Raw genomic sequence first — 115,343 nt, 5'->3', positions numbered from 1 at the left:
CCGCGTAGTCCACCTCTTTCTCGTTTTGCGGAAAGTGAATCGACACATGCACCTTATCCGGTCGAGCCTCCCGCAAGCTTTCGAGCTGACTATCCAATCGCCATCCGCTGGTCGTCAACGATCGAAACAGTTTGCCTTGCAACCTGGTCAGCACTTCGACCAACCCGGGATAGACTAACGGCTCACCGCCACCAAAGGAAACGGCCTGCACTCCGTGCAGCGCGCAGTCGCTGACCAGTTGATCCAGTTCGTCGACAGACCAAACCGTATCGCCTGCAGCATGACTGTGGTTGTAGCAAAACGAACATGCCTTCGGACATTGATTGGTCAGTTCGATTGATACGCGTTGAAGCTTCATCTGCAAATGCATTGAAAATAGTTTATGCATCACCTAACAGGATTGGGACTTTCTCGCGCAGCAGCGCCATCTCTTCGGGCGTGTCACCCAAGTACATGAGCATGCGCAGATCGTCGCGTGTCACCGTACCACCGCTGAGCAGCCACGAACGCACTCGCAAGAGTTTGTATAGTTTGACAAGCTTGCGATCGCTGATAAACACCCGCTGCTCACGCACAATTGTTTTTACCAAACGCTGGAATTCCCGGAATACATCATCCGGGAAAAAGCGTTGTCGATCGTTTTCATTAGCCGGCACGTCAGCCAGAGAAGCACTTTGACGGCCGCCAGAGCTACCACTTCGGCCGAACTGAAACGTCAAATATCGATGAGCTTTGATAAAATCATCCAGCGACGCATGCCCTTCAGCCCAAGGCTTTTGATTCAAGCTCCGATACACTTCGGCTTGCAATCCCGCGTCGATCAACTCGGTAAAGTGGTCATGCTGCACAGGTAAACTTTCCGCTTTGAGCACAAAGCGATCTTTTAGCGCGCTCAACTCGCCATGTTCAGGCACTTCATTGGTGGCCGCAAACAGCACCCGCAGTTGCACGGGTTGCGGTACCCCGTCTTGATAGAACTTCTTTTCATTGACGATCGTCAGCAGGATGTTCAGGATCGCCGAGTTCGATTTGAAGATTTCATCCAAGAACGCCAACCGGGCAGTCGGTAGCTTTCCTTGCTCGCAGCGGATGTAACGCCCTTCACGCAGTTGATTGATGTCGATCGGCCCGATGATCTCTGACGGTTCAGTGAAACGTGTTAGCATGTACTCAAAATAGTCTTCATCGCGCACCCCGACAGCGTCTTTGAACTTGAGAATCAGATCGCTTTTAGCAGTGCCCGGCGGTCCCACTAGTAGCAGGGGTTCTTGAGCCACTGCGGCGATGACCATCAAATCGATCAGATGTTGTTTATCGACAAAAAATCTGCCTAGCGATTGACGCAGTCGATTGATGCGAGTGCGCACCGTTTCGGCTTCGGCCTCGAGTTGTTCCAACGGCAGTTCTTCGGGCTTCATTAATTCCAATCCTAAGCCAATTGCAGTAGAAAGTGTGTTGTTCGTTGCCTAACGCGATAAGTGGACGGCCGCCTGCATGTCTGCGTGGATCCGTTTGCGCAGTGCAAATTCGTCTTGATCCAACCATACCTGGCTAGCTGCGTCCCAGCTCGATTCGTCGCTCAGCAGCGATAGCACGGTGGTCTCGATCAAGTCGAATTGCGAAACTGAAAAGTGCGACGAAGTCGTCATCGTATCCTCGATCTTTGGTAACAAACGCTTACCGGATGCGTCTACTCTAAAAAGCTGCAACAAGCGGCTGAGCGCCGTATCGATAGGGGCCTGAGCCACGGCTTGTGCGTAGGCCACAGCCAGTCTTCGCTGCTCGATCGTGGATAACGTACCATCGATTAGTGTTTTATAGACTCGATTGATGATCTGAGTCGCCTGTTCGACCTGGCCAAAGTGATACCAGCCGCTGGCCACGCACAGCAGCAAGTGTAAGCGCTGCGCCACCGCCCGGTCTACTTTGCCGGTCGTCGACTTGCGGACTTCGCGCCCTGTCTGGACGCGATGGGCTTCGACTAAGGTTTCGATTGAACCGTAAAGCGCCGCCATCGCTTCACGCATGCCAAGTTTGCGCATGCCTTTGAAGGATTGCAACAGCAGCGACTCGACGGTTTCGATCTGCTCTTTGTCAGCTGGTCCATATTGATTATCCAAACGCAAATATTCCTGGACGATCGATGGTAGAGCTTCGGTCAGCGCACCGATGAGACTTTCGACCATTTGATCGTGCCCGAAGTGGGCGGCCACATATACAGCTCGTTGTAACAACAGTGCGCGCTCGATCGCGTCGGTGCCTTCTGCCAACAGTGCAGGTACGCGTTGGAGTAACCGCTGCGCAAACTCGTCTCCCAAACGCGGAGCAAACTCGAGCGCATATGCCAGAACTCGCAATCCACGCTCGCCCGACGCATGTGCAGTGAGCATGGGCTGCAGTTGTTTGCGTACTTCGTCCAGGTTGCGTTCGTCTTTCAGCTGAGCCATGGCTTGCTGGATCTCGTCGCGGTACCGTCCATGCCACCGTCGATACGCATCAATCCGATCATGAGGTTCCAAAATCCGCGAGTGCTGACGCATGCGATCCGCTTTGTATCGCTCCAGCCGATCCATGCTTTCCAGCTGGTTTAAAAGTCGATTGCCCAGCGGCTCACGACTGGATACGCCTTTGGCCGCCTGTTGAATGCGGAATTCAAACGCTTTACCCATCCAACGATGAATTCGATCTTTTGCAGGCAGCTCCGTCAGTGCCTCTTGCATTAGAGCGCGACCGGTAGCAGTTTCGCCAATCTTGACCAGGCCATAAGCACATATCAGCTGGACGTAAATCTTCGTTCGACCACCCAGCGCATCGTCGATCCAACGCTCAAAGGCGCTGAAGAGCTCCGGCAGTCGCAAACGCAGCACGCGTTGTTGATCGCTCTGATTGCTGCCATGGCCGTGCAGGAAACTGACCAGATCAAACTCGCTGCGCATACCGTTCTCGTGCAGCCGCTGCAGCAAGCGATCGCGCACGCGCGCCAGTCCCAGCAGATCACCACCTGTTAGCTGGTTCATAGCTAAAGCCGACATCCAGACCACGCGAATGGGCAATACTCGTTCGTATTTCGTAAAGAATTGTGCGAGTTCGGCCAGGTGCGGCTTCAGTTCCGTGCGACCTCGCTTGGCCGCCACCGCATGGATGACGTACACCGCCAGCAAACTGGCCTCCTCGGGCTTGGCCAGGCGTTGCTTCAGGATGGCTCTGACTGTTTCGATATCGATACGCGTCTTGCCATTGATGCGCAACTCCGCCATCAGCCATTGCCGCGCGGTCACTGCAACTTCTTCATTAGGTGCAGACCACACATAGTTGCACCAACACAGCGTACAGTCCATGGCCTGCTTCAGTTGACTATTTAACGCCCCCATTTGTTGCCACAATTGGCGCCGCTGCCGACCTTCGCAGGACTCCTGACAGTTAATAAACGCTTGCTCTAATTCACGCAGGCGCTGCACCAACTGGTTGGGCTTTACTTTGGCCAGCGCGGCCGCCTCGGGCGAGTCACCCAGCAAGGCTTCAGCTGCAGCTTCGAACTTGTCAGGGCCAACCGGTGAATGCTTGTCACTTTTGGCAGGCTGTGGTGACTTCCGGCCATCGCTCTTGGTAGCGGGCGCTGGTCGAGCCGGCAATTCGGGACGCTGATCGGGCTGGATGTCGTCGCGGCAGATGTAGTCATCAAACTGAAACTGATGCGACTGAGTCCAAGCCTTCAAAGCGGGCTGATGATGATCGAGCACATACTCGACCCAATCCGACAGCGGACGAAACGCGTTATCCGGTACGCTCAGCGCCGCAATTGCATACGACGTTGATTGGTTACGATGGGACTGGATCGGCCCATCATCGTCGCCACGCACCGGACACAGCCAAGTCACCTGCCGATTATCCGCAGCCAACAACTTGCTAATCGCATCGCGCCGCAACGGCGGAGTTACGCGCATGCCCACAGGGACAAACAAATTTGGTAATCGCAAATACGAACTATACGCTTCGGCGTCGATGACCAGAATCGGTGGCGCGCTGCGCGAGGGACGGGCGCGCAATAGGACAACTGGACCGTCAGGTTCTTCAACCACCGCAAAGGCTAACCTTGAGATCAGTTCTTCATCGCTGCGCAAGACCAGCTGTTCCAATTGCTGCATGGCCGACATCCGCACCACCCAAAACTCAGCTTCTGCCTGTGACGAGCCAACGCTCAGTCGGAGCGGAACCTGAAAGTTGATAGGTGATGCCTGCTCTTGCCAGGTCCTAGTCGGAATGGTTAGCCGCGCATCGATCGCCTGGTAGATATCTTGGAAGGCTTCTTCAACTATAAAGTGAAACCCACTGGCCCCATCGATCAGCAACCAGAAACCGGGCGGTGGCGATAAACGCTCTAGAAGTGGATGCACATAGCCTAGCTGCATCCACACCCGCGGTTTGACCTCGCGATATGCAATCAGCTGCGGCGAGGTTGAATGATCCTCCAGGGCACTAATCAACGAGTAGTATGGTGGATCGTTGACCTTCAGTAGCGTCCACTCTTGCTGCTGGCTTGTCACCCGTCGGTAGGCTTGTCGATCGTTACCTAAGCGCAGCATCTCACTAGCCAATTGTACGAAGCGCTCGGTCGACGCGATGCGAAAGACAATGATCCCGCTGCTGAGATTTTCATGGAGGCCTTGGGCATCCACGCGGCGGAGGTGCGGTTCAGCCACCAGCGGCACCAGTTCGTACCAACAACTGTGCTCCCGCAGTCTTTTATCAGAGGGCAGTTCCGACTCTATCGATGCGCCCAGTGCATTCAGCGATTGTTCAGGTAGGCTATTCAGCCATGCATCGGCAGCCACCCAAATGCCCGCTCCATCGCTCGCCGATCGACAAGGGGCCGCCTGCACTTCGGCTGGCACAGCGCAGCCGTTAAGCGCTAGCTTTAAGTGATCGAGCGTCGGAAAGTGCACATACTTCATAGAATGCGATTCACGTAGTCTCCTTTCGCTCCGCGAAAGGCAAATTCTCTTGCACCTTGTAGCCATCGTCGCCTGACGGTGGACACGCCCGCCGGCGCAATCCACCGCTTGGCTGCGGTGGCTACCTAACTTATGCGTGATTCCCGAAATGCTTGACGCATTCCGCTACAGCACGCGCGTTCCTTTTGCGGAGCAAAAGGCGACAATTACTCTGAAAGTTTTCGGCGTTCGGGCTGACTCTGAGTTGTCGACTGGCCAGCCGATTCTTCTGCTACTCGCTGAACAATGACGTTACCGGTTTCCGATTCTTGCAGCACGCCACCGGCGATCAACTTCTCGACCAGTTGACGATGCAGCTGTTCGTGCTCATGCGGCAACGAATCATCGTCGCTGTGCAAGTCGATTAGGATGTCCTTCTTGCCCGTCTCGGGATTGACGCGCAAACGAATGATCATCTCCGCCATAAGGTCAACTCTTTCAGCCAGGAGGTTTATTCATCGTAGCGGAAGCCGTCAAGGCTTTCGTGCGTTATGGTGTTCATAGTAAAGCGTGATTCACGAAATGCTTGACGCATTCCGCTACGGAGTTGGTGGTATCAATGACTTTAGCAACTGAGCGTCGATAACTTGGTGTTCGACCAGCATATCGCGTAGCGTCTGGACCAGAGGTTGTTGTTCGCTCAAAATTTTTGCGGCGCGCGAACGCGCTTCCTCGAGCAGTTGACGCACTTGGCGATCGATGGCTTCCAATTGAGCGGGCGAAAACTGACGCTGGGGTTCGTGGCGACTGGGGGCCGTTATATTGTGTCCTAGCCCTACGGCATCTCCACCCATACCGAACTCTTCCACCAACGCCCTAGCAATTTGAGTGGCTCGCTCCAGATCGCCTGCGGATCCGATCGACAAATCTGCCAGCAGCAACTGCTCGGCTTCGCGACCGCCCATCAGTACACACAGATCGTCCAGCAGTTCACCGCGTGTGACTACGTACTTGCGAGTTGGATCCTGGTAACGCACAAAGCCAAGCGCGCCGGCCATATCACCGCGAATCGAAATCCGATCGATTGAGGGCGAGTGTTCACAGAACATGGCACACACGGCATGCCCCGCTTCGTGCGTAGCCACAACGTGCTGTTCCTTGGCCGTCATCTTCGGCCGCTCGCACCACTCGGTTAGCGCGCGATCCACCAACAAACTCGTGGTCGGTCCACTGATGTTCTCACGCAAACGCAATCTGCCGATCGCGCGGCACAGGGCGTTGATATGATCGCCGGTGAAGCGAGTTCCGGCGGCGGCCCCTTCCACAAACTCTCCCGTGCGTTTGATCGTGAATTCAAGAGCCGCGTCATCCAGTTGCAAATTCATCTTGCGATTGTAAATCTGCAGAATCTCGCCGCGATCATGGGCGTCCGGGTGCGGAATGTGCAATTGAAACTCAAAGCGGCCGGGGCGGAGCAGGGCGGGGTCAAGAACTTCGACAAAGTTCGTTGTTCCCACCACAAATACCAGTTCATCACTATGGAAGCCATCCATCTCGGTTAAGAGCTGATTGACCATCGAATGTTCGACACCCGAGCCGGTATAAGTGCCGCGGGCTGCGGCAAACGAGTCCAATTCATCAAACACAATGATCGAAGGAGCCGCTTGTCGCGCGCGATGAAACACTTGCCTCAGTCGCTCTTCGCTTTCACCCACCCAGCGGCTCTTGAGTTCAGGACCGGAGACGATTGTAATAGCCGCTCCGATGACCGTGGCCATGGCTTTGGCAAACAACGTCTTGCCGGTTCCAGGCGGTCCGGAAAAAATCATGCCGCGCGGAATCAATTGTTCTACTCGCGCGATCTCCTCCGGATTGGTCAACTGTTCTTTGCGTTGCAAGATGTCCAAGATCTCGGCCTTCAAGCGACTTTTGACCCTGGCATAACCTCCGATGTCTTTGTCCAAGTCGATATTGGGCAGTTCGAGATTGCCACTAGCGGTCATCGCTCGAACTTGAGCGTATGCGCGACGTGGATCCGCCGGATAATCTTCGCCGTCGAGCGTCGACAATAGTTTGCGCAGCCGCACGGCATTCATGCCCGAGACATATTTGTAGAGCGCCCAAGGATTGAACTCGCGTCCAAACTTGCGGGCTTCGCGCTGCGTTACCAACGCTTTGAGCCGTTGACGAGGAATGCCCAGCATACTGCGACGGCGCGGGAAAAGATTCTCGATGACTTCGGGCAACGGAAAGCTGGGATCTTTGAAACCCAGCCAAACCAGTTCCGGGTTTTCGTACAGCAGTGGAATCACTTCGCGGGCTTCGCTGGTCAGACCACCTTGAGAGGTTGTTAACAAATCGAGATGCGGAAGAACTGCGACACGTTTTTCAACTACCCCACGCACCGCATCGCGCAACTGGGCAATCATCGTACCCACTAACCCGCAAGTCAGGTCGGCCGTTTGTCCCTGTCGCGGACGACCATCCAGGTACACGCATTGAATTCCCGCTTGCTTCAGCCGAGAACGCATATTGGTGTAGACGTATGGTGCCAGGTCTTTGTCGCATTCGATGAGCACCGGCAAGTTGCGCTGCAGGTCATTGGCTGTATCTGCCAGTGGATCGCTGTAAGCCAATTCCACGGATTGCTCGACGGACAATTCTTGAGCCAGTGATAGCTGGGCAACGGGCGTACTCATCGGGGCGGCGCTTTCCTAAGCACGTAGATGCGTCCAATTCGGGATTAGGGCACAAACTGAATCACACTTCAACGACAATCGTCAACGAGCCGGCTTGAGGATCTTCGCTGATCGATTTGATTTGTCCCAGTTGCGCTGCTCGCTGCTTGAGAGCTTCGGCAGTGACGCGATTGACAGCGCCATCCAACTCGCGACGGATGTCGCCCAGGGCGGCTTCGAGTTGATCCGTGACTTTGCGCTGCAGTTGGATTTGATGCCCCGAAGCTTGAACGCCCAAGTCTTCCACTAGCGCGGCTTTTAGTTGCTTTTCGACGTCATCTTTTTCCAATCGCTGTTCATCGTAGATGACTTTGCTCTTGTTGCCTTTGACTTCGACCGTCTGGGTGCCAGTGGCTCGCACGGAAACGGTGGCCGATGGTAAATCAACTTCAATTAGAACCTTTCCATCTTGGCGTTTGGCCGTATCGCCTTGAACGTCGAAACCAAGTTTGGCCAGTTCGCTGGCCAGCAGCTGCGCCAATTGTTCGCACGGCAAGATTTCCAGGATTTCCAGCTGGCAACGAACGTGATCTTCGGCATGCACCACGCGTCGTAACGACTCTTCTACATGAACGCGGTAAGCGCGACTCATCGTTTGCTCCCTTTCGTTGCGTGGGCCCAGGTTATCGGCCAGTCGAACAACAGCGGCTAGCGTTGTGATCAGCGGCCCAATGTCCGTTTCTAACTGGTTAGATTAGCGGTCAAGCGGCGAACCATCGCCAAGGCTCGCAGAGTGACTCTATCACCATCGTACTGCTCCCAGTCGGCCATCCACAACTGCGCCGCGGCATATCCTTCGTCGAAATATCCAGTCTGACGACTTTCGTCAGTCCACTGCCGCAGCCGGGCGGCGACCGCCAAGAATGTAGACGCAGAATGATAGACTTGAGTTCGGTCTGCCAGCCGCATGGATCCAACCTGCAAGCTGCGGACCCAGGCACCAGCGGCCGCTACTGGATCATCATCGCGTCCGACCACCCTTTGGAGAGCGACGAGCAAGAAACGAGCCAGATCGCGGCGGCCCGCCGAGTCTACAGCGTCGAGATAGGCGGCCAGAATATCGCGCTGCAAGCTGCCGAGCCGCTGCATGCGCGCCACGTCGGTAATCCAACTCTTACCACGCTCGACCGCGGCCCAGACTTCAGCCAGGTTGATTTGCAAACTCTCGAGCACCGCAGTCGCTGCCGGGCTAGCCAGCCAGGGCGTGAAGTCAGGTGCTTGCCAGCGCTGGCAATTTATTTCATGTGGAAAATGCAGGGCGACCAGCGGTAACTGCGCAAAACCTGAATTGCTAAACCACTTTTCGCCCACCGGTGTCAAACGCAGCCAGGCTAGCGTGCGAAACACAACCAGTTGATCGCCCAAGCTCAAATCACGAAGACCTGAATGAGTGCCATTTTGGGCATCGAGCAGTTGACCGCGAGTGATCCAAATCAGAAACTGAAGTGTGCGTTTGGTGAACGTCAGTCCGAGTTGCTCAGGTGGAGTGCGTTGCCAGAGCGTGCCGGTTACTGCCGCACCGCCGCGCATGAATCGAGCCTGCTGCCAACCGCCCGACCGAGCCAACCAGGCGGTCATGCCCTTAGCCAGCGAACGCTCAACCGCGCGCACAGCTGGTTCACTGAGACAGCCTGGATAGCGCAGCGGTTGCAAGACCTTCATCATCACTGCGCCCGGCGATTGCTCGCCCAGCATCGCGTGCAAGATATCGAGGAGATTCGATTCGAAACGATTGAGCGTTAACACAAATTAGTTTACACATAAAGTATTTGCCAACTTACTGAGTCCGTAGTGAAAATTGTAGCCGAAGTCGCCAGACTTTGGACGCGTCAAACCTAGCGCTCAGCCCCCTCCCGCAGACTTCGGCTAAACGCCTCGTCTGCGACCTCCCCCAGCTGCGCCGGGGGAGGTGACTGTCACCCCTCCATGCGCAGCATGGGGAGGTCGGAGCCAGCGTTAGCTAGGCTCCGGGCGGGGTGAGTCCTGTTAGCGCAACTTAAGAACGATTGGATCAAGCCTGCGATGTACAACAACACGCCCGACAAATACCGCCAAGAACAAGCCTTTATTCGCGAAATCTGGTTTCAACCAGATGACTTGTCGTCGAGATTAATCTACGCCGATTGGCTAGAAGAACGTCAAGACCCGCGTGCACAACTGTTGCGCAATGATGTGCAGATGTTCGAAGCGGCACTCAGTTCCGAATTTGATTCTGATAAGCACGAAGAGTTGCGTAAAGTTCGCGAGCGTCTGCTGCGCAAAGTCGATCTGGTCTGGGTGAGCCTGGTAGGTTTGGGGGACATCGAGTTGTGTCCCAATACGACTCGCTACATGGCGGATGTCTTGGATGCAAATCCAACGCAAGCGGAAGAATTGCAAATCGAATTCCGCTGCCCGCTGCGTTGGGAGAATCTGCAAGCGATCGAGGAGACGCCGGATGTCCGCATGTGCAGCCAATGTCAGCGACTGGTCTACTACTGCTACGATGTCCGCACGGCTCGTGCGCACGCGCTGCAGAATCACTGTGTGGCCATCGATCCATCGGCCAAACGTTTCCCCGGTGATTTGCGGCACGCGCATCTTGACCCTGGTGGATTCTTGGGCATGTTACACGATTAGGATCCTTTTTTAAAACGCAGAGACCGCAGAGTCCGCAGAGAACAGGCAGACGATTGAACTTTCGGTCTTCTCTGCGACTCTCCACATCTCTGCGTTTAAAAATTCTTGGAGAAGAGCGATTGCTCCGCAATGATCTGAACTCAGTGCAACTGGCGCAGGAATGCGCGCAAGGAGCGAGCGCGGTGAGAGAGCGCGGACTTGACGACTAGCCCTAGTTCTGCAAACGTGCGATGGTACTCGCGGATTTCGAACAGCGGGTCATAGCCGAAGCCGCCGCTACCGCGGTATTCGGTCAAGATGCAGCCCCAGCATTGGCCTTGAGCTTCGGCGCGGATCTGGCCGCTGGGGTCAGCCAGTGCGATCGTGGAAACATAATATGCACTGCGATCATCGCCGGCCAGTTGTCTCATGCGCTCGAGCAGTTTTCGATTGTTGCTCTCGTCGGTCGCGCCTGGGCCTGAATAACGAGCCGAATAGACGCCTGGTTCACCACCTAGAGCGGGAACACATAGACCGCTGTCTTCGCCGATAGTCCAGCGCTGTAGATGCCGGGCTTGCACGGCGGCTTTCAGCCTGGCATTTTCGATAAAGGTTGTGCCCGTCTCTTCGACTTCGATCGCGCCCGGCGTCTCCGCTAACGATTGCAGCTTCAACCCCAGCGGCTCGAGCAGATCACGCATTTCGATCAATTTCTTGCGATTGTGCGTGCCAACTACGATGCCGCTGGAGAGTTCTGAAATCATGAGCTTCATTCACCAATGCGCGGTTTGCCGAGCAAGGATCCTTGATAGAGTTTGCTTGTGGAAGCTTTGGGGATCGAAATAAACTTGCCTTCGACATCGAAGGGGATGTTCTCCAACATCTTACAGGTTGGCGTGTTGGTAACGCGACCCGTGGCAGCATCTTTGAACGAACGTATCGTGTAGCCACAATACTGCTGCATGATCGATACCATCTCGGGATTATAAACGAAGGGCCCGCCGCCTGCGGTTTCTTCGCCTAGAGTGTCAAAGCCACCGATGCACACATAGCTGGCGTTGCGATCATGAAACTCGTAGGCTTCGACACCTTTCTTGCGCAGAGCGTCGGTTAGCTTATGCGCATTCTCGGCCGCCTGGACCAACGAATCGCTGATCTCCTCTTCGTTGCTCTTAGGAACCAAAGACCCACCGGCCAATTCGGTTACTACCCGTCCGTTAAACGAAGCCACCCGCACCGTGTAACGCTTGGTGCACTTCAGCAACGAATATTGAGGTGGATCGATGTTTTCGTTGAGTTTCACCACGAAATCATCGACTGCACTTTGGAAGTAGTCATCGGGCAGCAGCGGGTTGCGCGTAATAAACGCGCCACCCATCGGCCCCTTCTGGGCATTGCGTTCCGATTTTTGCCACAGCAGTTTGCGTTTGGTTGAGATCAGCCAGTTGGTATCTTTGGATTCGACATTCTCTTTGGTGGGAGCATCTTCAGCTTTCGGGGCCAGGCACTTGGGCTGGGCAGTCTTAATCTTGTCCATCGTGTCTTTAACGCGCGGGTCATCGGGCGAACCATAGTTACCGACCAGCACAGCGAAGACTTTATCACGCGATGCATTGGCATTGCGCACTTTCTTGGTGTACATGGTTTCTCTATTGCCATAGTTCAGTCGACGACTCTCTTGTACCAGCGGCTGAGAATGGTCGAACTCTTTGCGGTGCACGTAAGTCTCAGTGCGCAGTGTTTGCCTAAGCTCCTTAGCCAGCGCAATTGCCTTCTCTTCCGCGTCATCGCCGTTAGCCGTATAAGCCAAGATCAGCCACGGACCATGCTCGTCTTTGAGCAGCAACTGTTCTTCTGATGCCGCGGCGGGTCGTTCTTGAAACATGCTCAGGATCGATGGAGGCCCAGCCCAGGCGGGACTAGTCACACCGACCGAAACAAGCAAGGCACTCAACGACCGAGCAATGATGCTGCGTTTCCAGTGACGTTCCGTCATCTCTGTATATCTCCATCCTCGGGGAAGTCTAAGGTTATCTGCGACCACCCCAACTCCTACCAAATGCCCTGCGCGGCGCGAAGAGAAGAAATGCTCCCCTCGCGCTGTCACCTCCCCCGCGCAGCGGGGGAGCGACCGTCTAGTTGGTAGTCAAGGAAGAATCTTAAATTTCTTCCCTTCGCTTGGGCATCTTGGGGGCCAGCCCCCAAACCCCCGGGATTTTTCAAGGCATGGCGCCGGTAACTCAATGTTTGATTTCCTACAGGCGCAGCATTACTATGAACTGTGCTAAGTGAAACATAGCAAAGCTCTGCGGGGACGCAACTTTGTAAGGGATAACTTAGTCGCCGGTGAGTCAATGACCCGCCGAGCACGTAGCGCCCGTGGCCAGGCTGGCGACAGCTTGGTCACGTGCCTTCTTCTCGGGGTCCCACATCGTTTGCGTACGTACCATCTCGTGAAGGATCAGGAGCAGCTTTCGCATGCTCGCGATCAACGCCAGCTTCTTCGGTTTTCCTCGGCTTAATAACCTCGAATAGAATTTCTCGACCACTGGATTCTTTTTGGTTGCCACTAAGGCCGCCATGTATAGTGTACGACGCACCGTTGATCGACCTCCGCGAATGCGTCTCTTGCCATCGCTCTGACCGGTTTGGTTGGCCATCGGAGCCACACCAACAAGCTTGGCAATTTCCGTACGAGAGATTTTTCCAAGTTCAGGAAGTTCAGCACACAGTGTGACTGTCGTGATGAGACCCACGCCTGGCGCGCTGGAGATGATCCTTACGTTAGGTGTCTCTTTGCTCATCTCCTTGCCTTGCTCCTTGAGCTGCTCGTTCAGAGCTTTTAGCTGGTTTTTCAGCATTTTCAAGCTCTCTTCAACGAATTGCTTGACCGTCTCATCCTCAAAACGCAAGCGATTCTTCTCTTGGTTGATCATCGTCATGACCTGTACTCGACGACGCGTAAGCGACCGAAGCTTCTTCTCTCGCTCGGTAAGCGGCTTGGTCAAATGGACTTTGACCTGCTCACCAAAATGCCGAATTACTTTGGCATCAATGGTATCCGTCTTTTCTAGATACCCGTGTGCCTTGGCGTAGTAGTGAGTCTTGCGCGGGTTGACCACCGCCACGTTGACCTTCGCCTCGTGTAGCAGGTCAACCATGATATTCTCATAACCACCGCTGCTCTCGCAAACCACAAGTGTCTTTTCAGGCTCTTGGATGCGCTCGATCAACTTGCCAATGGACGAGACCGTGTTGCTAATCGTTGAAGGCAGCTTGCCCTGGGAATCGGAAATGTCTAGCTTCTTGGAAGCTACATCAATGCCGATCACGCGATCATATGTTGTCATTGTAAACTCCTACCTAGTAAATTCAGGCTTCCTCGCACTTGGCGAAGAGCACTCAGCGACCGTTCGGATAGAAAACAATCAGCTGCCCGACTTCGCTCCCCCACGAGCTACAAATGTGTACATTCGTTCGGGGTCGATAAACTGTCTGGGTAGCTGAGTCCGACACCGTTGCAACGACGTCGAACATGAACATCTTAGTTGGCCGCTATATACTAGGTCGCAGACGAGGCGTTCAGCCGTCGTTGGCGGGAGGGGGCACAACGCTAGGCAGGGCTCGAGATCGGGGACAGACATCGGGCGTGAGTAACGTGAGTTAGCCGGTGACGCTAGCAAAACAACCCGTGGTCTGTCCCCGCGCTATCCTGTCGCGCGGTCACCTCCCCCGCGCAGCGGGGGAGGTCGCAGACGAGGCGTTCAGCCGAAGTCTGCGGGAGGGGGCCAGCGCTAGGCAGGCTTCAAGATCGGGGGACAGACATCGGGCGTGAGTAACGTGAGTTAGCTGGTGACGCTAGCAAAACAACCCGTGGTCCAAAACAATCCGTGGTCTGTCCCCGCGCTATCGGCTGAGATCGGGGGACAGACCTGCGGTTTGAAGATCCATGCTTAGCGGGTGCGGAGCGGCTGGGGACAGCCGCTCTACGCGCCCGGGTCCAACGTCCAATCTCTGGCAAGATCGGCGACGTGCACGGGGCCCTCCCGAATCTCGCTACGGCCCGATTCGACCTTCCCAAGGCGAAGCCTTGGAGAGGTGACTGGAAGATACACAGCCTGGGCAAGATCCTCCCAATTTACCTAACGGGAGGATTACTTCTGAGATTGTTTACTGGAAAAGATCCTCCGCAATTGCCGATTGTGCCTACGAAGGAAGTAGTGCCAATCAACAGCAACCGTTGCGCGCTGCCCCGTAATCGCTCAATGATATCAAACAGCAGAGTTGGCCTTATCAGCCGGCGGAGATCATCAGTATGGCAATGCACTTGAAACAGGCTGCACTAGTATGTGCCTTGGTATGCGGCGCGTCGATCGAATTGATCGCACAGCAGTCGTTTCCCAATGCGCCACAACCTGGTGCAGCTGGAGCGAACTCGACCAGCCAAGTTACCGCGCTGCCCGGTGTCATGCCTGCCCCAGGCGTGCCGCAGATCAGCCTGGCTCAGCAACAAGCCGATCCCGCTCAACTAAAGGTCTACGAAGTCCCTTCTGACCTGATCGGTGCCGTCGGTGCCCGCCTGCAAGTTGCCTATCATGGCAACCCCCGCGTGCGTGTAGCTACCGAACCGAAGACGGGCCAGTTGATGGTTATGGCGCCCGAGTCGATTCAGCGCGACATCAATCAGAAGATGCAAAGCCTGATCTACGAAGCCCGCACTTCGGGCCTGATCACCGATGACAAAGGCATGTCGGTCGCTTCGACCAAACAGCAATCTTATGTACTAAAGAACTTGCGACCGCAAGAACTCGAAAATGCCATTCAGCGCTTGGCCGGTCCACGTTTGACCGCCAATACCGAACGCAATGGTGAAGTCGCGACCTACCGTTTGGTCAGCTCCACCGGCATGCAAGACGTCATGCAGGTCGATCGCAACACCGGGCAAATCACGCTGCTGGGCGGTGGTGCCGCTGTAGCTGGTTGGATTCAAATCGTGCATGCGTTGGATATGGGGCAAAGCGATCCGTACCGCGCAACCCACGTCATGCCACTGGCTCCCGCTGATCCCCAACGCGTCCGCCAAGCCGTTCAACTCGTGCGAGCCGTATATCAACAAGACGACAATCAAGAAGTCACTGCGCAAGTTCCCGGCGGCCGTGAACCCCAACCCGGTGATCCCGCCAATCCAGATGATCGGGCCATGGCCATGGGTTCGATGGAAACGCTAGGCGCCGACACCGGACTCTTTGGTGATGTGCAGATCGAATTTATCGAAGACCTTGACCTGGTCATCATCAAAGGTGCCAAGCGCGACGTGCAACGCACCTTGGAAGTCATCGAACAAATCAAGAAGAAGAGTCAAGAGACTCAGCCTCTGATCAAGGTCCTGCAACTGAAACACGTCGACAGCAGTGCCGTGGCCAAGCTGATCGACGAACTATACGACGAAGTTCTCAAACCTCGTCAAGGTGCTGTTAGCATCACTTCGCTTGGTCAACCCAACGCCCTGCTGCTAATCGGCCGCAAAGAAGCGGTCGAAGCGATCGTCGAACTGATCGACAAACTCGATCAGCCACTCGATCCAGCCAATCAACTGCGAGTGTTCCGCTTGTTACACGCTTCGGCCGTCGATGCCGAATCCACCATTCGAGATTTCTTCTCCAACGCGCCTGGCGCTGGTACCGAAGTGCGCGAAGGCTTGGGGACTCGCGTGAAACTGATCGCCGACTATCGAACCAACTCGCTGATCATTCAAGCTGCACCGCGCGATATGGCGGAAGTTGCCAAGCTGATCGAACAGATCGATGTCGAAGGCACGACCGCTCAAAACGAAGTTCGCATCTTCCGCCTCAAATACACCGAAGCTGGTACCCTGCAAACCGTGCTGCAAAATGTCATTAGTGGCACCAGCAGCAACGGTGGTGGCCAAGGACAACAAGGTGGTGGTGGTGGAGGTGGTGGTGGCCAGGCGAACGCTGGCAATGGACAGGTCACTCCACCCAGCACCAAGATCTCGATGGCCGGTTCGCAAGGCGGACGCGTCGACTCGGGCATTCTGGCTGGCGTGGTCATTACCGCCGATGTCGCTCAGAACTCATTGGTCGTACGGGCACCGGCCAAGAGCATGGCGCTGGTTGCCGAATTAATCGCCGAATTGGATCGACTGCCCGATGCCGAAGCCCAAATCAAGGTCTTCCCCATCAAAAATGGTAGCGCGACCACGCTGGCTCAAATGGTCCAACAATTGTTTGGCTTGCCAGCCACTGCCGGTCAAGGCAACACGACCGGTGGTCTGTTCGGTGGATTCAACAACCAGGTGGCCCTGGCTGGTCTGACCGCCGGTGGCGATGGCGGCTTGGTGCAATTGCGTGTCTCGGTCGACACACGGACCAACAGTATTATCGTTAGCGGTTCGCCTTCGGACTTGGAAGTCATCGAAGTCCTGCTGCTGCGATTGGACGAAGAGGGGGTCGAAACACGGACCAGCGAAGTGTTCTGGCTACGCAATGCCAACGCTGCAGACGTAGCCGGCGCGCTGACGTCGTTCTTGCAAACTCAACGCCAGGTTATTCAGCAACAGTTGTTGATCAGCAACGCGATCAGCATCTTCGAACAAGTCGACCGCGAAATTTTCATCGTGGCCGAACAAACAACCAACAGCTTGATCGTCAGTGCCACACCTCGCTACTTCGAATCGATTCGCAAAGTGATTGCCAAGCTTGACAGGCGTCCACCACTCGTGGCGATTCAAGCAGTGATCGCCGAAGTTCAACTGTCCGATGCCTTCGAACTCGGAGCTGAGTTCGGCCTGCAAGACTCGCTGCTGTTTGACCGCGGCAGTTCAACCGGTGGCACGCTCAGTTCGCCAGTATTCAACCAAGGCACCGTGCTCACCAACGCTATTAATAACACCACAATCAGGCAGAACGTGGGTGGTCAAGGCCTCAGCACCTTCGGCACCGGTCGATCCAGTTCGACTTTGGGTTATGGTGGTCTGGTACTGACTGCAGCTAGTGAATCGGTAGGAATTCTGATTCGAGCTCTGCAAGATGCCAATCGCCTGCAGATTCTCAGCCGGCCGCAAATCATGACCATGGAAAACCGCCCCGCTTCGGTCACCGTGGGTGCCCAGGTCTCGCGTGTACAAGGCACGACGGCCTCGACCTTCGGTCAGCAAGTGAACGTGGCTGACGTGAACATTGGTTTGATCCTGCAAGTGTGGCCCCGCGTCAACGAAGACGGTTTGATCGTGATGCAAGTGATTGCGGAACGATCTTCACTGGGACCAGAAGCGACCGGTACGCCTGTTGGTTTCGGAGCCAACGGCGAAGTGATTCGCTCCCCGGTCATCAACAAGACCAATGCCCAAACGACGATCAGTGCTTACTCGGGACAGACGGTAGTCTTTGCCGGTCTGATTCAGAAGCAACGCACCAGCGTGTCGCGCAAGATTCCTTGGCTGGGTGACATTCCCTACCTCGGAGCACTCTTCCGCTTTGACAATGAAACTGAAACTCGTAACGAGTTGATGGTGATCCTGACACCGCGCATAGTGCAGACCGATGAGGACTACGAGATCATCAAGCAAGTGGAATCATCGCGTATGAGCTACTGCCTGGCTGACATCCTGGAGATGCACGGCGATGTTGGTCTAAGTGGTGGTCATGGATTGTGGGGACCAGCCCGTGGTCCGATCATTTATCCTGACATGCAACCTTCGGCCATCGAGAACCTGGCTCCTGGTGAATCGATTATCGATGGACCTTATGCACCACAAATGATGGACGGTGTTCCAGTGGATCCCAACATGCAACTTGACCCCAACGTGCAACCTGCGCCTACGGTTCAGTCGGCTCCGCCCATGCAACCGATTAGCTTCCCGATGCCCGGGCCAGTCTCGGCCGGATATCGCGCGGCTCCGCCATCCACAACCTTCAGTCCAGTCGTACCGACATCGGCCACGGGTCCTGTAGCCGCTCCTCCACAGCGTGGAGCTAATACGACCCAACCACCGACAACCGCGGTCCAATCGCTGGCGCCGCCTGTCGGTCAAGGTCTGCGACGGTAACAAACCCCTCAAGATTTCATTGGCTTCAGTTGGAGTTGCGCACCATGACGAGAAGGATTCTCGTAGCCCTGGCTTTATTTGGTCTGGTACACAGCAGCGGATGCAGTACGTTGACCAAAGAGAAAGGCACCAAGAAGGACTCGCCATGGAGCGCCATGCAGTTCTGGAAAAAAGAGTATCAACAGCCAGTCAAGATGGCGGTACTCTGGAGCCATGACATCTTGACCGTGGCCGGTCAACCGCCCACGCGCGGTTTCGGTGGTCGCATCTACTTCTACAATGTCAAATCGCAAACGATTCCAGTCGACGGCGAGTTGGTAGTGCATGGCTTTGATGAGACCAAACGCAAAGTCACCGGCAACAATGAAACGCAAGCTGATAAGCGCTTCCGTTTTACCTCTGAACAATTCACCGAGCACTTCAGTCAGTCAGACTTAGGTGCCTCGTATAGCGTGTGGATTCCTTGGGATGCCGTCGACGGTGTTCAGAAAGAAATCACGCTCATTCCAACCTTTGTCAGCAGCAAAGGCGAAACGGTTCAGGGAGCCCCTGCCAAGGTCATGTTGCCTGGTCGCGCACAACCTCAAGGACCAACCATTCCTGGACAAGCCGCCAACACACAGCCTGTGCAAACGGTTGCGTATGAACAATCAACCATACCCACGGTCGAAGGCAAGCTGCCACAACTGTCGCTGCCTGTGAAAGACACCGACAAGCTGATGAGCGGCCAACGTTCCGAGAGCAGCATGCGGACGACGACCATCAACGTGCCACCGCGTCGACGTGGAGCCGCTCCGTCGCTCGACAAACAGTCTCAAGCTGCACCGGCGTTTCCACAAACGCAACAAGTGTTATCGATGGTCGATCAGGCTCGCGCTCAAGCCCTGGCAGATGCGTTCCGCAATCCAGAACCTATGCCGCAACGACCACTGCAACCTGTCATGCAGAATCAGGCATCGAGTGCCTGGACTCCCAACACGGTGCCGCTGGCTAGTAGTCTATCGATCAATGCCAACAACATCGCGCCGCCAGGTGCTCTGCCATCCAATACACCTTACACGACGCAAGCCCAGCCTAATACGCAACAGATGGGCATGGTGCCGTCGGCCAGTTCGCCGCACGTTCCATCGCAATTCACCAGCGGTCCATCACGCACCGATCAATACCCTGGTCAATTACCGCCCGGCTTTCAGTTCAGTCCCCAGGCTACCGCCTGGTAAGGCCGCTGGTAACCAAGGCCACTCTTGGTGGCCCGACTCAAACGACTACACGATCGGCACGCTGGTTGTAATATAACTTCGTGCTCTTTGTGGTAGCGATCATTCGCCGCCAATATCATGTAGGTCCGCGGTGATCTACTGCGGACTGGGTACAGTATTGCCCGCGCCTGCGCTGGAAGATGTAGCTGCAGCCGCTGGCACTTGTTCGGCAGCTTTGCCTGGGTAGGTCAGCTCGCTCTTAACATTGCTAACACCGGGTTCGAGCGAGATCAAACGCTGCAGCAGCTTGTCATCGGCTTGCGATCCGACGCTACCGCGAAGCACAGCGGTGCGACCGTCCATGACTACTTGCACACCACTAGTACCCACGCTGGTTGGAATGCGACCGAGACGGGTTTGTATTTGGGCTGAGCGTGCAGTAGCAATGGCTGGGTTAGGAGTAAATCCAACTCGCACTTGAGTGCGCAGCTTGGACTTGTTCTGATTTTGGTTGTTGCCGAACTGGTTCATACCGTTCATGCCGCCTCGACCACCCATGCCTCCCATGCCCATGCCGCCCATGCCCATACCACCCATGCGTGACATGCCTCCCATGCCCATGGATGACATGCCGCCCATGCCACCCATGCCACCGCCCATGCCACCGCCCATGCCACCGCCCATGGGTGAGAAGTTGCCGAAGCCAGCTGATGTGCCGCTACTTAAGCCCAACCCACTTTGACCCAGGGCCGAACCACCAGTACCGGTCGAGCCTAGTCCCGTCGATGTGGAACCAAACGATCCTGATCCAAAGCTCGAACTAGTTGCTCCATTGCTGAAGCCGCCGGTTCCAAAGCCACCGGCGTTACCGAAGCCACCGGCCGAGCTTGAACCAAAACCGCCACCAAAGCCACCTTGGCCGCCACTGCCTGTGCCACCGAAGCCGCCCGTCTGGCCGCCCTGAATGCCACCGGCTTGAATGCCGCCACCAATTGGTGCGGCCGCGCCTCCAAAGGCTCCACCTCCACCACCACCGCCGCCACCGCCTCGCTGTGCCCAACCAATATTGGCGAGTCCGATCGCTAAACACAACGCCAGCAAATGGCACTTCATCTTTGTTCTCCAGTTAGCCAACGTCAGTTGGAGGTTTGGTGTGGGGTTTGTGTCCCCTACGCTGCGGCAGCCCTATATTGCAAACCAACCCCAAACTTGGGGTGGAGTTTCGACACAAGATCTTCTCACGCTCATTTTAAAGCTAAAGTCACCCGAAAGCGACCAGTTTTCCAAGTTTGTCAGCCTCTATAGCGAATAGCTGGCTGAAACTCCCCCACGCGACTGTCCCTTTATCGGATGAAATGCTAGCAATTCGTCATTCCAACCCTTTCAAAATTGAGTTTGAACGTTGAAATCGATGGTTTGAAAATTGAAATGTGGCCGCATTGTGGGAAGATATTCAGACCGCCGGATGTGTCTCTTTAACTTGGGTAGTGAACTTCATGCTGAAACCAATATGTCTAAGCGCCCTTTCGTTCTTTGCGATTTTGTCGCTGGCTTGGGGCCAGGAAACTGCCGCCGTGTCAACCAAGTTGACCGCACCGGCATTGTTTCCGGAAAAGACATTGGCCTATCTGCGGGTCGATAATGTTAAGGAACTGAAAGAAGCCATGGGCCGCTCGTCCATGGGCAAGCTATCCCAAGATGAAGAACTCAAACCCATTTTGGCTGAGTTCTACGGGTCGCTGATCAACAGCACTGAAGCCATGCGCGAGTACACCGGTTTGAACCTAGAGGAAATACTTTCGATTCCGACGGGGGAACTGGCAGTTGCCTTGCTGCCTAGCGACCAAACCCAGGCCCGAGCTGAAGCGCGCCGCAATGGTGACGACGGGGCAGAGGTACGCGTCGAAGTGAGCCAACCGAGCGTGGCGGTGATGATGGACGCTGGTGAAGAAATCGCCGGTGTGCAAGTTTTGCTGGAACGCGTGCAAACGGCCGTAGCTGAGTCGATGGTCCATGAAGAAATCAAACTCGGCACGCTAACCTTGCATCACTATGCCAATCCCGATCGAGCCGATCAACAGTTTGGTTACTTTATCGATCAAGGAGTTTTTGTGGCTTGCAGTAACCTGACAGCCCTCGAGCGACTGGCCAAGCGTTGGACGGGACAACAGGTCGATTGGCCCACGCTGGCCGAAAATCGCAAGTTCACCTCCATCATGGGACGTTGTGTGGGCACTCAGGGTGAACGCCCCCACGTGTCGTTCTTTGTGGATCCTCTGGCCTTAATTCGTAATGTCTCGCCTCGCAATGCCACCTCCACGATGGTCTTCGCCGTGTTACCAGCGTTGGGTTTAAACGACATTCAAGCCATCGGCGGCAGTTGGATCGTGGCCCCACCTGATTTCGATGCAATCTCGCACTTCCATGTACTCTTAGGAAGCCCACGCCGAGCCATTTTAGCACTTATGCGTCCCAAGACCGGTTCGATCACTCCCGAGAACTGGGTGCCAGCCAGCGTTGGTAGCTATAGTACGATCAACTGGGATGCCCAATCTACGCTCAAAGGCATTCAACAACTGTACGATCAATTCCGCGGCGAAGACGCCATGGAAAATGAAGTCTTCAAGCGCGCCTCGGAACGTTTGAACGTCGACTTTAAAAAGGACATCCTCGAAAATCTCGAAGGACGATTTACACTGCTGCAAGGCTTTACGCGGCCCGTGCAAATCAATAGCGGCTCGAATGTCTATGCCATTCGGTTGAAGAACCCTGAGGTCTTCAACAAGTCGGTTCTGCCCGAACTGATGAAGCTGGTAGAAAAGCGACAAGAGGTTAAGACGGAACAGTTCGGCAAGCTGCAGGCTTACGTCTTCCTGCCTGAATCACGGCGTGAAAATTCGTCTTTACGCGTGCCTGAAATCTGTATCACCATGATCGATGATTACGTCGTCATGTCCGATAGTCGATTCATGATGACCGAGATCAGCAGTTGTTTGGCCGGCAACGAAGAGAAACTCTCCGAAGCACTGGACTTCCAGATAATCTCTGACCGCATCAAAGGCCAATTACAGGACAAGGAATGTTCAGCCTTGCAGTTTGTGAGACCTGAAGAGTCATTGCAGTTGTTCTACGAACTGGCACAAGACCCCGCCAACCGCGATCGACTGCGCGAAATGTCTTCGAACAACGGATTCTTCAAAGCCCTACTGGGTGCGCTCGAGAAGCACAAATTGCCACCCTTCTCAGTCATCGCTAAATACCTCGCTCCCAGCGGTGGTTTTTTAGTCGAAGAAGAAACCGGCCTGCACTACATGTCCTTCGGCCTCCGTAGAGAATAATGCGATCCTTGGAGTGCTGCGGCCCTAGCCGTAGCTTTGATGTCCTAACCCAACTGTACCGCAGCCAGCTCGAACCAGGTTTCTCCACGCTTCCAGAGCGACTCAGGCTGCGGCTAAAGTCTTTACTTACATCAAAGCGGTGCCAGATGGCACCGCACTCCAAAGGCTTCAAGCAATAGCTTCGTGGATGGGTTCGACGTGTTCCACGCCGACTAGCTTTTGATCCAGGCCGCTGTAGAAGTAACTCAGGCGATTGGGGTCAAGGCCGAGTTGATGCAGGATCGTGGCGTGCAAGTTCTTGACGTGCAGAGGTTTCTCAACAGCTGCGGAACCTAGTTCATCAGTCGTGCCGATGCTCACGCCACCTTTGATGCCGCCACCCGCCATCCACATGGTGAATCCATATGCATTATGGTCACGGCCTGATCCGTTGGCGTATTCAGCCGTAGGTTGGCGACCGAACTCACCGCCCCATACGACCAAAGTCGAATCGAGCAGCCCGCGGCGCTTCAGATCTTTCAGCAGGGCAGCGATCGGCTGGTCGGTTTCGCCAGCGTGTTTGTTGTGATTGTTTTCCAGATCGCCGTGTGCATCCCAGTTGTCATCATTGTGCGCGCCGCCCGAATATAACTGAATGCAACGTACTCCACGCTCGACCAAGCGGCGAGCCAACAAGCAACGACGACCGAAGTCCGCTGTCTTGGGATTGTTCACTCCGTATAGCTCGAGTGTCTCGGCTTCTTCTTTGGAAAAATCTACAGCCTCGGGCGCGTGCTCTTGCATCTTGTAGGCCAACTCGTAACTGGCGATGCGCGCAGCCAAGTCACTATTGCCGCCACGCTGGTCGAGATGCCGTTGGTTAATGTTGGCCAGCGCATCGAGGATCTCGCGCTGCGCGGGACGTCCCATTTGCTGGGGTGGCTGCAGATCCAGGATCGGTGTGCCTTTGCTACGCAGCACGTTCCCTTGATAGGTCGCTGGCATGTACCCACTGGACCAGTTCTTGGCACCGCTAATCGGGCCACCGGTTGGATCAAGCATGACTACAAAGCCCGGCAAATTTTCATTGACCGATCCCAAGCCATAGTTGACCCACGAACCCAGCGCCGGCGAGCCGCTAAGGATCTTGCCCGAGTTCATCATCAACATGGCCGAGCCGTGGATCGGCGAATCGGCCGTCATCGAATGCAGAAACGCGATATCATCAACGCACCCAGCCAGGTTTGGAAACAGGTCGCTGACCCACTTGCCACATTGGCCATATTGATTGAATTTCCAACGCGGTTCGACGATACGACCTTCATTGCGATGTCCACCGCGACCGAATGTCTTGACCGCGATTGTCTTGCCATCCATACCGACCATGTTCGGCTTGTAATCGAACGTGTCGATATGGCTGGGCCCGCCATACATGAATAGAAAGATAATGCTCTTGGCCTTGGCTGCGAAATGCGGAGGCTTGGCAGCCAACGGATTCGCGCTTGCATCGGCGGCTGCAGCCGAACTGGAAAAGAAGCCATCGCGACTGAGCAAGTCGGCGAGCGCTACCGAACCAAAACCGGCTCCGGTCTGCCATAAAAATTCTCGTCGAGTCCGACCGCAAAATGTTCCGTGTCGCATGATGAAGTTCTCTCTCTTCCGTTTAGCCACTGCGGGCCCATGGGATCTTTCGTCGCGTAGCGTAGCGGAATGCGTCAAGCATTTCGTGTTTGTCGCGTAAACGATCCATTGTTACTCGATATCCATCGATATTAGTCGATGTACAGGAACTGATTGACATTTAGCGCCGCCAGGCACATGGCCTGGCGGGCTTGAAGGTCGCTGAAATTGTGTTTGCTCTTGAGTCGCCCAACCAGCGCGACCAACTCGTCCACATCCTGCTGGGCTGGTGCTTGACTGATAGTCAACTGTAATGCCCGCCTGGCTTGTTGTTGCATATCGCTGCCCACTTCGCGCTCGACGCGCTGGAACAGGTGCCCAGCTTGCTGTTGCATCCAGTCGCTATTGAGCATGCCTAATGCTTGTCCGGGTTGCGTTGTCAAAAATCGAGCTTCGCAACTGATATCCGTTTCCGGAAAGTCAAAGACCGACAACATGGGCACGGGTAACGAGCGTTTTACGCGAATGTAAATGCTGCGTCGGGCTTGTTGATCGGGACTCGACTCGCCCCAACCACTGCCGGGTTGAGATTGGCTGGCCAAGACTTCTTGCGACAGCGTTTGAAAAATGCTGGGGCCATACTGCTGCTCATTCAGTTGGCCAGTAACTGCCAACACAGAATCGCGAACTTGCTCGGCGCTCAAACGTCGCACTGCTTGTCGCCAGAACAGTTGATTATCGGGATCGATATCAGCTGCCTCTGGGTTAGGCGCACTCGACTGACGATACGTGGCCGAGAGCAAGATCTGGCGATGAATGGCCTTCAAATTCCAATCATGCTCCATCAACTGCACCGCCAGGAAATCGATGAGTTCTGGATGCGTTGGTCGTTCGCCCATCAATCCGAAGTTGTTCGGAGACTTGGATATACCGCGACCGAAATAATGTTGCCAGATGCGATTGACGATGACGCGCGCGGTCAGCCAGTTATCTTTGGACGCCAACCAATCGGCTAGCACTTTGCGGCGACCGGCGGTCGTGGCGGAATCGGCTGGGGCAGCAATTTTCGGCTCTGGACTGCCGAGTAGTTTAGGAAACGCAGGTTCCACCGCCGGCCCTTCGTTCTGTGGACTGCCGCGCCGCAGAATATATGTTACGGGTGGCTTGGGTTCGCTCTTGGCCAAACCTAAAACGGCTTCGCGTGGCGGTAGCGCTGCGAGATCTTGTTGAGCGCTCGACTTCTTGGCTTTCAGTTCGTCGTAGCGTTGCGCTTCGTCTTCGCTGAGAAAGTTCTTCAACTTTTCGTTCAGCACTTGCTCACGCTCTGGCCCTTCGGTGGCGCGCTGATCCGGTGCCGGCATTTTGACGATCGCGTCTTGTTCGATTTTGTTGAGCTGTTTGTCTAAGTGCTTGATACGATTGTTCAGCACTTTGTACTTCTCAGCCAACTCGTGGCCGGAGACTTCGATTTGATTGTTGCCGCTCTGATCGCCGCGCGTACCGTAAGGCGTGACGTCGCGTACAAAGGCTACCAGGCTGTAATAGTCGCCTTGAGAAATCGGGTCGATCTTGTGATCGTGACAGCGTGCGCAATTGATAGTTAGTGCCAGGAACGCCTGGCCCGTGGTTGAGACAATGTCGTCATATTCATCGAACTGGGCTTGCAGGGGATCAGCGGGTTCATCGTCCCAGATGCCCAAGCGATAATAACCCGTAGCGGTGAGCGTTTCGGTCGTCACTTGCTCTAGTTCATCGCCGGCAATCTGTTCACGAATGAATTGGTCATAAGGTTTATCAGCGTTCATCGCTGCCACTACATAATCGCGATATTTCCACGCGTTGGGTTTGATACCATCGCGCTCATAGCTGTTGGTCTCAGCAAATCGCACGACATCCAACCAGTTGCGGGCCCAACGATCACCGAAGGCAGGGTCGGCCAAGAGACGTTCGATTAACTGTGCGTAGGTATCATCGCTCCAGTCTGCGGACAGTTCGGTGACCACTTCCGGTTCTGGAGGCAGTCCGGTGATATCCAAATAGGCTCGGCGAATGAGTTCAGCAGGGCGGGCTTCGTCGGAGAGCGTCAAACGTTTGGCTTCAAGACGGTGAAGCACAAAAGCGTCCAGGGGCAAACGCATTTGTTCATCATGATCAACTTGCGGCGGGCTGAGACGTTGAATGGGTTGAAAGGCCCAGTGCTCGGTATAGATCGCGCCTTGATCGATCCAGGCACTTAGCGCTGACACTTGATCTTTCTTGAGCGCTGCGCCTTCCGGTGGCATGCGTTCCGACTCATCTTCGCTCAATACGCGTCGAATCAACTCGCTCTTGGCACTATCGCCGGGCACGATCGCCATTTGCTCGCTGTCGCCTTTGACAATCGCGCCCTCGCGCATGTCCAGACGCAGCCCCCCTTCTTGTTTGTCGGGGCCATGACAAGAGAAACAGCGTTTGGCCAACATAGGCTGGATCGTGGTGGCAAAGTCCACCTCCTCAGCCAACAGTCGGCTAACCAATACTGGACTGGCCAAACCTGTACCGGCCAGCCATACAAGCCCAGCCAGCCACAAACTCCAGCAGCGACCGGACGTTATTTGCATACAACCCATCAGCATCAAGTGATCCAAAGGCGGGGAACGGTACGGTGGGAGATCGAACGTTCTCATTATACTCTCCCAGCTGCTCGACTCGCCAGGGTTCGGCTTCCACGAACCACTGCGCCAAAATAGCCCCTGGAATTAGAGTGGGTAAACCGTTCTACTGGTGAGACTCGGTAACGGAAGCCGTCAAGGCTTTCGAAATGCTTGACGCATTCCGTGACGACGCATTTCGTGACGGGACAGTTCGAAATGCTTGACGCATTCCGCTACCAGAACAATTTTCGAAATGCTTGACGCATTCCGCTACACTGAAGGAACTATCTGTGTCCTGCCACTCACTCCTGCCTAAGTTATGTTGGTTCGCCCTGACGACAGTTGGGCTGGCAACCGTTTCGCTGGCTCAAACGAGCGAGTATCCGAAGCTGGGCAGCGACGACTGGCCCTGGTGGCGTGGACCGGCTCGGGATGGGGTGGTTCACAGCCAGGCAAACTATCCGCAAAAGTGGAGCCAGACTGAGAACATCGCTTGGAGCGTGGACATTCCGGGACGCGGCAATGGCTCGCCCATTGTGGTTGGAGATCAAGTCGTTCTGGCAACCTGCGATGAGCAGTCGGGCAGTCAGAGCTTGATTGCGCTGGACCGAAAATCGGGTCAACAACGCTGGCAGACCGTGCTGCATGCTGATGGCGCCATGCGCAAGAACGCGCGGTCGACCGGCGCTTCCAGTACTCCGGCCTGCGATGGCCAGCAGATCTACATCACTTTCGCCAATCATGACACCGTGGTCGCCAGTGCGGTCACGATGCAAGGCGAACAAGTCTGGCAACAATCGTTCACCCAGTACCAAATTCATCAAGGCTATGGCGCTTCGCCCGCGCTCTACCGCGACCTGGTGCTCGTCGCCGCTGATACAAAAGGTGGCGGTGCCATTGCCGCCCTGAAGCGAGATAATGGCCAAGTCGTCTGGAAACGCGAGCGGCCATCTAATCCGAACTATCCGTCACCGATCGTGCTAAACATCTTTGGCAAAGATCAACTGCTGATGACCGGTTGCGATCTGGTGACCAGCCTCGATCCATTAACGGGACAAACGAACTGGGAGGTGGCAGGGGCCACTACCGAATGCGTCACCAGCACGGTAACCGATGGCACTCACATCTATTCATCCGGTGGCTATCCGAAGAATCATATGTCAGCCGTTCGGGCTGATGGTTCCAACACCATTGTGTGGGAAAACAAAGAGCGCGTTTATGTGCCTTCGTTGTTGATCAAAGACAAGTATTTGTACGGTGTGCTGGATGCGGGCATCGCCATGTGCTGGGAAGCAGCCACGGGCAAAGAAATGTGGAAAGAACGCTTGAAAGGCGATTTCAGCTCTTCACCGGTGCTGGTCGGTGATACGATCTACGTCACCAGCGAAGCTGGCGAGACCTTCTTGCTAAAGGTGTCACCTGCAGGTTGCCAACGCGTCGCAGCCAACAAGCTGGGCGATGAAGTCTTTGCTACCCCGACACTCGTTGGCGGGCAAATCTTTATGCGCATTGCTTACCAAAGCGCAGACGGCCGACAAGAGAAGCTCGTGTGCATTGGTAAGTGAATTGAATCTCATCACGCGCATTGCCGACTGGATCGTTGATCATCCGAAGTGGAACATACTCTTCCTGATCGTCGCCACAGCGTTTTCAGCCATGGGTTACTACAACCCAGCCTGGCTGTGGCCGCGCGAAGTCGATCCGGCAACCAATAGTCCTTCGACATCAGCAGGTACCAACGCCGCCAGCCGTCCACGCTCTTCGCAGCAGAGCCGCCGGGCAGTGGCGATCAATCAAGCCGATGTCGTCGTAGTCGCCACTAGCGAAGACTTCTTCACACCGGCTGGAGCTGCGGCCATTCGCGATGTGGTCGAGTCGTTAGAGGCTGAACCCACGGTCGATAATATCCTGTGGCTCGATCGAGCTCCACCGCTGAACGTGTTTGGGCTGCCTGAGCCGATCTTGCCACGCACCGATGCATCGGCTCAGCGGTTTCTGGCTGCCAAGCAGAAAGCCCAAGAGCACCCACTGATCGTTGGCCAGCTCATGTCAGCTGATGCCAAGACGCTCCTACTGCTAGTGCGATTGAATTGGTTGTATGTGCGATCCGACGAGGATTGCACTACCAACATCAAACAGATCTGCCAGACAGCCGCAGGCAGGCACAGCGGTGCTCAGCTTCAATTCCAACTGACCGGCGATGTGCCGATGAACCTGTCGATTCTATCGACGCGCCGGTCCAATCAGTTCAAGTATCAGATGCTGGGCTACGGCATGATTGTCATTTTGGCCATCGTGCTGTTTCGCGGCATATCAGCTGTGATCATCACCGCGGCCGGACCAGCCATGGGCGTCTTCTGGACGTTGGGTGTGCTGCGCTATTTGAACTTGCAAGACAATCCGTTTAACGATGTGGTCTTGCCGATCATGATCAGCCTGATCGGGTTCACCGACGGTGTGCACATGATGGTTCAGATTCGCAAGCAGCGCGCTCTGGGCCTGTCGCCAATTGCAGCTACTAAAAAGGGACTGCATGATGTAGGTCAGGCCTGTTTGTTGACCCTGTTTACGACCTCGCTGGGTTTCGCTTCCTTAGGCTGGGCCAACCATCAAATCGTGCGCGAGTTTGGTTGGTGTTGCGTGCTGGGCATTTGCATACTGTTCATGGCAGTGATAGGCGTCATCCCGCTGCTGTCAGCCAGTCGGCTGGGGCGTAACTTGCACATCGGACACGATCGCAGCATCGTCGACCGCAACTTGAGCAAAATTGGCCTGGCGATCGACCTGGTCATTCGTCATGCACGGCTGGTTAGCTGGCTAGGCATTTTCGGCACTTTAACACTCGCTGGCATCGCGCTCACCTTGCGCCCCGATGATCGTCTGGCCAATGCCTTGCCAGCTGGCAGCGAACCACAGCGCGCCATGGCTCATCTGGACCAGGCCTTGGGGGGTTTGCAGATGTCCGAAGTTCGCGTCACCTGGAAAGATACAATATCTGAAGATGCCCCGGAAATCTTCAGTGTGATTGCATCCATCGATCAGATGTTGCGGCAAGAGGACATGATCGGTCATCCGCTTTCCATTACGCGTTTGATCGAAGCGCTGCCTGGTGACGGACCAATCCTCGATCGTATCTCCACCATCGAACTGTTGCCTCCGCCACTGAAAAGCAATTACTATGCGCCGGAGAATCGTGAAGCCAAGTTGACGTTTCGCGTCCAAGATCGTGGCATCGCGGCTTACGGTCCAGCATTCAAGTCGATCGACCTTCAACTGGAGCGGCTGCAGAAAGCGCATCCGGATTTCAAGCTTGAGTTGGCCGGGCGTGCCGTGGGGCGATGGCGTACGCTGTATCAAATCGTCGTCGATCTGGCCAGCAGCTTGGGTGGTGAAGCGATCATCATCTTGATCTTGCTGGGGATTGCGTATCGATCGTGGCGCCTGGGCTTGATCGCCTTTGTTCCCAACATTTTTCCGTTGGCGGTCACCGGGGCCACGCTAGCCGTCCTGGGCCAGCCGCTGGAACTTGTCAGTGTGTGTGCCTTTACGGTTTGTTTGGGTATCGCAGTCGATGATACGATTCACTTCTTGACGCGCTATAAAGAAGAACTAGCGACTGGACTGGATGAAGTTACCGCGGTGCGCCAAGCCTTCATCGGGGTGGGAACTGGCATGATCATGACGACCGTAGTGCTGGTGGCTGGGTTCAGCAGCGTCTTGATGAGTGAAGTTCGCGATCACCGCGTGTTCTGTTCGATGGGAGCACTAACTCTGGTGGCCGCCCTCTTCGGCGATATTTTTCTGCTGCCCGCTTTGTTGGTTAATTTTAGGAAAAAATAGGCAGAGCCCGGAAGCGCGCCGTTTCACACTCTGCCGAGCGGACTGAGTATGATTTTGTGGGTGCAAGTTCACCAGTGAATCGAGTACGTTTTGTTTAGAGGCGGATATGATTCGAACAACTTTGTTATTGGTGCTGTTGGCCTCAAGCGCAGCCGCGCAAGAGCCAGCGTTTCCCAAGTTCAGCCTGATCGAGTGGAACATCGAAGCCGGCGGTAGCGATGTGGCGACCATCACTAAACAGCTCGCCGAGCTAGAACCGTTCGATCTAGTGGCGCTGAGCGAAGTGCCGACCGCTTCGGCCGAGCAATTCGCGGCTCTCTGGTCAAAGGAAAGTTCCATGGTCGGTACCAGCGGTGGGCCAGCCCGCTTGGTCGTGGCCTGGAATCCAGCTGTCTTTACGCGTGTCAAAGCTGATGAGATCAAGCGTGTGGGCGAACAAGAGTTTGCGCCGGGCCTGCAGATGTCGCCGCTGTCCATTCAGTTGAAACACAACGACACTCAACAAGAGTTCGTGTTGATCATGACCCACTTGGCCCGCGGCAGTGCAGAACTCCGCAAGAAACAGGCCCTGTTGATGACCGACTGGGCCAAAGGTCAGTCATTGCCGGTAGTAGCCATAGGCGGATTCAACTTCGATTATGACTTTATCAAACATCAAGGCAACGAATCGTTCACGGCCTTTACTGCGGGCGATACTTGGAAATGGATCAAACCCAAAACTTGGGTCGATAGCAATTGGTCCGATCGCAATCGAGATGGCCAGGACGATTACCCTGACTCGATGTTGGATTATGTCTTTGTAACCGGCGCAGCCCAGCAGTGGCCCATCGAGTGTGAGATTGTCGTCCGCGAGGGCGACTTCCCTGACACCGATCAAACCAGCGATCATCGCCCCGTCCGCTGCACAGTCGGCAAGTAAGTACCCGAAGTCGCCAGACTTTGGAGGCAAGTTGGTAGCCGAAGTCGCCAGACTTTGGAGGCGCCAGGTTTGATTCATCCAATCTCTGGCGAGATCGGCTACGAACAAGGCTTGATTCGCCCAATCTCTGGCGAGATCGGCTACGAACACTGGAAGCCTATACTACGGGTGCGCTAGGCGATATAATGGTTTGTTTGCCCTAGCCTTCCATTCCTGGATTACTCCGCTCAAAGGAAAAAATCGTATGCGCCTCTTCGTGGCCCTGTGCCTCTCATGCCTGTTGGCAAGCAATGGACTAGGACAAGAAAAATTGAAAGTTCAAGTAGCTGAAACTGGTCCGAAACCCAAGAACGTCGCCGCCTATCAAATGGGGTTCGGCTTCGGTTTCAACCTGCACAATGGCGGCCTGGAAGCCGGTGATATCTCGACCGAAGACTTCATTGCCGGTCTAACCGACGCCCTTAAGGGCACAGACCCCCGCGTTACCGAAGACGAGGTGAAAGCTGCCGTCGAAGAACTAAGCAAGAAAGTTCAAGCTCGCTTGGATCAAAAAGCTAAAGACAACCTGGCCAAAGCCACCGCCTTCTTGGCCCAAAATAAGGCCACGCAAGGGGTTCGCGAATTGCCTAGCGGGCTACAGTACCAAGTCATCAAGATCGGTACCGGAGCAGCGCCCAAGGCAGACAGCACCGTCAAAGTTCACTACGAGGGCAAGCTGATCGACGGCACTATCTTCGACAGCTCGATGAAGGGTGAGCCAGCAGAATTTCCTATCAATGGAGTCATTCCCGGCTGGACCGAAGCCCTCATGCGCATGAAAGTGGGCGACAAGTGGAAGCTGACCATCCCGCCCAACCTGGCTTACGGTGAACAAGGCCGTGCACCCCGCATTGCACCCAATTCCGCCTTGGTTTTCGAAGTGGAACTTCTGGAAGTCAAGTAGTCGCCACTAGTAGCGAGCAGCACCCGAAGGTTGCGGGTTCTGCACTGTCCAACCGCCAGCGGGCTGTCCGCTGGCACCACCGGTCAGCGTGTTCTGCGCAATGCGGACATTTAAAGTCGCGACTCGTTGGAATAGCTCGGGCTGCATGTTGTTGATGGCCAGGCTCTGCTGGTAGTTTTGCAGAGCCTGATTCAAATCGCCCGACGCTTCGCGCATCTGTCCGCGGGCTGTCCACGCGCGATAATGATTGGGATCCATTGCCAAGACTTCATCCAGGTAACGCTCGGCCGTCTTGGTCTCACCAAACTCCTGATGCAAGCGGCTCAATTCCACCTTGGCATCCGGCATGTTCGGATTGCTGGTCGACCAGTTTTTCAGCAATGCAAAACCCTTGTCAGGTCGGCCCGATTCCACCAGCATCACGGCTAGCCCGCGGTGACAATCAACATGATTGGGCGCCAGGTCTAAACACTGGTTGTAGTAGCTTTCAGCTTGATCGATAAGCTGCTGATTCTTTTGCGTTACGCCCAGCTTGTGGTAGGTTGATGCGAGATTGTAGTAAGTGTCTGGATTGCCAGGGTCGGTCGTTTGCGAAGTCTGAAACTGCTGCAAGGCTTCCGCGTAGCGGCCCTGTTGATACAGCCTCACGCCCATAGTATTTTGACCCGAGCTCGCCCAACGACAGCCACCCGCTGCTGTCACCAAACATAGAGCCAATAGCATCAATCGCAGGTGACGAATTGAATTGCTGTGCAAGCTCATAGTGGTGCCCGAATACTTCAAGTCAGAAAGTGACCATCGGGGCCAACGGTACAAAGTCCGCCACGACCAAAGCAAGACCAAACTTGAACTCGAATTCCAAGAAACTGAGAATTAAGAATGAGCGCGAAACTCCTCCTACTCTGCCTGACCTGCCTCGTTACCCAGGATGTCTCCGATGCCGCGCTGCGCAAGTTGCGTGGTGACGATGCCGCGCAGGGCTTTGTCTCTATCTTCAATGGTCAGAATCTAGATGGCTGGCAAGGCGCGGTCGATGATTACGAAGTGCGTGACGGGGTGATCGTGTGCAAGCCCGGCAAAGGCGGAGTGCTGTTTACCAAAGAGAAGTACGACGACTTCATCGTCCGTTGTGAATTCAAGTTACCACCGGGCGGCAACAACGGCTTGGCGATTCGTTACCCAGGCAAAGGCCGCGCATCCTACGACGCGATGTGCGAATTGCAAATCTTGGACGACGATGCCGAAAAGTATAAGGACCTCGACCCCCGACAATACCACGGCGCCATCTATGGCATGATCGCGCCCAAACGCGGACACCTACGACCGGTGGGTCAATGGAACTATCAACAAGTCACTGTTCAAGAATCGCGCATCATCGTCGAGCTAAACGGAAACGTGATCGTTGATGGCGATGTTAGCCAAGTGACAGAATTCAAAGATGACTTGCCCCACCCCGGCAAAGATTTGACCGAAGGCTACTTTGGTTTCGCTGGCCACAGCGACCCAGTCGAGTTTCGCAACGTGGCCATCAAACGTTTGAAGGCATTTTGAGTTCGTAGCCACCGCTTGGCAGCGGTGGCTACGACAAAGACGAGGCACCGTCCAATTAATTGATCGTCAACCACAAATCCTTCAGCAACTCATCGCCGCCGGCGGTGGCCGTGCGCAGCCAATCGCTGTCGCCCCGCGTTTTGGCGATGATGCGAATCGGGCCAGCGTGAGGCTTGTTGGACTTGATGACGACCTTGCCTTCTTTGGTGTTTTCGGTAGGCGTTGAAACCAATTGTGGAGTAATCGTCTGTCCAGTTGGCAAGACGGCCGTGATTTGAATTGTTCCATCGAAGCCATCTCGGCGATCGATGGTCACTGGAATCTCGATCTGTTCGTTGACCTTGGCATAGAAGTGATCTTCTTTGACGCTGATTGCCACATCAGGAACCAGATAAGTGGCATCGATACGATAGAGCCAATCAGGGCCGCCGTTGTCGTAGGCGTCGCTGACTTCCAGTACGTACTGTCCGTCGGCCGGCGGATCGAAGACAAGTCGTGCATCGCTGCCTTGATTGGAATCATCGTCGCGAGCCAGTTCCTTGCTCGAGAGATCCATGACCCGCAAAATGCAATCGAGCGGCAAGCCCATTTTGCGACTGGTCAACGTGAATAGTACTTTTCGGCCCTGATTGGCCCTGAAGCTGTAAAAGTCATGCTCTTTTACTTGAGTCAAACCACCGGTGATTGCAATCGGTATCTTCAGTTCGGGCATGACCCCACTAGCCGGGCGAATTTCTTCGACAATCTGTTGCAAGTCCACCAGGTCAATCAGTGGCGCATGAGCCAGTCCAGGCAAATCGAGTGCCCAACTAGTGCGCCCGGTTCTAGGTGGTACGCGCACTACAACAGGCTCGGTGGGCACATTGATGCCATGCAGCTTCAAACTTGTCTCCGCTTTTGGATCCAGCCCCAGCGGCCGAGCCGCCTTCAACCAACCGCCATGGGCCAGCGTCAGCCGATACACAAAGTTATCGGCACCTGCAAACGCAATCGTACTGTCAGGCGTCGAGGGTTGTCCAAACACTCTGACATAGTAGCGTCCTTTCTTGGGCGACAGAAAATCGATCATCGGATCCAATCCATAGGTATCCATGTTCTGCGCCAGCACCGCACCACCGGAGGACAATATCTGCAACGTCATATCCACTGGTGACTTGAGGTTCGCGTTGGCCTCGACGGCGGCGACCAATGTTTGCTGATCTTCCAAATCGACTGCGTAGGTATCAACTTCGCCGCGTTTACTCAGCACTCCATTAATCAACTTGGGCAAGCCGACGATCGGCTGGAGCTTGGCCAATGAATCATTGGGCTCGACCTCATTCTGCTCTTCGATCGGCCCAACCATGAAGCGCAGAGCTTCACTGGCATTATCTTTGTCCATGAAGCGCACATGATGCACACCCAAGATGGCGGTCGATTCAACCTCGACTTTGAACTTGCCTTTGTCGGTTTGCGGTTTCCATTTGATGCCCGGATCATCGCACCAAACTTCTACAGGCCAAATGGGCGCATCGCCCAGCGACGCGACATCGACAGTTGTACCGCGGGCGGCGCCAGCCGGAAACAAGCGTTTAAGCGTGGGACCATCGGCAGAGGCGGCACTGCCAAGGGAACCAGTAATCGTCAAGCCAAGAAGGCTAGCTAGAACAGTACGGCGCCAGCTATTAACTACTTTTGAATTCAAACCACTAGCCCATCAGTTCGGAGATTGGCTCTGGATCGCTGACCAGGTGGACTGGGCGACCATCAGGCATGTGATAGTACTTGTTCGGATCGATACCCATCTTAGTATAAACAGTCGAAACGAAATTCTCGGGGCTCAGCACGCGCTCTACTGCCGAATGTCCTTGGCGGTCGGTGGCACCGATCACTTGACCACCAGGCGTGCCACCACCAGCGAAGAGAATCGACATGGCATTTGCCCAGTGATCGCGGCCGGCTTTTGATTCGCCTGCCAAGGTACTGATCTTGGGCGTGCGCCCAAATTCACCCAGTGCAATCACCATGGTGGTTTCTAACAGCCCGCGTTGATCCAGATCTTTGATCAAGGTCGCCACCGTGTTGTCCCAATCGGGCAAGCGTTTTTCAAGCGCCCCAAAGAGGTTGGAGTGATGATCCCAACCACCATCATACAAAGTCACAAATGGCACCCCAGCTTCGACCAGGCGTCTGGCCAACAGCGCTCGCTGTCCAAAGCCGTTGCGGCCATACGCATCGCGAACGCTGTCCGGTTCACTCGCAATGTCAAAGGCCTTTTGAGCTTCGGGAGTCGTGATCAGATCGTAACCCTGTTGATAATATTCATCGATGGTGCGGACCGGATCGCCAGCAGCCGGGTCTTCGATGCGGGCAATGCGATCGACCAGCTGGCGCATCTGCTGCCGCTGTGCAAATCGCTGATCATCCAGTCCCCGCGGCAGAGCAACATCGCGAACGCGAAACTCCTTGCGATTCGGATCGTCTGAGACAACAAACGGAGCGTACTTGGCGCCCAGGAAATTGGGCCCACCACTGCGCGACATGCTGGGCATCGAAAAATAGGCGGGCAGACCATGCGGAGCCGTGCGCTCGTAACTGGCCACCGAACCCATGCTTGGGTGAAAGCTGACAAACGCGCCGCAACCGACTGGAATCCGCGGAGGAGCCCCCGTCATCATGTAATGGTTGCCCGCACCGTGATTGCCTTGGTTATGGCATACCGAGCGAATGATAGCGTACTTGTCAGCCATCGCCGCCAACTTGGGCAGGTGCTGACCAATTTGAATGCCAGCCACATTGGTGGCAATCGGTCGGAACTCACCGCGAATCTCCACCGGTGCATCAGGCTTGGGATCAAACGTTTCGAAGTGAGTCGGTCCCCCGTCCATCCAAATCAAAATGCAACTGGCTGGTTTCTTGCCGCCCTGAGCAGCCTGAGCAGCCCGCGACAGTCCCAGCAAGTTAAAGAAACTTCCTCCAGCCAGTCCACCCACACCCAAGCGAATTGCCGAGCGTCGATCAAAAACTGGTTGCAGCAGTTCAAGCGTTTTGGGATAGGCAGGCGCCATATTCGATGGCCTCAAATTAGGTGGGTAGATTGTGGCATAGGCTTCCAGCCTGTGTCTTCTGTGGCATAGGCTTCCAGCCTGTGTCCTCTGTGGCATAGGCTTCCAGCCTGTGTTTGTGGCATAGGCTTCCAGCCTGTGTATTTCTCTTTTCTTCGAGTCACCCCAAGGCTCGCCCCCCCAGGCTCGCCCTCAGTCGATGTACAAAAACTCAGGCGAATTGACCAGCGACCACAATACATCTTCGATCCATTGTCGGCGAGTTGGATTGGGTTGTGGAGAAGATTCTAACAGAGCCTGCAACTCGGCGGGGGTTGGCCGCCGGCTGTAACAGGCCAGATAGAGCTCTTCGATAATTTCGGTTATGGGAGCGTTGCTAGCGTTCAAGCGGCTGACTCGACCTTCATCGCTAGCCAATTTCCCTTGAATGGTGTTGGCATTCATCAGGTGCAAAGCTTGCACCATGGTGGCGTCCGGTGTCCGCTCGCAAGGTGGATCTTGATTCGGGTCGGGCCGGCCGAAGGCGTCCAGCAGATCGCTGGCGCTGCGTACCGTCCACAATTGAATCGCCCGCGAATCGGGCGCCGCCCCTTCGTAGTGATCGGGGACTTCGGTAATGTCGACGATGGCATCAGCCAAAACTTCGGCCCGCATGCGTTTGCGATAGTGACGCGAAAAGTTGCGGATGTCAGCCGCATTGGTTTCATTGGGCAAGGACGAGAGCGCGTAAACATGCGAGCTCATCAGCGTCTTGAGAAACTTCTTTTGGTCGTATGCCAGTCGGCGAAATTCATCGGCTAGCGCATCCAACAACTCGGGGTTACTGGCCGGATTGGTCGCTCGCAAATCATCGACCGGATCGACTAGCCCTTTGCCGAATAACTCGGCCCAGATGCGATTGACCGCAACTTTGGCGAAATACGGATTGTCAGGCGCGGTCATCCAATCGACCAGCGCGACGCGCGGGTCGCTGCCTTCGGCGATCGTGGCTACTTCGCCTTTGAGCGGCTTGGGGGGCAAGACCTGCTTGGTCAACGGATGATGCACCTCTGCTTGACGACGAGAGACCAACACCATTTCTTCGCCACCTGAAATCGGTGGCGAAAGTCCCGTGCCCTTATGATCGACTCGAGCGAAGTATGCACCAAAGCTATAGAAGTCAGCTTGCGAGTAGACTTCAAAAGGATGTTGATGACACTTGGCACATTCTAAACGCACGCCCAAGAATAGCTGCGAGACGATCGTCGTCAGTTCATCGACCCCGCGTCGATCGCGAAAGAGTGTCACCGCGCCGTTGCGCCACGTGCTGCCTTGCGCGGTGAGCAGTTCGCGCACAAATTGATCGTACGGCGTATTGTGGCGAAACTTTTCACGCAACCAACCATCGAGGCTCATCGTGGCTTTGATGCCGACTCGGTAGGGATTAGGACGCAGCAGGTCAGCCCACTTGTTGGCCCAAAAATCAGCATACTCTTCGCGGGCCAGCAGCGCATCGATCAAGCGTTCGCGTTTGCCTTCGACTGAATCATCCAGAAACGCTTTGGCTTCGCCGGGTGTGGGCAATCGTCCAATCGTATCCAGCATTGCACGGCGCAAGAATGTTTCATCTCCACAGCCTGCGCTGGGCAGTACGTTCAAGCTCTGCAATTTGCGATACACCAGGTCATCGATAAAGTTGTTTCGAGGCAGTGCCGCGTATTGTTCGGGCGTCGTCGTTCCAGCGCGGGGAATAGCCGTGCTCCAGGTCGCAATCACACCCATGTAACGCGCCATGATCGTCGCTTCGCCAGGAATCGTACCGGCCTTGAGAAGTCCACTGGCATCGACAGCAACGATCGCAGGTTCGTTCGATTGGTACGCGCAAGTGGTCGTCACTTCGCGCTGAGTGTCGTTGCTGTAATGAGCGATGACTTTCAATTGCTCTTGTTGACTTGGTTGCAGAGAATGCGGTTCTGGTTCGATCTGGATGCGGACAAGTTTCGGATCTGCCTGGCTGGCACGTGGCATACCATCGCGAATCCAGGCCACGATCTTCTGATAATCTTCGCTGCCCGGCGCAATCTTGACGCCGCCGCCATGTGGCATGATGGCAGCAGCTTTCTGCAACAGCAAACTCTTCTCAGGCGCTGCCGGAAACAGCCGGCGACCACGCGCATCGACCACGATCGACTGGTAATCAAAATCGGGATCAAAGGCCAACAGAGACAGGGCAAAACCGTTCTGCCCCCGAGCTTTGCCATGGCAGGGCCCTGAGTTGCAGCCACGCGCCGTGAGTATCGGTTGTATATCCAGTTCAAACTTAAGCGGCTCAGCGGCCTGCAAGTCGCAGACGACACCGGCTAGCGCCAAGAGTAAACACACACGGACTAAGCGCAATATCTGCGACATATCCAGGCATACCGCGCAAGTAGGAGGTGGGAAGGGTAACGGTGGGAAGCAGTCGAAGGAACCCTAAAGTCTATTTAAATTTGAGTCGAGAAGCAACTCGGCGTGACTCGGGGCGCGCGATCGGTTTGGGTGTCGGACGGTGCGCGAGGGGAGGACGGTGTTTGGCTCAGGAGGACCTTCGCCCTCCCGGACAGCCGCTCTACGAGCCCATAACTTCTTTACCGACCCATGGTTGCAAGACCTTGGGGACGCGGATGCGGCCGTCGGCTAGTTGGTGGTTCTCGAGGATGGCGATGATGGCGCGACTGATCGCGATGGCCGTACCGTTTAAGGTGTGCACCAGGTGAGTACCCTTTTCACCTTTGGTGCGATAGCGAATGTTCAATCGTCGAGCTTGATAGTCGGTGCAATTGGAGGTGCTGGTCACTTCGCCCCATTCGCCATTTTCACCACGACCTGGCATCCAGGCCTCGAGGTCATACTTGCGATAAGCTGGCCCACCGAGATCTCCAGTGGCTGTATCGACCACTCGATAGGGAATTTCGAGCAAGTCAAACAAATCGCATTCCAGCTGACGAATCTCTTCGTGCATCGCGTCACTCTGATCAGGCAGCGTGAAAGCGAACATCTCGATCTTCGTAAACTGATGCACGCGATACAGACCCTTGGACGCGCGGCCCGCTGCGCCTGCTTCGGTGCGGAAGCAGTGACTAATGCCACACAACTTGATCGGCATCTGTTCGGCTTCGAGCGTCTGATCGGCTAACATTCCGCCGAGCGTAATCTCAGCAGTGGCCACCAGGTTCAAGTCCGTATTTTCGATCGAATAGATTTGTGTCTCGGGTCCACGCGGCATGAATCCGATGCCTTGCAGAATACCCGTATGCGCCACGTCGGGAGTCGAGATCGGGGCAAAGCCATGCTTGAGCAACGTATGCACGGCAAACTGTTGCAGGGCCAGTTCCAACAACACAGCATCATTTTTAAGGAAGTAGAATCCCGCCCCTGCCACACGCGCGCCGCCTTCGAAGTCGATCAAGTCATGCAGCTTGCCAAGTTCCAAGTGATCCTTGGCTTTGAAATCGAATTGGGGAATCGGCGTCTTACCGCGGGCGATTTCAGTGTTCGCGGTATCATCGCCACCGATCGGCGCCGAGGGATGCGTCAGGTTCGGTATGTGAACTTGCAAGGCATGGGCTTCGCCATCCAGTCGATCATACTCGGCCTGCGCAGCATCTTTTTGTTCGCGCAGCAGGCGACCTTGCTCTTTCAGCTTCTCGCGGTCTTCTGGCGTCTTGGCGCCACCAATTTGTTTGCTGACTTCGTTAGCCTGGCGATTGAGTTCTTGGGCTTCTTGCAGTTTGACGCGACGACTAGCCTCGATCTCGACCAGTCGATCCACTTCGCACTGCACGCCGCGGCGCCGGCAATTCTCCTTGATCAGTTCGACATTCTCGACAATCGTCTTTCGATCCAGCATCGAATCTCTTCCTTCTTGTACTGCTTAGTGTGGCATAGGCTTCTAGCCTGTGTTGTGGCATAGGCTTCCAGCCTGTGTTGTGGCATAGGCTTCCAGCCTGTGTTGTGGCATAGGCTTCCAGCCTGTGTGGTTCTAATGTGCCCTACGCTTCCAGCCTCTGTCGCTCTGTTGTGCCCCAGGCTCCCCCGGGCCGGAAGCCTAGGCCACATTAGTTCGCCAAATGGTGCCATAAATGTGCACTGGCGCGAATGCCACGATAAAAGTCTGCAATGCAGAACTTTTCGTTGGGGCTATGGGCACCGTCATCTTCCAAGCCCCAGCCCAGCAGCAGGACTTCAGCTCCGAGTGCTTCGACCATGGCGGCCACGATTGGAATGGAACCGCCTTCGCGAATCAAGACCGGCGGAGTGCCAAAGGCGTCGGTTATCGCCTGGGTAGCCGCTGCCATGTAGGGGCTTTCGGGATCGACCACCACTCCTTGACCTCCATGCATTTCGATCAGCTCCACGCGCACGCCAGCAGGTGCATGCTGGGCCAGGAACTGTTTCAATTGAGCTGTGACCTCGGCGGGCGATTGGTTGGGGACCAGGCGAAAACTGATCTTGGCACCAGCCCAACTGGGAATGATCGTCTTGCCGCCTTCACCCTGGTAGCCGCCCATCAAGCCATGCACATCGAAGGTCGGACGAGCCCAGCGGCGCTCCAGCGTCGAGTAACCCGCTTCGCCCACCAGTCCGCTGACGCCCAGTTGTTGAGCAAACTTCTGATCATCGAAGTTCAGCGACCGCCACATTTGCCGCTCGCCTTCAGCCAACGGCTTAACCGAATCATAAAAGCCCGGCAATTGGATACGACCATTTTCATCAATGATTTGGCTGACCAGACGCGACAGGGCAATCGCCGGATTATGAACGGCGCCGCCGAAACTGCCCGAATGCAAATCCTGTTTGGGTCCATGCAAACGCACTTCGTAGTAAGCGATTCCGCGCAGACCGTAAGTCACGGCAGGCTGACCTGCGGCATATTGCGACGAGTCGCTGATGACGATCACATCGGCGGCCAGGCGGTCCTTGATTTTGGGAAGTGTCTTGGCCAATTGCGAACTGCCGACCTCTTCTTCGCCTTCGATTAAAAACTTGACCTGCAATGGCAGCGGCTGGTCGGTGGCGGTCCACGCGGCGGCGCCTAAGATGTGGGTCAGTGCCTGGCCCTTGTCGTCGGTAGCACCGCGGGCGTACAAATTGCCGTCGCGCTCAGTGGGCTCAAAGGCCGGAGTCAACCACTTGTCCAGTGGATCAGGCGGTTGGACATCGTAGTGCCCGTAAACTAGCGCCACCGGCTTGCCAGGCACCGCTGGGCTCTCGGCGTAGACAAGTGGCGGACCGTCGGTTTCGATCAATTCACAGGTAAAACCTTGCAAAGCGAAAGCATTCAGCACCCACTCGGCCGAGCGCCGGATATCCCCACTGAAGGCCGGATCGGCGCTGACGCTGGGAATGCGCAGCCACTGTTTAAGTTGTTCAAGGTGACTTGGTTGACTTTGCTGAAGATAACGATCGAGCGTAGCCAAGGGCGACATGTGTGAACTTTTCTGGTGCGGATCGTATCAAAAATACTTGTAAGGACACCCCGTTCGGGGTTTACAATATAGCTTGTGACACCGATTCGTTCATCGCCCCAGTTATGTTTGCTTTTCGTAGGAGACGCATCGCATGGCTCAATCTGATGCAGCCGTCATGGAACCTGACGTCGCGGAACCAGTACGCTTGCGAAGAACCAGGCCTCAGACCCCACCACCCAAACGCCAGCCTCGGTACCACGTCATTTTGTGGGACGACCCCAACCACACTTATGACTACGTCATCGAGATGCTGCGGTCACTGTTCGGCCACTCTGAACAGCAAGCGTTTGAATTGGCCAAAACGGTTGATACCGCTGGCAAGGCTATCTGCCTGACCACCACCCGAGAACATGCAGAACTCAAGCGTGATCAAATTCACGCCTTCGGCAAAGACGAACGCAGCCGCAACTGTAAAGGCAGCATGTCCGCGTCGATTGAACCCGAGATTTGAGTGCTGAAGTTTGTAGTTCAACTTCAGAACTTTCACTGCTCACTTCTCAGTGCAAACTGTTAGAGATCGTCATGCACTTGATCCAAATGCAAGTGCAACTGAGGACGAGCCGATTGTAGCTTGTCCCAAGCCTCCGGACTGACCTGCGCGCCATCGACATACAACGTCGACAACTCGGTCATCGCAGCCAGTGTCTCGAGTGCTGCTTCGGTGATGCCCGGTTGAATAAGATGCAAACTCTCCAAAGCTGGCCAGTGGCTCAGTTCCACTACGGCTGCATCGTCAATCTCACGACCTGCGATCCGAAGTTGTTTGAGCTTCGGCAACACAGCCAGCTCTCGCAGACCCGCAGCCGTGATTTTAGCTTGAGGCAAGTTCAAGACCTGCAATTCGGCCAGGCGATGCTGGGCTAGATCCTTCAATCCCACATCGGTCAACGGACTCTTGCGCAAACGCAAGTGCGTCAGCACATGCAGATCTGCGAAGTACTTCACCTCCTTATCCGTCACAACGCCCTGATCCAAGATCAATGTCCGCAGTGTGCCCAGATTGAGCAGCGATATAAGTTCTTCGGCACCGACCTTCGAATCCAAGAGCCGTATCTCGTCGCGCTGTCCCGCTTTGACCTGCTGAACTTGTCGAGCAAACGATTCTTCGGGGCGTAATGGTGGTGGCGCTGCAGAGGGAGGCACATTTTTCTGACAAGCTGCCAGGCAAACACTCAGAAGAATGATGGGCAGCAAGAATCTGTGGGCCATGATTGGGTGCTCCCTCCTGTAGCCGATCTCGCTAGAGATTGGACGTTGATTAGTCACGCGTCCAAAGTCTGGCGACTTCGGCTACGGTCACCTCTCCAAGGCTTTGCCTTGGGGAGGTCGAATCGAGCCCTAGCGAGATTCGGGAGGGGCGCCTCCGTAGCCGATCTCGCTAGAGATTGGACGTTGACTAGTAACGCGTCCAAAGTCTGGCGACTTCGGCTACAGTCACCTCTCCAAGGCTTTGCCTTGGGGAGGTCGAATCGAGCCCTAGCGAGATTCGGGAGGGGTTTCTCCGTAGCCGATCTCGCCAGAGATTGGACGTTAATTGGTAACGCATCCAAAGTCTGGCGACTTCGGCTACAGTCACTCATCAGCCACGTTCACATAAACCTTCAGCGCCGAATTGTCTTCAACCAGCAGACGCATCATCTCATTGTAGTTGTCCAAGCCCTCGACCGGGTTGGTCAATATGCGTTGGAGCACTCCTGGGTACATGACTTCGCCCAGGGCCATGTCTTTAATACCCGACTCGAAGTATTCGCGGTTGGCGTTGACCGAACCCAAGAGCAGTTTGTTACCCAGCACCCATTCGATATTGATTTTGTCCGATGGCACTTCGGTAGTTTTCTTGCCACCAGTGATGCTGGTCCACACCAAGGCACCGCTATGTCCCAGCGCGGTCATAGCTTCGAAGGCAATTTGACTGCTGCCAGTTGCATCGACAATCAAGTCGGCCTTGCCCACTTTGGCCACCAGGTCTTGTAGGCTGGTTTCTTTCGTACTGACATAGGTCGCTTCCATGCCTTCGACAATTTCGCTTTTCAAATGAGGGCCGGGCGCACGGGCTAAGGTAAAAACTTCTAGTCCCCGCAACTTCAGGAGCAAGGTGGACAGCAAGCCGATTTGACCAGCGCCCAAAACGAAGGCGCGCTTGGGTCGCCATACGCGCATGCGCCGCTGTGCTTCGTAGGCTTGAGCGACTGCCTTGGCAGCACAGCTCATCGGTTCCATTAGCACGTGCAAATGTTTGAGGCCCTTGGGCACCTTGACGATGTACTCTTCGCCATCGACAAACTGCTCGGTCAAATAACCGTGCAGTAGATTGATGCCGCGCTCGTAATAGGTTTCTTCACTAGTCATGTCATAGGTACCGATCTGATCATAGATCGAACCACCCGGACGACGCACGGTCGCCGTCACGTAATCGCCGGGTTTGACACTAGTGACATTAGGGCCAACTTCCATGACGACGCCGAAACACTCATGGCCCAGGACCAGGTAATCATCACCCGGAGGCGCATTGCCATAGAGGGCATCGTTGATTTCGCGGTCGGTCGCATCGACCCCCACCTTCAAGACTTTGACGCGAATGCCTTTACCATTGGGAACGGAGTCCAGACGTGGTTCGGGGATATCGCGACTGTGAATACTATGGGGAGTACCCGGTCGAATGGCAACGGCTTTCATGGTCAGGCATTAACTGGCTAAAGTTGTCGGCAATGTAGAAAAACACTGGGACAAAATGTACCAGTAATCCTGAATGTGGCATAGGCTTCCAGCCTGTGTCTGTGGCATAGGCTTCCAACCTGTGAACCGGACACACAGGAACACAAAATCGAACTCTGTCTCCCGTGCGTTCGGTCGCTAAAGCCGGTTGCTTGGCGCCAAGGCACTAGCGCCAAGGCACTGGCGCCAAGGCACTGGGTAACTCTGTGGTGAATTGTTGGTTTAATAACACAGGCTGGAAGCCTATGCCACAAAACGCTTACGCGTGGACTTCCTCTTCTTCGACGACCTTGCTGTGGGACATGATCTGCTGTTGGATATTGGCAGGCATGACTTCGTAATGGCTGAATTCGACCAGGTAGCTACCTTGGCCGGCCGTCATGCTGCTGAGCGTGCGGTTATAGTGCAGCACTTCGCGCATCGGAATTTCGCAGTGGATCACTTGGAATCCACCGCCGATCGCATCGTTACCCAGCACGCGGCCGCCGCGGGTGCTCATGTCGCTGTAGATGTCACCCACACTGGCTTCGGGCGTAGTGACATCCAGCTTGACTACTGGTTCGAGCAAACATGGCTTGGCCTGCAAGAAGACGTCGCGGAAGGCCATGGAGCCGGCGATCTTGAATGCCGCTTCACTCGAATCAACATCGTGGTATTTGCCGAAGTGAACTTCAACAGCCACATCCTGGACCTGGTAACCAGCGATCACGCCGCGCGTCATCCGCTCTTTGAAACCCTTTTCGACAGCTGGCAAAAAGTTCGTCGGAATCGTGCCACCCACGACCGAGTTGATCCACAAAAAATTGCAGCTCGAATCGTAATGATGCTCTTTCATATTCGGGAATCGTTCGCGACGCACAAAGGATTCGATGTCGGTACCCATGGGCAGTGGGTACATGCGGATGTGCACTTCGCCAAACTGTCCGCGACCACCGCTCTGTTTGCGATGGCGATACGAACCTTCAGCTTCCACTTGAATGGTTTCGCGAAACGGAATCTTCGGGTCTTTGGTCTCGACGTCCAACTTATCGCGGAAGTGCAAGCGTTCCAGAATCATCTTCAGATGAAACTCGCTCATACCGGTGATCACCAGTTCGCTGGTTTGCGAATCGCGATCCAGACGCAGCGTGGCATCTTCTTCAACCAACTTGTGGAGGGCATTGGCTAGTTTGTTTTCATCGCCGCGACTCTTGGGGGCCAGGGCCAGTCCGACCATGGGCTTAGGAAATGGAATGGGTGGCAATTCGACGTCGCCCAAGATGCTGCCGGTATGCAAATCATCTTGCTTAGCCACAGCTACGATCTGGCCAGCTTCGGCGCAGTCGATGGGGGCAGTTTGGTTGCCTTGCATCTCCAGGATCTGCGGCATCTTGAGATTCTTGCGCGTGCCTGCGATGTGAACCACTTGATCTTTGGTTACGGTGCCGGAGATAACTCGAATGTAGCTCAATTTCTGCACGAAGGGATCGATGTGCGTTTCAAAGACGCGAGCCACCAACGGCGCATCATTATCGGCGCACAGATCGATCGACTCACCGTCAGGGCCTATACCATGACGACACAACATGTCCGGCGAAGGTGCACATAATCCTAGACCGGTCAAGAGTTCGGCCAGCCCCACCCGCTGTTTGGAGGACACGCAGAAGATCGGAATGAGCGTCCCCTTGAGCACAGCTTTGGGCAAAAGCGTGCGCAAGGTCCCCAGGTCGGGCAAGGTACCTTCCAGATACTGCTCCATCGCGGCGTCGTCGGCTTCGACCAGGCATTCGATCAAATGTTCGCGAGCTTGTGCGACGTCGATGACTTCACTGGCCATGGTTTGACCGCCTTCGAGCACATCGATGACTTTAGTGAAACGCCCCGAAACATTGTCAGGCACGTTGATCAAGGCGCAGGCATCACCAAAGGCGGCAATCAACTGATGCACGAGCTCTTTAAAGTCGATCGCATCGCCATCCATGCGCGTGATGACCAGTGCACAGGGCAGGCCCGCTTGACGGGCTGCGTGAAAGACGCGGCGCGTGTTGACTTCGACTCCCGCATGCGCGTGAACGCAGACAGCTGCGCAGTCGACTCCGGCCATGGCACCGATCGTCTGACCGATGAAGTCGGGATAGCCGGGTGTATCTAGCAGCGAGAAGTGCAAACCTTGATGTTCGCAGTGCGTGATTTTGGCTTCGACGGTGTGATGATGAGTTCTTTCTTCGGGATCGAAATCGCAGATGCTGGTCCCGTTATCGACGCTGTGCTCGCCGGACACCGCCCCCGTGGCCACCAGTAAGGAATCGATGAGACTGGTCTTGCCGCAGGAGCCATGTCCGCACAACGCAATGTTGCGACGTTGGCCTACCGATACTGCCTTGCTCATGATCTTGCACCTTCCACTGCTAGTCCCGGCCCGCGACGAAACTCCAGGCCTTCTCCAGGTGGAGTCGCGAGCGTGCCAGGCTCTGTGTGTCTCGCCACTAATCGCCTTGTTGCTGCAAACCGGGCGATCCAAGAAGGCGAGAAGGCGCTTCGCTCCGGTCGGCAGCCCGTTCGTTACGGCGGACCGGCGGCAACTTCGCGCCGCGCTCTGCTCAGGGTCTCCGCCAAATCCAGCCGGCCCTCGTAAAGCGCCCGCCCCACAATACAGGCGTGCGTCTTCATCGCGACCAGTCGATCAATATCTTCCAGAGTGGTCACGCCACCGGAGGCAATCACCGGGATGCGCGTGGCACGTTGCATTTGTTCCAGTTGCTCGAAGTTGGGACCGGCCAGCATGCCGTCCTTGGCGATATCTGTATACACTATCGCCGGTATTTGATCGGTCAGAGCGGCAATTTGCTGCGCCAGCTCAATGGCCGATGTCTTCGAAGTCTCCAGCCAACCATCGGTGGCCACCATCCCATCGCGAGCATCGATGCCCAGCACAAGTTGCTTGGGATATTGCTGCGTCATCTTGGCAAACCACTCCGGTTCACGCAAAGCGCGCGTGCCGATGATCACTCGCGCCAGCCCGAGATCCAGCAGTTGTTCAATGACTCGCTCGTCGCGCACACCACCGCCAACCTGGCAGGGCACACCGGTTTCCGCCACGATACCGCGAATCGCCGGTTGATTGATCTGACTGCCGCTCTTGGCCCCGTCGAGATCGACCAGGTGCAGACATCGAGCCCCAGCTTTGACCCACTGATGCGCCATCTGTACCGGGTCTTCAGCGAACACTGTCTCGCGGTTGTAATCGCCTTGCTGCAGCCGCACACATTTGCCGCCCAGCAAGTCGATCGCGGGCCATATCTGCATGGTGAAAAATTCTAAATATTAAAGGGGATTTAAAGAGCTGATTGCTATTATCGCACAGCCCGATTTAGTAAGCAACCGCATCAAGTTAGAGCCTGCCCCAATCGTTTAACCCGCAGCCGCCAGGCGAGGTGCACCCAGCGTAGCGCCCCTGCGTTTACCTAAGCATCCTCGTTTAACCCGTAGCCGCCAGGCGAGGTGCACCTGCTAATCAAGCTTGCGTTTACCTAAGCATCCTCGTTTAACCCGTAGCCGCCAGGCGAGGTGCACCTGCTAATCAAGCTTGCGTTTACCTAAGCATCCTCATGCTCAACACGAACCCTCTCGCTGCCAACCGCACGCCTGCGATTGCCTAGCCTGGCGGCTACGGGTTAAACGAGTCCTCATGCTCAACACGAACCCTCTCGCTGCCAACCGCACGCCTGCGATTGCCTCGCCTGACGGCTACGGGTTAAACGAGTTAATCTATCGTTCGCTACCTAATTTGCTCGTTAGCGCTGCCCCGTTGACACTCAACACCTGCGTGTTGGTCAGCGAGTCGCCGAAGCGTTGGAAGTCGTGGAACTTCCAGACGACTTGCTTGTCACGCGTGACTTCGATCACTTGTGGATTGGCCTGGCCAGCGTGACAGTTGCCCAGCACGATGTTGCCCGATGGCAGCACTTGCAAAGTGGTCACCCAAGCTAACTTGATGCCCGGCAAATCGTTTTGCTTCAGATGCCAAACAACCTTCTTGTCAGGTGTGACTTCGATCACTGCATGACCATTGCCGGTCGAGATCAGCGTGTTGCCACTGGCCAGTCGCAGCGCGCAGTAACATTGATTGCCCCAAGCTTCGACTCCATGGCCGTCGGCCGGTTTTTTGTCGAAGAGCGGTACCGCGTATTCCCAAACGATCTGGCCATCGGCCGCATACTCGCGCACCATGCCATCGCCTTCGTGACAAACCAGGTAGTTGCCGGTGGCCAGCTTGCGCACCAAGCGTGTATCGCGGTGAGGATGGGGATTGGATACTTTCAGTGCTACCTTATGAACGATCTTCCCGTCGGCATCAACTTCGATGACGCGCGCTGGTCCGCTTTCGGCGATCATCGTATGACCGTTATCCAAGCGTTGGAAAGCATGCACTTCCACCGGCTTGCCCGCGTTGCCATTTTGTTCGCCGGAGTTGTACTGCCACACTTGCTTGCCCGACGATGGTTCGATCTCGACCAACTCTGTCCAACTGGTTTGCAACAACACATTGCCACTGGGTAGCAGGTGCAAATCGTGCAACGGACCAATCTTGGTTTCCCATTCGGTCTTGCCTGCTTCATCAATGATCGCGATGCGAGATTTTGACGAGTCGGCGCATAGGATACGATGCAAGACATCTTCGGCTGTGACCGCATTGGTCAGCAGCATGACGAGGGCAATCGCTTTGGCGCACAGGGCGACAAAAGTAGATGCAGAAGTCGCGGGGATGTGGGTCATAGTTACACTTTTACATTTCTTTTACAAGGCATTTGCAATTTTCAGAACTCTACCGCAGCCAGGGCGCGTCTAATGGAGAGTTGATGGAATGGCCACCGACAATTCTTCCGAAGCTTTGGTTTGTAGGAGAACATGCTATGCGAACGTTACTTACTTGTGCTATAGGGCTCGCGCTTGGTTTGTCTAGTCAGTGGGGATCATGGGCACATGCCCAGCAGGTCAAGCTGAATGTGGCACTGGCGCATCCGACGATGTTAATCTGCGATTCTCCCAAATGCGAGAATCATTTGCGCATCGCCATTGAAGGCTTTCCGCTACCCAATCAGGCGAAACGTTCGCCCGTCAACGTGGCCATCGTCATCGATCGCTCGGGGTCTATGCAAGGCGAGAAGATCGAAAACGCGCGGCGGGCTGCAATGCAAGCGATCGATCGCCTGGGCGATGACGATATCGTTTCGGTCGTAACGTACGATACGGGCGTCGAAGTCTTGATACCCGCCACCCGCGCCTCGGATCGCGAGTGGATCAAGCAGCGCATCGGCTCGATCAAAGCCGATGGCAATACCGCTCTCTTTGCGGGTGTCAGCAAAGGTGCCGCCGAAGTTCGCAAATTCCTCGATCCCAAACGCGTCAATCGCGTAATCCTGCTCTCCGACGGCCTGGCCAACGTGGGCCCGGCCAGCCCCATGGAACTGGGACAACTGGGGCGCTCCCTGATCAAAGAAGGCATCAGCGTCAGCACGATGGGTTTGGGGTTAGGATATAACGAAGACCTGATGAGCAAGCTGGCAATCGAAAGCAGCGGCAACCACACTTTCATCGAACAAGCTCAAGACCTGATCGCCGTCTTCCAACGCGAGTTCGACGACGTGATGAGCGTCGTAGCGCAGCAAATCGTAATTCAAACCAAATTGGCCGAAGGCATTCGCCCAGTAAAGGTGCTGAACTACCCAGCCAATATCGAAGGCCAGCTAGTCACGATCGAGCTTGGACAGCTCTATGCCAACCAAGAACGTTACTTCGTGCTGGAGTTGGAGATTCCTAAAGGCGATTCCGGTACAGTTCGACCACTGGCCGAAGTAACCACGACCTATCGCAATGCCATTCGCGAAACCACCGACAAACTGACCAGCAGCGTCGAGACTCGCTTTACCGACACGCCAGAAGCGGCCGACAAGTCGATTGACAAAGGTGTCTTGGCTTGCTGCGTCCTGCAGATCGCCAACGAACGCAATCAGCAAGCAACCATGATTCGCGACCGCGGCGATATCGAAGGGGCTGAAAAACTGCTGAAGATGAACGGTGAGTTTCTGGATACCAACTACTCACTGCTGGGCGTCGAAGAGTTGCGCTCGCGGGCTACCGACAACAAAGCGCAAGCCGGCAAACTCTCCGACAAAGAATGGAATGCTAATCGCAAGAAGATGCGATCCCTGCAAAACCAAGACGCCCAACAGCAATCCTATTCCAGCAAGGGCGAAAAGGTGAAGTAATTTCACTACAGCCCCCACGTAGCCGAGTCTCTCCGAGACTCGGATCATTCAGCGTCTCGGAGAGACGCTGCTACGTGTCTCACGTAGCCGAGTCTCTCCGAGACTCGCTTATGACGGACCTGTCGAGATCACCAACGATCCGGTTGCACCTATGCTTTGCCGAGCTTAGTCACGATGGACAGTCGATCGTAGCGCAGCGGCCGAGTCTCGGAGAGACTCGGCTACGTGGGGTACGTGCAGCGCTATCCTATAATTCGTCGTATTCGACCTCGAACAATTGATTTAGCTGTTCAAAGTCGCCGCTTTGGAAGCCGGCTTTGAACCAGCGTTTGCGTTGGGCGGAGGTGCCGTGGGTAAAGGCGTCGGGAACGACACGGCCCTGGGCACGCCGCTGCAACGTATCGTCACCAATTTGTTCCGCCGCGTTGAGGGCTTCATCGACATCACCGCGATCCAGGAACGGTTGCCGCTTTTCAGCATGATGAGCCCACACGCCCGCCAGGTAGTCGGCTTGCAACTCCAACCGCACACTCATTCGGTTGGCTTCAGCCTTTTGGCCCTTAGCAGTCAGTTGTTGTTGAGCCCGCTGAACTTGCATCGACAGGCCCAGTTCGTTCTGAATATGATGTCCAACTTCATGAGCGATTACATAGGCCATGGCAAAATCGCCAGGGGCTTTTAACTTGTCGCGCATCTCTTGGAAGAAACTCATATCCAGATAAACTTTTTGATCGCCCGGGCAATAGAAGGGCCCAACCGCCGCGGTAGCTCCGCCGCACGCCGACTGAACATCGTCGCGGAACAAGACTAGCGTGGGAGCACGATACTGCTTGCCCACGGCAGAAAATAGCTTCGTCCACGTATCTTCGGTGTCGGCCAGTACTTGGCTGCTGAATTTTTTCAGCGGTGCATGGGGATCATTGGCCGGATCGAGCGGCTGCTCATCTTGCACCACAGCCGGCCCACCTTGCGGCATGTTCTGCAGCAGCGGCCGTGGATCGACGCCCAGAAACCACGCGGCCAGCAAGATCACCAACGTGATCATGCCGCCTCCGCCACCGATCATCATACGACGACCACCAGAGGCTCGAATATCTTCGACATTGTCGCTCTCGCGACGACCTTCCATTCGCATGTTCGCGTGCTCGCTCGGGATGGCAGTACCAGGGGCTCAGAAATCTACCCTCGTATTGTAACGCCTGCGGTAAAGGCTTCTAGCCTCTGAATGTGGCATAGGCTTCTAGCCTGTGTGTGGCATAGGCTTCCAGCCTGTGTGTATGTCACCTCTCCCAAGCTTTGCTTGGGGGAGGTCGGAGCCAGCGTTAAGCTAGGCTCCGGGAGGGGGCTGGTTACCGAAGTGGAAGTGTTCGCAGCAGAATGCACCACACAAATTCTCTCGCTGCCACGAGTTAAACGCTGTACGTTCCCCTACTACATGCCAAGCACACAGGCTGGAAGCCTATGCCACATTACACACAGGCTGGAAGCCTATACCACAAGATTCACAGGCTGGAAGCCTATGCCACATTACACACAGGCTGGAAGCCTATGCCACACTTACCTCAGTGCCCGTTTGAGCAAGTTGTGAGTGATCTGCTGCACGCGCTGGTCGGGGCCGTGTGGGCGACTCCAGTGGGACCAGGGCAGGGTGTGGCCCGGCGGATCGCTGAGGGCTTGAGCCCAAAAGATGGTCGACGCATTGAAGACAAAATTGTCTTTGGGCCCAGGATAGACCACCGCCATCCATTGCTGTGGATTGACTCCGCCCTGCCAGGCTGTGCCGCTGGCAACGACTTTTAAACCTGGGATATCCGCGGGCTGGCCGTGATATTCCCAGCCAATCAAACCTGGAATCGAATCACCATTTTTGATACCTGTGCCTTCAAAGATCCAATGCTCGGCGTCGGTAACGATCCAGTCGCCACCACCGTTGACCGGTTCGATGTTCCGCACGCCCATCAGCAGACCTTCGTCGGGACCTCGATGTGGAAACGGTCCATGATCGCGCTCGCGCTCGACAGCGTACTGGTTGTCGGCGCCATAGGGACCACCACGAAACATGATGCGATTAGGCCTGCCGTCACTGCTGGGGCGCATGGGCGTAACCCAACATACGCTATTGCCGCTGAGGAAGAGCAGATCCACTCCAGCGTCGCGCATCTTTTCGACGCTATGAAACTGCGCCAAGTCCCAATACTCATCGTGCCCTACACTGACGAACGCTTTGGCCTTTAGTCCGCGGTCGGGCGTGAGCATATCGCTGTTGCAGCAATAGGCCACATCGTAGCCATGCTGTTCGAGCCAGTAGGCTAGCGGAAATTCGTACGGCAAAAACTCACCTGAACCGACGGTCAGTGGATCATTGACCACGCTGTTGTATTGAGCTTCGCGACCGTATGGTCGATCAAAGCTGACATCGGCCCAAGGACCTTGTCCACCTTTGGGATGCGTGTACACCGAGTACTTGCTCGGCCACACGTTATAGGCTTGCCAGGTGTTGTCACTGCATTGAAACAGGATATCGACCGGTCGTGAGTCGCGGACGATGAACACGACATAGCTTTGCCAGTACGCCTCGTTGCCTTCGGGAATGGTGGTCATGCGACCCAGATAGACACCGCTCAGCCAATCCGCCGGTATCGTGAGCGATAGCGATGACTTCCACTGGCACTCATGCAAGTTCTTTTCACCAATCGTAGGCTCGGGTTGCTGCGTGCCTTCGATGCGCTCAAAGGTCCGCATCAAACGTGCGCCGCGACCGCCGTAGTAACCCATGCGAAAGATCTCGAGCTTGAATGCCCGCACGGGATTGCTGGCGACCATGATCTCGATCGACTCGCCCACAACCACGCTCTGCTTGGAGCAGTAACCTTCGATCTGCGTAGAACGAAACTGACCGCTGTCCAGTCGCACGCGGGTCAGTTGCCAATCGGTCGAACCGACATGGCGATTCTCGATCTCAATGGGATTGTCGGCGCGAAGTTGGTCGGAGAAGAAAGTGCATACCAGCAACAGCACAAACCTGCGGGTCATCATGATGTTATTCCAATTCAAACTTCAATCTTCAAACTTCAAACTTCAATCTTCAAACTTCAAACTTCAATCTTCAATCTTCAATCTTCAATCTTCAATCTTCAATCTTCAATCTTCAATCTTCAATCTTCAATCTTCAATCTTCAATCTTCAATCTTCAATCTTCAATCTTCAATCTTCAATCTTCGCGTGGATTTTTCAGATAGTAGAATCTGCCATCCTCTGCGCCACCGAGAAAATCGGGCACACCGTCTTGATTGAAATCGACGGTCGTGGGACTGACATCGTGCCCTTCGATATTTTGCGTGGCCAGCGAGCCTGACTTTTCGAAGCGCCATGCGCCAGCCTGCTGACCAAGTCCGCGATAGAGATCGGCATTGCTGGAGTTGAGCAGGATGTCCCAGTGACCATCGCCATCCCAATCGACAATGCTCAACTTGCGACGACCACTACCACCTGCAGAGCGTTCATTGAATCGCAGCGGATTGCCGGCTGCATCTTGAAAGACGCGCTGCGGTGGTTGCAAAACTAGTTGATCGTCACGCTTAGCACGCTGGTAGAGCGCCAGATAGCCTTCGGGGTCGAGCATGACTAAATCGACCAGGCCATCACCGGTTACATCGCGTGCTACGGGAGTCGTGCGCCACTGTGTAACCAGTTCGTTGCCTTCGGGCTGCCACCATGTCCATTTGGGTTTGCGCGGCAACGCATCAGCCTTGTCCCACTCCACCTCGATCGCTCGTGGCGCAGCCAACTGTGGTGCGCTGCGCGAACCGATATTCTTCAGCCACATGACGCGACCGACGATCGAGTTAAAGATGATGTCGTGTAGTCCATCTGCATCCCAATCCGCTACGCTGAGCGTTGTATAGCCCCACTTGGCTTCGGCCGGTCCTTGAATGCTGAGGTTCTGGCCCGCCATGATACGAAACGGACGACCATCGACTTGCAAGCGCTTGGGGGCTGCCCATTTGGGCAGTGGACTATCGCTAGCGGCACCTAGATTTTCAAACCATTCGATGTAGCCGGCTGTATTGCCGGACACGATGTCGGTATCGCCATCGCTGTCCCAATCGACACCCACAGGCGTCGCCAGCGCGCCGCACTTGAGCGTATCGGCGTGCTGTTGAAAGTAGCGTGGCGGCAAGAAATGCGGCAACTGGCTGCCTTTGACCGTGACGTTCTCGACCCAAGCCACGCGACCATCCTCATCGCCCACGATCAAGTCATGATCGCCATCCCGATCCCAATCGAAGGCTACCGGTACGATCATCTCGAGATCCATGCGCAGGGGTAGGCCGTCCGGAGTGGTCAACTTTGTGCCGGCGGTATATTGAGGATCGGTGCGCGAGCCCACGTTTTGAAAGTAGGTAAAGCTGTCCAGAAACTCGCCGCACAACAAATCGAGATCACCATCGAAATCAAAGTCAACAAAATTCGGCGATGGGCAACCGAATACTTCGAGTATTCGACGATTTTCGGCTGCGTTGGGTTGGGCTGGCGATTGCGCAGTCGTGGCCGAGAACGGCTCGTCGAGCGTCAGTTTGACTGGCTGGGCATAGTCGGGTGCAGCTGTGGTGGCACGATTGCGCATGACAAAGATGAAGCCATGGAGCGGACCATTGGTCCACTTGCCTTGGCTGTCCCATGCATCGTCCCAGCCGTAGTCGCTCCAGTCTTCGATGCCGACCACCAGGTCGAGCGCACCATCGCCATCGAAGTCGACATAACGCCATTGATTGTGCCGAACCTTGGGGCCTTTAGGCTGGTTGCCTTGGGGTTGGTAGAAGTTGCCCTTGATTGGCAGTTCGATTTTTTCGGTTGTGCCTTGAGTTGCGAAGTCGATGTATTCGAATCCGGGCGACATCACGCGCAAGTCCGGTACGTAGCTGGGCGTGATGTAATGCACGGTGCGACTGAGGCGGAATCCGCGTTCGAAGATCGGGAATTTTTCGTGGGGCTGGCTGCGATTCTCGAACAACCACACACCATTGGATGGTTTGTCTGGACAGGAAACTAGCAAATCGAAATCGCCATCACTATCGACATCGTAGGGAACTGGCCAGGCCCACAATCCGACTCCCAAATCTACCACCAGTCCAGGGTGGTTATACGGCAATTGTTCCAGCGATTGCGCAGTGGCGCGGCTTTCGCAAAACCAGCCTACGCAGATTACTGCGCACCAAGTTTGCAGTACGACAAGTGTCGAGCTTATACTAGCCCAGCTTCTGGAATTGGGAATTAACATCGGTCTGGTCATGCCTATTGAATTCGCCTGTGAAGAATGTGGAAGTGTGCTGCGCGTGCCCGATGGGTCCAGTGGCAAACGCTCGCGCTGCCCTGCTTGCAAACACGAGCAAGAAATTCCCTTCGTAGTCGACAGCGCCGACTCAATCGCAGCGTCGGGAAAGCTGAGCATACCATGCCCCAAGTGCCAACATCATCTGGTCTGCGAACCAGAACTGTTAGGGACTCGTGGTCAATGTAAGAAGTGCTCGCACATCTTTACGATATCCAAAGAGCCTGGACCAGCGGACGATGCGGCTCCGGCCCTGGTATTTCACTGTCCCAAATGCCAGCAACTGTTCGAAGGTCGCGAAGACATGCGCGGACGCAAGGGCAAATGCCACGTCTGCCAGGCCGTCTTCGCCATCGAACTGGAACTTGCAGCCGCCGCACCGACCAGTCCAACAACGCCCGCGCAGTCCGACTCGCGAGCAGCGACCCGACCGACACCTGCTGCGGAACCTGCGCCGCTCGAACCTGCGCCGCGGGCACCAGAGCCTGCAGCGCGCTCGGTAGAGCCCGCACCTCGGGCTGCGGAGCCAACTTTGCGGCAGTCGACTTTGGCAGCCAATGTAAATGATGAACTGACCTTGGCCGACGACGGGACAGAGCAAAGCAGGGCTGAAAGGTCTCGCGTCAAGGACTCTGCGGCGACAAACGCCAGATCAACCGCTGTATCCAGCCAACCGATTCGTTTTGAATGTTCGCATTGCCAAGGAGTGATGGAAGTACCTGGCTCGACGGCGGGCTTGGAAACCGAATGTCCCTATTGCCAAGTCGTATTGACCATCCCCAATCGTTCGACCATTTCACTGCGCCCCGCGACGCCTGTTCCGACTCCCCAGAGCACTAGCAGTTTCGGTTCGCAGCTGGAGCATGCGGACTTTAGTCACCCGCTTGCGGGCAGCCAGGCCGGCTCGGGCGGCGTAGATAACCCATATGCCGCACCGGCCGGCGCATGGTCCGCGCCCACGACCAACCCGATTCGGCGCTCGAACGCATTGACTGTTGGCAACGTTCTTCAACAAGGCTTTGAAGGGCTGTTTCCATCGTGCCTGGTGGCCATTCCACTGATTCTGATCTGGATCGGCTGCAATGTGCTACTGGGCGTATTCACCGGGGCGCTGATCGCGATCATGCGCTCACCACCTGAGACTGCTGCCACCGTGAGCTTAGTCATCAGTCTGTGCGCCATGCCATTTGTTATCACTCTGGCGGCTTGGGTTTTTGGATCGCTCAGCCGTACCGCGCTCAACGCCGTGCGCGGTAAGCCATTCAACTTCGGAGATTCGCTCAATCCCGGCGGCGCGTTCGGCGCTTCGATTTTGCAGAGCGTTATTTCGATAATGCTATCGTCGCTGATTTATCTACCGCGTTTGATCAATTGGATGACCAACGGTAGCCTGCAGAGCCCTGAGTTTATTACGCTGGTAGGCATCTGGCTGTTGCTGATCGCGGTGATCATGCTTTTGTTTGGCCTAGGAAGCTGCCTAACGCTTTTTGCCGGGGCCGACGGCTACGAGCCGACCGAGGCTCTGCAAATGTCGATGTCGCTAGTGTTGGGCAATCTCGGCAGAACCCTAGCGATCTCTTTCTTGGCGGGCCTGATCACTATCTTTTTAGCGATTCCCACCCTTGGCTTAGCCTTCGTCATTCCCATCTACATGTTGGCTTCCCTGTACAACCTGGCCAGCAAGTAGAGCGACAGAGTGTTCGTAGCCGATCTCGCCAGAGATTGGATGAATCAAGCCTGACGCGTCCAAAGTCTGGCGACTTCGGCTACCTACGTGCGGTTCCCTGTTTAAAACGCAGAGGCCGCGGAGTCCGCCGAGAAAAAGCTCTTCTCTGCGATTCTCTGCGTCTCAGCGTTTCAAAAACGGAACCTTCCTGCTCAGTTGTTGGGGGACAGACCACCGGTACCCAATCATCTTTCTGCCCAATCATCTTGCTGCCCACCTTCCCCCGGGACTATGTCCGTACTGCGTGACGGTGTTTGGCTCAGGAGGACCTTCGCCCTCCTGCTCTCTGGGTGTCCCAGCCGCTGGGCTGGCCTGTCAAATTGGCTGAGCGGCTTTTCGTGAAATTCTCGACATCAATTTTGACCGCGTTTTCCCTAGTGAAACGCGATTGACTCAGCCTCAAAACAGACCGTGGCACAGGGTTTGCTTAGGTGGCGGGCGTACAAATTTGCATGCCTTTTTGACGGCCTGCAGGCTCCAGCCGCTTTCCCCAAGTCGGCGGTCTGCTCCGCAAGTCCCACTTGCGAAACCCGGCCGAGAATTACCCTAACTTTTAGATCATCCTTTTGGGAGGAGTGCCGCTCATGGCGACGGCGACGAAGAGCAAGGACAAAACCACTGTGAAACTACAACCCATCGGCGACCGACTTGTGGTCAAGCGTGAAGAGTCCGAAAGTAAGACTGCGGGCGGTATCGTGCTGCCCGATTCAGCCAAGGACAAGCCAACTCGAGGCACGGTTGTCGCTATCGGCGATGGCAAGTTGCTGGACGACGGCAGCCGCGGCGCAATGCAAGTCAAGGTCGGCGATCGCGTTCTCTTTACCAGCTACGCTGGTGAGAACATCGAGATCAGCGACGAAGAATACGTACTGATGAGCGAAACTGAAGTTCTCGCAGTACTAGAGTAGACGCCGTAGAACGGGACTCCAGGCCCGTTCACAAATGTAGCCTCAACGCACAAACAACACGCTGGACGGGCCTGGAGACCCGTCCTACCTACGCAAGCACATTCACACATACTTTACTGGAGTGTCTAATCCATGCCCAAGATCATTGCTTTCGATCAGGAAGCCCGCGAAGCGATTCGCCGCGGCGTATCGAAACTGGCTCGCGCCGTCAAAGTCACCCTCGGTCCCAAAGGCCGTAACGTCATTCTTCAAAAGAGCTTTGGCAGCCCAACCGTTACCAAAGACGGTGTGACTGTCGCCAAGGAAATCGAACTGGAAGACGTCTATGAAAACATGGGCGCTCGTATGGTTCGCGAAGTGGCCAGCAAGACCAGCGACGTCGCTGGTGACGGCACCACCACCGCGACCGTGATGGCCGAAGCCATCTTCAACGAAGGCCTCAAAGCAGTAGTGGCCGGCGTTAATCCCATTCAAATGAAGATGGGTATCGAAAAGGCAGTTGCCGATATCACCGAAAAACTGCACAAGATGATGATCAAGATTCGCGACAAGAGCGAAATGGCCAATGTCGCCACCATCGCTGCCAACAACGATCGCGAAATCGGTAACCTCCTGGCCGATGCCATGGAAAAGGTTGGCAAAGACGGCGTAGTGACCGTCGACGAAGGCAAGAGCCTGCACACCGAACTGGAATTCGTTGAAGGTATGCAGTTCGATCGCGGCTACCTGTCGCCTTACTTCGTAACCGACATGACCAGCATGGAAGCCGTACTGGAAGAACCGTACATCCTGGTCTTCGAAAAGAAGATCTCGAACATCAAGGACCTGGTTCCACTGCTGGAACAAGTTGTCCAACAAGGCAAGCCACTGCTGATCGTCGCCGAAGACGTCGATGGCGAAGCCCTGGCAACGCTAGTGATCAATCGCCTGCGTGGCACGCTGAACATCTGCGCGGTGAAAGCTCCTGGTTACGGCGATCGTCGCAAGGCCATGATGGAAGACATCGCTATCCTGACCGGTGGCGAAGCGATCTTCGAAGCTCTGGGCACCAAGCTGGAAAGCGTCGGCCTGCCTCAACTGGGTCGCGCCAAGAAGGTCATCGTCGACAAAGACAACACCACCATCATCGAAGGTGCTGGTAAGAGCAGCGATATCAAGGCCCGCATCGATCAAATTCGTCGCGAAGCCGAGAACACCACCAGCGATTACGATCGCGAAAAGCTGGACGAACGTTTGGCCAAACTGGCCGGCGGTGTCGCCAAGGTCAATGTCGGTGCAGCTACCGAAAGCGAAATGAAGGAAAAGAAGGCTCGCGTTGAAGACGCTCTGCATGCCACCCGCGCTGCAGTCGAAGAAGGCATCCTGCCAGGTGGCGGCGTCGCTCTGCTTCGCGCCAGCAGCAGCCTGAAGGCACCTGAAGGCCTGAGCCACGACGAAGTCGTCGGTTACAACATCATCCTGCGTGCTTGCCGCGCTCCGCTGATGATGATCAGCGAAAACGCTGGCAAAGATGGCGGCATCGTCTGCGAGAAGGTAGCCGACGGCAAAGCCAACTTTGGTTACAACGCTCTGACCGACGTCTACGAAGACATGGTCAAAGCCGGCGTGATCGACCCAACCAAGGTAACGCGTACCGCTCTGTCCAACGCAGCCAGCGTAGCCATCCTGCTGCTAACCAGCGATGCTCTGATCGCTGAAAAGCCCAAGGCGGACAAGGGCGGCAAAGGCGGACACAGCCACGACGACTACGACATGGACTAAGTGAAGTTTGAAGTCGGAAGTTTGAAGTTTGAAGCCCCGTGCCCGCAGGCACGGGGCTTTTTTCGTAACTTGGAATTGTCACTCCAAAAACATATCCGCCCTATTCATTGACACCTCAACCCAATCACCCCGCACTCCGCCCAAGTCGCGCCGCTTAGCTCCAACGCTATATAAGAGATGCTGGCCATTTTCGACTCGATAGATAAAGTCGGAATTAGTGAACGGGTCTGGTAAGCGGGCCAGTAAGAACGAAGGCACCAGTGCACGGAGATCGGGAGGTGGCCCTCCATTGTCAGCATGGTAGTTATGGATGGCCAGCTCAATGGTCAGCAGTCGCTGATAGGCTAATGCTCGATCGCTTAAGTCATAGAAACTCTGCTGGTTGTTCGAGGGAGGTGCGTTTTCCGCGGCTCGCTCCTGTTCAACAAACGCATCGATCTCTTCAGCGGTAAACTCGTCTCCAAAACCCGAACGATATTCCTGTTCATCGAACGGAGGCATTTCGACCGTCGCTGTCCAGCGCGCATCTCGGGCAATGACCGTCGTACTAGGTTCGCATTCCGCTTCGCTCTCAATCAGCAGTTGGATCAGCTTGGCACGCCGGTCCGGACTCAGCCGACTCCGCAATTCGGCCAACGTGCAGATGCCTGTAACCCAAGTTGCGATGCCTACTAGCATGTCGGTTATCAACCCGTTGCGCCGTTGGCAATGTGCCAGGTGCACAATATCGAGACCGCAAGCCATGGCGTGCTCGTGATTTGCATCCCGATCAGCCAAAATAGACTCCAGCTGAAAAGCTCGCGCGAGTTTCCGCTGTGGTTGAAGGTCCGATGCATGCTTGCCGAAATACTCGCTGGCAAACTCTGTCGGAACTTGCGGACGAGCAGCGATGGCCGCTCGGGCTGCTTCCAGCGCACGGCGACAGTCTTGAAGCAACGCTCTGGCCCTAGCGTCATGCTGCGGCTGACGCAGTTCGTCGACGTCAATCTCAGGAATATGTTCGGCTGCGGTTACTAAGGCCTGGTAACTCATGGCGATTAATATGGGTTAGGGGTTGATGTCGAACACTTCTCTGCGCTCTAAGTCGATTGCTCTCCGGTTCAGGGGGAGCTTCGTTTTGATTTGAGCCGGTCGCGTGCGTTTTGCACGGCGCGTTTTATAACCGGCGATTGCGATGCTTCTTCTTGCTCGCGTAACAAGTTGATCGTCTTCTCGTCTTGGGAGACGAAGGCGGGCAAGGCTGTGATGCAAGCAGCTTGGGTGTTCTCGTCCGCGGTGTTCTTGAGCACACTCACCAGTCGATCGAAGTATGCTTGCTGCTCTTCGACCGTGAACTGTCGACCATTCTGAAAAATGACACTCCACAATCCTTCTGCAGCGTAGGCCGACGCATGGCCTACATCTTCTTCAACCAATTCCAACATCAGCTTGGCTAGCTCGGACGGAACCGGTGTTACGACTTCCAAGGCTCTAATCAAATCATGGGCGTTGGACCAATCGGAGCGGCGAACCTTCAGTTCCGCGATCAGCAGTGGCCTCACTTGACCAGCGGCCTCGCCAGCGCAGTTCTTGGCTATCGTGGATAGCAACTGCTTGGCTTGAGATCGAATTTTGACGTCGAGGCTATCCAGTGACTCAGCGACGACCGGTGGCAGTGTATCCCATTTGACTCGAGCGATCCAAGCCAGGCACAGGTTGCGCAGGTTGGCGCTGGGTGAACTGAATTGCGGCGAAAGAGCTTCTAACACATCGGACTTGGGGTATTGGGAGAGAACATCTGCAGCGTTATTAGAATAATACGATTCACGCTCGTCATCTCCAGCCAGAATCAACGCGGGAATCGCGCTAGGACCAAGCTTTGTTAATTGAGCCTTTGCCTTTTCGATAGCTTTCGGGTCGGGAGATACCAGCAGGGAATAGACCAGCGTCTGCACGTTTTGAGGAACCCCAGACTTCTCCATGCGAGTCAGGCAACACTTGTCGATCGCCTCGAGATTGTTTTGTGCGATTGGTGAAAGCTGGTCATCTTTGCTGGCCAACGTTACTAGAAATGGGCGTGCGCTGAGCGACTTGCCACCCAAACGTCCGAAGTTCGCGATGATCGCACCTGCTGCCTTTGGATCATCGACCTGTTGGGCCGCGCGCATCAGGGCATCCAATACCACAGGGATCTCCGGGCTATGGACTGGCATGCGATCGGCCAGTTGGTACAGCGCATCGTTGGCCGCATAGAACACAGTCTCTTCAGCCTTAACCTGCAGCAACACCCGCGTCAGCGCAGCGCACTTCGTTTCGAGCTTGTCTTCCATCGCTAGAATGACTGAGCAAGCCAAGTATTGGACCTGTGAGTCTTTATCGGTCAAATACTCATAGATCGTATCGCGCAAGCCCGCCGGCAACTTGAGTGAATTATGCCGTATAAACGCACGCGGCAGCATCATCTCCTTGGCCTCCGCTCGGGCGATAAGCTCGAGCAGTTTACTACGGCGCGATGCAGTCTGCTTGGCTTCTTCAAGCGATGGATTCACAGTTGCGGGTACAGGTGGAGCCGGTGGTTTCGTAGCCGGTTTTTTGTTCGGCATACTTGCCGGCGGTTGGACTTTCTTGGCGTACGCCCGTTGCAGATCAGGAGCGAGTTTGGCGTTCGCCCCTAACCATGCTTGGCCCGCCTTGGTCACATGGCTACTCAAGCTCAGGTTATAGAGGTTCGGCATGTTGATAATATGTCGAATGCCAGCGTCGGTGACTTGGGTTCCATCGAAGCTCAACACTTTTAGTGCATTGAGGTTTTCAAACGCGACGCAGCCTTTATCGGTGATCTTGGTGTTCGACAAGTAGAGGCAAGTGAGGTTGCGGAAGTTTGCACCTTCAGCCAGATGAGCCATGCCACGATCGTCAAAGGGCGTGTTATTCAAACCGAGATCGGTCAGTTCCGTCAGCGATGCCAACGCGCCAAACCCACTACCATTGACGAGCGTATGATCCAGGTAGAGGAGTTTGAGTTTAGGAATTTTGCCAAGGAACTTCAGACCTTCATCGGTTACCTTCGTATTGTTTAACTCGAGGTGATATAGGTCCGGCAACTGAGTCAAATAGAACAGGCCGTTATCGGTGACCCGACTGGCATGCAAACGCAGGAACGAGATGGTACGAGCCTGCGCTAAGTACTGGATGCCTTCGTCTGAAATGAAGCTGGACTTCAGATTGATTCCAGAGAGCCTGGGCAGGTTCTTCAAACCAACCAAACCCTTATCAGTGATTTTTGAATCTCCAATTTGGAGCAGGCTTATCTTAGGAAACCTACCGGGTTTGGTAAAAAAAGCGAGATACTCATCATCAGCCCAACCCGGGCAGTCAAAGCTCGAAAGTTCTTTGGCTGCCGCCAGTGGTTGCATTTGCTCGGTGGTCAAGCGTTTGTCGATATGCATGTACAGGACAATCACGCGCCCATTTTCCGTCTGCTCGATGCCTCGGCCATCCGGGTTGCTCGTCATGTTGTTCAAGTTGTAGCCGATGCCCAACTTGCGCAGATACTTGACCAATTCCACTTCGTCGGGGTGAACGCGCTCTGTCTGATTGCCGAACACCAACTCATCGGCCGCCGCACGATGCAGCAGTACCATGTGCATTGACATGCACAGAGTGGCCAGCGGAAGCAAGCGGAAGAGCCGAGCGCAGGGCGTCATTGGCTAGTTCCCTAATACAGAGATTAAGAATGAGGGTGCACGCCCATTGTAAATCGTTTCCTGCCGCAAAACGACATGTAGAGCAGCTGTCCTCAGCTGCTCAGCACCCTCTAACCAATGCTTCTTCCAACCTGAAGACTCGCGTAACAGGCAAGCGACGTTCCGGGTGCTGAGCGTAGAGCAGCTGTCCTCAGCTGCTCTGAACCCTCTAACCAATGTTTCTTCCAACCTGAAGACTCGCGTAACAGGCAAGCGACTTGCCAGGTGCGGAACGTAGAGCAGCTGTCCTCAGCTGCTCAGCACCCTCTAACCAATGCTTCTTCCGACCTGGAGATTCGCGTGACAGGCAAGCGACTTGCCAGGTGCAGAGCGTAGAGCAGCTGTCCTCAGCTGCTCAGCACCCTCTAACCAATGCTTCTTCCGACCTGGGGACTCGCGTAACAGGCAAGCGACTTGCCGGGTGCGGAACGTAGAGCAGCTGTCCTCAGCTGCTCTGAACCTGCTAACCAGTGTCTCTTCCGACCTGGAGACTCGCGTAACAGGCAAGCGACGTTCCGGGTGCTGAGCGTAGAGCAGCTGTCCTCAGCTGCTCAGCACCCTCTAACCACTGTTTCTTCCAACCTGAAGACTCGCGTAACAGGCAAACGACTTGCCAGGTGCTGAGCGGCTGCGGACAGCCGCTCTACAATACGGCCATGCTACACTGGGACTGCGGCGGCGGTACCCATGGTTACATCGGGAGCAGGCAGAAGGCTGCTGCCTTGCAAGTACACGTCGATCGCGCGAGCTGCACCACGGCCTTCGCTGATCGCCCACACCACCAGCGATTGACCGCGGCGACAGTCGCCGGCGGCAAACAGTCCCGGCACATTCGTTTCGTACTTGCCATACTCGGCTTGATAGTTCGAACGCGCATCCTGAGTTAGCCCGCTGCCTTCGATGGCGTAATGCTCCGGTCCTAGGAAGCCCATGGCCAAGAGGACCAAGTCGGCTTCGACAACGTGCTCTGAACCGGCTACCTTTTCCATCTGCATGCGACCGTTGACTTTGCTCCACTTGACATGCACAGCCCGAATACCGCGCACGTTGCCTTTACCGTCGTCCAAAAATTCTTCGCTGAGGATGCAATACTCGCGCGGGTCTTTGCCGAACTTGGCTTCGACTTCTTCGTGACCATAATCCACGCGGAAGATGCGCGGCCATTGCGGCCAGGGGTTGTCGACGGCTCGATCCTCTGGTGGCTTGTCGAGCAACTCAAAGTTCACCAGGCTCGTACAGCCATGACGCATGCTGGTCCCAATACAGTCGGTACCCGTATCGCCACCACCGATAACTACAACCTTCTTGCCTTTAGCGGAAATGAACTTGCCATCGGCATGTTGGGTGTCGAGCAAGCTCTTAGTATTGGCAGTCAAGAACTGCATCGCGAAGTAGATACCATTCAAGCTGCGACCGGGAATCTCTAAGTCACGTGGCTTGGTCGCGCCGGTTGATAACAACACCGCGTCGTAGTCCGCTTGCAGATCGGCCAGCTGGTGCGTGCGACCAATATCGGCTCCGGTCACAAACTTGACGCCTTCAGCTCGCATCAAATCCAAGCGACGCTCGACCACGCCTTTGTCGAGCTTCATATTCGGAATGCCGTACATCAGCAATCCGCCGATGCGGTCGGCTCGTTCATAAACCGTCACGTCGTGACCAACTTTATTCAGTTGATCAGCCGCGGCCAGGCCAGCCGGACCGCTGCCGACAATGGCTACGCGTTTGCCTGTCTGAGAAGTAGGTGGGTGAGCGGTAATCCAGCCTTCCGCAAACGCACGATCTGCAATAGCGTTTTCAATGTTCTTGATCGTCACCGGCGGATTGGTAATGCCCAGCACGCATGCACCTTCGCACGGCGCCGGACAAACTCGACCAGTGAACTCAGGAAAGTTGTTCGTCTTGTGCAACCGTTCGCTCGCGTCCTGCCAGCGACCTTGATAAACAAGATCGTTCCACTCGGGTATCAAGTTGTCGATAGGACAACCCGTAGCCGATTGGCAAAACGGAATACCGCAATCCATGCAACGCGCACCTTGCTCGCGCAGCTGAGCTTCATCCGGTTCTGTGTAAACTTCGCCGTAGTCCTTCAAACGCTCCAACGGTACGCGCCAAGGCACCTTCTTGCGATCATACTCTTTGAATCCAGTCGGCTTTCCCATTGCTGATGTCCAAGGTGTAAGGTGTAAGGTCCAAGGTGTAAGGTGTAAGGTGTCTCGTTCCCAGGCGCTGCCTGGGAACGCACTGCACTGGAGGCTCTGCCTCCGTCAAAGTGATACGAACTACTCAAGTCAGGGATTTCCACGGAGCAGGCGGAGCCTGCTGGACAGTGCGTTCCCAGGCAGAGCCTGGGAACGAGCTGCGAACTAGTCGTCTGCAAAGACGAGCTCTTTGTTGTCTTTCATCAATTGCAGAACGCGTTTGTAATCGGTCGGCATAACTTTCACACAGCTGGCCACAAACTCTTTCCAGTTGGCCAAGACGCGCTCGGCTACCGTGCTACCGGTGTACTCAAAGTGGCGAGCAATCAGATCTTTCACTAGCTGCTCTTCTTCGTCGGAATCAATGCGCTCCAGGCCAATGGTGCCCAAGTTGCACTTGATGCGAAACTCGTCCAAGTTGTCCATGACGTAAGCGATGCCACCCGACATGCCGGCCGCAAAGTTGCGACCTGTCTTGCCCAAGATCACCACACGACCACCGGTCATGTATTCGCACCCGTGATCACCTACGCCCTCGACCACTGCGCTGGCGCCACTGTTGCGAACGCTGAAACGTTCCGCAGCATAACCACGCAAGAAGACTTCGCCGCTGGTTGCACCGTATAGGCAAACGTTGCCCACCAACATGTTCTCTTCGGGTTTGAAGCTACTGTTCTTAGGTGGATAGACAATTACGCGACCACCGGACAAACCTTTGCCGACGTAGTCATTCGCATCGCCTTCCAATTCCAGCGTAATCCCATGAGCCAAGAATGCGCCGAGACTTTGGCCGGCCGAACCGTTCAGCTTGACGTGAATCGTATCGTCAGGCAGGCCTGCCTGACCAAAACGCTTGGCCACGTTATGACTGAGGATCGTACCAACCGTACGATTGATATTGATGATCGGCAGTTCAAAGCGGACTGGCTTTTGATGCTCGAGCGCATCCTTGGATCGCGGTACCAACTCGGTTTGATCCAGCGACTTCTCCAAGCCGTGATCTTGCTTTTGAGTGCAACGCGTGCCCGTGCCAGGACGAACACCTTGAGCAGGATGCAGCAAGTGCGTCAAATCCAGTCCATCAGCTTTCCAGTGATTGATCGCTTCGCGAGAGTCGAGCACATCGACGCGACCGACCATGTCATCCAGTTTCTTGAAGCCGAGCGAAGCCATAATCTGGCGTACATCTTCGGCCACCATGAACAAGTAATTGACTACATGTTCAGGCTTGCCCTGGAACTTCTTACGCAATTCAGGGTCTTGAGTGGCCACACCGACTGGACAAGTGTTCAAGTGACACTTGCGCATCATGATGCAACCCAGCGTTATCAACGGCGCGGTGGCAAAGCCAAACTCTTCCGCGCCAAGTAGTGCCGCGATGACTACGTCGCGACCAGTCTTCAATCCACCGTCGGTCTGCAACGTCACGCGCGAACGCAAGTCGTTGAGCACGAGCGTTTGATGAGCCTCGGCGATACCAAGCTCCCAGGGCAGGCCAGCATGTTTGATGCTGGTCAAAGGCGACGCTCCCGTACCACCGGTATCACCCGCAATAACAATGTGCTCGGCATGTGCCTTGCTAACACCGCTGGCCACCACACCGACGCCAACTTCGCTGACCAGTTTTACACTGATGCGCGCGCTGGGATTGGCGTTCTTCAAATCGTGAATTAGCTGAGCCAAATCTTCGATCGAATAAATATCATGGTGTGGCGGAGGACTGATCAGCCCCACGCCAGGCGTGCTGTAGCGAATTCGGGCGATGTTGCGATCGACCTTTTTGCCAGGCAGCTCGCCGCCTTCGCCAGGCTTGGCACCTTGCGAGATCTTGATCTGCAGTTCGTCAGCATTGGTCAAGTATTCGATCGTCACACCGAAGCGTCCCGATGCCACTTGCTTGATCGCCGAGCGCTTGGAATCGCCGTTGGCCAGTGGTTGGAAACGCACGGGATCTTCACCACCTTCACCGGTGTTGCTCTTGCCACCCAGTCGATTCATGGCAATGGCCAACGTCTCGTGAGCTTCGGCCGAGATCGAGCCAAAACTCATGGCACCGGTGCAGAAGCGTTTGACGATGTCCTTGGCTTCTTCAACTTCCTCCAGCGGTACTGCAACCCGTTGGGGATCAACTTTGAAATCTAGCAGGCCACGCAGCGCATACTGCATTTTGTTACTGCGATTGATGTGCTCGGCAAAGCGCCAGTAGGCGTTCTTGTCACCAGCCCGCGCGGCCATTTGCAGGTCGGCGATCGCTTGTGGATCCCAACCGTGACGTTCGCCTTCGGCCCGCCAGTGAAACTCGCCTGGGTTGGGCAGCGTTGGTAGGAGCCGAGTCGGATCTTCGGGGTACCCCAAGCGATGTCGACGCAGCGACTCTTCGGCCAGCACTTCGAAGTTCACACCTTGAATGCGACTGGCCGTGCCGATGAAGCACTTGCCAATGACTTCGTCATGCAAACCGAGCGCTTCAAAGATCTGCGCACCCTTGTAACTTTGCAGCGTGCTGATGCCCATCTTGGCCATCACTTTCAGCATGCCCTTGGCGACCGCTTTGCGATAGGACGATACGATCTTTTCATCGGTATCAAATTTCTCGCCCGGCAGCAGACCATCGCGACTAGCCTTCCACAGCGATTCAAAGGCCAGGTACGGATTGATGGCATCGGCCCCATAACCGGTCAGCAGGCAGAAGTGATGCACTTCGCGAGCCTCACCGGTCTCGAGCACAATGCCGACGCGCGTCCGCTTGGCTTCGCGCACCAAGTGATGGTGCACGGCACCGGTAGCCAGCAAGGCGCTGATCGGCACGCGATCGGCACTGATGGCGCGGTCCGATAGGATGATCAGTTGATAACCGGCATCGATGGCCGCTTCGGCTTCCGCACACACGCGCTCGATCGTTTGGACCAAGCCCGGCTTGCCAAGTTTGCGATCGTAGGTGATGTCGATCATCTGGCTCTTCCAGTTGCGATGATCCATGTGTGCCAGGGCAGCCAATTCTTCGTTGGTCAGAATTGGATGCGGCAACAGCAAGCGATGGCAATGTTCCGGAGTGACGTCCAGCAAATTTTGCTCGGGGCCAATGTAACATTCCAGCGACATGATGACCTCTTCGCGAATCGAATCGATCGCGGGGTTGGTCACCTGGGCAAACAGCTGCTTGAAGTAATCATAGATCAAGCGAGGTTGATCGCTGAGGCAAGCCAGCGCCGAATCATTGCCCATCGATCCAATCGGATCGCGAGCTTCTTTGATCATCGGCAGCAACATGAACTGCATGGTTTCGAAGGTGAAACCAAATGCCTGCATGCGGGGCAGCAGAGTATCAGGATAAAAGCCGTGGCTCTCCGTAGAAGCTTGCAATTCGTCGAGCGTAATACGCTGCTCGCGCAGCCATTGACCGTAGGGTCGCTCAGCTGCAAATGTCTGTTTGATGACTTCATCGGGAATGAGTTCGCCCTTGGCAAAGTCGATCAAGAACATGCGGCCGGGTTGCAAGCGACCTTTGAATTTGACCAGTTCGGGCTTAACCGGCAACACGCCGACTTCGCTTGCCATGATGACGCGATCATCGTGCGTCAAGTAGTAACGGCTGGGCCGCAGACCGTTGCGGTCGAGCGTCGCGCCGATGTATTTGCCATCGGTAAACACAATCGATGCTGGCCCATCCCAGGGTTCCATCATGCAGCTGAAGAACTCGTAGAACGCGCGTTTTTGCTCAGGCATCGACTCATGAGCCTGCCAGGCTTCGGGCACCATCATCATGATGGCTTCTTGCAGCGTGCGGCCGTTCATCAGCAAGAACTCGAGCACGTTATCAAACGAGCCTGAGTCTGAACAGTGGGGCTCAACCACTGGGAAGAGCTTCTTCAGCTGATCACCAAAGAGCTTGCTCTGTGCAGCTCCACGCCGAGCACGCATCCAGTTCACATTGCCGCGCAGCGTATTGATTTCGCCGTTGTGGCTCATGAAGCGCAGCGGCTGAGCGCGATCCCAACTGGGGAACGTATTGGTCGAGAAGCGACTGTGCACCATCGCCAGGTGCGTTTCAAAGTCGGTATCGTTCAGATCTGGGTAATACGGCAGCACCTGGCTCGGTGTCAGCATACCTTTGTAGACGATCACTTTCGTCGACAAGCTGCAGATGTAGAACATCAGCTTCTGCTTGAGCGAACACAATTCACCGCGCAGTTGCTCGCTGGCTTGCTTGCGAATCTTGTACAGTTCGCGTTCGAACGCTTCGCTATCCAGTCCCGGCGCAGCGGCGACGAACAGTTGTTCGATGACAGGTTCCGCCGCCAGGGCCGTCGGTCCAATATTGGCGATCTTGGCTTGGGTCTCGACATGACGCCAACCGACCAAACGTTGATTCTCTGCCGCAATGATCTCAGCTACTTTGGCTTTGCAGAATTCGCGCTCTTTGGGATCTTGGGGCAAGAACACCAGGCCAGCTGCAAATTCTCCGGGCGCAGGCAATTCAGTTTTCAAATCGACGCGCGCAACTTTGGCCAGGAACTTATGCGGCAGCGCCGTCAGCATGCCAGCGCCGTCGCCGGTGTTGGCTTCGCAGCCGCATGCGCCGCGGTGATCCATGGCTCGCAATATATGGTCGGCATCCAGAACGTTTTGGTGGCTAGCCACACCTTTGATGTGCGCAATAAAGCCGACGCCGCAACTATCCTTCTCTAGAGCCGGATCGTATAGACCTTGCTTGGCAGGTAAATGCTCAAGTGGTTTCATCTTTTTCGATATCCTCTCTCAAACTGATCAAAATCTTACTGGGGCAAAGAAGCGCTTTTCGGGGAGAGCGAGGCCGCGCCAGGTCGTTGGGGGAATGAGACCTAGCGTTTCTTGTTAACTCTCGTTGCGCGCCGCGATGAATTCTTGCCGGCGGCGATCGGGACGGGCACCCGCGCGCCTGCGGCACTCGAACTGCCGAAGGATCGCTCCGGCCGAGGGGCCGCAGCGCTGGACGACTCCGCGTCCGTTTGAGTGGCACTGCCATTTGCCACTGCCTGTTCAACTTCAGAGCTTCCCGCAACCGCATCTTCTTGGCCGCAAGGCTCGCGCTGAATTAACAACTCATAGAATGCCCGGGCCGTACGCCCCAGGGCCGTGTCACGCCGCAAGATAATCCCTAGCGGTCGTTGCAAGTCTAACCAGTCACATGTCAACGCGACCAGTGTACCACTTTCTAACTCCTCGGCTATGGTCGGACGAGGAAGAAATGCGACGGCGTTATGCAAATCCAAAGCATGCTTGAGCGTATCGACATTGTCGAACTCGGCGGTGATGGGCATCGTGATCCCAATGGTTCGCAAATATCGATCGATCTCGTGGCGAATGCGCAAGTTGGAGGCAAACGCAATCAGCGATTCCAATCCCAAATCTTCTGGCGTCACACGCTCGCGTTTGGCCAGCGCATGTCCAGATGGTGCTGCCAGCACCATCGGTTCATCTAACCAGTGCGTAGCTGAAATTGTCTTGGATTGCTGCGGATAACTGACTAGTCCAAAATCGACCGAACCTTGCTCCACCGCGCGATAGACTTCGTCGGGATGACAAAACTGAAAACGAAATTCCGCTTTGGGAAAGCGCGCCTTGAGCTTCTTCTGCAAGGCGGGCATGTAGCTGAGGCCAATCGAATAAATGGCTGCCACGGTAACGCGGCCGCTAATTTCTTGACCCAGCGAGCGCACCTCTTCGGTCAAATTGTCGAACTGTCGAACCAGTTTACAGCAACCCGAATAGAAGACTTCGCCTTCATCGGTGACGACAAACGGACGCTTGGAGCGATCGAGCAACTGAACTTGCAAGAAGTCCTCCAGCTGCTGCACCGCCTGGCTAGCACCGCTCTGCGTCATGCCGTTGTCCTCCGCAGCTTTCGAAAAGCTGTTTCGGGCGACAACGTCACAAAAGACTTTTAAATTTCGAATATGCATCACATCCGCCTGTCATGTGCCCAAAGGTAGTGCTGTAGGTGGCCTGTCTGTGGCATAGGCTTCCAGCCTGTCTTGTGGCATAGGCTTCCAGCCTGTGTGGTAGCCGCATTCACGCGTTACCCACTGCTACACAGGCTGGAAGCCTATGCCACACCCACTGGCCACAACTATTAACAAAACTAATACAGCACTTTCCGCTATCAAAAAGGCAGATGCAAGTCTAACGAGCTGACCAGTCATGTCAATGCGACAATATTGGGGAACGGCTAGTATGAATCGATTATTGCTAGCATTCCGGCGAGGGAGGCGCATAGTGCCTAGCTGCCGTCTGGTTGTGCTCGGTTGTTAGCCTTCTGGCACCTGCTCGGCCCTCAACGCGTCGGACGACTCCCCAAAGGTAGTCGCACCGCGCACATCCGCCCCACAAAGCGATTGGCGAGTTATAATCGCGTCGAGCTGACGGCACTTTCCCAACTGCAGCGTTGGCTAACTGATTCCAACTTTCGCAACTAACACTCGATATGGGACTAACTATGAAAAATCGTCGAAGTTTTCTAACCATTAGCGCCGCGGCCACCGCGGCTGCCCTGGTAGCCCCACGCATTGCCACTGCCAGTAAGACCAATGCTGAAGTCGTCATTGGCCAGGGGGACTACAAGTATCGAGTTCATCACAATTGGGCGCAGTTGCCTGACAAGTTCACATGGCAGACCACGCACAATGTCGCGGTGGACAAAGCCCGCAATCTGTACGTGATTCACGAGGGACGCGCCGATCAGACCGATCACCCATCGATCTTCGTTTTTGATTCCAGCGGCAAGTATGTACGTTCGTTTGGCTCGCAATTTCAAGGCGGCGGTCATGGCATCGAAGTGCACGCTGAGGGCAACGAAGAGTTTCTATACGTTTGTGCTTATCAGAACATCAAATCGTTCGCCAAGCTGACGCTCACCGGCGAGACCGTGTGGCAGCAATATGCTCCGATGGAAAGCGGCAAGTACGCTGAAAACGAAGACACGGTCGCTCGTGAACACAAGGTCGACATGAAGAAAGCATGGGGCAAAGATCGGTTCTTGCCCACCAACTTTGCGTTCTTAGACGATGGCGGATTTTTGCTGGTGGACGGTTACGGCGCGAACTTGATTCACTTTTACGATGCCGCTGGCAAGTGGCAAAAGTGTTTCGGTGGCGTGGGTGAAGGGCAGGGCACTTTCAGCACGGCTCATGGCCTGTGGATCGATCGTCGCGGCAGCGAACCGACGATCGTGGTCACCGACCGCGCGCACCATACTCTGCAACGCTTTAAGATGGACGGCACTTACATCGATACGATCTCTGGTTTTGGATTGCCCGCCAACATCGATATTCTCGGCGACGTCATGCTCGTGCCTGAACTGCACGCGCGCATCTCGCTCTTAGGTAAAGACAATCAGGTTCTGGCTCACTTGGGCGATGACGTGGAACGCTTGAAAGCTACCGAAAACTTGCGCGGTAAACCTGAACTATGGCAAGACGGCAAGTTTGTTCATCCACACGACGCCTGCTTTGACCCAGCCGGCAATATCTACATCGCCGAATGGGTCGCCACCGGCCGCATTACTAAACTTGAAAAAGTGTGAGAGTCACCTCTGTCACCTCTCCCAAGCTTAGCTTGGGGGAGGTCGGAGCCAGCGTTTAGCTAGGCTCCGGGAGGGGGCCGCATGCCGAAGGAGAGGAGTGCGAAGGGCAATATGCCCCTCCCGAATCGTGCTGCTACTCCGAGACAACTTGTGTGTGTGTGGCGCATTCCGCTGCAAAACACTTCGCTTCGGTAACGAGCCCCCTCCCGCAGACTTCGGCTGAACGCCTCGTCTGCGACCTAGTATATAGCGGCCAACTAAGATGTTCATGTTCGACGTCGTTGCAACGGTGTCGGACTCAGCTACCCAGACAGTTTATCGACCCCGAACGAATGTACACATTTGTAGCTCGTGGGGGAGCGAAGTCGGGCAGCTGATTGTTTTCTATCCGAACGGTCGCTGAGTGCTCTTCGCCAAGTGCGAGGAAGCCTGAATTTACTAGGTAGGAGTTTACAATGACAACATATGATCGCGTGATCGGCATTGATGTAGCTTCCAAGAAGCTAGACATTTCCGATTCCCAGGGCAAGCTGCCTTCAACGATTAGCAACACGGTCTCGTCCATTGGCAAGTTGATCGAGCGCATCCAAGAGCCTGAAAAGACACTTGTGGTTTGCGAGAGCAGCGGTGGTTATGAGAATATCATGGTTGACCTGCTACACGAGGCGAAGGTCAACGTGGCGGTGGTCAACCCGCGCAAGACTCACTACTACGCCAAGGCACACGGGTATCTAGAAAAGACGGATACCATTGATGCCAAAGTAATTCGGCATTTTGGTGAGCAGGTCAAAGTCCATTTGACCAAGCCGCTTACCGAGCGAGAGAAGAAGCTTCGGTCGCTTACGCGTCGTCGAGTACAGGTCATGACGATGATCAACCAAGAGAAGAATCGCTTGCGTTTTGAGGATGAGACGGTCAAGCAATTCGTTGAAGAGAGCTTGAAAATGCTGAAAAACCAGCTAAAAGCTCTGAACGAGCAGCTCAAGGAGCAAGCCAAGGAGATGAGCAAAGAGACACCTAACGTAAGGATCATCTCCAGCGCGCCAGGCGTGGGTCTCATCACGACAGTCACTCTGTGTGCTGAACTTCCTGAACTTGGAAAAATCTCTCGTACGGAAATTTCCAAGCTTGTTGGTGTAGCTCCGATGGCCAACCAAACCGGTCAGAGCGATGGCAAGAGACGCATTCGCGGAGGTCGATCAACGGTGCGTCGTACACTATACATGGCGGCCTTAGTGGCAACCAAAAAGAATCCAGTGGTCGAGAAATTCTATTCGAGGTTATTAAGCCGAGGAAAACCGAAGAAGCTGGCGTTGATCGCGAGCATGCGAAAGCTGCTCCTGATCCTTCACGAGATGGTACGTACGCAAACGATGTGGGACCCCGAGAAGAAGGCACGTGACCAAGCTGTCGCCAGCCTGGCCACGGGCGCTACGTGCTCGGCGGGTCATTGACTCACCGGCGACTAAGTTATCCCTTACAAAGTTGCGTCCCCGCAGAGCTTTGCTATGTTTCACTTAGCACAGTTCATAGTAATGCTGCGCCTGTAGGAAATCAAACATTGAGTTACCGGCGCCATGCCTTGAAAAATCCCGGGGGTTTGGGGGCTGGCCCCCAAGATGCCCAAGCGAAGGGAAGAAATTTAAGATTCTTCCTTGACTACCAACTAGACGGTCGCTCCCCCAGCTGCGCCGGGGGAGGTGACTGTCACCTCTCCCAAGCTTTGTTGGGGGAGGTCGGAGCCGGCGTTTAGCCAGGCTCCGGGAGGGGGCCGATTGCCGAAGGAGACGAGCCCGCAGCGCGAGCGTTAGATTTCCTACTCGTACTCCTACTCGTACTCGAAATGGCGGCGAGTAGGAGTAGGAGTAGGAGTAGGAGTAGGAGTAGGAGTAGGAGTAGGAGTAGGAGTAGGAGTAGGAGTAGGAGTAGGAGTAGGAGTAGCCTACCGATAGAGCGGTAAGTAACGATAGTAAACTTCCAGGCACATGCAGGACATGGCGGTCGAGTACACGCGGCCGCCGTAGCCGCCCCAGAGTTTATCGGGGTCCCAACTACCGGCTTGTTCGGCGTAAGCTGGCTGTTGCGTACTGACCAACTGTGTCTTCATGGCCACATTCCATCTTCGCCAGCTTTCATCCTGCAACTGAAACAAAGCCATAGTCGCGTAGTACCAGTAGTACACATTCTCTTCGCTGGTGCCGGGCAAGTTGTTCATCAGATAATCGCGACCTTCCATCATGGACGCGGCTGTGCCACGATGATTCAGCAGCATGCGGCAGGCAAGTGCTTCAGCTGTCATCGTGGGCGAGGGTGCTCCTTCGCGAGGTCGGTAACGGGCCAGTCCACCGGCATTGCCTGTGGCACAACTGTCCAAGAACGCCAACATTCGTCGGCGATCATCGGGCTGGATCGCGATGCCTGAGCGCTCGGCACTGCGGAGCGCCATGGCTTGCCAACCAAACTGACTCAAGTCGCCCGGATGACCGGGCAGATAACGCCAACCACCACTGCGTGCATCTTGGGCATTCCACGTATATTCCACTGCATCACGCAACGGTTGAGCAATCATGGGATCACGTGTCATGGCATAAGCTTCGGCCAAGGCCAACATGGCGATGCCATGGCAGTACATGCGAGCATAGGTCGCCGAAGCATCGCGACCAATCTGTCCCGATAGATCACCTGATGGCATCTGGGCGCGAATCAAATATACCAGCCCGCGCTCGACTGTTTCTTGATGATCACCGTCGCGATGAGTATGTCCGCCGGACAGAAAGGCTAAGAGCGCCAGTCCCGTTACTCCCGTATCGGCGCGGTCGCCTGTGCCACCGCGATTTTCACCCAGGGCATACGTTTCTGTACCACCGCCATGTTGCCTGGCGATCCAGCCGCCGCTGGGGCTCTGATTGCGAGCCAACCAGCCGAGCGCCGCGTTGACGGCCGCTTCTGTATCTTGATCGGCGCCGAACGGGCGCGCGAGTTCTAATCGATCGGACGCTAGTCGCAATTGATATTCAGCGGGTACTTGATCCAGGTTGGTTGGGCGTGACTTGGCGCTGACCGTTTGCAACGTCGGCGGTCCGGGCTGAGTTGCTTCCAGAGGCGGAGGCAATATGGGTGTCGCTGGTTCAGCAGCGGCGGTCGGTGTGCTGCTGGGCAAATCGTCGGGTAACGGCGGCAGCTCGGGCAACGGTTCGGGTTCAAAGCTGCTCAGCAAATCGTTGGCCGTAAGCGGTGCGATCGCCGCCGGAGCGTCTTCCATGACATCGGGCATTTCCAGAGTGCTTGTGTCGAGCGGCTTCTCCCAAGTCGTCAGTGGACGGGCCATGGCCGCTTCGTCGGCCGCGTTTTCGCTATCGCTGGGCAACTCTAACGAGGCAGTCGGTCCGGCTGGTTCTAGCCGAGTAGCATCGAGCGATACTGCCATCGAATCCATCGCCCCATTAGGATCGCCTTGAGGCAGGACGACACGCGAGCCACTGGCGTACAGCAGCAGCCACAAGTGCGCTACGATGCTGACCACGACGCACTTGGTCAACGGTTTGGCTCTGCCCCATCGAGTGCGCGAAGCGATGAGCAGGGCAATGGCCAGCAGAGCGAACAGAATCCCTAGCACGATCGCCAGCGTGCGACCGCTCATCAGATACGCCCAAGCGTACTGCAGATTCTCGCTCAAGCGAGCCCAGAGGTTCATCGTGTCAGACCCACACGCATCTCCACGGCGCCGGCTGCCATGCGAACGGTCTCCATGGTGGAATGGAGCGTTCCCCAACTGGCATCGCGAGCGCCGTTAATGCCCACGACCAGCCCTGGAAACTGGGCGCGTTTGGTGCGAATCAGATTGGCCAGCTCATTCACTGCAAGTGGACGATTATCGACTAACAAACTTCCATCGCGCGCAACCGTCACGTCTAACTTGTCAGGCATCGGCAACATCGACTGCGGACTAGCGCTGTTGGTCAGCTTGACATCGATTTGCTGGCCGGTCTGTGCGAAGTTGGTCGCGACCATGAAGAAGATCAGCAGCAAGAACACGACATCGATCATCGAGGTCAAATTCAATCCGGGTAGTTCTTCGTGTTGAGTTGTTTTGAGAGCCATGGAAGGTTCGATCTACCCGAATGGTTTCACTGTCTCGATATGCGTTAGGCTGCGCGTCGCGAACGTCGCGAACGACCAGCTTCTTGCAAGCCTTCGGCGCAAATCAGTTCGATCACGCGTTGAACCTGGGTATCCATTTCGATAATCAACTTGTCAACGCGTCCGACGAAATAGGCATATGCGCCGTAAGCCGGAATCGCCACGAATAGTCCGGCGGCAGTCGTTAGCAGGGCTTGGCCAATACCGCCTGCTAATAGTTCAGGTCGTCCCATCGAACCACTTTGAGCAATCGAGTTGAAGGCTTCGATCATACCCAGGACGGTACCTAGCAGGCCTAGCAGTGGTGTGACGTTGCTGATGGCGTTGAACAGTCGCAAGTAGGCGCGTAGTGAGTTGCAGACTCGGTCGCCGGCATCGACTACTGCTTGTTCCACTTCTACTGCTGGCCGACCGTAGCGTTTCAAAGCTGCGAGAAACAACTCGGCGGTTGGACTGCCATTCTCTTCGCACAGTGCGATGGCTTCTTCGCGGTCGAGTTGTTGCTGTTCGAGTTGTTCGATCACGCCGCGCACGAATGAACGCGGGATCACCCGCGCGCGGCGCAGGAACAGGAGTCGTTCGAATACAAAGACCATCAAGCCAAAGGAGCAGCCGATGATTGGAATCATCATCACGCCGCCTTCACGAATCGCACCGAAGAGGCTGGTCATTGGAATTTTGCCCGCGGTGGGTGCCGCTGTCTCGGATGCTGCGATCGCATTGGTCGCGGAGTTTGTGCCTGGGGCGTTGAATTGATTGCCGTTGCCTGGCGGGGCATTGGACATTGGCTGCGGCATGTTGAAGCCGCTGGGTTGCATCGGAGGCTGTGCATTGAGCCGAACTTGACCAACCCAGAGCACGCCCAACACGCCCAAACTGACCATGAGCCGGGCGGGCAGTTTCCATTGTCGTTGAGGTGACCGAGCTAACATGATGAACCCTAATAGTGGCAAGGCGCGTCGCGTCGAGCGACCCTATTTCAAAGTTGGTTGAACCGTGGATGCTTCCTTCAGTGGCAGTGCATCGGACGACTCCGTGGCACTGGAATTCAGTTGAACCGACTCCGGCGCACCTAGTTCTTGTAATTGCACGAGGGCTTCGACTCGCAATACCGAGCGAGGAAACTGGCGTGCGAGCCGGCGATAGTCGGCGATGGCTTTATCTATCTGGCCAGTGCGCTGGTAACACTTGCCGCGTTGCATCAAGGATGATTCCATCCAAGCCGAGGGTTGATTGGTATCGATCACTTGCGAGTACTGTTCGATGGCTGGAGGATAATCTTGCGAAAGCAAGTACGATTCGCCCAGCAACCAGTGGGCGCGCGGCACCGCCGTGATATCGCTGGCCGGTGGAGTTTGCAGGATCGAGTTCAAGATCGTGCGCGCTTGATCAAACTCGATGCGTGCCAGCGCATTGCGAGCCAACAGCAGATCGAATTCGTGCAATGATTCAAACTTGGCATACTTGGCTTTGGCGGCGATGGCTAACTGATCAGCCGTTTGTCGATCTTTCTTGAGCATGGCCAGCTCGACTGCCCGCAGCGCGACCGCTGCGCCTTGGCGAGCATCGTCGCCGGTCATTGGAGCGAGTATGTCGATGGACTCTTGGGCAATGATCAGTTTGCCTAGGGCAATGGCTGCGTCCAAGCGAACGATGTGAACTGCCGCTTGTTCGTTGGTCGCCAGTTCGCTGACTTTGATGGCGGTGATAACATCCAATGCGGCTTGAGGATCATTCTGGCCGAGAGCACATTGTGCTCGCAGCACTTGATAGCGCCACAACCAGTTTGGGCTGAGGAGCTTCTCGTCGACTTGATCAAGTTGCGATTGGGCCAGTGCGAATTGCTTGTCTTTGACCGCTGCCGCTGCCGCTCGTAGCGCGACGGCTTGAGCTTCTTCTTGTTTCTGTTTGGCTTGCGTTACCAAGGCATCGAGCTGATTGAGTGCCTTTAGTTCGGCTTCGGTCACCTTGGTACGGTCTGGATAAATTGCTTTCTGAGCCTGGCACAGCTCGCTAAGTTGCGTGTATTGGCCATTCATCAGGTAGGCTCGACCGAGCAGCGCCTGGGCGCGCAGCAGGGCGGCTGGTTCGAGGGTGCGGGCTTGCGTTGATTTGGATAATTCGGGCAACCAATGATCCAACACCGCAATGGCATCGGTCCACTTGCTGGTCGCCAAATGGCATTCGGCCAGGCGAATAGCGGCCAACGGTGCCAGTTCGCTGGTGGGATGGGAGTCGATCAGCTGCTGCAATTCGATCGTCGCTTGATCGAGGTTTTTAGCCAACAGCGCGCTGGCCGCTCGGCTGTAGAGTTCGCGATCGGTCAAGTTGTGGTTGGCTTGATCGGGGACTTGATCAGCTACAGGCGGCTCATCCGCGGCGACTTGGGACCGAGAGCCTGGCCACAGGCCTAAAGCCACGGTGATCACCCATAGAGTCGCACCCAGACGCGTCGCTCGGGAACGCGTCGCTCGGGAACAGAGCAGCGGCTGGGCGGCTGCTGGACAGTCCGGGTTGAATCGAAGATCGATAGTAGAACTTTGAGTATGCATCCCTTGCCCGTTTTGCCATCATCCTGTATTGCTAGCATGCTTCGTGCAGAGTGACCGAAGCGTCCAGTAGTATTCTTTCGACGCCGTGGGCATGAACAGTTTCGACAAGTTGCAGACGCTCGCAGAAAAGCTTGTACTAAGCTGGGCTGGGGCAAGACAAGAGAGTTTCTGATGAATGACGAGGATTGGCGACCGCTGGCAAGCGTGCAAGCATTGGAGCGGCGGGGAGAGATTGTCTGGTCCATTCGGAAGTTCTTTCACGAGGCAGGCTATGTGGAGGTGCAGACTCCCACGATCAGTGCCGACACGGTCGTCGATCGCTACATCGACCCGGTTGTTTTGCCTGGTGCAGCCTTGGGCTGCTCGCAGGCTTCGGCTGGGCGGTATTATCTGCAAACGTCACCTGAGTTCTGTATGAAGCGGCTAGTGGCGGCTGGTATGACCGCCATCTATCAACTTGGCCCTGCCTACCGCGCCGGAGAGCGGGGGACACACCACAATCCCGAGTTTACGATGCTCGAGTGGTACCGGGTCGGTGAGCCCTTAGAGCAAGCATTGCAGTTTCTCGCCGACTTGGTCGACCACGTGCTGGCCAGTGCTAGCATGACTGCTGCGAAGACTGAGATAGCGACCTATCAAAGCGTGTTTCAAACGGGGACAGGCCAAGATCCGCTAACGTGCCGCGACGATGCTTTGCCAGCAATTGCGGAAGCGCAGGGTTTACAGTTGGGCAGCTCATGGGAGGGGCAGTCTCGCGATGATTGGTTGAATTTGATTTTTGCCGAGTGCATACAACCGAACTTGGGATGGGACAGACCAATGTTGGTGACGCACTATCCGGCCACCCAAGCTGCTCTGGCTGCGGTCAGTTTGGGCGATCCGCGCACAGCCGAACGTTACGAGCTGTTTGTGCGGGGCGTAGAAATCGCCAACGGTTATCACGAGTTGCTGGATGCCGATGAATTGGCTCGGCGAAGTTCTCAAGTATTGGCCGAGCGACGCAGCGACGGCAAAGAAGATCTGCCACTGGACAATCGATTGCTAGCAGCCATGCGGACTGGACTACCGGATTCGTGTGGCTGCGCACTGGGAGTTGACCGCTTAGTGATGATAGCTCTAGGGCTCAACGCTATTGATGAAGTAATATCGTTCCCGATCGAGCGCGCGTGATTGGTCTGTCCCCAGTCGTGGCTTTGTAGAGCGGCTGTCCCCAGCCGCTCCGCACCCGCTAAGCACGCATCTGCAAACCGCTGGTCTGTCCACTCCTACTCCTACTCGTACTCCTACTCCTACTCGTACTCCTACTCCTACTCCTACTCCTACTCCTACTCCTACTCGTACTCGAAACCATTTCGAGTACGAGTACGAGTACGATAGGACGGGCGACCATCCCCAGCCGCTCTATAGGATAGCTGGCGATTATGCTAGCAATGCATCTCAACATCTGGCCTGCGAGCGATCGTTCATTTTGACCCTTGACACGTCCCTACAATAAAGGGTGCGGGAAAACGATCGTGGACTGCGATTGTTTGCCTGAATAAAAATATTTGCTGTCTGCGTGACCATTGGTGTCCGAAACGGGCCGTAAATATAAGCAGACAAGCAACGTACTGTTGGGCTACCAATCGAACAGCATTGCTTGTGATGGTCATCCAAGAGGTTGAACTGTATTAGTTTGAGACGCGTAGTCTCACAGTGAGACCATGGATGATCAGAGGGCAGAACAAAACAAGAAAAAGTCCCAAGACTTAAGGGTCCGCAAGCTCGAGTTTGACTGAAATGGCAAACCTTGACGAGCTCGGAACGCAACTTGCAACAGTTTGGGCAAACTTGAACTTTTCTGCCAAATTTGGTGTCCCTGTTTGCGAATAGTTCACAGTCTCTAGATCCAATCTTCATGGAGGAGTAAGCAGCCATGTTAGTACTAAGCCGCAAAGAAGGTGAAAAGCTGGTTATTGGCGAGAACATCACCGTGGTGGTTTCGCGAGTTTCGGGCAACCGCGTAACTTTGGGAATTGAGGCACCTGCCGACGTTCGCATAATTCGCGGTGAGTTGAAGACTCACGAGAAAGATGTCCACAAGGTGGTGCCCATGCGTCGGGCCGCTACCGTGACGATCGATGTGGAAAGCTTGGCTCTTGATAAACAGGCCATGTAAGGTGGTCTGTTTCGAATGCAAGCATCGCCCAAACCAAACCCGTTGTCGCGGCCTAGCTCGCGACTCACAAGCTGCAGTGTGGATAAAATCAACCCTGCACCGCCAATAATGAATAACGATTCCCCCACAGTCAGGCTGATTCGCGACCGAGCAATCTGGTTAGAGCGTTATCAGCCATGTGGGGGACGTAAATGGGGCAGTGGCATTGTCTCCTAGCCTGTGCGCTCGGAAATCGCCCCAGGCTGGAAGCCTATGCCACTGCCTAACGCAAGCTGATGGTGAAGGGTACATGTCCGCTGCGCTACCGACGCCGTGTGGATGAGCGAACCGACTACTCGGCAACGGCGTGTCGATCGTCGGTGGAAACCATCGAAACCTTTACCTAGCTTGATCGGCACGTCGCCGACTTGGTCGAGTATCGCTTGATCATCTTTAAAGATCCAACCCGCTTGATAAAAAGCTGTGGTTGCGATTGTGTCTGCCCATGGCGCTATTGATCCGGGGAATCTTCGCGACATCTCCGCTAGCATTGAGAAAAAGAACTCTCTTGTTCGAGCCGTAATGCGATCCAGAAATGGTAATTGCGCCAGCACAACTGCGGCTTGAAGTTCGCTCATTTGAAATGCGCCGCTGCCCACACCGGCAGCAAGTCTCGCATGCTGAGCCAGGCAATCGTCATTGGTTGCCCAAGCTCCACCTCGACCGGCTGAAATTGTTTTACTGCCGCCAAAACTGATGAATGTCGCGTCACTAGCCTGTCCCAGTTTCGTTCCGCCAATGCTAGCACCAAGCGCCTGACAGGCGTCTTGGATGAGCCATACTCCCTTTGAGCGGCACCAGCGTTGAAGTCTCTCCATTTCTTGCAGTTGCCCATGCAAATGGGAAGCGATGAGTACGCGACACTGGGGAGTGTAGGTCGCTTCGAGACTGTCCCAATCCAATCGCCAACTGTTTGGGGACACATCGACCAAGGCTGGCAGGGCGCCCACGCGTTCAATGGCAGCGAAGTTGCCAGGATAATCGTAGCCGGCCAGCAGTACTTCCTCGCCACTGCGCAAGCGGCAGGCCCGCAGCAGCATTTCCAGTGCAGCGGTACCGCTGCAGGCTAGTTCCACGTGCTGTGTCCCCAGCAGTTCACACAGAGCGTCGACCAGCGTCTGCTGCTGAACACCTGTATAGGTCCGCCATCCAACGTTTGGGGACAGTCCTATCAGTGCCTGGCGAACGGCGGAGTTGATTTCATCGATCATGATCATCGTGGCCAATCGAATAGTGCAGCATGCAGACTTAACAGATTCTATCCAGGTTTGAAGTTGCATGCATTGCAGGAGACGAATGGCTGGGGACAGACCCCGGGCGGATTCTTTCGCACGGGGACAGACACCTGGCTGATTTGCCTGCATTGCGTTACGGCGGCTTGCGCGGGCTCTGTCCCCAGGCTTGATCGGGGACAGACAGGACAGACACACTCCTACCAAATCACCAAACCAGAAAGCGTCGGCTTAACCCGGGACATACACATTCCAACCAAAGCTCCAAACCAGAAAGCGCCTGCGGTGCTGGGGGGTGGGTGCCGCGGGATCTGTCCCTTTTCGCGCGCCGGGTCTGTCTCTTTTCGCGCGCCGGGTCTGTCCCGCTTCGCGCGCCGGCGCCGAGAGCTAACATTGGCGGAGGGGCCGGGGACAGACCCTACTGCAAGGCCGTAGCCGATCTCGCCGGAGATTGGATGAATTAAAGCTGACGCCTCCAAAGTCTGGCGACTTCGGCTACCGGAATTGATATTTGCTTGAATGCTGCAGGACGCTATTTTGACGCCCGGTCTGCTGGAACGCTGAAGCTTGCAATGGAGGCACTGGTACGAGCATGGAATGGCTCCAAGGGTTGGTCGATCAACTGGGCAGTTGGATCAAGGATCCAGATGTCAGTTCGCATTTGATCCAGCAGTTGTTCAACGGTCTGCAAGCGCTGGGTCTGTTGCTGGGCACATACTTCGTAGCCAAGATGGTATCGCGGTCGGTTGCGGCCGCCATTTGCCGCCGAGTGGACGAAACGCTCGGCAAGTTCGTCGGCCGACTTAGCTACTACACGATACTGGTAGCCGGCATGTTGGGGATTCTGGCTACGTTCAAAATCAACGTTGCCGGCGCGATGGCGGTGCTGACAGCGGCTGGGTTCGCCATCGGTTTGGCGTTTCAAGGCACGCTCAGCAATTTTGCTTCCGGCGTACTACTGCTGGTGTTCCGGCCGTTCAAGGTTGGTGACATGGTGGTGGCAGCCGGCGTGACGGGCAAGATTAATGAAATCGATTTGTTCACCACGACCTTCGATACCCCGGACAATCGCCGGTTGATCGTACCCAACAGTGCGATCTCATCGGGCACGATCGAGAACATGACCTTCCATGCTCATCGGCGTGTCGACGTGACGGTCGGCGTGGCTTACGCAGCCAATTTGGATGCGACTCGAGCGGCCCTGACCGATGCGGTTGGCAAGCTGGCCGATCTCATGATTGCGGGGGACAAGCGCGGCTTCCAAGTACTCCTTGGACAGTTAGGTCCCAGCAGCGTTGACTGGACGATTCGCTTTTGGACGGCTACCGAAAATGTTTTTGTTACCCGCGAGCGTCTGACCCAGGAAATTAAGTTGGCGTTAAGTCGAGCTGGAATCGAGATTCCGTTCCCCCAAATGCAATTGCACCTGGCTGCTGAATCAATTCCACAAATTTCGAGCGAATCAGCGCCTTTAGTGGCCGAGGACGTAGCCAATATGCCTGTCCGGCCCCGGATGCGCAGGGCTGGAAGTGAGGCTGCGTGAAACGAATTTGGAAAAAATGGGCGATCACTGGTCGCTTAGGACTAGTGGGTTTGAAACTTTTTCAGTAAACATTTCCCTTCACGCAACGGAATTCCTCTTGTCGGGAGCCGGAGCGGACGAAAAATGATTCTCGAAAGTGTTTTTGTGGAACTGTCAGTACTAACCGGAGTCTAAGTATTTGTGCGTGCAGCGATGCACGCGGCGAATGGTTAATGGGCTGGACGACACTGGGTGTATCCTCCCCTCAAACATGCCAAAAGCCCGCAAGCGGTCCTGAATGCAGGGATCACGCGACAAGTAGCCAAAGGCGCAAGTGGACCTTCTAATAAAAGCGGTCCCGCCCAAGCCCTGTAAGCCACAGCGTGGTCAACTAAAAAACCTGCCAGGTCGCCTTCGATCAAGTGCGGTATTGCTGCATGAATGCGGCGAAGAATTGCCAAAGAGCGTCGGCTGACGGTTTCACGTTGGTTGTCGTTTATCTACGAAAGGGGTGCAATCCACCTGTATGCTCACCGAAACTATGGTGCCGCACACGACGCGGCAAGCTCAACCTGTGTTGTCTTTCGAGTTGGCACGTGAGTTGGGCGCGCGCTTCGGAACGCCGCTGCTTGTCGTGTCCCGTCCGAAACTCATCGAGACCTACAACAAGATGAGGGAGCACCTACCGGGCGTAGAAATGTTCTACGCCGCGAAGGCCAATCCTGATCACCACATACTTTCGACCCTATGCGAGCAAGGCTGCTCAGTTGACGTCTGCTCGTTCGGTGAGCTCCAAGCTGCGGTTCGCGCTGGCTTTTCGCCAGACCGCATGCTCCACACGCACCCATGCAAAACAGAGAGCAATCTCTTGGATTGCTACGAGTACGGTGTACGTTGGTTCGTGTACGACAACATGTTCGAACTGGACAAGATGGCTCGGCTAACTCCCGACGTCAACCTGCTCCTGCGTCTGGCTGTGTCGGCTTCCTCCAGCATGATCAACCTCTCAGCCAAGTTCGGCGCAGCCCTGCCTGATGCAGTCGGCCTGGTCCGTTCCGCTGTGCGGCGCGGCATGCGCGTTCGCGGCTTCTCGTTCCACGTCGGATCGCAGTGCCTCAATCCTGAAGACTATCGCATCGCCCTGCGGCGCATTCGCGAAGTTTGGGATCGCTGCGCTGATGACGGTATCGAACTGGAAGTGCTCGATATCGGTGGCGGCTTCCCCGCTCCGTATCGTACCGACGCTCCTTCAATCGAGAGCTTCTGCCAATCCATTCACAGTGGACTGGAAGATGTTTTCGGCGATCTGCCCATTCGCTTGATCGCTGAACCTGGTCGCGGCATGTGCGCCGAAAGCGTCTCGCTGATCACACGCGTGCTCGGCAAGAACACGCGCGGTGGACTGACCTGGTACATCATCGATGACGGCTTGTACGGATCGTTCTCAGGAAAAGTGTTCGATCATATCGACTACTCCATCCTGGCCGAAAACGCTGACCGACGCGAACTGTTCGAATGCGTCCTGGCAGGACCCACCTGCGATTCGAGCGACGTGGTGTCGCGCGATCAAATGATGCCTGACCTGGAAGTCGGCGAAATCCTGCTGGTCCCAACCATGGGCGCCTACACCTCAGCTTCGGCTTGCCCCTTCAACGGCTTGCCGGTTGCCAGCTCGATCGCCATCGACTGATACTGAAATCGCAAGTGAAGTTTGAAGTTCGAACTACGAACTTCGAAAATGCGAATTCGAAAAACAACCAAACGCGGCAGTCAAATCGACTGCCGCGTTTTCGTTTGATAACCGCCAAAGAACGGAAGGCACAGCGTTCGACGAGTTACAACGCGCTAAGCACCTCCACACGTCCCAGTGCTCAAAACGAAGCGGTTGATATTCGGGTTGTAGTTGACCCGGGCTAATGAAACCGAAGTTTCAAAACACCCTGAGATGGCTCATTGACCATCGAACCAACCCGTCACAGGCGGCACCCTGGCAGGCTGAATTGGACGTGTCGACGTGCTTAGCGAAGTCTGGCCAAGAACTGTGTCAGCGTTCGGGCAGAATCGGTGCGAAGCAAACTAGCTCGATAGATTCTGCCAGCACACATGACCACGATACACGTGGCTGCTACCAGCAGGCCTGCCGACAGGTACGGCTGCCACCAGGGTATCGTTTGACCGCTGGCCAGCCTCAGCATCATCATCAGCGGGGCCGACGGAGGAAACATGCTCATCCCCGTAGCCACCGCACCATTGGGTTCGCGCAACACGACGATCCAAATCATCAACGGTGCCAGCATCACCAACCAAATGGGCATCAGCACACTTTGCGCCTCTTTCAACTCGCTGATCGATGCACCCACGGTCAGGAAGATCGAGCTGAAGAACAGCACGCCCAGGAGTTGAAACGCGATGAACCAAGGCACAATCGACATCGGCAACTCCGCGCCCCAGCCGTTGCGCTGCATGACTACCCAGCCACCGATACCATAGATCGCAAAGATCATCAGCGAACCAGCCACATTGCCCAGCAGCTTGCCCGCCATCAATTCAGTCGGACTGACCGAACCCAGCAGCACTTCAGCGATGCGATGACTTTTTTCTTCCATGCCGCTTTCCAACATGGGCTGCGCAGCCAAAAAGATCACCATGAACATCAGCATCATGATCCCGAACGGCAAGAACAGCGCGACCAGCATGTCCGACTGACTCTTGCTCTTGCCTTCCGATTCGACCTTCACTGGCGCATTAGCGGCAAACTCGATCGGCCGACTGGCCTGACCTATAACTGCAGGATCCAAGCCTAGTTGACTGAGGCGTGTCACACGAACTTGTTCGCTGACGACCGCCGCAATCCACTGCCGAGCGGAACTGAGCAGTGCATCTTGGCTGAAGAACTTGGCCGGTTTGTCGGAAATAGCTTGTCCATCCATGACCTCAGCTGGTATTTCCACGAAAGCATACAGCTTGCCAGCGCGAATTTCGTCGCTAAGAGCCAAACGTTGTTGATTGGTCAACTCGGCGGCCGGAGCAGCCTCGATCTCATAGAAGTTCTCAGCGCCCGTCATACGATCGCGCGCCTTATCGGCCGCTTGCTCGACTTCGCTCTTGGATGCCGTCCCAGAGGCTTCCTCGGTTGTCTTGCGCATAACTGCGTTGCGACCTTCGGCAGCCGCTTTCAGCACCGGCAGCATTTGTCCCGTGCCATCGGCGATCACGATCCGCTGTGTTTGTCCGCCGCCCATTTGACTGAGTTTGGGCATCAGGAGCAAACCACCGAACATGAGTATCGGCATCATGATCAGCGTGACCAAGAACGCGCGCGTGGCCACCATGGCTGCATACTCGCGATGAGCAATAACCAGCAATTTGTACATGTTCATATTTCAGTTTTCAATGTTTAGTTTTCAGGTTCGTCTTTGACAATGCGTACGAAGATGTCATGCAGCGACGGTCGCACCGTTTCGAAGTGCTCCACATCAACTGCCTGAGACAATTGCCGCAGCACGTCGCGGCGACGACCGATGTCTTCTAACTGCAAGTCTTGGTAGACGCCGTGCGTTACGACCGACTTGACTCCCGAGATCGCTGCAGGCAGAGCCTGTCCGCCCGCGGCCCGGACCCGTACGATGTCGCCGCCATAACCCGACTTGATCTCTTCCAGCGTTCCATCGAGCACTTTTTTGCCACGATAAATCATTACCACGCGATCGCACATTTGCTCAGCCATATCCATATCGTGCGTGCTGAAGATGACCGTCGTGCCGCGATTTCGCAGAGCCAACACGCAATCACGCAAGACCTCCATGTTCACCGGATCCAGGCCACTAAATGGCTCATCTAAAATCACCAATTCCGGCTGGGCGATGACCGCGACGATAAACTGAATCTTCTGAGCCATGCCTTTGGATAATTGTTCGATGCGTTTTCGAGCCCACTCCGCCGCGCCCAACGATTCCAGTTGTTGATCGATAACAGCATCGGGTTTGGCAACACCTTTCAAGCGGGCAAAGTAACGCAAGACCTGGCGCACCGTCATGCGTCGATATAGGCCGCGCTCTTCCGGCAAGTAACCGATGCGTCGATCAGCCACTTTGCCCGCAGGCTCGCCCAAGACAACCACCTGTCCTGCGTCGGGTTGATAGATGCGCAAGATCATGCGCATCGTGGTGGTCTTGCCAGATCCATTGGGACCGATAAAGCCATAGATCGAGCCACTGGGCACAGCCAAGTCGAGTCGATTGACGGCCGTCTGTGCACCAAAGCGTTTGGTGACGCCGGTCAGTTCAAGCGCATGCATATTGTTCTCGGAAATTTCGTGGAGAGCGTCAGTTGCAGTTACGTTTTATGTCTGTAGAAGACGTGGGCGTGTTTATGTCGATTGTTTAATAACCGGGGCTAACGCTCTCGGTTTAGGTGGCGAAGCGCAGCCATATGATGCCGGCGATTATTAGGGCGCTCACATTGATGAACATGCTTATCCACCATTGGAACTTGGCTCGCTGCGATAGTTGGTTGGTTTGTCCCAGGGTGCCCAGCAAAATGAGCAGGGAATAGGTATGCAGTAGCGGGGGGAGGAACAGCAATCCGACGATGCTGGCTCGGAAGGCTCTTCGTATGGAATCTTCAGTTTCTTCCAGTGCATCAGCTTGAGCGTCGCTATTGTTGGTGGGCGCAGCCAACGGCGATAGCGGCGGCGCATAGGGATTTGGAGAGTCGCTGCTGGCAATCGCCTCAGTGCGTTTGAAATCTTCGCTGGTGTATGCTGGTATTGGCTGATTCTCGGGCGGTTCAGGGCGCCAATCGCTCCGCGGGCTGCCACATTTCCAACAAAAATCAAAACTCGGCTCGTTTTCCTCACGACACTGGGCACATGTCCAGGCGGTCTGCTGCGACGAATCCATTTCGTCCATAACCTGCCGAGCCTGGGCCAATTGCTCCTCAGGCACGCGGACCTGCACAGCCCCCATCGAGGTGTTGAAAGCAAAGTTATTCGAGGCGTGAATACCATCCAGTGCTACCGCAATCCCTTCGGCCTCCAACAGCAACTTGAGGTGCTCAGCTTCGAACGATGTCGTAAACGACGTCAGTAATTTCAGCTTGCCTGGCCCCGATTCGTTCAGCATGGAGCTACTCGCTCGAATTTACACAGTGGGTTATGTTAGTATTGGCAGGTGCGGCCTGGGTTTTCACCCTATAGCTTACACTGGTTGGAAGCAGCCAATTGTGGGATACACAGGCTGGAAGCCTGTACCACAGCCTATGCCACAGACTACACAGGCTGGAAGCCTATGCCACAGCCAATTTACTTCGGAGATTTCAACTCGCAATGAATAATTCCATCAAGGAAGTCCTAGAACGCCATATCCTGGCGAAGGTCAAAATGCCCGGTCAGTATGTGGGCGGCGAGCGAAATATTGTGCGCAAGAACCATCACGAAGTTCTTGGCAAACTGTGCCTGGCTTTTCCCGATGCATACACGATCGGTATGAGTCACCATGGACTGCAGGTGTTGTATTCACTCATGAACAGTCGTCCAGACTGGCTGGCCGAGCGAGCCTTTACGCCGTGGCCCGACATGGAGGAGTTGCTGCGCGAGTATCGAGTGCCGCTGTATAGTCTGGAGACCTACACGCCGCTATGCGATTTCGATGTCATCGGATTTTCGCTGCAATACGAAATCTCTTCGCCCAACGTCTTGACCATGCTCGATCTGGGCGGTATCCCGCTGCGCGGTCATGCGCGGACCATGGCCGATCCGCTGGTCCTAGCCGGTGGTCCATGCACTCAGAACCCAGAAACGATGGCTGAGTTTGTTGACGTGTTCGTCATGGGCGATGGCGAGCCAGCGTTACCGGTTATCTGCGATACCTGGTTAGCGCTGCGCAATGCTGCTCGCGAAGGGCATGGATTCTTACAAGGTGAAGCGGGCAAACAGCAGCGAGATCAAGCGCTGGCTGAGCTGGCCAAACAATTGCCATACGCATACGTACCACGTTTCTATCAGCCTGAATATGCCAATGGCCGCATCGTGGCTCTCAATCGCTTGCGCAGCGATGTGCCCGAAACGATTCAGCCTTCGGTCATCCAAGACCTGGAAGCGATTCCGCTGCCAACCAGTCCGGTCGTGCCGTATGTTGAATGCGTCCATGATCGCATCGCCATCGAGATCATGCGCGGGTGCCCATGGCAATGTCGCTTCTGTCAAAGCACGGTCATCAAGCGGCCCCTGCGTTTCCGTTCTGTTGACACCATTATCAATGCGGCGATGGAAAGTTATCGCTCCACCGGTTTCAACGAGATCAGCTTGCTGTCGTTGTCGACCAGCGATTATCCACACTTTCCGGAACTCATCACCCGGATGAAAGAGACCTTCAATCCGCTGGGCGTGAACATCTCGATCCCGAGCCTGCGTGTCAATGAACAGCTGCGGTCGATTGCCGAATTGATTGGCAATGATCGTCGCGCCGGTTTGACGCTGGCTCCCGAAGTGGCTCGCGATGATATGCGCGAGCAAATTCGCAAGAAGATTAAGAACGATGACTTGTACGAAGGCTGCCGCGTTGCCTTCCGCAACAACTATGAAAGCGTGAAACTGTACTTCCTCTGCGGCTTGCCTGGCGAGCGGCCCGTGGATCTCGAAGGCATCGTGCATATGGCCGAGACGATCGCGCGGATCGGCAAAGAAGAGAAGGGCCGCTATCCGAAAGTCACGGCCAGCGTTTCAAACTTTGTGCCCAAAGCGCATACACCCTATCAATGGAACGGCATGCAGCGCCGCGAGTATTTCCAATGGGCACACAGCTATCTCTGGAAGTGCCGACAAATTCGCGCCATCAACATCAAGTGCCATGACATCGAGACTAGCTTGCTGGAAGGTGTCATCAGTCGTGGCGACCGCCGCACTTGCGATGCGATCGAACTAGCCTGGCGAAGAGGAGCACGCATGGACGGTTGGAATGAAATGCTCAAGCCCGATCGTTGGTGGCAAGCCCTGGCTGACTGCAACATCGACATCGAACGTCAATTGCACGAACCCTACGAAGTCATGGCCAAGTTGCCTTGGGACCACGTCAACGTCAAATACGGCCGCGATTACCTGGTCAAAGAACAGAACCGCTCCGTCGTGCAATTGGCCGCCATGGCCGATGCCAAATAAGTGTTCAGCGTAGCGGAAGCCGTCAAGGCTTTCGATGTTCGGAGGTTTGGTAGCGGAAGCCGTCAAGGCTTTCGAAAGTGATTGAACGCGCCGAATCGAAATGCTTGACGCATTCCGCTACAACCCAACTCGAAATGCTTGACGCATTCCGCTACGGGTTGGAGCGGCGGCCGTAGCGCGACCAGAGTCCAACTGCCATCAACAACTCGGCTAGCAACCACACGATGCGAATCCAGATGGCTGCGGCGAGGGCAGCTACTGGTCCGACTATCGGTGTGAGCATGGTGGACAAAACGACTTCGCGCACACCCGCACCACCGGGCAAGAACGAAACAAAGCCGAGCACCACAGCCATCGCGCAGGCTCCTAGCGAACTCAGGGCCAGCGCCATCCAAGACACTTCAGCAAACTCAGTTGTGGCCAGGCCTCGCAGAATGAAGTAGAGACTGGCTCCATTGGCCAACCATGTCACGATCATGGCCAGCCAACCTTGAACGAGCATGCTCCAATCAATCCTGGCCAACCAATCATCCATCATATGTGGCTCGATCCCACGCTGTGTTTTGCGCAGCACCTGTCGCAGAATCGGCGGCAGCGTCGGTACAAAAGTGACCACCATCAGTGCCAGAGCCAGGAGCGTCCAGCGGTAGTCCAGTTGCAACACCAACAAGCACAGCGCCGCCAAGGCACTGCCGACGGCCATCATGGTGAGAGTTTCCAGAAAGATGGTCAACGTCGTCGCGACCTTCAACACGCCCCAGGGCGCCAACACGCCCACGCGCAAGATAATCACCATGGCTTTCCCGGGAAAGTACTTGCCCAAATGTCCCAGGCAATAGGCATACAGGGTGCGTCCGCGCGGAACAGGCTGCGAAAGGCGGAGCAGACTTTCACGCCAGAACCAACCGGCCGGCAACATGCCCGCAGCATATACCAGCCCAGCTGCCAACAACCACAGAGGTGAAGCCTGCCAGAAATTTCGTGCGCGACGCCGAGTCTCCTCAGCCTGCTGCAGTAATTGTTGTCGCTCTAACTGGCTCGTTGATTCAGTAGCTTGTGCCTGCAACGCTTCCGCTTCTTGCTCCAGCTGAGTCTGCTGTTGACCGAGTTGGCTGGCTGCTTTCTGGGCGGTATGACTGATTCCCCAAACGACTAGCAGCAGTGCGACCACTTGAGCTGTCCAACGAATCACACGCTTGTTCAAGACCTTCTAACTCCCCGTATCAATCTCCCCGTAGCCGAAGTCGCCAGACTTTGGACGCACTACCACAAATCATTCCAATCTCACCGTAGCCGAAGTCGCCAGACTTTGGACGCGCTACTATCAACTCCTCCAATCTCTGGCGAGATCGGCTACAGGCTTCCAATCTCTGGCGAGATCGGCTACGAAATTCGGGATGGGGAGGGCAAATCGACCTCCGGCGGAATATCGGTTATAAACTAAGTGGCTAAATTAAACATTGGGCGGGGAATTCGCAGGAAAACTTATGTCGAGATTGATGTCGCTGATCGCGCTGATTGCGGTCATCGTGGTGATTGGGCTGCTGTTCTACAAGGTTATGGTGGGCTTCTTTGTGCCCGTCTTTTTGGCGGCAGTCTTAGTCGTGGTCTTTCGACCGCTGCATTTGTACATGCTCAAGCGGACTGGCGACAGACCCAAGGTTGCCGCCGCGGCCACCACCTGCTTGATCATGCTGTCGGTACTCTTGCCGTTTGCCCTGATCGGCAGTGCAGCTGCCCTGCAAGGCGTGGGTCTGGTCCAAGACCTCAACGAAGGCAGCGTGCGTGTGGCTTTGGTCAAGCTGCAGCATCATCTCGGTTTAGAAGTCGACTACAAACCGCAGATGGATCGCATCCAGACGGATCTGGAAAACCTACTGCATGCAACCGAAGTCGATGTGGGTGCCTTTCGCGTATCTGGCCCGATCCTGGTGGAGGATGTCGATCAACCTCCGCCCGTGCCGCGCGATGTGGCTCGCTTGGGAAACAAACTGGCCGATGCCTTCGACGCTCTGCGCACCACGATCGAAGAAGACAAGACCCTCGGTCAGAAACCACTCTGGGCTGAAAAACTGACGGCACTGGCGACCGACGCTCGCACGTTCGGTCAGCATAGCGAAGACGAAGATACCAGTTACCTCGATTCGGCCAAACGCCTCGCTTCGCGATTCCGCTTGCTGCGCGAAGAGATTCTGGGTGGTATCTATTTGACAGCTCTCAAAGATCTGGCCAACCCGACCAAAGAGCAACTGGCCGCTGTCAGCCAACAGGTCAAGGACTACATCCAACCGCGTTTGCTGTCGTTGACCAGTGCCACGGTGGGTTTCACCGTACGCCTCATTATTGGTACAGCGATTCTGATCGTGTGCGTGTTCTTCTTTCTCTATGATGGACCGGGCATGGTCACGACGATCATGGCGCTGATCCCACTGGACGATCGATACGAAGCCGAACTGCTGATGGAGTTTGATCGCGTCAGCCGGGCGGTGGTCTTGGCAACGGTCTTCTCGGCTATCTCGCAGGGGGCCGCTGCGGGCCTGGGTTATTATGTAGCTGGGCTGCCTAGCTTGGTTTTGTTGATCATGCTCACCACCATGTTCGCGATGATCCCCTTTGTGGGACCAGCCATTGTGTGGGTACCAGCTTGTTTGTACCTGGCGTTCTATGAAAATCGCATCATCGCGGCTGGATCGTTGGCCCTATGGGGTGTGTTAGTCGTTGGTACCGTCGATAACTTTGTCAAAGCCGGCGTCTTGCACGGCCAATCGCAGTTGCATCCACTGCTGGCTTTGCTGAGCGTCTTGGGTGGTGTCCAAGCTCTTGGTCCCATCGGTATCGTAGTGGGACCGATGGCGGTTGTATTGCTGCAAACCTCGCTCAGCATCTTGCAGCGCGAGATGGTTCATTTCGAAGATCATGGATTCTTATCTGGCTTGCGCAAGGAAGATTCACGCCGCTTTCGGTTGCGGCGTCGTCGCAAGTTGCGTGAACCCAAAGTCAGTGACGTTCCTGCCGTGGAAACTCCAGCCCTGGCCGTTGATCCGCCAGCCCAGGTCGACGTACCTAAGTCCGAAATTTAAAGTCTCATGCCTGAGCTGCCCGAAGTTGAAACGATGTGCCGCGGTGCGTATCCGACGATCGGTGGACGCATCGTGCGCGTGGTGGATCCCAAGTGCAGCTATCGACCCATCGCTTGCGATCCCTCGCTGCGATCGATCTCGATGCGCTTGCGTGGCCAGACCATCACGGGCATCTCGCGCATCGGCAAACGCGTGATCATCGAAGCCGACCCCTGGGCACTCGTCTTGCAACCCAAGATGACCGGCCTGGTGGCGATCGACCAACCACCGGGCAGGGAACATGTGCGATTGATCTTAGAGCTCGAGAACTGCGCCGCCCCCAAGTTAACCTTCTGGGATCGTCGCGGCTTGGGCACTATCCAGTTGCTGCCTTTGTCGGATGTTACAACGCGACTGGTCGAGGGCAAACTCGGCCCCGATGCCTTGGTGATCACCGCAGCGGATTTCACCGGGCGATTGTCCGCCAGTAAGCGACCAATCAAAGTCGCTCTGCTCGATCAGAAGATACTAGCTGGCGTCGGCAATTTATATGCTTCGGAGATGTTGCACGCCGCTGGCATTGATCCTCAAACAAGTGCAGCACACATTGATGCGCGTCGCTACAAAGTGCTCCATCAGCATATGCTCAGAATACTCAACGAGGCGATTCGCTATGAAGGATCGACCCTTAGCGATGGCACTTATCGCAACGCACTCAATCAAGCCGGCGGTTACCAGAACGAGCACAAAGTCTATGATCGCGCTGGTCAAGCATGCCCAACTTGCGGGCGGGGCGTGATCGTGCGCATCGTGCAGGCGCAACGAGCTACGTTTTACTGCGCGAGTTGCCAGAGGTAGCCTGGTCGTCGGTCAGCACACGCCACTTGGGCGTCTCCATATCATCGAACTGACCGCCACGCGTCGCCCAAATAAATGCCGCCACTGCACTACCGCCCAGCAGTAATGCGACTGGCAGGGCTACAAACAAGACGCTCATCGTATTGCCTCAACGGCTTTCTCTGGATTCGATACAGGATTCGATTCTGGAAGCGCTGAACTGCCCATGTGACTAATCAGTGTTACGGCTACCACGGTCAAACTGCTGACTGGCATCAGCAACGCAGCCACCAGTGGATGGAGCCAACCGATAGCCGCTAGCGAGACGCTTACAAAATTATACATCAGCGAAGCCACTGAGTTGCGGCGAATGATATTCAGTGTCCGCTGCGAAGAACGGATGATCTCTTCGATACCCAATAGAGAACCGCTGGCCAGGTACACATCAGCCGCTTGCAAACTAGCTTCGGCACCACCACGCACAGCGATGCCCACATCGGCCGCAGCTAATGCAGCTGCATCGTTCACACCGTCGCCGACCATTACCACCGGCTGGCCGGACTGTTGGCATTGGCGAATAAATTGCAGTTTGCCTTCCGGCGACACTCCACCATGAATCGCTTCAGCGCTAAAACCCAACTGCTGGCCCACATGCAGGGCCACGCGCGGATGATCACCGCTGAGCAAATGAACTTGCCAGCCCTGCCTGGTCAAACGTTCGAGCACAGACTTGGCTTCGGGTCGCAAGGTATCGCCAATCGCCGCAACCGCCGCGACCTTTCCATCGATGCACACGAGCAAGGGACTTTGACCGGCAGCTACGATCGACTTGACTTCGTTATCAACTTCGGCCGCAATAGAACCGTGATGCTCCAGAATCAATTGCGTATTGCCCACGGCAATTTGCACTCCATCCACCAAGGCCGTGACACCGCTGCCCAAATGGCTTTGAGCATTCTGGATATCCAGTTCAGTAGTCAACTGTTGGTCACTGGCAAACTGCCGAAGCGCATCGGCAATTGGGTGGTGTACCGTGCCTTCGGCTGCAGCAGCCAAAGCCAGCGAGCGTTGATCGCCGTTCCAACTGATAATCGATAACTTACCGGTAGTTAACGTGCCGGTTTTGTCCAAGACCAGAATACCGGGCTTGGCAAGTCGTTGCAGTGGGCTGCCGCCTTTGATGAGCACATTCTTGCGGGCCGAGCGGCCAAGCGCAACAGCGACGGCCAGCGGCGTAGCCAATCCCAAGGCACATGGGCAGGCCACGATCAATACCGCAATCACGCGATCGCTCCAAACCTGGCGATCGATGAACCACCATGTGACGCCGATGACAACCGCCAGGCATAAGACCACGCTCACGAAAATTCCGCTAATGCGGTTAGCCCATTCGACGATAGGTGTCTTGTGAATGCCAGCTCGCTCTACGGCTGTTAAGAGTTGAGCCAGACGAGTTTCAGGGCCGACTTGCTCGGCCGCAATGCGCAAGGTACTTGTGCGATTGAGCGTTCCGGCCGTAACGCGCTGGCCAACTTCGACCGCCTGGGGTAGCGACTCGCCGGTCAATAGTGATGCATCGATTTCGCTCTTGCCCATGACGATCACACCATCGACGGGCAGGGTTTGACCGGCGCGAACTTCGACTGTATCGCCGGGTTGGATCGTTTCGATCGAAACCGTTTCGACCAAGCCGTTGCGCACGCGGAGCGCGGTGCCGGGAGTCAGTTGCTGCAAGAGGTCAACCGCTTCGCAGGCCGATCGTTGTTGCCAGGCTTGCAAAGCGCGGCCGATCAACAACAAAAAGACCAACATCGACAGCGAGTCATAATACAGTTCGCCATGGCCTGCCAAAGTATTCCACACGCCGCTGCCTGCCCCCACACCCAAGCCCAGGGCCACCGGCAGATCCATATGAGGCGTGCGCGTCTTGATGGCAAACCAAGCCCCGCGAAAGAAAACTGCTCCAGGCCCCAGCAGTGATACCAGCCCTATGGCCGTGCAAGCGAAACGCAGCAACTGCAGATGCTCGGCGGCCATGCCGGTCCACTCGCCCAAGTAAATTCCCAAGGCGATCAACATTACGTTGCCCGAACACGCGCCGGCGATGGCAATTTGAATCAGCTGCTGACGCACGAGTTGCTTTTGCTCGATCGCTTTGCGCGAGCTGATCAGCGGCATCGCGCGATAACCCAGCTTGGCAATCTGCTGCGCGATTTGCGACAGCTTTACATGGTCCGGCAGCCACACTAATTCAATCGTGGCTTTCGCCAGATTGACCCGCGCATCGACCAGGCCAGCCTGTAACTGTGGCAAACGCTCTAGCAACCAAACGCAAGCGGCACAATGAATGCCGTGCAGTCGCAGGGTGGTTTGCGATCGACCACCAGCCAACTGTTGTACATGCTGCTCGCTAAACCGCGGCGCGTCCAAGTCGACAAAGCTGTGACTGGCCAGCTCGGGATCGATAGCTGATTCGGGTTGCGTGCTGAACCGGCGGCGCATTTCATAGTATTCGTCGAGACCTTCACCGGCGATTAAGTTGTAAGCGGCATGGCAACCGCTGCAACAAAAACGCTGGTCGGCATCGTGCGACTGGGCCGATACCGGTAAACCACAGTGCAAACACTCATGCGCGCTCGCTGGCGCGAATGATGTGGAAATGGGCGATTGGGGCACGATGGTGGCTGACATGCTTCAGTTCTCAATCTCGCCCGAGGTCGCATCTTGGATGTCGACGCCCGCAGTTGGATTGGTGGGCTCGGCTTGTTTGTTCTTCAGCGCTTCTTCCCTCGCCAGGCAACACGGTAGTTTTTCGTGCTCGATATCTTGGACTTGGGCCGTCAGTTGAACTTCCGTCGCAGGTTTGGCAGCCGTCATCATCGGTGCCAGGTCGATCGCAGCGCGATCCAGCAAGGTGACCGAGCCTACGATGGTTACCAATATGGCTGAACACCAGGGAATCAAATTGCGATGGCGACCGATCAGCAACGTCATGCTGAACGCCAGTCCGGCCAAGGCGGGCACCGATCCCAAGGCAAACACAGCCATCACCGTCGCGCCGCTAAGCGGCGAAGCGGTACCGGCAGCCACAATCAAAAATGCCATTAACCAACCACACGGCAAGATAGCAGTCAGCAGACCAATGACCGAAGCTCGCACCAGCGGCGATTGTTTGCGCGCCCATTGATGTCCATGCGCCAGGCGTTTCTGTAACCAGGCGGGTAGCCAGGCGCTGTGCATGGTGCCACTGGCCAGGCGCGTGATCGACAGCAATCCAATCACCAACATGCTGCCACCGGCCAGTCGAGCAGCCAGGCGTTGCAACCCCAGTAGCGAACCAGTCTCTTGAATACCAGCCCCGATCAGCCCCACTAACGCTCCGGCCAAGGCATAAGCCAGTACACGACTGCCATGATACGCAGTGACTGCGGCAATGTTCACGCTGCGCTGATTTTTGCGACCAGTGGCATGACTGCTGGCCAGCATGGCTAGAGGCCCACACATGCCGACGCAATGCAACGAGCCAAACAGGCTGGCGATAAATACGGTACCAACTAGCGGTAGCATGGATGCACCTGGGGTTACCGGGCTAATTCGAACTCAATGGTTTCTTCAACATGCTGATCTTCGCGATCCAAGGTGATTTCTAATTGCCAGGTACCGGCGCGAGCCATTTGGACCTGGGCAATATACGATCCGCTGTCTCTCTCTTCCAAAGGCACAGTATGCACTTCTTTGCCACGCGTGTGGTGGTAGAGACGCAGTTGGCCGCGCGCCCCGGCAACTGGACGAGCATCGCGATCACGCAGAAACAAGATTAACTCGCGCGAACCAGTAACATCCGTGGCTGGAGCAGGTACCACGGCAATCGTCCACCCAACAGCTTTGCTCGCCCGCGCGACTTCGAGATGTTTATCCCACTGCAATGCCTTCTCGTGGTAGTCAGGCACAACTGCCATCGTAGGATCGGATACGGCCAGGTAGGCGGCATAGATCCACATGCCCACACTACCGCCCAGCAGCAGCAGGATAAACGAACTCCATTGTAAACAGGCGAGCCGTTCGGCCCGGACGGCTCGCCGTGTATCATCAGCAGTCAGTTGCACATTCATTATAATCTCGCTTTGCGCGTCGGAAGCAATGAATCGCAGCATCACACTCTCCGACGATTCGTAAATAAACTATGGTTTCTGGTAGGGCCCCAAGAGCATGTACTTCAAGATACGCTTATCACCCGCGCTATCGGTGATTTGCAGTTGTACTTCGCACCGACCGTTGTCGAACTCTTCGAAAGGAGCAGACACCAGGACCGGAACAAAGTTGTGGACACCGCCCTCCAGCTGAACTTCTTCCGCTTCGATCGAACGCACATGAGCATTGCCAGGCGAAACAACACTGAGCACATACATGCGACTTTGTTCGGTGCGATTGGTCAAACTGAGCTTGAGAGAGTTATCGATCAGGCCGTCCGCTCCGACACTGAAAGTGTTCCCCAAGTTCCGCAACAGTTTGGCGTCGAAATCATGTTTGGTCAAAAAGATGAACGTGAACAACCCCAGGGTAAAGGTCAGTACCACCGGGTAGATGATCAACCGCGGTCGCCATACGGAACTGGGTTTGTGTTCCATCGAATCTTGATTGCTATAGCGAATCAGATTGACCGGCATTTGCAGTTTGGCCATGACGTCGTGACACGCATCGATGCACTGCGCACAATGAATGCACTCCATCTGCAAACCGTTGCGAATATCGATGCCCGTCGGACAAACTTGAACACACACGCCGCAATCGACGCAGTCACCTTTGCTTTTGGTTTGCGAATCATCAATGATCAATGGCTTGCCGCGACCGCGTGGTTCACCACGATGATGATCGTAAGTCACAATCAAACTGCGACGATCCAGCATCACCGACTGAAAGCGCCCATAGGGACAAGCGATCAAACACGTTTGCTCGCGGAAGTAGAGGAAGTCGAACATAAGCAGAATCGTGGCGATGGCCATCACCATAAAGGGAATGGGATGTTCCAACGGTGACTGGGTCACCCACTGGCCAAGCCGATCGGTGCCTACAAAGTAAGCCAAGAAGGTGTGGGTTAAGAAACTGCAAACGACCAGATACACGCCGGCTCGCGCCCACCATTTCCAACCGCTGAGTGGTTTACTCGGACGTCCGCCCTTGCCGACGTTGCCTTGAAACAAGCGGTCGATCGGCCGGAACAGGTATTCCATGTAAACCGTTTGTGGACAACCCCAGCCGCACCACACCCGTCCAAACATGGCTGTTATCAGGAACACGGTAATGAACGCGCTGACCATCAACAAAGCCAGCAGCAGTGTATCGGTTGGCAAAAATGTGTAGCCCAGGATCGTAAAACGTCGCGTTGGAATATCCAACAACACGGGCGGCTTGCCACTGATGCGCAGGTGCGGCAGGATCGTGAAGAAAGCAATCAACGCATAGGCCACGCCGCGCCGAGCTTTCCAGAACTCGCCTTTGGCTAACCTGGGAAACAACCAACGCCTGGAACCATCTGCCTCAAGGGTCGCCAGAACATGCTCTTCAGGTCGCAGCAATGCCTGGCCGGCGTATTGACCTTCACTGGTGGCGCTAGGAGGCCGCGCCACTTTCGGTGCGCTCATTTTCTTCTTTCTGTAGGTCGACTCATCCGCAGTCGACCTGGTGTTAAATGGAATCGAGTTACGGTTTCTTGGCTGGTTCTGCGGCCGGTTTAGCAGTTGATTCAGCAGCTGGTAACTCAGCGATATCTGCGTTCCAGTTGTCAATCACGATGCGACTAACGTCGTCAGCTTTAGGAGCCGCCGGTTTGGTGCCTAGTAAGGTGGCCACATACGCGGAGACCATGATCACGTCGCGCGGGTCCGAGAAGCGTTGCTTCCAAGCCGGCATCGCATTGTTGTTGGCTCCGTTATTGATCACGCTAATGATGTCTTCGACATGCTTGACGTTTTTCCACTTGTTGTCGCACAAGTTCAAGCCGACCAGGCCACCGCCATCGGGACCATGGCACGATTGGCAGTTTGTCTTGTAAATCGATCGGCCGTACGAGACCCAGTCGGGCTCTTTCATAAAGCGAACCAGGGTGGCGCGATCCTGGTTCAACGTGCCGAGCGTGCCGTACTGCTTTTGTGCCAGCGACGCTTCGCTAGCGCTGAGCAGATCAAACATCGATCGACCGGTGGCTCCGAAATGGAAGAACACCCAGTAGAACACGCTGAAGACAATCGAAATCACAAAGAACCACTTCCACCAACCGGGCAGCGGATTGTCGTATTCTTGAATGCCGTCGTAGGCATGGTCTGTCAGTGGGTCGTTAGTGCTCATTCTGCTTTCTCCAGTTGGACGGTGGCTCGAGGGGCATCGTCCAAGGGGATCGATGCCATGCGTGATGCAGCGGAGCGGCTGGTCAGCAAGGCTCGCAGGCTAACCGCCACAAACACCATCACAAAGATGGTCAGCGAGATTTCCGCACAGGCAGAATAATCTAAAAAGGAAACAACATCGCGGATCATTGTGCACCTCCCGAGGCTTCGGCCTTGTCTTTAACAACCTTCTCTGGTGGTTTGGCTCCGCTATCGGTTGGTGCCGGGTCAGGTTTACTGATGTCGGTACCCAAGCGTTGCAAATAAGCAATCAGGGCGATGACTTGCATGTCCTCCTTACCCTTGGGGCCACCCTGACGAACCAACGCTTCCGAAATCTCGGCCGCTTGCACGCGAGCCACATCGCCAGCTTCACTGGGTTCAAAGCTGTACTTGGCCCCGAGAAACGAAGCCGCTTTGACACGCTCCGGCAGAGCATTGAAATTCAACTTGGTGCTCAGCAGGTGTACATAGTTAGGCATGGTCGAACCAGGCGAGGACTGCTGCGGTCGCTCCAAGTGCTGATAGTGCCACAAGTGCGATTGACGACCGCCCTCGCGAGCCAGGTCAGGGCCTACGCGGCGTGAACCCCACTGGAATGGTCGGTCATACACAAACTCACCTGGCTTGGAGTACTCGCCATAGCGTTTGATCTCGGCCAGAATCGGACGAATCATCTGCGAGTGACAACCATAACAACCTTCAGCCACGTATAGATCGCGACCAGCCAGCTCTAGCGGCGTGTACGGTGTTACTTTGGAAATTGTGGGCACGTTGGCTCGGATCAAGAACGTGGGCACAATCTCGAACAGCGAAGCTACGACAACTGCAATCACCACCCAGACGGTGAACAGCATCGGCAGATGTTCCCAGCGGCGATGCCAATCCATACGAGCCCATACATCCAACTTCTTGCCAAACTCCAGCACGCCAGTCAGCTGGCTGGGTGCTTGAGGTGGATCGACATACTGCTTGGAAAGAGGAGCTGCCTGGTAGACCGGCTCTTCATACTTGGCTGGACGCGTCATCCAAGTCATCGCGTAGTTGTAGACCATCAACAAGGCACCGGCCATGTACAACAATCCTCCAACTACACGCAACCAGTACATGGGCAGGATGGCTTGGACGGTTTCCAGGAAGGTGTATTGCAACCCGCCCTTGTCATCCAGGGCACGCCACATCAGACCTTGGGTCAGACCTGCGACGTAAATGGGCATGATGTATCCCAGAATACCGATCGTCGCGATCCAAAAGTGCCACGTGGCCAGCTTGGTACTGTACAGCTTGGTCTGGAAGATGCGTGGCAAGAGCCAGTACAACATCCCGAAGGTCATAAAGCCGTTCCAACCCAGTGCACCAGCGTGTACGTGGGCGATCGTCCAGTCGGTATAGTGCGATAGCGCGTTAACACTCTTGACGCTCAACAGCGGTCCCTCGAACGTGCTCATCCCGTAGAAGGTCACACCTACCACGAAGAACTTGAGCACCGGGTCGGTCGATACGCGGCTCCATGCACCCCGCAGAGTTAACAAGCCATTGATCATCCCACCCCAGCTGGGCATCCACAGCATCACGGAAAAAATCATACCCAAGCTGGATGCCCATTCAGGCAAAGCCGTGTAATGCAAATGGTGAGGACCAGCCCAGATGTAAATAAACACCAAAGACCAAAAGTGAATAATGCTCAACTTGTAAGAGAACACCGGCCGGTCTGCCGCCTTCGGCAGGAAGTAGTACATCAAGCCCAAGAATGGCGTCGTCAAAAAGAAGGCCACAGCATTGTGACCATACCACCACTGCATGAAGGCGTCTTGCACACCTGCATAGGCTGAGTAGCTCTTGATCGTCAGTGTTTGCCCTTCGGTCAGACCTTGACCAATCACTGGTACGACCAGGTTGTTGAACACATGTAGCACGGTCACCGTAACAATCGTGGCGATGTAGAACCACAAGGCGACGTACATATGACGCTCACGACGCTTGACCAGCGTCATGAAGAAGTTGGTACCAAAGAATCCCAACCATACAACCGCGATCAACAAATCGATGGGCCATTCCAGCTCGGCGTACTCTTTGCTCTGCGTAATCCCCAGCGGCAGCGTTAGTGCGGCACAGAGGATGACCAGCTGCCAACCCCAGAAGTGAGCGTTGCTGAGAAAGTCGCTCCACATGCGTGCCTTGCATAGACGTTGCGTCGAGTAATAGACGGCCGCAAAGATCGCATTGCCCGCAAACGCAAAGATCGCCGCATTAGTATGCAGCGGCCGCAGTCGTCCGAGGGTGAGATACGGAATCTCAAAGTTTAACCATGGCACCACCAGCAGCAGCGCCACGATCAACCCAACTAAAAACGCTACGATGGCCCACACCATCGTCGCGAGTGCGAACTTTCGCACGATCGCATCGTCGTAAATAAATGATTCCAATACCGCTGCACCACTGGTTTCATGGGCAGCATGTCCCTGAGGGGGATGTTGGGGAGAATGCCCGGAGCCGGGCTGGCTGATGGTGGCCATGATCGCTTTTTGTCCCTGGTAGATCTAAGTCGCTTTACCGACAGCAAACTCTGTTTTGCCGTCGGCGCGCATGTGACATATAGACAAACTTGAGCATTTGGGCGATGTGTGTCTAGTGGAAAAAGCGTCGCACCTTCCCGACGGGCGACGCTCAAATTGTCACACTGTGCGATATTGGTTATCGAATTCTCTCTGCTTTACTCATGATCCCTATTCGGCTATTTGGCGACAGGACGAATTGTCGCACTTGCGCTTTGTTGATTTATAAACAAAACGCCTTGTTTTTATTGGCGTTTAACACAATTTGAACTGTTGAAATTGGCTGGCGATTTGGCAGTAAACGCATAAGAAACTGTGTAAAAGAAATGGCGCAAATACGCCAAGATACTTTACATGTAAAGTATTGATCGCAGACTGTCCCCATACCGTAGCGGAAGCCGTCAAGGCTTTCGGCCTCTCAGCGATACAAAGGCTTTAGGGTGGCACTGGCTATGCGCAGCATTGCCAGTGCCACCCAGAACCCATTCGGTCTTTCGGCGATTCTCGAAACGCTTGACGCGTTCCGACAAGACTCTAAACGCGCGTGTTTAACTATTTTCGCAAAAATTAGACACACGCGACTTTATGTCCTATACTTTGAAATTCAAAATCCTTGGGCCGGCCCCTCAGAAAACCACCCGAGCATGATCCAATCAGGTCGCCAGCGACGTAGGACGAAGTCGCCTGAACATTCAGGGGCTTCGTCTCGCAATTACTACTCCGACTCTCGCAAATCGCGTGAGCGCAAATCGGTGCGTTGGCACCTTGTCTTCTATATGGAAATCGCGCTCGGACTGGCCATCACTTGGGCCGTGCTAGCCTTGATCTACTACCTGACCGACCCGCAAGTCATGGCTTTCAGAGAATGGTTTCGGTAGACACGTAGCAGCGTCTCTCCGAGACGCTGAATGATCCGAGTCTCGGAGAGACTCGGCTACGTGCACGTAATCGGTTCACTCTGGATTGCCGCTTTCCAGAACAGCCATAAACGCTTTTTGAGGGATGTCGACCGAGCCGATCGACTTCATCCGCTTCTTGCCTTCCTTTTGCTTGGCCAACAGCTTCCGCTTGCGCGAGATATCGCCACCATAGCACTTGGCCGTCACATTCTTGCGCACGGCGGGCACTGTTTCCCGCGCGATGACGCGGGCACCAATGGCGGCTTGGACAGCGATCTCAAACATATGGCGGTCGAGTTCGGCTTTCAGCTTCTTTACCACTGCCCGCCCGCGTCGATCCGCGTCACGCCGATCGCAGATCACGCTCAAGGCGTCCACGCGTTTGCCGTTGACCAAGATGTCCATCCGCACCAGCTCAGCCGCTTCGTAACCAATGATCTCATAATCCATGGTGCCGTAACCTCGCGTGGCACTCTTGAGCTTGTCGTGCAAGTCATAGATCACTTCAGCCAGCGGCAAATCGTACGTGATCATCGCCCGAGTCGTAGAAAGATACTCGGTCGTGCGCTGGACGCCACGTCGATCTTGGCACAGTTTCATGACTTGCCCGATTTGATCGTTGGGCACGACGAAATTGACGCGCACAATCGGCTGACGAAACTCTTCGATGTCGCCGGAATCGGGCACTTCTTGAGGACGATGGATCTCCAGCTTGGTACCATTCTTGGTAATGATCTCGTATGTAACGTTGGGTGCCGTTTGCACCAAGTCGACGTCGCACTCGCCTTCCAGACGTTGCTGCACAATCTCCATGTGCAACAAGCCCAGGAAACCACAGCGGAAACCAAAGCCGAGGGCTTCGCTGGACTCAGGTTGAAACTCAAAACTCGGATCGTTGATGCTGAGCTTCTCCAGGGCATCGCGCAGCTCACTGAAGTCTTGGCCATCGCTGGGATAAAGTCCGCAATAGACCATGCGCTTGGGTTGCTCATAACCGGGCAACGCCGGGGCGGGATTGTTACCGGCACTAGTGACCGTGTCCCCAATGTGCACGTCCTTCAGCGACTTGATGTTGCAGATCAGGTATCCCACTTGCCCAGCTTGTAAGGTCTCGACTGCTTTGCGTTGCGGCACGAATTGACCGATCTCGATTACATCGTGCTGAGAATCGGCTCGCAAGAATCTGAGCTTGTCGTTTTTCTTGACAGTGCCGGCCATCAGCCGCACGTAGGTAATTGCGCCGCGGTAATCGTCATAATGCGAGTCGAACACCATGGCTTGCAGTGGGGCAGAGGGGTCGCCACCTGGAGCCGGGATGCGTTCGATAATGGCTTGGATCAATTCAGGCACACCTAAACCGGTCTTACCACTGCACAAGACAACGTCGTCGGGATCAATGCCCAGCGATTGTTCCATCTCTTGCAAAACTTCGTCGACGCGAGCATGCACCAAGTCGATCTTGTTGATCACGGGAATGATCTTCAGATCGTGCTCCATGGCCGCATAAGCATTGGCCATCGTTTGAGCTTCGACGCCTTGGAAAGCATCGACCAGCAGCAGCGCGCCTTCGCAGCAGGTCAGGCTGCGCGAGACTTCGTAATGGAAGTCGACGTGTCCTGGGGTGTCGATCAAGTTCAGTTCGTACTGTTGGCCTTTATGCATCGTTCGCAGCGCGACGGCGCGGGCCTTGATGGTGATACCCCGCTGGCGTTCCAATTCCATGTCGTCCAACATCTGCTCACGCATATCGCGAGAACTGACGGTGCCAGTTTTTTCCAATAAGCGATCGGCTAGAGTACTCTTGCCGTGGTCGATATGGGCGATGATGCAAAAGTTGCGAATGTTGGCGATATCAATTTTCGACATGGGCACCACAAAATCAGGCTGACATAAACTCTTTGCGCGCAAACCCGGCGGCGCCGATGTAACCAGCATCACCCCCGAGAGTTGCGAAATCGATGGTTGTTCCAGCCAGCACGTTAGGAAAGGTTCGTTCGGCGAAGACCGAACGAATCTTCTCCAAGAAGCGCTGACCGATCGGCGATTTAGGACCGCCAAAGTTCATGGCGCCGCCCAGCACCACTAAACCCGGATCGATCGTGTGAACCAGTGTGGTAATCCCGATACCTAAATAATAGGCTGTTTCATCAATTATCGACAGAGAATATTCATCGCCCAATACAGCTGCTTCGTAAATTCGCTTGGCCGTGACCGCTTTCCCGTTCATTAGCAGCCGGTTCAGCGTGCTGACCTTGCCCCCGCGCAATCCTTCTTCGGCAATCTGAGCCACGGCGCTGGCGCTGGCATACGCCTCCAATTGGCCCCGTCCGCCTCCCCAAACGCACAGCCTGGCATCTGCGTGGCTATCGACAATGATGTGACCGCATTCACTGCCAAAGCTGTTGACGCCGTTGATCAGATGACCGTCGACAATGATGCCACCGCCCACCCCCGTGCCGAGCGTCAGCAGGATCAGGCTATTGACCCTGGCGCCGGTCCCCACCCAGAACTCGCCAAAAGAAGCAGCATTAGCATCGTTGATAAATGACACAGGCAACTTGCACGCCGCGCTGACGGCATCGCGGATCGGAAAGTTGTGCCAGTTCGGCAAGTTGGGCGGCTGAAGAAAATAGCCTCGGGGTATATCCATTGTGCCGGGAGTTCCCAGTCCAATGCGCACCAGGCTTCCCTGGGCAATTCCCGAACTGCTGGTTAATCGCTGCGCGCACTGGGCCACGCGTTCGACGGCTTGTTGTGGTCCGTCGGGCTCGTGCGTATCAATTTCTTCAAAAGCCAGCGTTTGGCCCTGGTCATCCACGAGGCCAATTTTGATATTCGTGCCGCCAACATCCACGCCTAAGAAATAAGGGGCTTTGGCCTGGCTGAGCGGCACGATCGGTTGCGATGTCGGCATGTTGTTTCCTGATGTTGAATTTGAAATCTCGCCGTCGAGATTACAAATTTATGCCACAGGCTGGGACGCCTGCGACATTACTTCTTTACTTCCATGCCTTCCAACATCTTGCGAAAGCCCTCTTTCAGCTTGTCGACCGATTCAGCCGGGCCAGTGATCTTGAAGAAATGCATGCCCATCTCTTTGGTCTCGATGATGCCGCCGAGCATCTCATGATTCTCCTTCTTCACTGCGGGTGCTTGTTGGAAAGGACCTGCACCTCCCTTGTCCAAGAACGTGCCGGGAATCTCGATGATGTGAACCGTTTGGCCAGCAACTTCGATCTTCTCTACCTTCGCTTTGTCGGCCGTCTTGCTGCCGTCGGGTTGTTCAAACTGTCCGTACCAACGTTCGATGTTGGCATCCAGGCCACCGCCGCTGGTGCTGACGGTGATCCGGGCCTGCTTGGCCTTGTCGGCATCAGCCGGACCGGTGAACTCGTAGGAGATCATGTTGTTTTTCTTGGGCACAGATTTCCACTGGGCCGGTGCCTTCAACACGATCTTGCCGCCAGCCATTTCGATCTTGCCATCAGCGCCTTTGTCTTGTTTGTCTTGGGCGATAGCGGTAGCTGCACAGAACGCGCCGGCCAGAGCGACCAGGCTCAGAGCAAGCCCATTAAATCGAGAGTGCATGCACGAACTCCTTGAAAGTTAGGTTTCATTTTGACCATTTGAAGATGCGACGTTCGAGATGGGAAATTTCGAAGCTTCCCAACTCAAAAGCACAGACACAGTCTATTACTTCAAGAGGACCCTGGCCAGGACCACGGCCAGGGCAATAGCCAAAATCACCAGCACGGCAATAAAGATGGCGTAAGTGGATTGCTGTCTCTTGCGGCGAGTCTGAATGGGATTGGCTGGTGTCGTCACAGAGGACTCCTCGTGGCCCGCGGTCACCGGTTCGTCAACCTCCGTGGCATCGTCAGCGGGTACCTCTGGTGCACTGTCGGCCAACCGCCAAGCTGATCCAAAGAAATCTTCGAAGGCTTCGCCCGCCACCATCCATTGCGGCCAGCCGTCCCGCCAAACTAGCGAATCGGCGCTGACTCGATAGTCTTGCAGCCAAGTCAAAAAGATCTGCGCATCGGCCGGTCCATACTGGCCACCCGTTGGCGGTCGCACGTACCAGATCGCCTCGGGAGCTTCGGCAATGGCGGCTGGCATTTTTGATGTTGTTCCCTGAACTCCAGGCACAGGCGCCGTGTGACTGTCGCCCCCTTTGCTGGATGTGTGGGTCGATTTCTGGTTCGATGTCTGGGTTGATCGGCGCAAGCGTGGTTGAACTTCCGCCAATCGACCTGCCTCGGCATCGTGGCTGGCGGGTTTCAAGTCGAAGGTTCCCGAGCCGCTTGATTGCCGACCCGACGCCTGAGAGAGACTACCGGCCATCGCCGCTTCCGCGTCTTCCAGCGGCACCGAGAAATCTGCCGTTTCGGTGGGCACACGAAACTTGCCGCTACATGCCGGACAGCGCGCACGCCGCCCGCCTTGAAACTCTTTCAAGTTCAATTCGTGTTCGCAGTGATGGCAACGGAAACGTATCCCCACGTCTCTTCCCCAATTGCTGAAGGTTTTCGAACTGTCTTCCCTCGCTCCGCGAAAGATATTGTCTCCTTTCGCTCCGCGAAAGGTTTTTTCACTCGACTTTCGCGGAGCGAAAGCAGACACTAGCGATAACTGTCGTGACATTTCGTACAAGACTGACCAAGCTGACCAGCCGCCGCTCGAGCCATGTCGGCGTTATCGGTTTGGACCGCTAAGGCAATCTGCTGGGCCTGCTCGACCATTTGCCGAGCGAGTTTCATGTACTCGGGATCGTCTGCATCTCGCATACCTTCCATCATAGCCGCTTTGCCTAGCACGGTCACCAGTTCAGCCGCCCGCAGTAGTTCCTCTTTGTTCTGAGCGAACTTCTCTTTACTCGCACTGTGCGGGTTGATGTAGTCATCCTGAGCCCAGCCGAGCAACTGCATCAAGGGCACGCGTTCGATGACATTAGCCCAGTCCAGCTTCGATGGGGCAGAGCCTTCAAGCGTATTGCCGCTCAACAAGTCCGACAGATCTTGCACACGTTCCTTGGCGTTTTGATGGGCTTTGGCCGCAGCTACTTGAGGACTGGCGACAAAGGCCGCGCGGGCCAGAGCGGCGCTCTTCTTCCAGCGCACATCGCCCGGATACTCTTCGATGATCGCAAACATGAGTGCTTGCAACGAGTACTCGCGCCGCACCTCTTTAAAAGAGCCTGCGAACTTAGTCGGATTGGCAACCAACGGCTCCAGTCGCAACTTTGAATTCTTGACAGCGTCTTCGATGGTGCTCGCACTGATCAGTTTGTTCCAAGGATCGCTTGAGCTCGAGGAACCTGTGGCCGCGGCCCCGTTCATCGCAGGTTGCATACCTGTGGATCCAGCGACGTTCGCGGGATCGTCGGCTGAAGGTCTGTCCCCCTGCAGCACGCTGCGAACATCGGTAAAGAATGCGCCTTCAAATTCTTTGCCTGAGAATTTGGGCGGCATGGCCCGCGATGGCTTGCGGCCACGCTGCGCCCACGCAGCCGACGAAGGCAGACAGATCAAGGCCAAGATAAGTAAGATGAGAAATCGCATAGTTGCATTGTAGAACTTCGTTTCTCAAATCTCAATCAAAATTATCGAATCCCAATAGATGCCCGCAGCAGATTCACGCTGCCAACCTCTGGATCTGGGCGGATTAACCTCTTCTCCAAAAGCTCTTGGTCGCAGGTGAGGGAAATCCGTTGACGGTCAGGCCCTCGGGACCGAGTCGCAGCTCCAGTGTATTAGGCTGCTGCCAACATGCATCTTCGGCGCGATAACGCGCGCTTAGAAAGTGAATTCGCTGATTGGTCGAACCGATCCAGCGCCGCTGGGTATCGGGCTGCTGTCGGTCATACGGACCATCTACCAAGATATCCGTCAGTGCCAAGATCAGCTCGATTTGTGGCTCGGTGCGCGCGCACAGCTGTTCCATCCAAAAACCGCTGAAGATCATCACGCTCAGCCCCAGCGAGCGGGCTGCGTGCGCTAAGCCGAGCGTGCCCTCCAAATGCGCAAACGGTTCGCCTCCGAGCAGTGTCAGACCTTCGATGTGATCGTCATCCCGAGCGACCGTCATCTGCTGGACTAACTCTGCCAGTTCAATGGAGTGGCCGCCTTGAAAGCTGAGCATCTCCGGATTGCAACAACCAGGGCACCGCAGCGGACAGCCTTGGAACCAAACCGCCATGCGCCGACCTGGCCCTTCGGCACTGGTATTGGCAATCGTCTGGGCGATTTGAATTTGGGGCATGATCTCAAATTTCAAATCTGAAAATTCAAATCCGGTTAGAACTCAAGCGACAGCGAACCCAAGCGTTTGGCAGTCTCAGTCATCAACGCGTCCTCAGCCGCTTCGTCATCCGCAACGTAGGTCACAGAGAATCGCAGGAATGAACCGGCATCGTCCCAAGGCACGGTGACGATCGATTTCTCCGTGATGAAATATTGGCTGGCCTGCTCGGCATTCTCAAAGCGTGGACCACCCTGAATGCCTTTAGGCGAACGAGCATACAAGAAATAGGTCCCACCCGGCATTTCACATTCAAAGCCGCACTGCTTGAGCGTCGCCACTAGTTTCTTCAAACGTCGTTGATACTTGGTGCGAATCTTCTCGGGAATCGCGGGCGTATCAAGCGCCGTAACCGCCGCTTGTTGAACGGCTGAGAACTGACCGCTGTCACAATTGTCTTTTACATCTGCAAAAGCTTGCACTAGCTTGGCATTGCCGCAGACCCAGCCGATGCGCCAGCCGATCATGTCAAAGCCCTTGCTGAGCGAATGGACTTCGACACCCACATCGCGGGCCCCAGGCACCGACAGAAAACTCAACGGCTGACGATCATAGGTCAGCAGAATATGAGCAGCATCTTGCACCACAATGAACTTATGCTCGTGCGCTAGTTCAATGACGCGCAAGTAAAAATCGACATCGGCTACTTTGCCCGTCGGACTGTTGGGATAGTTCAGCACCACCATCTTGGTCTTGCGCCACACATCCGGGGAGATCGCATCCCAATCGGGATAGAAGTCGTTTTCAGCCAACAGCGGCAAGCGATGCACGCTGCCTCCGTAGTATTTCGTATGCGTACCGGCCACTGGATAACCGGGAACGGTCATCATGGTGATGTCGCCAGGATTGATAAAGCAAGCCGGCAGCATGGCCAAGGCGGTCTTGCTGCCGATGCAGTGATTAATTTCAGAGTTGGGATCGAGCGTCACACCAAACTGACGATCCATAAAACGCGCGACCGCTTGCTTGAAATCGGCGATACCGTTGTCGGCGTATCCTCGATTTTCAGGACGATTGATTTCGCGAGCCATGCGTTCGCGAACCAGCTCGTCAGCCATGCTGTCGTTTTCGCCGATACCGAAATCGACCAAAGCACGATCAGGATAATCTGCCAACGCTTTACGCTTGGCGCGTTTGATCCTTTCGAACTTGTAGATCTCGGTGCCTTTGCCGTATCCGGCTCCGCCAATGCGTTCCGCAAACAATTCCTGAAAATACGGTTCAGCAGCGATAGTAGCGTTCATGCGACTCTGAAATTTGGAAAGTGAAATTGAACAAGTTGGAAATTGGTGAAATTGAAAATCAACCGATGTATTTCAAGTAGCCAACGCTGCCAAGCGGTGGATTTTGCCGTCGCGAGTGTCCACCGTCTGGCGACGGTGGCTACTTAGTGTGGAAAGTGGCTCGGTCCCAACTAGGGCTTCAACACATCGCTTCCCAGTTC

Annotated in this window: 81 protein-coding genes (2 of these 81 running past the window's edge); 24 read left to right on the top strand and 57 right to left on the bottom strand. The window is 55.4% G+C overall.

Going from position 1 to position 115,343, the window contains the following annotated elements; genetic code table 11:
- From SH573x_RS07350 to SH573x_RS07320, 7 genes are all read right to left on the bottom strand, one after another.
- On the bottom strand, nt 1-358 hold the beginning of the coding sequence (locus tag SH573x_RS07350; protein WP_479353771.1) for a radical SAM protein. 392 nt of this gene lie to the left of the window's left edge; only the first 358 of its 750 coding nucleotides appear in the window; the start codon lies at nt 356-358; the stop codon falls past the left edge of the window.
- 22 nt (nt 359-380) lie between these two features.
- Nucleotides 381-1,418 (bottom strand): AAA family ATPase, encoded by a 1,038-nt coding sequence (locus SH573x_RS07345; RefSeq protein ID WP_479353769.1) that lies wholly within the window; start codon nt 1,416-1,418, stop codon nt 381-383.
- A gap of 48 nt (nt 1,419-1,466) precedes the next feature.
- Nucleotides 1,467-4,952 (bottom strand): DUF8586 domain-containing protein, encoded by a 3,486-nt coding sequence (locus SH573x_RS07340; protein ID WP_479353767.1) that lies wholly within the window; start codon nt 4,950-4,952, stop codon nt 1,467-1,469.
- A 206-nt stretch (nt 4,953-5,158) separates the two neighbouring features.
- Nucleotides 5,159-5,416 (bottom strand): hypothetical protein, encoded by a 258-nt coding sequence (locus SH573x_RS07335; protein ID WP_479353765.1) that lies wholly within the window; start codon nt 5,414-5,416, stop codon nt 5,159-5,161.
- 114 nt (nt 5,417-5,530) lie between these two features.
- The gene (locus tag SH573x_RS07330; RefSeq protein ID WP_479353763.1) at nt 5,531-7,630 is read right to left on the bottom strand and encodes an AAA family ATPase; all 2,100 of its coding nucleotides are present in this window, start codon (nt 7,628-7,630) and stop codon (nt 5,531-5,533) included.
- Nucleotides 7,631-7,691: 61 nt separating this feature from the next.
- Nucleotides 7,692-8,261, bottom strand: a complete 570-nt coding sequence (locus SH573x_RS07325) for a hypothetical protein (RefSeq protein WP_479353761.1) — start codon at nt 8,259-8,261, stop codon at nt 7,692-7,694.
- Between the two features lie 89 nt (nt 8,262-8,350).
- On the bottom strand, nt 8,351-9,415 hold the full coding sequence (locus tag SH573x_RS07320; RefSeq protein WP_479353760.1) for a hypothetical protein: 1,065 nt from the start codon (nt 9,413-9,415) through the stop codon (nt 8,351-8,353).
- A gap of 276 nt (nt 9,416-9,691) precedes the next feature.
- Here SH573x_RS07320 and SH573x_RS07315 point away from each other — a divergent pair, with 276 nt between their 5' ends.
- On the top strand, nt 9,692-10,288 hold the full coding sequence (locus SH573x_RS07315; RefSeq protein ID WP_479353759.1) for a TIGR02996 domain-containing protein: 597 nt from the start codon (nt 9,692-9,694) through the stop codon (nt 10,286-10,288).
- 140 nt (nt 10,289-10,428) lie between these two features.
- On the opposite strand, the gene rdgB is transcribed toward SH573x_RS07315, so the two are convergent.
- The 3 genes from rdgB to SH573x_RS07300 form a co-directional block, all read right to left on the bottom strand.
- Complete coding sequence (rdgB, locus tag SH573x_RS07310) at nt 10,429-11,031, bottom strand: RdgB/HAM1 family non-canonical purine NTP pyrophosphatase (protein ID WP_479353757.1); 603 nt, start codon at nt 11,029-11,031, stop codon at nt 10,429-10,431.
- A 5-nt stretch (nt 11,032-11,036) separates the two neighbouring features.
- Nucleotides 11,037-12,263, bottom strand: a complete 1,227-nt coding sequence (locus SH573x_RS07305) for a hypothetical protein (protein WP_479353755.1) — start codon at nt 12,261-12,263, stop codon at nt 11,037-11,039.
- A gap of 355 nt (nt 12,264-12,618) precedes the next feature.
- Nucleotides 12,619-13,617 carry an IS110 family RNA-guided transposase gene (locus SH573x_RS07300; protein WP_479353372.1) on the bottom strand — a complete coding sequence of 333 codons (999 nt, stop codon included), beginning with the start codon at nt 13,615-13,617 and terminating at the stop codon, nt 12,619-12,621.
- Nucleotides 13,618-14,582: 965 nt separating this feature from the next.
- On the opposite strand from SH573x_RS07300, the gene SH573x_RS07295 reads away from it, so the two are divergent.
- Both SH573x_RS07295 and SH573x_RS07290 read left to right on the top strand, forming a co-directional pair.
- The gene (locus tag SH573x_RS07295; RefSeq protein ID WP_479353753.1) at nt 14,583-18,335 is read left to right on the top strand and encodes a secretin N-terminal domain-containing protein; all 3,753 of its coding nucleotides are present in this window, start codon (nt 14,583-14,585) and stop codon (nt 18,333-18,335) included.
- A gap of 44 nt (nt 18,336-18,379) precedes the next feature.
- Complete coding sequence (locus SH573x_RS07290) at nt 18,380-19,555, top strand: mediator complex subunit 15 domain-containing protein (RefSeq protein ID WP_479353751.1); 1,176 nt, start codon at nt 18,380-18,382, stop codon at nt 19,553-19,555.
- Between the two features lie 135 nt (nt 19,556-19,690).
- Here the strand turns inward: SH573x_RS07290 and SH573x_RS07285 are convergent, their stop codons facing one another.
- Nucleotides 19,691-20,647, bottom strand: coding sequence for a hypothetical protein (locus tag SH573x_RS07285; protein WP_479353749.1), 957 nt, complete (start codon nt 20,645-20,647; stop codon nt 19,691-19,693).
- Between the two features lie 383 nt (nt 20,648-21,030).
- On the opposite strand from SH573x_RS07285, the gene SH573x_RS07280 reads away from it, so the two are divergent.
- Nucleotides 21,031-22,872: a hypothetical protein gene (locus SH573x_RS07280; protein ID WP_479353747.1), complete on the top strand. Its 1,842-nt coding sequence runs from the start codon at nt 21,031-21,033 to the stop codon at nt 22,870-22,872.
- 168 nt (nt 22,873-23,040) lie between these two features.
- Here the strand turns inward: SH573x_RS07280 and SH573x_RS07275 are convergent, their stop codons facing one another.
- Nucleotides 23,041-24,492: a DUF1501 domain-containing protein gene (locus SH573x_RS07275; protein ID WP_479353745.1), complete on the bottom strand. Its 1,452-nt coding sequence runs from the start codon at nt 24,490-24,492 to the stop codon at nt 23,041-23,043.
- A 131-nt stretch (nt 24,493-24,623) separates the two neighbouring features.
- Nucleotides 24,624-27,137, bottom strand: a complete 2,514-nt coding sequence (locus SH573x_RS07270) for a PSD1 and planctomycete cytochrome C domain-containing protein (RefSeq protein ID WP_479353743.1) — start codon at nt 27,135-27,137, stop codon at nt 24,624-24,626.
- A gap of 257 nt (nt 27,138-27,394) precedes the next feature.
- On the opposite strand from SH573x_RS07270, the gene SH573x_RS07265 reads away from it, so the two are divergent.
- From SH573x_RS07265 to bamJ, 4 genes are all read left to right on the top strand, one after another.
- Nucleotides 27,395-28,669, top strand: a complete 1,275-nt coding sequence (locus SH573x_RS07265; RefSeq protein ID WP_479353741.1) for an outer membrane protein assembly factor BamB family protein — start codon at nt 27,395-27,397, stop codon at nt 28,667-28,669.
- Nucleotide 28,670: 1 nt separating this feature from the next.
- Nucleotides 28,671-30,944, top strand: coding sequence for an efflux RND transporter permease subunit (locus tag SH573x_RS07260; RefSeq protein ID WP_479353739.1), 2,274 nt, complete (start codon nt 28,671-28,673; stop codon nt 30,942-30,944).
- 106 nt (nt 30,945-31,050) lie between these two features.
- On the top strand, nt 31,051-31,863 hold the full coding sequence (locus SH573x_RS07255; protein WP_479353737.1) for an exonuclease/endonuclease/phosphatase family protein: 813 nt from the start codon (nt 31,051-31,053) through the stop codon (nt 31,861-31,863).
- Nucleotides 31,864-32,107: 244 nt separating this feature from the next.
- Entirely contained in the window at nt 32,108-32,806 is a 699-nt protein-coding gene (bamJ, locus tag SH573x_RS07250; protein ID WP_479353735.1) for a BamJ family beta-barrel-assembly machinery protein, read from the top strand.
- Between the two features lie 6 nt (nt 32,807-32,812).
- Here bamJ and SH573x_RS07245 read toward each other — a convergent pair whose 3' ends face one another.
- Nucleotides 32,813-33,568, bottom strand: a complete 756-nt coding sequence (locus tag SH573x_RS07245; protein ID WP_479353733.1) for a tetratricopeptide repeat protein — start codon at nt 33,566-33,568, stop codon at nt 32,813-32,815.
- 117 nt (nt 33,569-33,685) lie between these two features.
- Between SH573x_RS07245 and SH573x_RS07240 the strand changes: the two genes are divergently transcribed.
- Nucleotides 33,686-34,357, top strand: a complete 672-nt coding sequence (locus SH573x_RS07240) for a 3-keto-disaccharide hydrolase (protein WP_479353731.1) — start codon at nt 33,686-33,688, stop codon at nt 34,355-34,357.
- 55 nt (nt 34,358-34,412) lie between these two features.
- Here the strand turns inward: SH573x_RS07240 and SH573x_RS07235 are convergent, their stop codons facing one another.
- The 5 genes from SH573x_RS07235 to SH573x_RS07215 form a co-directional block, all read right to left on the bottom strand.
- Nucleotides 34,413-35,984: a PPC domain-containing protein gene (locus SH573x_RS07235; protein WP_479353730.1), complete on the bottom strand. Its 1,572-nt coding sequence runs from the start codon at nt 35,982-35,984 to the stop codon at nt 34,413-34,415.
- A gap of 61 nt (nt 35,985-36,045) precedes the next feature.
- On the bottom strand, nt 36,046-37,404 hold the full coding sequence (locus SH573x_RS07230; RefSeq protein WP_479353728.1) for a DUF1501 domain-containing protein: 1,359 nt from the start codon (nt 37,402-37,404) through the stop codon (nt 36,046-36,048).
- 189 nt (nt 37,405-37,593) lie between these two features.
- The gene (locus SH573x_RS07225; protein WP_479353726.1) at nt 37,594-39,789 is read right to left on the bottom strand and encodes a DUF1553 domain-containing protein; all 2,196 of its coding nucleotides are present in this window, start codon (nt 39,787-39,789) and stop codon (nt 37,594-37,596) included.
- A gap of 199 nt (nt 39,790-39,988) precedes the next feature.
- On the bottom strand, nt 39,989-41,269 hold the full coding sequence (serS, locus tag SH573x_RS07220) for a serine--tRNA ligase (RefSeq protein WP_479353724.1): 1,281 nt from the start codon (nt 41,267-41,269) through the stop codon (nt 39,989-39,991).
- 208 nt (nt 41,270-41,477) lie between these two features.
- On the bottom strand, nt 41,478-42,848 hold the full coding sequence (locus SH573x_RS07215; protein WP_479353722.1) for a dipeptidase: 1,371 nt from the start codon (nt 42,846-42,848) through the stop codon (nt 41,478-41,480).
- Between the two features lie 133 nt (nt 42,849-42,981).
- Between SH573x_RS07215 and SH573x_RS07210 the strand changes: the two genes are divergently transcribed.
- A complete protein-coding gene (locus SH573x_RS07210; protein WP_479353720.1) occupies nt 42,982-43,341 on the top strand; it encodes an ATP-dependent Clp protease adaptor ClpS in 360 nt (119 codons plus the stop codon).
- A 59-nt stretch (nt 43,342-43,400) separates the two neighbouring features.
- Here the strand turns inward: SH573x_RS07210 and SH573x_RS07205 are convergent, their stop codons facing one another.
- The 5 genes from SH573x_RS07205 to SH573x_RS07185 form a co-directional block, all read right to left on the bottom strand.
- Nucleotides 43,401-44,099 carry a leucine-rich repeat domain-containing protein gene (locus SH573x_RS07205; protein ID WP_479353718.1) on the bottom strand — a complete coding sequence of 233 codons (699 nt, stop codon included), beginning with the start codon at nt 44,097-44,099 and terminating at the stop codon, nt 43,401-43,403.
- A gap of 363 nt (nt 44,100-44,462) precedes the next feature.
- Nucleotides 44,463-45,566 (bottom strand): glucose 1-dehydrogenase, encoded by a 1,104-nt coding sequence (locus tag SH573x_RS07200; RefSeq protein ID WP_479353716.1) that lies wholly within the window; start codon nt 45,564-45,566, stop codon nt 44,463-44,465.
- A 298-nt stretch (nt 45,567-45,864) separates the two neighbouring features.
- Entirely contained in the window at nt 45,865-47,973 is a 2,109-nt protein-coding gene (locus SH573x_RS07195; RefSeq protein WP_479353714.1) for an elongation factor G, read from the bottom strand.
- Nucleotides 47,974-48,146: 173 nt separating this feature from the next.
- On the bottom strand, nt 48,147-48,890 hold the full coding sequence (gene hisA / locus SH573x_RS07190; protein WP_479353712.1) for a 1-(5-phosphoribosyl)-5-[(5-phosphoribosylamino)methylideneamino]imidazole-4-carboxamide isomerase: 744 nt from the start codon (nt 48,888-48,890) through the stop codon (nt 48,147-48,149).
- A 462-nt stretch (nt 48,891-49,352) separates the two neighbouring features.
- Nucleotides 49,353-50,360 (bottom strand): outer membrane protein assembly factor BamB family protein, encoded by a 1,008-nt coding sequence (locus tag SH573x_RS07185; protein ID WP_479353710.1) that lies wholly within the window; start codon nt 50,358-50,360, stop codon nt 49,353-49,355.
- 137 nt (nt 50,361-50,497) lie between these two features.
- Here SH573x_RS07185 and SH573x_RS07180 point away from each other — a divergent pair, with 137 nt between their 5' ends.
- A complete protein-coding gene (locus tag SH573x_RS07180; RefSeq protein ID WP_479353708.1) occupies nt 50,498-51,853 on the top strand; it encodes a vWA domain-containing protein in 1,356 nt (451 codons plus the stop codon).
- A gap of 247 nt (nt 51,854-52,100) precedes the next feature.
- Here the strand turns inward: SH573x_RS07180 and ypfJ are convergent, their stop codons facing one another.
- The 3 genes from ypfJ to SH573x_RS07165 all read right to left on the bottom strand — a co-directional run bounded on the left by ypfJ (nt 52,101) and on the right by SH573x_RS07165 (nt 57,134).
- Nucleotides 52,101-52,988 carry a KPN_02809 family neutral zinc metallopeptidase gene (gene ypfJ / locus SH573x_RS07175; protein ID WP_479353706.1) on the bottom strand — a complete coding sequence of 296 codons (888 nt, stop codon included), beginning with the start codon at nt 52,986-52,988 and terminating at the stop codon, nt 52,101-52,103.
- A gap of 422 nt (nt 52,989-53,410) precedes the next feature.
- On the bottom strand, nt 53,411-54,889 hold the full coding sequence (locus SH573x_RS07170) for a N,N-dimethylformamidase beta subunit family domain-containing protein (protein ID WP_479353704.1): 1,479 nt from the start codon (nt 54,887-54,889) through the stop codon (nt 53,411-53,413).
- Nucleotides 54,890-55,064: 175 nt separating this feature from the next.
- Entirely contained in the window at nt 55,065-57,134 is a 2,070-nt protein-coding gene (locus SH573x_RS07165; protein ID WP_479353702.1) for an FG-GAP repeat domain-containing protein, read from the bottom strand.
- Between the two features lie 10 nt (nt 57,135-57,144).
- On the opposite strand from SH573x_RS07165, the gene SH573x_RS07160 reads away from it, so the two are divergent.
- The 3 genes from SH573x_RS07160 (at nt 57,145) to groL (ending at nt 61,580) form a co-directional block, all read left to right on the top strand.
- Nucleotides 57,145-58,872, top strand: coding sequence for an AI-2E family transporter (locus SH573x_RS07160; RefSeq protein ID WP_479353701.1), 1,728 nt, complete (start codon nt 57,145-57,147; stop codon nt 58,870-58,872).
- A 623-nt stretch (nt 58,873-59,495) separates the two neighbouring features.
- Nucleotides 59,496-59,819, top strand: a complete 324-nt coding sequence (locus tag SH573x_RS07155; RefSeq protein WP_479353699.1) for a co-chaperone GroES — start codon at nt 59,496-59,498, stop codon at nt 59,817-59,819.
- 132 nt (nt 59,820-59,951) lie between these two features.
- Nucleotides 59,952-61,580: a chaperonin GroEL gene (groL, locus tag SH573x_RS07150; protein ID WP_479353697.1), complete on the top strand. Its 1,629-nt coding sequence runs from the start codon at nt 59,952-59,954 to the stop codon at nt 61,578-61,580.
- Nucleotides 61,581-61,658: 78 nt separating this feature from the next.
- On the opposite strand, the gene SH573x_RS07145 is transcribed toward groL, so the two are convergent.
- The 5 genes from SH573x_RS07145 to SH573x_RS07125 all read right to left on the bottom strand — a co-directional run bounded on the left by SH573x_RS07145 (nt 61,659) and on the right by SH573x_RS07125 (nt 73,448).
- The gene (locus tag SH573x_RS07145; protein ID WP_479353695.1) at nt 61,659-62,612 is read right to left on the bottom strand and encodes a hypothetical protein; all 954 of its coding nucleotides are present in this window, start codon (nt 62,610-62,612) and stop codon (nt 61,659-61,661) included.
- Nucleotides 62,613-62,680: 68 nt separating this feature from the next.
- Nucleotides 62,681-65,266, bottom strand: coding sequence for a hypothetical protein (locus SH573x_RS07140; RefSeq protein ID WP_479353694.1), 2,586 nt, complete (start codon nt 65,264-65,266; stop codon nt 62,681-62,683).
- A gap of 698 nt (nt 65,267-65,964) precedes the next feature.
- A complete protein-coding gene (locus SH573x_RS07135) occupies nt 65,965-67,467 on the bottom strand; it encodes a glutamate synthase subunit beta (RefSeq protein WP_479353692.1) in 1,503 nt (500 codons plus the stop codon).
- A 204-nt stretch (nt 67,468-67,671) separates the two neighbouring features.
- Entirely contained in the window at nt 67,672-72,246 is a 4,575-nt protein-coding gene (gltB, locus tag SH573x_RS07130) for a glutamate synthase large subunit (RefSeq protein ID WP_479353690.1), read from the bottom strand.
- Nucleotides 72,247-72,347: 101 nt separating this feature from the next.
- The gene (locus SH573x_RS07125) at nt 72,348-73,448 is read right to left on the bottom strand and encodes a LysR family transcriptional regulator (RefSeq protein WP_479353688.1); all 1,101 of its coding nucleotides are present in this window, start codon (nt 73,446-73,448) and stop codon (nt 72,348-72,350) included.
- 533 nt (nt 73,449-73,981) lie between these two features.
- On the opposite strand from SH573x_RS07125, the gene SH573x_RS07120 reads away from it, so the two are divergent.
- Both SH573x_RS07120 and SH573x_RS07115 read left to right on the top strand, forming a co-directional pair.
- Nucleotides 73,982-75,067: an NHL repeat-containing protein gene (locus tag SH573x_RS07120; RefSeq protein ID WP_479353686.1), complete on the top strand. Its 1,086-nt coding sequence runs from the start codon at nt 73,982-73,984 to the stop codon at nt 75,065-75,067.
- A 455-nt stretch (nt 75,068-75,522) separates the two neighbouring features.
- Complete coding sequence (locus SH573x_RS07115) at nt 75,523-76,521, top strand: IS110 family RNA-guided transposase (protein WP_479348882.1); 999 nt, start codon at nt 75,523-75,525, stop codon at nt 76,519-76,521.
- A 488-nt stretch (nt 76,522-77,009) separates the two neighbouring features.
- Here the strand turns inward: SH573x_RS07115 and SH573x_RS07110 are convergent, their stop codons facing one another.
- The 4 genes from SH573x_RS07110 to SH573x_RS07095 are packed head-to-tail and all read right to left on the bottom strand — an operon-like array spanning nt 77,010 to nt 81,759.
- A complete protein-coding gene (locus SH573x_RS07110; RefSeq protein WP_479353684.1) occupies nt 77,010-78,761 on the bottom strand; it encodes a prenyltransferase/squalene oxidase repeat-containing protein in 1,752 nt (583 codons plus the stop codon).
- Nucleotides 78,758-79,168: an ExbD/TolR family protein gene (locus tag SH573x_RS07105; RefSeq protein WP_479353682.1), complete on the bottom strand. Its 411-nt coding sequence runs from the start codon at nt 79,166-79,168 to the stop codon at nt 78,758-78,760. The genes SH573x_RS07110 and SH573x_RS07105 overlap by 4 nt, the downstream gene beginning before the upstream one ends.
- Before the next feature lie 44 nt (nt 79,169-79,212).
- Entirely contained in the window at nt 79,213-80,139 is a 927-nt protein-coding gene (locus SH573x_RS07100; protein ID WP_479353680.1) for a MotA/TolQ/ExbB proton channel family protein, read from the bottom strand.
- 42 nt (nt 80,140-80,181) lie between these two features.
- A complete protein-coding gene (locus SH573x_RS07095) occupies nt 80,182-81,759 on the bottom strand; it encodes a tetratricopeptide repeat protein (RefSeq protein WP_479353678.1) in 1,578 nt (525 codons plus the stop codon).
- A 171-nt stretch (nt 81,760-81,930) separates the two neighbouring features.
- Here SH573x_RS07095 and epmA point away from each other — a divergent pair, with 171 nt between their 5' ends.
- Nucleotides 81,931-82,929 carry an EF-P lysine aminoacylase EpmA gene (gene epmA, locus SH573x_RS07090; RefSeq protein WP_479353676.1) on the top strand — a complete coding sequence of 333 codons (999 nt, stop codon included), beginning with the start codon at nt 81,931-81,933 and terminating at the stop codon, nt 82,927-82,929.
- 745 nt (nt 82,930-83,674) lie between these two features.
- A complete protein-coding gene (locus SH573x_RS07085; protein WP_479353674.1) occupies nt 83,675-83,917 on the top strand; it encodes a carbon storage regulator in 243 nt (80 codons plus the stop codon).
- Between the two features lie 212 nt (nt 83,918-84,129).
- Here the strand turns inward: SH573x_RS07085 and SH573x_RS07080 are convergent, their stop codons facing one another.
- Nucleotides 84,130-85,173, bottom strand: a complete 1,044-nt coding sequence (locus SH573x_RS07080) for an aminotransferase class V-fold PLP-dependent enzyme (protein ID WP_479353672.1) — start codon at nt 85,171-85,173, stop codon at nt 84,130-84,132.
- 607 nt (nt 85,174-85,780) lie between these two features.
- On the opposite strand from SH573x_RS07080, the gene SH573x_RS07075 reads away from it, so the two are divergent.
- The gene (locus SH573x_RS07075; protein ID WP_479353670.1) at nt 85,781-86,731 is read left to right on the top strand and encodes a mechanosensitive ion channel family protein; all 951 of its coding nucleotides are present in this window, start codon (nt 85,781-85,783) and stop codon (nt 86,729-86,731) included.
- Between the two features lie 505 nt (nt 86,732-87,236).
- On the top strand, nt 87,237-88,400 hold the full coding sequence (locus SH573x_RS07070) for a type III PLP-dependent enzyme (protein ID WP_479353668.1): 1,164 nt from the start codon (nt 87,237-87,239) through the stop codon (nt 88,398-88,400).
- A gap of 328 nt (nt 88,401-88,728) precedes the next feature.
- On the opposite strand, the gene SH573x_RS07065 is transcribed toward SH573x_RS07070, so the two are convergent.
- The 3 genes from SH573x_RS07065 to SH573x_RS07055 form a co-directional block, all read right to left on the bottom strand.
- A complete protein-coding gene (locus SH573x_RS07065) occupies nt 88,729-90,090 on the bottom strand; it encodes an ABC transporter permease (protein ID WP_479353666.1) in 1,362 nt (453 codons plus the stop codon).
- 17 nt (nt 90,091-90,107) lie between these two features.
- Complete coding sequence (locus SH573x_RS07060) at nt 90,108-91,007, bottom strand: ABC transporter ATP-binding protein (RefSeq protein WP_479353665.1); 900 nt, start codon at nt 91,005-91,007, stop codon at nt 90,108-90,110.
- 112 nt (nt 91,008-91,119) lie between these two features.
- Nucleotides 91,120-91,833, bottom strand: coding sequence for a DUF7577 domain-containing protein (locus SH573x_RS07055; RefSeq protein ID WP_479353663.1), 714 nt, complete (start codon nt 91,831-91,833; stop codon nt 91,120-91,122).
- A 203-nt stretch (nt 91,834-92,036) separates the two neighbouring features.
- Here SH573x_RS07055 and SH573x_RS07050 point away from each other — a divergent pair, with 203 nt between their 5' ends.
- Nucleotides 92,037-93,866, top strand: a complete 1,830-nt coding sequence (locus SH573x_RS07050) for a TIGR03960 family B12-binding radical SAM protein (RefSeq protein WP_479353661.1) — start codon at nt 92,037-92,039, stop codon at nt 93,864-93,866.
- 151 nt (nt 93,867-94,017) lie between these two features.
- Here the strand turns inward: SH573x_RS07050 and SH573x_RS07045 are convergent, their stop codons facing one another.
- A complete protein-coding gene (locus SH573x_RS07045; RefSeq protein WP_479353659.1) occupies nt 94,018-95,070 on the bottom strand; it encodes a lysylphosphatidylglycerol synthase transmembrane domain-containing protein in 1,053 nt (350 codons plus the stop codon).
- Between the two features lie 283 nt (nt 95,071-95,353).
- On the opposite strand from SH573x_RS07045, the gene SH573x_RS07040 reads away from it, so the two are divergent.
- Both SH573x_RS07040 and SH573x_RS07035 read left to right on the top strand, forming a co-directional pair.
- Nucleotides 95,354-96,946 carry an AI-2E family transporter gene (locus SH573x_RS07040; RefSeq protein WP_479353657.1) on the top strand — a complete coding sequence of 531 codons (1,593 nt, stop codon included), beginning with the start codon at nt 95,354-95,356 and terminating at the stop codon, nt 96,944-96,946.
- Nucleotides 96,947-96,952: 6 nt separating this feature from the next.
- On the top strand, nt 96,953-97,783 hold the full coding sequence (locus tag SH573x_RS07035; RefSeq protein WP_479353654.1) for an Fpg/Nei family DNA glycosylase: 831 nt from the start codon (nt 96,953-96,955) through the stop codon (nt 97,781-97,783).
- Here the strand turns inward: SH573x_RS07035 and ccoS are convergent.
- The 8 genes from ccoS to ccoN form a co-directional block, all read right to left on the bottom strand.
- Nucleotides 97,752-97,922 (bottom strand): cbb3-type cytochrome oxidase assembly protein CcoS, encoded by a 171-nt coding sequence (ccoS, locus tag SH573x_RS07030; protein ID WP_479353652.1) that lies wholly within the window; start codon nt 97,920-97,922, stop codon nt 97,752-97,754. The genes SH573x_RS07035 and ccoS overlap by 32 nt on opposite strands.
- Nucleotides 97,919-100,453, bottom strand: a complete 2,535-nt coding sequence (locus SH573x_RS07025; RefSeq protein WP_479353650.1) for a heavy metal translocating P-type ATPase — start codon at nt 100,451-100,453, stop codon at nt 97,919-97,921. Before SH573x_RS07025 ends, ccoS begins: the two co-directional genes overlap by 4 nt.
- Nucleotides 100,454-100,456: 3 nt before the next feature.
- Complete coding sequence (locus tag SH573x_RS07020; protein WP_479353648.1) at nt 100,457-101,329, bottom strand: sulfite exporter TauE/SafE family protein; 873 nt, start codon at nt 101,327-101,329, stop codon at nt 100,457-100,459.
- A 14-nt stretch (nt 101,330-101,343) separates the two neighbouring features.
- Nucleotides 101,344-101,874 (bottom strand): FixH family protein, encoded by a 531-nt coding sequence (locus SH573x_RS07015; protein ID WP_479353646.1) that lies wholly within the window; start codon nt 101,872-101,874, stop codon nt 101,344-101,346.
- A 69-nt stretch (nt 101,875-101,943) separates the two neighbouring features.
- Nucleotides 101,944-103,404 (bottom strand): cytochrome c oxidase accessory protein CcoG, encoded by a 1,461-nt coding sequence (gene ccoG / locus SH573x_RS07010; protein ID WP_479353644.1) that lies wholly within the window; start codon nt 103,402-103,404, stop codon nt 101,944-101,946.
- Nucleotides 103,405-103,462: 58 nt separating this feature from the next.
- Nucleotides 103,463-104,107: a cbb3-type cytochrome c oxidase N-terminal domain-containing protein gene (locus SH573x_RS07005; RefSeq protein WP_479353642.1), complete on the bottom strand. Its 645-nt coding sequence runs from the start codon at nt 104,105-104,107 to the stop codon at nt 103,463-103,465.
- Complete coding sequence (locus SH573x_RS07000) at nt 104,104-104,295, bottom strand: hypothetical protein (RefSeq protein WP_479353640.1); 192 nt, start codon at nt 104,293-104,295, stop codon at nt 104,104-104,106. The genes SH573x_RS07005 and SH573x_RS07000 overlap by 4 nt, the downstream gene beginning before the upstream one ends.
- Entirely contained in the window at nt 104,292-106,661 is a 2,370-nt protein-coding gene (ccoN, locus tag SH573x_RS06995) for a cytochrome-c oxidase, cbb3-type subunit I (RefSeq protein WP_479353638.1), read from the bottom strand. The genes SH573x_RS07000 and ccoN overlap by 4 nt, the downstream gene beginning before the upstream one ends.
- 683 nt (nt 106,662-107,344) lie before the next feature.
- Here ccoN and SH573x_RS06990 point away from each other — a divergent pair.
- The gene (locus tag SH573x_RS06990; RefSeq protein ID WP_479353637.1) at nt 107,345-107,578 is read left to right on the top strand and encodes a hypothetical protein; all 234 of its coding nucleotides are present in this window, start codon (nt 107,345-107,347) and stop codon (nt 107,576-107,578) included.
- A gap of 75 nt (nt 107,579-107,653) precedes the next feature.
- Here the strand turns inward: SH573x_RS06990 and lepA are convergent, their stop codons facing one another.
- The 8 genes from lepA to SH573x_RS06950 form a co-directional block, all read right to left on the bottom strand.
- Nucleotides 107,654-109,465: a translation elongation factor 4 gene (gene lepA, locus SH573x_RS06985; RefSeq protein WP_479353635.1), complete on the bottom strand. Its 1,812-nt coding sequence runs from the start codon at nt 109,463-109,465 to the stop codon at nt 107,654-107,656.
- A gap of 13 nt (nt 109,466-109,478) precedes the next feature.
- A complete protein-coding gene (locus SH573x_RS06980; protein ID WP_479353633.1) occupies nt 109,479-110,513 on the bottom strand; it encodes an ROK family protein in 1,035 nt (344 codons plus the stop codon).
- Nucleotides 110,514-110,590: 77 nt separating this feature from the next.
- On the bottom strand, nt 110,591-111,187 hold the full coding sequence (locus SH573x_RS06975) for a hypothetical protein (RefSeq protein WP_479353631.1): 597 nt from the start codon (nt 111,185-111,187) through the stop codon (nt 110,591-110,593).
- Nucleotides 111,188-111,292: 105 nt separating this feature from the next.
- Nucleotides 111,293-112,102 carry a hypothetical protein gene (locus tag SH573x_RS06970; RefSeq protein ID WP_479353629.1) on the bottom strand — a complete coding sequence of 270 codons (810 nt, stop codon included), beginning with the start codon at nt 112,100-112,102 and terminating at the stop codon, nt 111,293-111,295.
- Nucleotides 112,103-112,221: 119 nt separating this feature from the next.
- The gene (locus tag SH573x_RS06965) at nt 112,222-113,160 is read right to left on the bottom strand and encodes a cytochrome c (RefSeq protein WP_479353628.1); all 939 of its coding nucleotides are present in this window, start codon (nt 113,158-113,160) and stop codon (nt 112,222-112,224) included.
- Nucleotides 113,161-113,263: 103 nt separating this feature from the next.
- Nucleotides 113,264-113,860: a 4Fe-4S single cluster domain-containing protein gene (locus SH573x_RS06960; RefSeq protein WP_479353626.1), complete on the bottom strand. Its 597-nt coding sequence runs from the start codon at nt 113,858-113,860 to the stop codon at nt 113,264-113,266.
- 35 nt (nt 113,861-113,895) lie between these two features.
- The gene (locus SH573x_RS06955; RefSeq protein ID WP_479353624.1) at nt 113,896-115,143 is read right to left on the bottom strand and encodes an LL-diaminopimelate aminotransferase; all 1,248 of its coding nucleotides are present in this window, start codon (nt 115,141-115,143) and stop codon (nt 113,896-113,898) included.
- 170 nt (nt 115,144-115,313) lie between these two features.
- Nucleotides 115,314-115,343 carry the 3' portion of a cupredoxin domain-containing protein gene (locus tag SH573x_RS06950; protein WP_479353622.1) on the bottom strand. The gene runs 750 nt beyond the window's last position, so the window shows 30 of its 780 coding nt (coding positions 751-780); its start codon lies off the right edge, out of view — the gene reads right to left on this strand; the stop codon is at nt 115,314-115,316.

It is taken from the genome of Rania fehmarnensis, from assembly GCF_056494185.1.
The sequence above is the reverse complement of the archived record's forward strand: the minus strand, read 5'-3'. Positions and strand labels throughout refer to the sequence as shown.

Excerpts from the sequence above, each read along its gene's own strand:
- serS (WP_479353724.1), bottom strand. The coding sequence starts at position 41,269 with ATGCTGGATCGAAAGACGATTGTCGAGAATGTCGAACTGATCAAGGAG.
- SH573x_RS06955 (WP_479353624.1), bottom strand. The coding sequence starts at position 115,143 with ATGAACGCTACTATCGCTGCTGAACCGTATTTTCAGGAATTGTTTGCG.
- SH573x_RS07005 (WP_479353642.1), bottom strand. The coding sequence starts at position 104,107 with ATGAGCACTAACGACCCACTGACAGACCATGCCTACGACGGCATTCAA.
- SH573x_RS07170 (WP_479353704.1), bottom strand. The coding sequence starts at position 54,889 with ATGATGACCCGCAGGTTTGTGCTGTTGCTGGTATGCACTTTCTTCTCC.
- SH573x_RS07290 (WP_479353751.1), top strand. The coding sequence starts at position 18,380 with ATGACGAGAAGGATTCTCGTAGCCCTGGCTTTATTTGGTCTGGTACAC.
- SH573x_RS07345 (WP_479353769.1), bottom strand. The coding sequence starts at position 1,418 with ATGAAGCCCGAAGAACTGCCGTTGGAACAACTCGAGGCCGAAGCCGAA.
- ccoG (WP_479353644.1), bottom strand. The coding sequence starts at position 103,404 with ATGAGCGCACCGAAAGTGGCGCGGCCTCCTAGCGCCACCAGTGAAGGT.
- hisA (WP_479353712.1), bottom strand. The coding sequence starts at position 48,890 with ATGCAGATATGGCCCGCGATCGACTTGCTGGGCGGCAAATGTGTGCGG.
- SH573x_RS07015 (WP_479353646.1), bottom strand. The coding sequence starts at position 101,874 with ATGAATGTGCAACTGACTGCTGATGATACACGGCGAGCCGTCCGGGCC.
- SH573x_RS07280 (WP_479353747.1), top strand. The coding sequence starts at position 21,031 with ATGCTGAAACCAATATGTCTAAGCGCCCTTTCGTTCTTTGCGATTTTG.
- groL (WP_479353697.1), top strand. The coding sequence starts at position 59,952 with ATGCCCAAGATCATTGCTTTCGATCAGGAAGCCCGCGAAGCGATTCGC.
- SH573x_RS07295 (WP_479353753.1), top strand. The coding sequence starts at position 14,583 with ATGGCAATGCACTTGAAACAGGCTGCACTAGTATGTGCCTTGGTATGC.
- SH573x_RS07040 (WP_479353657.1), top strand. The coding sequence starts at position 95,354 with ATGTCGAGATTGATGTCGCTGATCGCGCTGATTGCGGTCATCGTGGTG.
- SH573x_RS07270 (WP_479353743.1), bottom strand. The coding sequence starts at position 27,137 with ATGAGAACGTTCGATCTCCCACCGTACCGTTCCCCGCCTTTGGATCAC.
- SH573x_RS07075 (WP_479353670.1), top strand. The coding sequence starts at position 85,781 with ATGGAATGGCTCCAAGGGTTGGTCGATCAACTGGGCAGTTGGATCAAG.
- SH573x_RS07245 (WP_479353733.1), bottom strand. The coding sequence starts at position 33,568 with ATGAGCTTGCACAGCAATTCAATTCGTCACCTGCGATTGATGCTATTG.
- ccoS (WP_479353652.1), bottom strand. The coding sequence starts at position 97,922 with ATGAGCGTCTTGTTTGTAGCCCTGCCAGTCGCATTACTGCTGGGCGGT.
- SH573x_RS07330 (WP_479353763.1), bottom strand. The coding sequence starts at position 7,630 with ATGAGTACGCCCGTTGCCCAGCTATCACTGGCTCAAGAATTGTCCGTC.
- gltB (WP_479353690.1), bottom strand. The coding sequence starts at position 72,246 with ATGAAACCACTTGAGCATTTACCTGCCAAGCAAGGTCTATACGATCCG.
- rdgB (WP_479353757.1), bottom strand. The coding sequence starts at position 11,031 with ATGATTTCAGAACTCTCCAGCGGCATCGTAGTTGGCACGCACAATCGC.
- SH573x_RS07000 (WP_479353640.1), bottom strand. The coding sequence starts at position 104,295 with ATGATCCGCGATGTTGTTTCCTTTTTAGATTATTCTGCCTGTGCGGAA.
- SH573x_RS07110 (WP_479353684.1), bottom strand. The coding sequence starts at position 78,761 with ATGAACCTCTGGGCTCGCTTGAGCGAGAATCTGCAGTACGCTTGGGCG.
- SH573x_RS07275 (WP_479353745.1), bottom strand. The coding sequence starts at position 24,492 with ATGCGACACGGAACATTTTGCGGTCGGACTCGACGAGAATTTTTATGG.
- SH573x_RS07115 (WP_479348882.1), top strand. The coding sequence starts at position 75,523 with ATGACAACATATGATCGCGTGATCGGCATTGATGTAGCTTCCAAGAAG.
- SH573x_RS07300 (WP_479353372.1), bottom strand. The coding sequence starts at position 13,617 with ATGACAACATATGATCGCGTGATCGGCATTGATGTAGCTTCCAAGAAG.
- ypfJ (WP_479353706.1), bottom strand. The coding sequence starts at position 52,988 with ATGCGAATGGAAGGTCGTCGCGAGAGCGACAATGTCGAAGATATTCGA.
- SH573x_RS07285 (WP_479353749.1), bottom strand. The coding sequence starts at position 20,647 with ATGAAGTGCCATTTGCTGGCGTTGTGTTTAGCGATCGGACTCGCCAAT.
- SH573x_RS07210 (WP_479353720.1), top strand. The coding sequence starts at position 42,982 with ATGGCTCAATCTGATGCAGCCGTCATGGAACCTGACGTCGCGGAACCA.
- SH573x_RS07100 (WP_479353680.1), bottom strand. The coding sequence starts at position 80,139 with ATGTTAGCTCGGTCACCTCAACGACAATGGAAACTGCCCGCCCGGCTC.
- SH573x_RS07135 (WP_479353692.1), bottom strand. The coding sequence starts at position 67,467 with ATGGGAAAGCCGACTGGATTCAAAGAGTATGATCGCAAGAAGGTGCCT.
- SH573x_RS07140 (WP_479353694.1), bottom strand. The coding sequence starts at position 65,266 with ATGACGCCCTGCGCTCGGCTCTTCCGCTTGCTTCCGCTGGCCACTCTG.
- epmA (WP_479353676.1), top strand. The coding sequence starts at position 81,931 with ATGAATGACGAGGATTGGCGACCGCTGGCAAGCGTGCAAGCATTGGAG.
- SH573x_RS07105 (WP_479353682.1), bottom strand. The coding sequence starts at position 79,168 with ATGGCTCTCAAAACAACTCAACACGAAGAACTACCCGGATTGAATTTG.
- SH573x_RS07025 (WP_479353650.1), bottom strand. The coding sequence starts at position 100,453 with ATGTCAGCCACCATCGTGCCCCAATCGCCCATTTCCACATCATTCGCG.
- SH573x_RS07055 (WP_479353663.1), bottom strand. The coding sequence starts at position 91,833 with ATGCTGAACGAATCGGGGCCAGGCAAGCTGAAATTACTGACGTCGTTT.
- SH573x_RS07065 (WP_479353666.1), bottom strand. The coding sequence starts at position 90,090 with ATGAACATGTACAAATTGCTGGTTATTGCTCATCGCGAGTATGCAGCC.
- SH573x_RS07020 (WP_479353648.1), bottom strand. The coding sequence starts at position 101,329 with ATGCTACCGCTAGTTGGTACCGTATTTATCGCCAGCCTGTTTGGCTCG.
- SH573x_RS07240 (WP_479353731.1), top strand. The coding sequence starts at position 33,686 with ATGAGCGCGAAACTCCTCCTACTCTGCCTGACCTGCCTCGTTACCCAG.
- SH573x_RS07255 (WP_479353737.1), top strand. The coding sequence starts at position 31,051 with ATGATTCGAACAACTTTGTTATTGGTGCTGTTGGCCTCAAGCGCAGCC.
- bamJ (WP_479353735.1), top strand. The coding sequence starts at position 32,108 with ATGCGCCTCTTCGTGGCCCTGTGCCTCTCATGCCTGTTGGCAAGCAAT.
- SH573x_RS07050 (WP_479353661.1), top strand. The coding sequence starts at position 92,037 with ATGAATAATTCCATCAAGGAAGTCCTAGAACGCCATATCCTGGCGAAG.
- SH573x_RS07060 (WP_479353665.1), bottom strand. The coding sequence starts at position 91,007 with ATGCATGCGCTTGAACTGACCGGCGTCACCAAACGCTTTGGTGCACAG.
- SH573x_RS06960 (WP_479353626.1), bottom strand. The coding sequence starts at position 113,860 with ATGCCCCAAATTCAAATCGCCCAGACGATTGCCAATACCAGTGCCGAA.
- SH573x_RS07315 (WP_479353759.1), top strand. The coding sequence starts at position 9,692 with ATGTACAACAACACGCCCGACAAATACCGCCAAGAACAAGCCTTTATT.
- SH573x_RS06980 (WP_479353633.1), bottom strand. The coding sequence starts at position 110,513 with ATGCCGACATCGCAACCGATCGTGCCGCTCAGCCAGGCCAAAGCCCCT.
- lepA (WP_479353635.1), bottom strand. The coding sequence starts at position 109,465 with ATGTCGAAAATTGATATCGCCAACATTCGCAACTTTTGCATCATCGCC.
- SH573x_RS07230 (WP_479353728.1), bottom strand. The coding sequence starts at position 37,404 with ATGGCGCCTGCCTATCCCAAAACGCTTGAACTGCTGCAACCAGTTTTT.
- SH573x_RS07160 (WP_479353701.1), top strand. The coding sequence starts at position 57,145 with ATGCCTATTGAATTCGCCTGTGAAGAATGTGGAAGTGTGCTGCGCGTG.
- SH573x_RS07180 (WP_479353708.1), top strand. The coding sequence starts at position 50,498 with ATGCGAACGTTACTTACTTGTGCTATAGGGCTCGCGCTTGGTTTGTCT.
- SH573x_RS07035 (WP_479353654.1), top strand. The coding sequence starts at position 96,953 with ATGCCTGAGCTGCCCGAAGTTGAAACGATGTGCCGCGGTGCGTATCCG.
- SH573x_RS07335 (WP_479353765.1), bottom strand. The coding sequence starts at position 5,416 with ATGGCGGAGATGATCATTCGTTTGCGCGTCAATCCCGAGACGGGCAAG.
- SH573x_RS07145 (WP_479353695.1), bottom strand. The coding sequence starts at position 62,612 with ATGAGTTACCAGGCCTTAGTAACCGCAGCCGAACATATTCCTGAGATT.
- SH573x_RS07340 (WP_479353767.1), bottom strand. The coding sequence starts at position 4,952 with ATGAAGTATGTGCACTTTCCGACGCTCGATCACTTAAAGCTAGCGCTT.
- SH573x_RS06990 (WP_479353637.1), top strand. The coding sequence starts at position 107,345 with ATGATCCAATCAGGTCGCCAGCGACGTAGGACGAAGTCGCCTGAACAT.
- SH573x_RS07085 (WP_479353674.1), top strand. The coding sequence starts at position 83,675 with ATGTTAGTACTAAGCCGCAAAGAAGGTGAAAAGCTGGTTATTGGCGAG.
- SH573x_RS07070 (WP_479353668.1), top strand. The coding sequence starts at position 87,237 with ATGCTCACCGAAACTATGGTGCCGCACACGACGCGGCAAGCTCAACCT.
- SH573x_RS07205 (WP_479353718.1), bottom strand. The coding sequence starts at position 44,099 with ATGGCCCACAGATTCTTGCTGCCCATCATTCTTCTGAGTGTTTGCCTG.
- SH573x_RS06965 (WP_479353628.1), bottom strand. The coding sequence starts at position 113,160 with ATGCGATTTCTCATCTTACTTATCTTGGCCTTGATCTGTCTGCCTTCG.
- SH573x_RS07195 (WP_479353714.1), bottom strand. The coding sequence starts at position 47,973 with ATGAGCAAGGCAGTATCGGTAGGCCAACGTCGCAACATTGCGTTGTGC.
- SH573x_RS07165 (WP_479353702.1), bottom strand. The coding sequence starts at position 57,134 with ATGTTAATTCCCAATTCCAGAAGCTGGGCTAGTATAAGCTCGACACTT.
- SH573x_RS07215 (WP_479353722.1), bottom strand. The coding sequence starts at position 42,848 with ATGTCGCCCTTGGCTACGCTCGATCGTTATCTTCAGCAAAGTCAACCA.
- SH573x_RS07120 (WP_479353686.1), top strand. The coding sequence starts at position 73,982 with ATGAAAAATCGTCGAAGTTTTCTAACCATTAGCGCCGCGGCCACCGCG.
- SH573x_RS07155 (WP_479353699.1), top strand. The coding sequence starts at position 59,496 with ATGGCGACGGCGACGAAGAGCAAGGACAAAACCACTGTGAAACTACAA.
- SH573x_RS07305 (WP_479353755.1), bottom strand. The coding sequence starts at position 12,263 with ATGACGGAACGTCACTGGAAACGCAGCATCATTGCTCGGTCGTTGAGT.
- SH573x_RS07225 (WP_479353726.1), bottom strand. The coding sequence starts at position 39,789 with ATGTCGCAGATATTGCGCTTAGTCCGTGTGTGTTTACTCTTGGCGCTA.
- ccoN (WP_479353638.1), bottom strand. The coding sequence starts at position 106,661 with ATGGCCACCATCAGCCAGCCCGGCTCCGGGCATTCTCCCCAACATCCC.
- SH573x_RS07095 (WP_479353678.1), bottom strand. The coding sequence starts at position 81,759 with ATGCATACTCAAAGTTCTACTATCGATCTTCGATTCAACCCGGACTGT.
- SH573x_RS06975 (WP_479353631.1), bottom strand. The coding sequence starts at position 111,187 with ATGCACTCTCGATTTAATGGGCTTGCTCTGAGCCTGGTCGCTCTGGCC.
- SH573x_RS07325 (WP_479353761.1), bottom strand. The coding sequence starts at position 8,261 with ATGAGTCGCGCTTACCGCGTTCATGTAGAAGAGTCGTTACGACGCGTG.
- SH573x_RS07200 (WP_479353716.1), bottom strand. The coding sequence starts at position 45,566 with ATGAAAGCCGTTGCCATTCGACCGGGTACTCCCCATAGTATTCACAGT.
- SH573x_RS07080 (WP_479353672.1), bottom strand. The coding sequence starts at position 85,173 with ATGATCATGATCGATGAAATCAACTCCGCCGTTCGCCAGGCACTGATA.
- SH573x_RS07185 (WP_479353710.1), bottom strand. The coding sequence starts at position 50,360 with ATGACCCACATCCCCGCGACTTCTGCATCTACTTTTGTCGCCCTGTGC.
- SH573x_RS07125 (WP_479353688.1), bottom strand. The coding sequence starts at position 73,448 with ATGCATATTCGAAATTTAAAAGTCTTTTGTGACGTTGTCGCCCGAAAC.